Annotated in this window: 97 protein-coding genes and 1 riboswitch (2 of these 98 running past the window's edge); of the genes, 35 read left to right on the top strand and 62 right to left on the bottom strand. The window is 31.2% G+C overall.

The annotated features are described in order from the left end of the window. Window positions 1–1,179 carry the 3' portion of a hypothetical protein gene (locus ABNT22_RS08915; RefSeq protein WP_348717446.1) on the top strand. Its footprint begins 15 nt before the window's first position, so the window shows 1,179 of its 1,194 coding nt (coding positions 16–1,194); its start codon lies beyond the left edge, outside the window; it ends in the stop codon at window positions 1,177–1,179. Between the two features lie 48 nt (window positions 1,180–1,227). Next, entirely contained in the window at window positions 1,228–1,836 is a 609-nt protein-coding gene (locus ABNT22_RS08920; RefSeq protein WP_348717444.1) for an alpha-ketoglutarate-dependent dioxygenase AlkB family protein, read from the top strand. Here ABNT22_RS08920 and ABNT22_RS08925 read toward each other — a convergent pair. Both ABNT22_RS08925 and ABNT22_RS08930 read right to left on the bottom strand, forming a co-directional pair. Continuing rightward, complete coding sequence (locus ABNT22_RS08925) at window positions 1,826–2,758, bottom strand: MBL fold metallo-hydrolase (protein WP_348717442.1); 933 nt, start codon at window positions 2,756–2,758, stop codon at window positions 1,826–1,828. The two genes, ABNT22_RS08920 and ABNT22_RS08925, sit on opposite strands and share 11 nt — an antisense overlap. Window positions 2,759–2,760: 2 nt before the next feature. Continuing rightward, window positions 2,761–3,870 carry an ABC transporter substrate-binding protein gene (locus tag ABNT22_RS08930; protein ID WP_348717440.1) on the bottom strand — a complete coding sequence of 370 codons (1,110 nt, stop codon included), beginning with the start codon at window positions 3,868–3,870 and terminating at the stop codon, window positions 2,761–2,763. 54 nt (window positions 3,871–3,924) lie between these two features. Beyond that, window positions 3,925–4,120, top strand: a riboswitch (cobalamin riboswitch). An 83-nt stretch (window positions 4,121–4,203) separates the two neighbouring features. Here ABNT22_RS08930 and ABNT22_RS08935 point away from each other — a divergent pair. After that, the gene (locus tag ABNT22_RS08935; protein ID WP_348717439.1) at window positions 4,204–6,081 is read left to right on the top strand and encodes a TonB-dependent receptor plug domain-containing protein; all 1,878 of its coding nucleotides are present in this window, start codon (window positions 4,204–4,206) and stop codon (window positions 6,079–6,081) included. 56 nt (window positions 6,082–6,137) lie between these two features. On the opposite strand, the gene ABNT22_RS08940 is transcribed toward ABNT22_RS08935, so the two are convergent. Continuing rightward, window positions 6,138–6,551, bottom strand: coding sequence for a thiol-disulfide oxidoreductase DCC family protein (locus ABNT22_RS08940; RefSeq protein ID WP_348717437.1), 414 nt, complete (start codon window positions 6,549–6,551; stop codon window positions 6,138–6,140). Between the two features lie 145 nt (window positions 6,552–6,696). On the opposite strand from ABNT22_RS08940, the gene ABNT22_RS08945 reads away from it, so the two are divergent. Genes ABNT22_RS08945 through ABNT22_RS08960 form a run of 4 tightly spaced genes read left to right on the top strand, consistent with a single transcriptional unit; the run spans window position 6,697 to window position 11,014 of the window. Then, a complete protein-coding gene (locus ABNT22_RS08945) occupies window positions 6,697–7,401 on the top strand; it encodes an ABC transporter ATP-binding protein (protein ID WP_348717435.1) in 705 nt (234 codons plus the stop codon). 2 nt (window positions 7,402–7,403) lie between these two features. Further along, window positions 7,404–8,633: an ABC transporter permease gene (locus ABNT22_RS08950; RefSeq protein ID WP_348717433.1), complete on the top strand. Its 1,230-nt coding sequence runs from the start codon at window positions 7,404–7,406 to the stop codon at window positions 8,631–8,633. Window positions 8,634–8,635: 2 nt separating this feature from the next. Then, entirely contained in the window at window positions 8,636–9,880 is a 1,245-nt protein-coding gene (locus ABNT22_RS08955; RefSeq protein WP_348717432.1) for an ABC transporter permease, read from the top strand. A 21-nt stretch (window positions 9,881–9,901) separates the two neighbouring features. Further along, the gene (locus ABNT22_RS08960; protein ID WP_348717430.1) at window positions 9,902–11,014 is read left to right on the top strand and encodes an efflux RND transporter periplasmic adaptor subunit; all 1,113 of its coding nucleotides are present in this window, start codon (window positions 9,902–9,904) and stop codon (window positions 11,012–11,014) included. A 592-nt stretch (window positions 11,015–11,606) separates the two neighbouring features. On the opposite strand, the gene ABNT22_RS08965 is transcribed toward ABNT22_RS08960, so the two are convergent. Continuing rightward, window positions 11,607–11,990 (bottom strand): DUF6249 domain-containing protein, encoded by a 384-nt coding sequence (locus ABNT22_RS08965; RefSeq protein ID WP_348717429.1) that lies wholly within the window; start codon window positions 11,988–11,990, stop codon window positions 11,607–11,609. Between the two features lie 175 nt (window positions 11,991–12,165). Between ABNT22_RS08965 and ABNT22_RS08970 the strand changes: the two genes are divergently transcribed. Together ABNT22_RS08970 and ABNT22_RS08975 are read left to right on the top strand one after the other, a co-directional pair. Next, window positions 12,166–12,714 (top strand): RNA polymerase sigma factor, encoded by a 549-nt coding sequence (locus ABNT22_RS08970; RefSeq protein ID WP_348727297.1) that lies wholly within the window; start codon window positions 12,166–12,168, stop codon window positions 12,712–12,714. Then, a complete protein-coding gene (locus ABNT22_RS08975; RefSeq protein ID WP_348717428.1) occupies window positions 12,701–13,114 on the top strand; it encodes a hypothetical protein in 414 nt (137 codons plus the stop codon). The genes ABNT22_RS08970 and ABNT22_RS08975 overlap by 14 nt, the downstream gene beginning before the upstream one ends. A 1-nt stretch (window position 13,115) precedes the next feature. Here ABNT22_RS08975 and ABNT22_RS08980 read toward each other — a convergent pair whose 3' ends face one another. From ABNT22_RS08980 to ABNT22_RS09035, 12 genes are all read right to left on the bottom strand, one after another. Beyond that, window positions 13,116–14,288: a nuclear transport factor 2 family protein gene (locus ABNT22_RS08980; RefSeq protein ID WP_348717427.1), complete on the bottom strand. Its 1,173-nt coding sequence runs from the start codon at window positions 14,286–14,288 to the stop codon at window positions 13,116–13,118. Window positions 14,289–14,374: 86 nt separating this feature from the next. After that, window positions 14,375–15,787 carry a T9SS type A sorting domain-containing protein gene (locus ABNT22_RS08985; RefSeq protein WP_348717425.1) on the bottom strand — a complete coding sequence of 471 codons (1,413 nt, stop codon included), beginning with the start codon at window positions 15,785–15,787 and terminating at the stop codon, window positions 14,375–14,377. A 187-nt stretch (window positions 15,788–15,974) separates the two neighbouring features. Further along, window positions 15,975–17,771: a DUF885 domain-containing protein gene (locus tag ABNT22_RS08990; protein ID WP_348717423.1), complete on the bottom strand. Its 1,797-nt coding sequence runs from the start codon at window positions 17,769–17,771 to the stop codon at window positions 15,975–15,977. 85 nt (window positions 17,772–17,856) lie between these two features. Next, window positions 17,857–18,870: a serine hydrolase domain-containing protein gene (locus ABNT22_RS08995; RefSeq protein ID WP_348717421.1), complete on the bottom strand. Its 1,014-nt coding sequence runs from the start codon at window positions 18,868–18,870 to the stop codon at window positions 17,857–17,859. A gap of 75 nt (window positions 18,871–18,945) precedes the next feature. Then, window positions 18,946–20,277, bottom strand: a complete 1,332-nt coding sequence (locus ABNT22_RS09000; RefSeq protein ID WP_348717419.1) for a hypothetical protein — start codon at window positions 20,275–20,277, stop codon at window positions 18,946–18,948. An 81-nt stretch (window positions 20,278–20,358) separates the two neighbouring features. Further along, window positions 20,359–21,846 carry a serine hydrolase domain-containing protein gene (locus ABNT22_RS09005; protein WP_348717417.1) on the bottom strand — a complete coding sequence of 496 codons (1,488 nt, stop codon included), beginning with the start codon at window positions 21,844–21,846 and terminating at the stop codon, window positions 20,359–20,361. Next, window positions 21,847–22,977 carry a type 1 glutamine amidotransferase domain-containing protein gene (locus tag ABNT22_RS09010; RefSeq protein WP_348717415.1) on the bottom strand — a complete coding sequence of 377 codons (1,131 nt, stop codon included), beginning with the start codon at window positions 22,975–22,977 and terminating at the stop codon, window positions 21,847–21,849. It lies immediately after the preceding gene. Between the two features lie 129 nt (window positions 22,978–23,106). Next, window positions 23,107–24,138 carry a helix-turn-helix domain-containing protein gene (locus tag ABNT22_RS09015; RefSeq protein ID WP_348717413.1) on the bottom strand — a complete coding sequence of 344 codons (1,032 nt, stop codon included), beginning with the start codon at window positions 24,136–24,138 and terminating at the stop codon, window positions 23,107–23,109. Window positions 24,139–24,251: 113 nt separating this feature from the next. Further along, a complete protein-coding gene (gene htpG / locus ABNT22_RS09020) occupies window positions 24,252–26,141 on the bottom strand; it encodes a molecular chaperone HtpG (protein WP_348721671.1) in 1,890 nt (629 codons plus the stop codon). 138 nt (window positions 26,142–26,279) lie between these two features. After that, complete coding sequence (locus ABNT22_RS09025) at window positions 26,280–28,691, bottom strand: alpha/beta hydrolase family protein (RefSeq protein ID WP_348717409.1); 2,412 nt, start codon at window positions 28,689–28,691, stop codon at window positions 26,280–26,282. 73 nt (window positions 28,692–28,764) lie between these two features. After that, window positions 28,765–29,838: an aminoglycoside phosphotransferase family protein gene (locus tag ABNT22_RS09030; RefSeq protein ID WP_348717407.1), complete on the bottom strand. Its 1,074-nt coding sequence runs from the start codon at window positions 29,836–29,838 to the stop codon at window positions 28,765–28,767. Beyond that, window positions 29,829–30,722, bottom strand: a complete 894-nt coding sequence (locus ABNT22_RS09035) for a nucleotidyltransferase family protein (RefSeq protein ID WP_348717405.1) — start codon at window positions 30,720–30,722, stop codon at window positions 29,829–29,831. Before ABNT22_RS09035 ends, ABNT22_RS09030 begins: the two co-directional genes overlap by 10 nt. Window positions 30,723–30,792: 70 nt before the next feature. Between ABNT22_RS09035 and ABNT22_RS09040 the strand changes: the two genes are divergently transcribed. Then, window positions 30,793–32,595 carry a sodium:solute symporter family protein gene (locus ABNT22_RS09040; RefSeq protein WP_348717403.1) on the top strand — a complete coding sequence of 601 codons (1,803 nt, stop codon included), beginning with the start codon at window positions 30,793–30,795 and terminating at the stop codon, window positions 32,593–32,595. Between the two features lie 67 nt (window positions 32,596–32,662). Here the strand turns inward: ABNT22_RS09040 and ABNT22_RS09045 are convergent, their stop codons facing one another. Both ABNT22_RS09045 and ABNT22_RS09050 read right to left on the bottom strand, forming a co-directional pair. After that, the gene (locus tag ABNT22_RS09045) at window positions 32,663–34,468 is read right to left on the bottom strand and encodes a DEAD/DEAH box helicase (protein ID WP_348717401.1); all 1,806 of its coding nucleotides are present in this window, start codon (window positions 34,466–34,468) and stop codon (window positions 32,663–32,665) included. Between the two features lie 129 nt (window positions 34,469–34,597). After that, complete coding sequence (locus ABNT22_RS09050; protein ID WP_348717399.1) at window positions 34,598–35,956, bottom strand: hypothetical protein; 1,359 nt, start codon at window positions 35,954–35,956, stop codon at window positions 34,598–34,600. Window positions 35,957–36,140: 184 nt separating this feature from the next. Here ABNT22_RS09050 and ABNT22_RS09055 point away from each other — a divergent pair, with 184 nt between their 5' ends. Next, window positions 36,141–37,763: an ABC-F family ATP-binding cassette domain-containing protein gene (locus ABNT22_RS09055; protein ID WP_348717397.1), complete on the top strand. Its 1,623-nt coding sequence runs from the start codon at window positions 36,141–36,143 to the stop codon at window positions 37,761–37,763. Window positions 37,764–37,822: 59 nt separating this feature from the next. Here the strand turns inward: ABNT22_RS09055 and ABNT22_RS09060 are convergent, their stop codons facing one another. The 4 genes from ABNT22_RS09060 to ABNT22_RS09075 all read right to left on the bottom strand — a co-directional run bounded on the left by ABNT22_RS09060 (window position 37,823) and on the right by ABNT22_RS09075 (window position 40,288). Next, a complete protein-coding gene (locus ABNT22_RS09060) occupies window positions 37,823–38,104 on the bottom strand; it encodes an STAS domain-containing protein (protein ID WP_348717395.1) in 282 nt (93 codons plus the stop codon). 112 nt (window positions 38,105–38,216) lie between these two features. Next, window positions 38,217–38,750 carry an RsmD family RNA methyltransferase gene (locus tag ABNT22_RS09065; RefSeq protein ID WP_348717393.1) on the bottom strand — a complete coding sequence of 178 codons (534 nt, stop codon included), beginning with the start codon at window positions 38,748–38,750 and terminating at the stop codon, window positions 38,217–38,219. A 1-nt stretch (window position 38,751) separates the two neighbouring features. Next, window positions 38,752–39,570: a DUF3822 family protein gene (locus ABNT22_RS09070; RefSeq protein WP_348717391.1), complete on the bottom strand. Its 819-nt coding sequence runs from the start codon at window positions 39,568–39,570 to the stop codon at window positions 38,752–38,754. Further along, the gene (locus tag ABNT22_RS09075) at window positions 39,554–40,288 is read right to left on the bottom strand and encodes a hypothetical protein (protein WP_348717389.1); all 735 of its coding nucleotides are present in this window, start codon (window positions 40,286–40,288) and stop codon (window positions 39,554–39,556) included. Before ABNT22_RS09075 ends, ABNT22_RS09070 begins: the two co-directional genes overlap by 17 nt. A 103-nt stretch (window positions 40,289–40,391) precedes the next feature. On the opposite strand from ABNT22_RS09075, the gene ABNT22_RS09080 reads away from it, so the two are divergent. The 4 genes from ABNT22_RS09080 (at window position 40,392) to ABNT22_RS09095 (ending at window position 45,661) form a co-directional block, all read left to right on the top strand. Further along, complete coding sequence (locus ABNT22_RS09080) at window positions 40,392–41,819, top strand: ATP-dependent DNA helicase (RefSeq protein WP_348717387.1); 1,428 nt, start codon at window positions 40,392–40,394, stop codon at window positions 41,817–41,819. Window positions 41,820–41,896: 77 nt separating this feature from the next. Further along, the gene (locus ABNT22_RS09085; protein WP_348717385.1) at window positions 41,897–44,386 is read left to right on the top strand and encodes a PIG-L family deacetylase; all 2,490 of its coding nucleotides are present in this window, start codon (window positions 41,897–41,899) and stop codon (window positions 44,384–44,386) included. Between the two features lie 4 nt (window positions 44,387–44,390). Continuing rightward, window positions 44,391–45,206, top strand: coding sequence for a hypothetical protein (locus tag ABNT22_RS09090; protein ID WP_348717383.1), 816 nt, complete (start codon window positions 44,391–44,393; stop codon window positions 45,204–45,206). 2 nt (window positions 45,207–45,208) lie between these two features. Further along, a complete protein-coding gene (locus ABNT22_RS09095) occupies window positions 45,209–45,661 on the top strand; it encodes a hypothetical protein (protein ID WP_348717381.1) in 453 nt (150 codons plus the stop codon). 46 nt (window positions 45,662–45,707) lie between these two features. Here the strand turns inward: ABNT22_RS09095 and ABNT22_RS09100 are convergent, their stop codons facing one another. Together ABNT22_RS09100 and ABNT22_RS09105 are read right to left on the bottom strand one after the other, a co-directional pair. After that, window positions 45,708–47,342 (bottom strand): class I SAM-dependent methyltransferase, encoded by a 1,635-nt coding sequence (locus ABNT22_RS09100; RefSeq protein ID WP_348717379.1) that lies wholly within the window; start codon window positions 47,340–47,342, stop codon window positions 45,708–45,710. Between the two features lie 73 nt (window positions 47,343–47,415). Continuing rightward, window positions 47,416–47,946 carry a hypothetical protein gene (locus ABNT22_RS09105; protein WP_348717377.1) on the bottom strand — a complete coding sequence of 177 codons (531 nt, stop codon included), beginning with the start codon at window positions 47,944–47,946 and terminating at the stop codon, window positions 47,416–47,418. Between the two features lie 70 nt (window positions 47,947–48,016). Between ABNT22_RS09105 and pepE the strand changes: the two genes are divergently transcribed. Then, the gene (pepE, locus tag ABNT22_RS09110) at window positions 48,017–48,724 is read left to right on the top strand and encodes a dipeptidase PepE (RefSeq protein WP_348717375.1); all 708 of its coding nucleotides are present in this window, start codon (window positions 48,017–48,019) and stop codon (window positions 48,722–48,724) included. Window positions 48,725–48,764: 40 nt separating this feature from the next. Here pepE and ABNT22_RS09115 read toward each other — a convergent pair whose 3' ends face one another. The 3 genes from ABNT22_RS09115 to ffh form a co-directional block, all read right to left on the bottom strand. Then, window positions 48,765–49,289, bottom strand: coding sequence for a hypothetical protein (locus tag ABNT22_RS09115; RefSeq protein WP_348717373.1), 525 nt, complete (start codon window positions 49,287–49,289; stop codon window positions 48,765–48,767). A gap of 52 nt (window positions 49,290–49,341) precedes the next feature. Beyond that, window positions 49,342–50,217: a bifunctional methylenetetrahydrofolate dehydrogenase/methenyltetrahydrofolate cyclohydrolase FolD gene (folD, locus tag ABNT22_RS09120; protein ID WP_348717371.1), complete on the bottom strand. Its 876-nt coding sequence runs from the start codon at window positions 50,215–50,217 to the stop codon at window positions 49,342–49,344. 76 nt (window positions 50,218–50,293) lie between these two features. Beyond that, window positions 50,294–51,622: a signal recognition particle protein gene (ffh, locus tag ABNT22_RS09125; RefSeq protein ID WP_348717369.1), complete on the bottom strand. Its 1,329-nt coding sequence runs from the start codon at window positions 51,620–51,622 to the stop codon at window positions 50,294–50,296. A 203-nt stretch (window positions 51,623–51,825) separates the two neighbouring features. On the opposite strand from ffh, the gene ABNT22_RS09130 reads away from it, so the two are divergent. Continuing rightward, window positions 51,826–52,956 carry a hypothetical protein gene (locus tag ABNT22_RS09130; RefSeq protein ID WP_348717367.1) on the top strand — a complete coding sequence of 377 codons (1,131 nt, stop codon included), beginning with the start codon at window positions 51,826–51,828 and terminating at the stop codon, window positions 52,954–52,956. Window positions 52,957–53,057: 101 nt separating this feature from the next. Here the strand turns inward: ABNT22_RS09130 and ABNT22_RS09135 are convergent, their stop codons facing one another. The 13 genes from ABNT22_RS09135 to ABNT22_RS09195 form a co-directional block, all read right to left on the bottom strand. Then, the gene (locus ABNT22_RS09135; protein ID WP_348717365.1) at window positions 53,058–55,004 is read right to left on the bottom strand and encodes a DUF4114 domain-containing protein; all 1,947 of its coding nucleotides are present in this window, start codon (window positions 55,002–55,004) and stop codon (window positions 53,058–53,060) included. Between the two features lie 23 nt (window positions 55,005–55,027). Then, window positions 55,028–56,347 (bottom strand): glycosyltransferase, encoded by a 1,320-nt coding sequence (locus tag ABNT22_RS09140; RefSeq protein WP_348721669.1) that lies wholly within the window; start codon window positions 56,345–56,347, stop codon window positions 55,028–55,030. After that, window positions 56,344–57,720 carry a hypothetical protein gene (locus ABNT22_RS09145; RefSeq protein ID WP_348717361.1) on the bottom strand — a complete coding sequence of 459 codons (1,377 nt, stop codon included), beginning with the start codon at window positions 57,718–57,720 and terminating at the stop codon, window positions 56,344–56,346. The genes ABNT22_RS09140 and ABNT22_RS09145 overlap by 4 nt, the downstream gene beginning before the upstream one ends. 21 nt (window positions 57,721–57,741) lie before the next feature. Continuing rightward, window positions 57,742–59,112 carry a nucleotide sugar dehydrogenase gene (locus ABNT22_RS09150; RefSeq protein ID WP_348717359.1) on the bottom strand — a complete coding sequence of 457 codons (1,371 nt, stop codon included), beginning with the start codon at window positions 59,110–59,112 and terminating at the stop codon, window positions 57,742–57,744. Between the two features lie 110 nt (window positions 59,113–59,222). Beyond that, the gene (locus tag ABNT22_RS09155) at window positions 59,223–60,248 is read right to left on the bottom strand and encodes an HlyD family efflux transporter periplasmic adaptor subunit (protein WP_348717357.1); all 1,026 of its coding nucleotides are present in this window, start codon (window positions 60,246–60,248) and stop codon (window positions 59,223–59,225) included. Continuing rightward, window positions 60,248–61,762, bottom strand: a complete 1,515-nt coding sequence (locus ABNT22_RS09160) for a hypothetical protein (RefSeq protein ID WP_348717355.1) — start codon at window positions 61,760–61,762, stop codon at window positions 60,248–60,250. Before ABNT22_RS09160 ends, ABNT22_RS09155 begins: the two co-directional genes overlap by 1 nt. Before the next feature lie 494 nt (window positions 61,763–62,256). Next, window positions 62,257–62,781: a DinB family protein gene (locus ABNT22_RS09165; protein WP_348717353.1), complete on the bottom strand. Its 525-nt coding sequence runs from the start codon at window positions 62,779–62,781 to the stop codon at window positions 62,257–62,259. Window positions 62,782–62,818: 37 nt separating this feature from the next. Then, window positions 62,819–64,465, bottom strand: a complete 1,647-nt coding sequence (locus ABNT22_RS09170; RefSeq protein ID WP_348717351.1) for a serine hydrolase — start codon at window positions 64,463–64,465, stop codon at window positions 62,819–62,821. A gap of 42 nt (window positions 64,466–64,507) precedes the next feature. Beyond that, window positions 64,508–65,335, bottom strand: a complete 828-nt coding sequence (locus tag ABNT22_RS09175; protein WP_348717349.1) for a helix-turn-helix transcriptional regulator — start codon at window positions 65,333–65,335, stop codon at window positions 64,508–64,510. A 71-nt stretch (window positions 65,336–65,406) separates the two neighbouring features. Beyond that, window positions 65,407–65,943, bottom strand: coding sequence for a GNAT family N-acetyltransferase (locus ABNT22_RS09180; protein ID WP_348717347.1), 537 nt, complete (start codon window positions 65,941–65,943; stop codon window positions 65,407–65,409). Between the two features lie 23 nt (window positions 65,944–65,966). Then, window positions 65,967–66,521: a DUF1572 family protein gene (locus ABNT22_RS09185; RefSeq protein ID WP_348717345.1), complete on the bottom strand. Its 555-nt coding sequence runs from the start codon at window positions 66,519–66,521 to the stop codon at window positions 65,967–65,969. A gap of 53 nt (window positions 66,522–66,574) precedes the next feature. Further along, on the bottom strand, window positions 66,575–67,054 hold the full coding sequence (gene msrB / locus ABNT22_RS09190) for a peptide-methionine (R)-S-oxide reductase MsrB (RefSeq protein ID WP_348717343.1): 480 nt from the start codon (window positions 67,052–67,054) through the stop codon (window positions 66,575–66,577). After that, the gene (locus tag ABNT22_RS09195) at window positions 67,051–67,923 is read right to left on the bottom strand and encodes an alpha/beta hydrolase (RefSeq protein WP_348717341.1); all 873 of its coding nucleotides are present in this window, start codon (window positions 67,921–67,923) and stop codon (window positions 67,051–67,053) included. The genes msrB and ABNT22_RS09195 overlap by 4 nt, the downstream gene beginning before the upstream one ends. A 127-nt stretch (window positions 67,924–68,050) precedes the next feature. Here ABNT22_RS09195 and ABNT22_RS09200 point away from each other — a divergent pair, with 127 nt between their 5' ends. Next, entirely contained in the window at window positions 68,051–68,860 is an 810-nt protein-coding gene (locus ABNT22_RS09200) for a M48 family metallopeptidase (RefSeq protein WP_348717339.1), read from the top strand. A gap of 74 nt (window positions 68,861–68,934) precedes the next feature. On the opposite strand, the gene typA is transcribed toward ABNT22_RS09200, so the two are convergent. The 3 genes from typA to ABNT22_RS09215 form a co-directional block, all read right to left on the bottom strand. Continuing rightward, a complete protein-coding gene (gene typA, locus ABNT22_RS09205; protein WP_348717337.1) occupies window positions 68,935–70,707 on the bottom strand; it encodes a translational GTPase TypA in 1,773 nt (590 codons plus the stop codon). 62 nt (window positions 70,708–70,769) lie between these two features. Further along, the gene (locus tag ABNT22_RS09210) at window positions 70,770–71,072 is read right to left on the bottom strand and encodes an LETM1 domain-containing protein (protein ID WP_348717336.1); all 303 of its coding nucleotides are present in this window, start codon (window positions 71,070–71,072) and stop codon (window positions 70,770–70,772) included. Beyond that, on the bottom strand, window positions 71,072–72,235 hold the full coding sequence (locus ABNT22_RS09215) for a proline dehydrogenase family protein (protein WP_348717334.1): 1,164 nt from the start codon (window positions 72,233–72,235) through the stop codon (window positions 71,072–71,074). Before ABNT22_RS09215 ends, ABNT22_RS09210 begins: the two co-directional genes overlap by 1 nt. 102 nt (window positions 72,236–72,337) lie before the next feature. Here ABNT22_RS09215 and aroB point away from each other — a divergent pair, with 102 nt between their 5' ends. Beyond that, a complete protein-coding gene (aroB, locus tag ABNT22_RS09220) occupies window positions 72,338–73,396 on the top strand; it encodes a 3-dehydroquinate synthase (RefSeq protein WP_348717332.1) in 1,059 nt (352 codons plus the stop codon). 48 nt (window positions 73,397–73,444) lie between these two features. On the opposite strand, the gene ABNT22_RS09225 is transcribed toward aroB, so the two are convergent. After that, the gene (locus ABNT22_RS09225; protein ID WP_348717330.1) at window positions 73,445–74,386 is read right to left on the bottom strand and encodes a hydrogen peroxide-inducible genes activator; all 942 of its coding nucleotides are present in this window, start codon (window positions 74,384–74,386) and stop codon (window positions 73,445–73,447) included. Window positions 74,387–74,501: 115 nt separating this feature from the next. Between ABNT22_RS09225 and ABNT22_RS09230 the strand changes: the two genes are divergently transcribed. Together ABNT22_RS09230 and ABNT22_RS09235 are read left to right on the top strand one after the other, a co-directional pair. Beyond that, entirely contained in the window at window positions 74,502–74,972 is a 471-nt protein-coding gene (locus ABNT22_RS09230; protein WP_348717328.1) for a Dps family protein, read from the top strand. Between the two features lie 109 nt (window positions 74,973–75,081). Then, complete coding sequence (locus ABNT22_RS09235) at window positions 75,082–76,722, top strand: serine hydrolase (RefSeq protein ID WP_348717327.1); 1,641 nt, start codon at window positions 75,082–75,084, stop codon at window positions 76,720–76,722. Window positions 76,723–76,725: 3 nt separating this feature from the next. Here the strand turns inward: ABNT22_RS09235 and ABNT22_RS09240 are convergent, their stop codons facing one another. After that, window positions 76,726–77,493 carry a sulfite exporter TauE/SafE family protein gene (locus tag ABNT22_RS09240; RefSeq protein ID WP_348717325.1) on the bottom strand — a complete coding sequence of 256 codons (768 nt, stop codon included), beginning with the start codon at window positions 77,491–77,493 and terminating at the stop codon, window positions 76,726–76,728. Window positions 77,494–77,606: 113 nt separating this feature from the next. On the opposite strand from ABNT22_RS09240, the gene acs reads away from it, so the two are divergent. Together acs and ABNT22_RS09250 are read left to right on the top strand one after the other, a co-directional pair. Continuing rightward, the gene (gene acs / locus ABNT22_RS09245) at window positions 77,607–79,514 is read left to right on the top strand and encodes an acetate--CoA ligase (protein WP_348717323.1); all 1,908 of its coding nucleotides are present in this window, start codon (window positions 77,607–77,609) and stop codon (window positions 79,512–79,514) included. A 1-nt stretch (window position 79,515) separates the two neighbouring features. After that, entirely contained in the window at window positions 79,516–81,060 is a 1,545-nt protein-coding gene (locus ABNT22_RS09250) for a DUF6770 family protein (protein WP_348717321.1), read from the top strand. Between the two features lie 36 nt (window positions 81,061–81,096). Here ABNT22_RS09250 and ABNT22_RS09255 read toward each other — a convergent pair whose 3' ends face one another. The 3 genes from ABNT22_RS09255 to ABNT22_RS09265 form a co-directional block, all read right to left on the bottom strand. Next, window positions 81,097–81,780, bottom strand: coding sequence for a response regulator (locus ABNT22_RS09255; protein WP_348717319.1), 684 nt, complete (start codon window positions 81,778–81,780; stop codon window positions 81,097–81,099). Next, window positions 81,770–83,782 (bottom strand): ATP-binding protein, encoded by a 2,013-nt coding sequence (locus ABNT22_RS09260; protein WP_348717317.1) that lies wholly within the window; start codon window positions 83,780–83,782, stop codon window positions 81,770–81,772. The genes ABNT22_RS09255 and ABNT22_RS09260 overlap by 11 nt, the downstream gene beginning before the upstream one ends. A gap of 68 nt (window positions 83,783–83,850) precedes the next feature. Further along, window positions 83,851–84,111 carry a hypothetical protein gene (locus tag ABNT22_RS09265; RefSeq protein ID WP_348717315.1) on the bottom strand — a complete coding sequence of 87 codons (261 nt, stop codon included), beginning with the start codon at window positions 84,109–84,111 and terminating at the stop codon, window positions 83,851–83,853. Between the two features lie 1,681 nt (window positions 84,112–85,792). Here ABNT22_RS09265 and ABNT22_RS09270 point away from each other — a divergent pair. From ABNT22_RS09270 to ABNT22_RS09285, 4 genes are all read left to right on the top strand, one after another. Beyond that, complete coding sequence (locus tag ABNT22_RS09270) at window positions 85,793–87,289, top strand: alkaline phosphatase PhoX (protein WP_348717313.1); 1,497 nt, start codon at window positions 85,793–85,795, stop codon at window positions 87,287–87,289. Next, entirely contained in the window at window positions 87,289–89,085 is a 1,797-nt protein-coding gene (locus ABNT22_RS09275; RefSeq protein WP_348717311.1) for a cytochrome-c peroxidase, read from the top strand. The genes ABNT22_RS09270 and ABNT22_RS09275 overlap by 1 nt, the downstream gene beginning before the upstream one ends. Window positions 89,086–89,196: 111 nt before the next feature. After that, entirely contained in the window at window positions 89,197–89,955 is a 759-nt protein-coding gene (locus tag ABNT22_RS09280) for a DUF6503 family protein (RefSeq protein WP_348717310.1), read from the top strand. A gap of 130 nt (window positions 89,956–90,085) precedes the next feature. Further along, window positions 90,086–91,765: a sodium:solute symporter gene (locus tag ABNT22_RS09285; RefSeq protein ID WP_348717308.1), complete on the top strand. Its 1,680-nt coding sequence runs from the start codon at window positions 90,086–90,088 to the stop codon at window positions 91,763–91,765. Window positions 91,766–91,848: 83 nt separating this feature from the next. Here ABNT22_RS09285 and ABNT22_RS09290 read toward each other — a convergent pair whose 3' ends face one another. The 6 genes from ABNT22_RS09290 to ABNT22_RS09315 form a co-directional block, all read right to left on the bottom strand. Beyond that, window positions 91,849–92,769, bottom strand: a complete 921-nt coding sequence (locus tag ABNT22_RS09290) for an SDR family NAD(P)-dependent oxidoreductase (protein WP_348717306.1) — start codon at window positions 92,767–92,769, stop codon at window positions 91,849–91,851. 11 nt (window positions 92,770–92,780) lie between these two features. Next, on the bottom strand, window positions 92,781–93,182 hold the full coding sequence (locus ABNT22_RS09295; RefSeq protein ID WP_348717304.1) for a DUF4345 domain-containing protein: 402 nt from the start codon (window positions 93,180–93,182) through the stop codon (window positions 92,781–92,783). Between the two features lie 80 nt (window positions 93,183–93,262). Beyond that, entirely contained in the window at window positions 93,263–94,099 is an 837-nt protein-coding gene (locus ABNT22_RS09300; RefSeq protein WP_348717302.1) for an AraC family transcriptional regulator, read from the bottom strand. 87 nt (window positions 94,100–94,186) lie between these two features. Continuing rightward, the gene (locus tag ABNT22_RS09305; RefSeq protein ID WP_348717300.1) at window positions 94,187–94,627 is read right to left on the bottom strand and encodes an SRPBCC family protein; all 441 of its coding nucleotides are present in this window, start codon (window positions 94,625–94,627) and stop codon (window positions 94,187–94,189) included. Window positions 94,628–94,746: 119 nt separating this feature from the next. Next, on the bottom strand, window positions 94,747–97,035 hold the full coding sequence (locus tag ABNT22_RS09310) for a neutral/alkaline non-lysosomal ceramidase N-terminal domain-containing protein (protein ID WP_348717298.1): 2,289 nt from the start codon (window positions 97,033–97,035) through the stop codon (window positions 94,747–94,749). A gap of 167 nt (window positions 97,036–97,202) precedes the next feature. Further along, the gene (locus tag ABNT22_RS09315; RefSeq protein WP_348717296.1) at window positions 97,203–98,051 is read right to left on the bottom strand and encodes a DUF2911 domain-containing protein; all 849 of its coding nucleotides are present in this window, start codon (window positions 98,049–98,051) and stop codon (window positions 97,203–97,205) included. Between the two features lie 109 nt (window positions 98,052–98,160). Here ABNT22_RS09315 and ABNT22_RS09320 point away from each other — a divergent pair, with 109 nt between their 5' ends. Both ABNT22_RS09320 and ABNT22_RS09325 read left to right on the top strand, forming a co-directional pair. Next, window positions 98,161–98,826 (top strand): MIP family channel protein, encoded by a 666-nt coding sequence (locus tag ABNT22_RS09320; RefSeq protein ID WP_348717294.1) that lies wholly within the window; start codon window positions 98,161–98,163, stop codon window positions 98,824–98,826. After that, window positions 98,813–99,574 (top strand): dTDP-glucose 4,6-dehydratase, encoded by a 762-nt coding sequence (locus tag ABNT22_RS09325; RefSeq protein ID WP_348717293.1) that lies wholly within the window; start codon window positions 98,813–98,815, stop codon window positions 99,572–99,574. Before ABNT22_RS09320 ends, ABNT22_RS09325 begins: the two co-directional genes overlap by 14 nt. Here ABNT22_RS09325 and gldG read toward each other — a convergent pair. Genes gldG through ABNT22_RS09345 form a run of 4 tightly spaced genes read right to left on the bottom strand, consistent with a single transcriptional unit; the run spans window position 99,567 to window position 103,128 of the window. Then, a complete protein-coding gene (gldG, locus tag ABNT22_RS09330) occupies window positions 99,567–101,210 on the bottom strand; it encodes a gliding motility-associated ABC transporter substrate-binding protein GldG (protein ID WP_348717292.1) in 1,644 nt (547 codons plus the stop codon). The two genes, ABNT22_RS09325 and gldG, sit on opposite strands and share 8 nt — an antisense overlap. Continuing rightward, window positions 101,203–101,919 (bottom strand): gliding motility-associated ABC transporter permease subunit GldF, encoded by a 717-nt coding sequence (gldF, locus tag ABNT22_RS09335; protein WP_348717290.1) that lies wholly within the window; start codon window positions 101,917–101,919, stop codon window positions 101,203–101,205. Before gldF ends, gldG begins: the two co-directional genes overlap by 8 nt. Window positions 101,920–101,961: 42 nt before the next feature. Continuing rightward, window positions 101,962–102,258, bottom strand: coding sequence for an antibiotic biosynthesis monooxygenase family protein (locus ABNT22_RS09340; protein WP_348717288.1), 297 nt, complete (start codon window positions 102,256–102,258; stop codon window positions 101,962–101,964). A gap of 6 nt (window positions 102,259–102,264) precedes the next feature. Then, window positions 102,265–103,128, bottom strand: coding sequence for an SAM-dependent chlorinase/fluorinase (locus tag ABNT22_RS09345; RefSeq protein WP_348717286.1), 864 nt, complete (start codon window positions 103,126–103,128; stop codon window positions 102,265–102,267). Between the two features lie 117 nt (window positions 103,129–103,245). Here ABNT22_RS09345 and ABNT22_RS09350 point away from each other — a divergent pair, with 117 nt between their 5' ends. The 5 genes from ABNT22_RS09350 to ABNT22_RS09370 all read left to right on the top strand — a co-directional run bounded on the left by ABNT22_RS09350 (window position 103,246) and on the right by ABNT22_RS09370 (window position 108,572). Next, window positions 103,246–104,199: a PhoH family protein gene (locus ABNT22_RS09350; RefSeq protein WP_348717285.1), complete on the top strand. Its 954-nt coding sequence runs from the start codon at window positions 103,246–103,248 to the stop codon at window positions 104,197–104,199. 5 nt (window positions 104,200–104,204) lie between these two features. Continuing rightward, on the top strand, window positions 104,205–104,771 hold the full coding sequence (locus ABNT22_RS09355) for a hypothetical protein (protein ID WP_348717283.1): 567 nt from the start codon (window positions 104,205–104,207) through the stop codon (window positions 104,769–104,771). Window positions 104,772–104,810: 39 nt separating this feature from the next. After that, the gene (locus ABNT22_RS09360) at window positions 104,811–105,761 is read left to right on the top strand and encodes a phosphoribosylaminoimidazolesuccinocarboxamide synthase (RefSeq protein WP_348717281.1); all 951 of its coding nucleotides are present in this window, start codon (window positions 104,811–104,813) and stop codon (window positions 105,759–105,761) included. A 118-nt stretch (window positions 105,762–105,879) separates the two neighbouring features. Further along, window positions 105,880–106,341: a (2Fe-2S)-binding protein gene (locus tag ABNT22_RS09365; protein ID WP_348717279.1), complete on the top strand. Its 462-nt coding sequence runs from the start codon at window positions 105,880–105,882 to the stop codon at window positions 106,339–106,341. Between the two features lie 11 nt (window positions 106,342–106,352). Then, on the top strand, window positions 106,353–108,572 hold the full coding sequence (locus ABNT22_RS09370) for a xanthine dehydrogenase family protein molybdopterin-binding subunit (RefSeq protein ID WP_348717277.1): 2,220 nt from the start codon (window positions 106,353–106,355) through the stop codon (window positions 108,570–108,572). Between the two features lie 64 nt (window positions 108,573–108,636). Here ABNT22_RS09370 and ABNT22_RS09375 read toward each other — a convergent pair whose 3' ends face one another. Continuing rightward, window positions 108,637–109,848, bottom strand: a complete 1,212-nt coding sequence (locus ABNT22_RS09375; protein ID WP_348717275.1) for an RsmB/NOP family class I SAM-dependent RNA methyltransferase — start codon at window positions 109,846–109,848, stop codon at window positions 108,637–108,639. 61 nt (window positions 109,849–109,909) lie between these two features. On the opposite strand from ABNT22_RS09375, the gene recG reads away from it, so the two are divergent. Further along, entirely contained in the window at window positions 109,910–112,033 is a 2,124-nt protein-coding gene (gene recG, locus ABNT22_RS09380) for an ATP-dependent DNA helicase RecG (RefSeq protein ID WP_348717274.1), read from the top strand. A 9-nt stretch (window positions 112,034–112,042) separates the two neighbouring features. Here the strand turns inward: recG and ABNT22_RS09385 are convergent, their stop codons facing one another. The 3 genes from ABNT22_RS09385 to ABNT22_RS09395 form a co-directional block, all read right to left on the bottom strand. Beyond that, the gene (locus ABNT22_RS09385) at window positions 112,043–112,504 is read right to left on the bottom strand and encodes a nuclear transport factor 2 family protein (RefSeq protein ID WP_348717272.1); all 462 of its coding nucleotides are present in this window, start codon (window positions 112,502–112,504) and stop codon (window positions 112,043–112,045) included. Window positions 112,505–112,594: 90 nt separating this feature from the next. Next, on the bottom strand, window positions 112,595–113,815 hold the full coding sequence (locus tag ABNT22_RS09390; protein ID WP_348717270.1) for a TlpA disulfide reductase family protein: 1,221 nt from the start codon (window positions 113,813–113,815) through the stop codon (window positions 112,595–112,597). Window positions 113,816–113,888: 73 nt separating this feature from the next. Continuing rightward, window positions 113,889–115,343 carry the 3' portion of a M1 family metallopeptidase gene (locus tag ABNT22_RS09395; RefSeq protein ID WP_348717268.1) on the bottom strand. Its footprint extends 774 nt past the window's final position, so only the last 1,455 of its 2,229 coding nucleotides appear in the window; its start codon lies beyond the right edge, outside the window; it ends in the stop codon at window positions 113,889–113,891.

Genomic DNA, 115,343 nt, shown 5'->3' on the forward strand with positions numbered 1-115,343 from the left:
ATACTATTATTTATTTCCTCTTTAGTTATTATGTCTTGTAGTAGTGTAAAATCTACGCAGAAGGCAATTAATACTGGCGATTATGAAAAAGCCATTTCATTATCGGTTGAAAACCTTTCTAAAAATAAAACGAAAGAAAAGAACCAACCATATATTGTAATGTTAGAAGAAGCTTTTGCGAAAGCTACTGAACGTGATGAAGCAAGAATTTCGTTTTTACAAAAAGAAAATAATCCGGCCAATTTAAAAACTATTTATAATCTTTTTCAAGATTTGAAATATAGGCAAGAAAGAATTAAACCTCTATTACCTTTAAAGTTACTATCTGGAAGATATGCCGAGTTTGACTTTGTAAATTATGACGATGCCATTATCAAAGCAAAAGATGATTATATTTCTTATTTATATGATAATGGAAGAGCTATTTATGAAGGAGGAAAGAGAAACAAGATGAATTATCGCAGAGCGTATCAAGAGTTATCTAATTTAGATAGAATAGCTCCAAATTATAAAGATGTAAGAAACTTATTAGAAGAATCTCATGTAAAAGGAACTGATTTTGTTTTTGTATCGGTATATAATGAAACAAATCAGATCATTCCTAGAAGATTAGAACGTGATTTATTAGCCATTGATACGTATGGGTTGAATGATTTTTGGACTGTTTATCATTCACAAAGAGTACGAGAGGTAAAATATGATTTCGATTTAGAATTAAATTTTAGAAGAATCGAAGTGTCACCAGAGCAAATACGTGAAAAAGAGATTATTAAAGAACGTAAAATAAAAGATGGATATAAGTACTTACTAGATGATAAAGGGAACTTTGTAAAAGATAGTTTAGGAAAGAAAATCAAAGTAGATAAGTTCATTACGGCTCGTTGCAAATTATACAGGTTTACACAGTTTAAGAGCAGTAGAGTAGTAGGAGTTGTAAAATATATTGATAATAATTCAAAACAGTTGATAGAGCAATTCCCATTAGATAGTGAGTTTGTTTTTGAACATAGTTATGCTAATTATGATGGAGATAAGAGAGCATTGGAAGAATCGTTTTTAGATTTGATTAGAATAGAAAGAGCACGTTTTCCTTCTAATGAACAAATGGTGTATGATACAGGAGCAGATTTAAAAGAAAAACTGAAACATATTATTACTAGAAATAAGTTTAGAAACTAGATATATTATTAAGCTCCTGTTAACGCAGGAGTTTTTTATTTTTACACTATGGATTTATTTTCTCAATTTGATGAAACACCTAAAAATTTACTTCCTAAAGAAGGAACAGTAAATTATTACGGACTTGTTTTATCTAAAAAACAATCAGATTTGTATTATGAGTATTTATTGAGTGAAATTGAATGGCGTAATGATGAGGCTATCATTTTTGGAAAACGAGTTGTTACTAAGAGAAAAGTAGCGTGGTATGCAACAGAAAGTTTTGAGTATACTTATTCTAATACAACTAAAATTGCATTACCATTTACCAAAGAATTATTGGAATTAAAGACGTTAGTTGAGAAGGAAACCAAAGAAACATATAACTCTTGTTTATTAAACTTGTATCATGATGGTTCAGAAGGGATGGCCTGGCATAGTGATGGAGAAAAAGATTTAAAAAAGAATGGAGCTATAGCATCGCTAACTTTTGGAGCTGAAAGAAAATTTGCATTTAAACATAAGGAGTCCAAAGAGGTAGTTTCACTAATACTTCAACATGGTTCATTACTAGTAATGAAGGATGAAACGCAAACGCATTGGTTACACCGATTACCTCCTACCAAAAAAGTACACAGACCAAGAATAAACCTTACTTTTAGAACAATTACAAAGTAAAAACGTCTTTGATGTTAGCAACTTTAAAACCATTGTTTATAACAGTTTTATATGCCTTGCTTGAGGAGTTTAAAAGAGGGTTTGTATGATTGAAGTGAATAAAAATAATTTTTTCTTTTTCACTTTTCTCAAGTTGTCCAAACTTAGCCATACTTTCACTTACAAAAGGATGTGGAATTTCAGAAATATCTCTATTATTAATTTCTTTTCCATCATAAAAAGTGGCATCTAAAAAAGCATAATCTACATTTCGAATTTCTTGAATAATATCTTTTTCCCACTTCTCCCATTTATCAATATCAGGAATGAATAAAGCAGATTTGTTAGGTCCCACAATTTTATATCCTACAGTCTCGGAAAATTCATCTCTATGAGGAACAGTAAAAGGAGTAATTTTAATGTGATCTGTTAAAGCAAATTCTTTTTCGTTTTCTATTGCTTTGATTTCAATATTATTATTCGTCACTAATTGACTCCAAGGACCATTTTCTTGAAGAAAGTTTTTCATTTTCGGCATTGTATAGGTAGTTATTTTAGAAGCATTCATAGCTTCTTTACCAAAAAACATCAATCCTGCATAGTGTCCGATGTGTGCATGTGTTAAGAATACTCCATCCGGAGTTTCTTTTTCAAAATTCCCAAACTCATCCAATAATCTAATTTGAGTGGCAATATTCGGAGTTGCTTCAAAAAGAAATTTTTTATTCGATTTAGGATCTATCAAACCTAAAGAAGTAACTTTTCTTGAGATATCAGGAGAACTAAATAAATCTTTGCAACATTCTTTTTTACAGGTTATTTGAGGAGACCCTGCATCTTGAACGGTACCCAACACAACAATAGAAACTTCATTTATACTGATGTTTTTCTTTGTACAAGAGGTACATAGAAGTAAGAAAAGAAAGGCAAATATAGATTTCATAATTATTTCATTTTATCAAAGAAAGTGGTCTGGTAGTCAGGTAATAGTTCAGGTTGTGTTATTTTTATAATATCTTTTAATACCAAATCAGGTCTCACGGGTGCAAGTTCAAAATAAATAGTTCCTCCGGTACTTCCTTTTCTGAGATTAGGAGTATAAACCTTATCATTCTTAAAAGCCGAAAATTGCTGATAATTCGTATTGCTTTGAAGCATTTGTTCTTTAGTGTTGAAATAACCAGGCGCAATCCAGACATCTGCGTTTTGTCCTTTATCAAGTACACTTTCAAAACTTAACGATAAGCTTCCTCTTCCTTTAGTTTTTCCCCATAAATAATTAAGATTTGCATCTTTTAAATATTGAGCTACAAAACTTTCTCCAGCAGGTAAATTCCATACCTCGCTGTTCATAATAGCACCAGATAATATCGTAGGTTGTTTATTCGATTTAAGAGCAATTTGCTTTGCGTTTAGATAATTTTGTTCAATAACGCTGAAAATACTATCGGCTTCTTTTTCTTTATCTAATATCAAACCAAAAAACTTTATCCATTCAGCTCTACCTAGAGGGGTTTCTTCAAGCCAACCACCATTCATAACTACTGGTATTCCAGCAGATTCAATAGTTTTGTAAACCTTACTGATGTTACTAACCGCAAACCCAACTACTAATTCTGGTTGTAAATCCAATAATATTTCAGTGTTTAGAGAAGCTTCTTTTCCAATTTCTACAATTGAACCATTATCAACTAGTTTTCTGGTTTTTTCTGAAGAAATATATTTGGTATGAGGAAACCCAATAATAGCATCTTCTTTTTCTAATAGCTCAATCATTGGAATGTGTGTTGTAGAGGTAACAACTAATTTTTCAACAGGAACCTTAATACTGTTTGGTTGTTTGTTGTATGAAACTATATATTCAAAAGTCTCTTTAGAGTCTTTATAAGGCTTTTTTATAATTAGCTTGGTAAGAGAACCATCTTTAATAATATCAAACCCTTTAGCATATTTAATCTCAGAAGAGTTTTTTTCTTGTGCATTGTTTTCTTCCTTTTTTACTTTTTTGCATGATACAAAACAAGTTAACAAAGCGAAAAGAAGATAATTTTTCATTGTAAAAGTTTTAAGCAAGATTACAAAACTATTTTGTAATACCAATTTTTAAACTACATTTGCGCCGATTTTGGTTTCGTACCTATAATTTCTTGTAGGTCGAATTAAAAGGGAATTCGGTGAGAATCCGAAACTGTTCCCGCAACTGTAAGCTACAAAGCTTGTAACTAAGACTTTTACCACTGTTTAAAACGGGAAGGTAAGTTACAAGACGCAAGTCAGGAGACCTGCCATCATCAAAATAAGTAAAACTTTCGGGATAAAAGTTAATGTACTTAAACCTATTACGTACAAAAATTTAACCTGATTAATTGTAAAATTAAATCATTAACAATGAAAAAACAATTATTAATTGTTGGTGCTATTGCTATGGGGTTAGCTAGCACAAAAACTTTTGCACAAGAGCAAGAGAAAGCTGAGAAGTTAGATGAAGTTGTAGTAACTGCAACCAAAATCAAGACCAGCAAAAAGAATATTGGGAAAATAGTTTATAAATTGAATGCTAAGCAGATCGAAGAAAGACAGGGGAAAAGCTTAATTGAGATTTTAAACGAAGTTCCAGGTGTTGAAATTAACGGTAACCAAAGTAACCGTGGACAAAACCTTGGTGTATATATCCGAGGAGGTAGAAACAAGCAAGTTGCTGTTTTAATTGATGGAGTAAATGTAAATGATCCTTCTTCAATTGCAGGTGATTTTGATTTAAGACAGTTAGATTTAAGCCAAATAGAATCTATAGAAGTATTAAAAGGAGCTTCTTCGGTATTATATGGTTCTGGTGCGGCAACAGGGGTAATCAATATTATTTTAAAGAAGTCTTCTAAAAAAGAGTTTCAAGGTACTTTAACAACTTCTATTGGAAGTAATAGGTCAGCAGAGCACACAAAAGCATCGATTGATGAATTACAAGCAAACTTCAATTTTAATGGTACTGTAGGTAAATTTGATTATTTACTTGGTTTAAATGCTAGTAACTCTTCTGGATTATCTGCTATTGAAAGTTTAGATGAAAATAATCCAAATCAAGAAGATAAGTTTTACCGTCAAAATGCATTATTAAGATTAGGATATAATGTAACAAAAAACTTAAGAGTTGGAATCGAAGGAAGTTTCAATTTATTTAACAATGAGTTTGATTCTTCTTACCCTGCTGGGGATGCTGATTTTTTTTCTGAAACTAAACAACACAGAGCGGTTTTCAGTACAGATTTTAAATATGTAAAAGGAGAATTAAAAGCACGTGCATTTGTTACTGATATTGACAGAGAATCAAATTCATTTGGAGGAAGTGTATTTAATGGAGAAGTAAAAGGGTTTGATGTATTTAATAGTTATAGAGTAATGAGTAACTTATCTGTTATTACAGGGGTTACAGCTCAATTTCAAGATATGTTACAAGAAGCTTCTTTTAGTAATATAGGAAAAGGGACTGCTGAGCAACATTTTTATGATCCTTATCTATCTGCAAATTATAACACTGATGGATTTAATATCAATGCAGGGGTAAGAATGAATATTCACAATGAATATGGAAATCACTTTGTATACAATATTAACCCATCATATAATTTTGAAGTTTTAGAAGGAAAGAATTTAAAAGTATTTGCTTCTTATGGTACAGCATTTATTGCTCCTACATTGTCTGAAATCTTCAATAAAGCAGATAGTGTTGATCAATTACAACCTGAAGAAGATTTTACAGTGGAAGGTGGATTTGAGTTTGATGTGTTAGATAATTTAACTGTAAACGCAACTTATTTCTATAGAGAAGAAACTGATAAAGTTGTTTGGAGCGGTGGTAGATACTTAAACAACTTAGGTACTTTTAATTTAAAGGGAATTGAAGCAAATGTTGTTTTTAACCCAATCGAAAAGTTATCAATTCTTGCAGACTATACTTTTATTAATATTGACGGAGGTACAAGTATAATTAACTTACCTAAACAAAAGTTTGGAGTAAGAGCAAACTATCAGGTATTACCAAAAACGTTTACAAGTGTTTCATATAGATTTACTGGAGAGAGAGCTACTTTTGGTGATCCTTTAGAAGCTTACAGTTTAGTAGATTTCTTTGTAAACCATAAAGTATTGAAAGATAAAATTACATTATTTGGAAGTATGACAAATGTGTTAAACGAGAATTTCCAAGATGTAAGTGGATATACAGCTAGAGGAAGAAACTTTAATTTAGGATTAAGAGTGCAATTTTAAAAGTTCTTTATACCAAGATTTTAAATCCCACACTATGTAACATAGGTGGGATTTTTTTATATAAATTTATCTTTTATTTCTTGAGTTGGTATCATACATTCTTCTTTTTTGCCAAACCATCGATAACGGTTTTTAGCTATATAATCGTAAATAACATTCCTAAAGGGGCTAGGAAAGATGAAAAATAGCTGACTAAGTTTCCATATCCCACCAAAATCATTCATAATTTTTAATGCAGCCGAAGATTTGATGTCATATGAAACATTAGGTTCATATAAGATAATAGAATCTATTTTAGAAGTATCAATACGTAAATGATTTACAATTTCTTTTCCTGTATCTGATTGTAAGGATGTAAATAAAAAAGTATTCTTTTTATCATACTTAAGAACCTTTAGCACAGCATCATTGCAAAAGTTACACACTCCGTCGAACAATATAATTTTTTTATCTTTATATAAATCAGTCATTTAGGTTTAAATGATAAATGAAATTCAAATTTATAAATAAGTTTTGTAACATTATTAAAAAATAAGCGTCTAGTATACAGTAGTTGATACTTCAGCTATTAAAAAATGTTAGATAATAACCAGTTTGCTATAAAATAACTAACGAATGATACGTATAGAAAACCTACACAAATCCTATCCAATAGGTAAAGATTCCCTTCATGTTTTAAAAGGATTAGACTTACATATTAAAGAAGGTGAGTTTGTATCTATTATGGGATCTTCAGGGTCAGGTAAATCTACTTTACTAAATATAGTAGGGTTATTAGATAATCATGATGAAGGAAATTATTATTTAAATGGTCAATTAATTGAAGATTTAAATGAAAAAAAGGCTGCAGTACTTCGTAATAAATTTTTAGGTTTTGTATTTCAGTCGTTTAACCTAATTTCGTACAAAACAGCATTAGAAAATGTTGCGCTTCCGTTATACTATAAAGGTATAAATAGAAAAGAGCGTTTAAAAACTGCATTAGATTACTTAGAAAAAGTTGGGTTAAAAGATTGGGCAAATCATTTACCTAATGAGCTTTCTGGTGGGCAAAAACAGAGAGTTGCTATTGCAAGAGCTTTGGTAACTGAACCAAAAGTTATTTTGGCAGATGAACCCACAGGAGCTTTAGATTCTACTACAACAGATTCTGTAATGGATTTGTTAAAAGAAATTAACGATGATGGTATTACAGTATTTGTAATTACACACGAAGAAGATGTGGCTGAACAAACGAATAGAATTGTTCGTTTAAAAGATGGAGTAATTATGAGTGACGAGTTAACAGAGAAGTTTAAAAGCAAAGCCAAAGCCGTTTAATTATGTTTGACTTAGATCGATGGAGAGAAATATTCCAAAGTATAAATAAAAACAAACTACGTTCGGTATTATCTGGTTTTACAGTAGCCTTTGCAATTTTGTTATTCACTCTTTTGTTTGGAATCGTTTCTGGATTACAAAACCAATTTAAAACCGCATTTGTTGATGATGCTACGAATGCAATGTTTGTAAGGGTATGGAAAACTTCAAAGCCATATAAAGGATTACAAACGGGAAGGAGAATACAGTTAAAGAATAAAGATTATAACTATGTTAAAGGAACTTATGAAGATAAAATTCAACATTTAACTGCTAGGATTTATAGAAGTGTAAATATTGCTTATAAGAACAATCAGAACAACTACAGGTTAAGAGCGGTTCATCCAGATCATCAGTTTTTAGAAAAAACGATAATGGATGAAGGAAGGTATATTAACGAGCGTGATTTAAAGAATAAATCGAAAGTTATTGTTATTGGAAGATTGGTAAAGCAAGATTTATTTGGAGAAAAACCAGCATTAGGAAAACAAGTTAATGTAGATGGTATTTCTTACAAAGTAATTGGAATCTTTTCAGATAAAGGAGGAGATAATGAGGAGCGTCAAACCTATATGCCAGTAACAACTGCACAAAAATTGTACGGAAATAATGATTATATAAATCAAATTAATATTGGTTATGATCCAAAATTAAGTTTAGAAGAAGCGATAGCATTTGGAAATCGTTTGGAAAGAGATTTACGAAAGAAATTGGACATTCATCCAGATGATCAAAGTGCTTTATCTGTTAGGAATATGGCGGAAGCAAACAAAGGAATCAATCAATTTATGTTCGCTTTATATTTCATTGTAATTTTCGTAGGGTCAGGAACCTTGATTGCAGGAATTATTGGGATTAGTAATATCATGATTTTTGTGATTAAGGAACGAACAAAAGAATTTGGTATCCGTAAAGCACTAGGAGCGAAGCCTTCTTCAATCATTGGAATGGTAATTCAAGAATCTATTCTAATCACCACCATTGCTGGATATTTAGGTTTAACATTGGGAACTTATATTTTAAGTGCCATAGGAGATAGCTTAGAAGAATATTTTATAAAAGACCCAAGTGTAAGTCCTGGTATTGTAATAGGAGCAACCATTATTTTAATATTATCGGGATTATTAGCTGGATATTTACCAGCAAAGAAGGCGGCAAAAATTAAACCTATTGTAGCACTAAGAGCAGATTAATTATGAAATTTTTATTTGATTCAGATACTTGGCAAGAGATTTACGGAAGTATTCGTAAAAATAAACTTAGAACTGGTATTACCATTATAGGAGTTTTATGGGGAATATTCATTTTAGTAGTTTTATTAGGAGCTGCTCGTGGAATGGAGAATAACTTTAAAAGAATTTTTGGTGATTTTGCTACCAATAGTGTTTTTATTTGGACACAACGAACAGATATGCCTTTTAAAGGTTTTCAAAAGGGAAGAAGATTTAACTTAACTTTTAAAGATATTGAAGCCTTAAAAAGAGAATATAAAGACGAGATTAAGTTTTTAGCTCCGAGAAATCAAACGAATGGAAATGTGGTTAGAAACTTTAAGTCAGGTGCATTTCAAGTAAGTGGAGATTATCCAATTTTAGATAAGATTCAAAAGAAAGACTTAATTTATGGTAGGTTCATCAATCAAAATGATATCAATAACAACACTAAGGTTTGTGTTATTTCAGAAGATATTTATAAACAGTTATTTGAAAAGAACGAAATGCCTATAGGGCAGTATGTAAAAATAGCAGAGATAAATTATAAGGTAGTTGGAGTATATAAGATAGCTGCAGGAATTGATTTAGATGGAGATACAGCTTATATTCCTTTTACAACATTTCAAAAAGTATACAATACAGCGAATAATATTGACTGGATGACGGTAACAGCTAATGAAGGTTATGATATTATTCAATTAGAAAAAGATTTAATATTAACCCTTAAAAACTTGCATAAAGTACACCCTGATGATAAAAGAGCCTTTGGATCTTTTAATTTGGGAGATAGAATTGATAAGTTAAATGGTTTTTTAAAGGGGATGCAATTTTTAACGTGGTTTGTTGGAATAGCTACCTTAATTGCGGGAGTATTTGCAATTGGTAATATTTTATTAATTACAGTTAAAGAACGTACAAAAGAAATTGGTATTAGAAGAGCTTTAGGAGCAACACCGATTAGTATTCGAAGACAAATTATATTGGAATCAGTTTTCTTAACAACAATTGCAGGAATGCTTGGAATTGTTTTCGGAGGAGCAATATTATATGTTCTAGATATTACCGTAGGTAGTGGAGATGATCCAACATTGGTAAATCCAACTGTTAATATACCAATTGTCATGTTAGCCTTTTTAATATTAGTTATATTAGGATCTGTAATAGGACTAATACCGGCACATATGGCAACAATAATTAAACCAATAGAGGCACTAAGAGAAGAATAAAAAAGTAACAATCAATTAATCATGAGTAAAAGAGCAAAAATTATTTTAGGAGTTGTATTACTACTATTTGTAATCATACTGATTTGGTTAGGAAAGAAAAACCAAAAGAGTGTAATTACGTATGAAACGGAAAAACCATTTAAAACGACTATTGTTAAAAAGGCAGTAGCAACAGGAAAAGTAATACCTTTAGAAGAAGTTGAAATAAAACCTCAAATTTCTGGAATTATAGATAAAGTATATTTAGAAGAAGGGGCAATTGTAAAAGCAGGTGATTTAATTGCTACTGTAAGAGTAGTACCTAATGAGCAATCATTACAAAGTGCTAAAGGAAGAATAAATTCGGTACAAATTCAGTTGAATAATGCTAAAACTCAATATGAAAGAAATAAAGCTTTATTTGATAAAGGAGTTATTTCTAGTCAACAATTTGAAGCATCTGAATTGTCTTTTAACCAGGCAAAAAATGATTTACGCAACGCTCAAAATGATTATCAAATTATTAGAAAAGGATCTGCTGGATCTGCTGGAGCGAACACGAATATTAGAGCAACTACGTCGGGTATGATTGTTGAAATTCCTGTAAAGAAAGGGTATCAGGTTATCCAATCTAATAACTTTAATGCAGGTACAACTATTGCAACTATTGCTGATATGACTAAAATGATTTTCGAAGGAAAAGTAGATGAATCTGAAGTTGGTAAATTAGTTAGAGGATCTAATATTGATGTTTCATTAGGAGCAATCGAAGACAAAAAGTTCCCAGCAATTTTAAATTTTATAGCACCAAAAGGAACAGAAGAAAATGGAGCAGTACAGTTTAAGATTAAAGCCGATGTAACCTTAGACGATCAATATTTCGTAAGAGCTGGATATAGTGCGAATGCAGATATTGTTTTAGATAAAAAGGATAGTATTTTATCTATCAAAGAGTCTTTATTAAGATTTGACAAGAAAACAGAAGAGCCTTATGTTGAAGTTAAAACTGGAGAAGATAGTTTTGAAAAGAAAACTTTAAAATTAGGTATTTCGGATGGAGTTAATGTTGAAGTATTAGAAGGAGTAGGAGCAGATGAAGAAATTAAAATATGGAACAAGGCCTCAAAAGACGATAAAGAAAAAGGAAATAACTAATACGTTTTAGTTTTTATACTATTAGCAGCTCTATTTAGAGCTGCTTTTTTTGTTTTTAAGTAACTCATATATATTTTTACCAAGTCTTCAGTAAGATAAGTTTATTGAAGGTGTTTTATGTAGGAAAGGATCTTCTTCTTAGATTAAAAAGGAGTAAGATTATTAAGGAAGTTAGTTTGTTGTCCTTAGAATATTGCTTTTTAAATACTTTAAACCTATTAAAAAGATCTGTTAGTATAATAGAATCAATAGTATTGATTGAACAATCAAAAAACGTTTATATGAATTAATATAATTGACTCTTTGTTTAATTGTACATCATTGATAATACCAAAAGCAGTTATCATTATGAATTGACTAAACTGCGCTATAGGTCCAATTTATTTTTAGATTCTAAAATATTAGAGATACATAGTGTTATAAATACCATGTCACTGGTAAAAAGATTAGAAAGATAGTAATTTCTGTAGAGCTATCTTTTAATAAATAAATGACTCTTATTTTATTATATAGGAGCCATAAAAAAACCTAAGAGAATCCTCTTAGGTTTTAAAATTGTGTTAACTTTATGAATTACACTAAATGTAGTATTTTATTCATTGTCTAATTTTTTGGTTAGGTTGAATCCAATAAATAAAGCTGCTCCTGCACAAATAAAAATTGATGAAACAAAGAATACTTCTGAATCTACAGCATTACTAGGACGCATTTCCCAAGGGCCACTGTAACCAAAGATTGAACTCAATAACGCTCCAAACAAAACTCCAACTCCAATTCCCATCGCTAATAAGGCTAAGTTTAAAATAATAACTCTTCCTGTTAAAGTTGAACGTTTTTTCTCTCCTTGCATAAATATTTTAGCATCTACACCTTTTTCTATTAAAGCCAAACGTTCTTTATTTCTTGTTGAATAGAATAAATAAAAGATTCCGAAGATTACTGCGAACAAGAACATAAATACAATTGCTACTTCCATATTTTTGATTTTAAATGATTATTTTTAATTTGTTTGAAGGTATGACTGTTTGCTTTTTAAAAAGGTTACAAAAAAATAAAAAAAATATTTTTAAAAAATATGTAACCTTTTTTGAGCGGGATATGTCATAGATATAAAACTAACTATTATTAACGATCAAGCTTACATAGAACAAATCCTAAAAGGAGATACGAATGCTTTCGCTTTTCTAGTAGATAAGTATAAAACGATGGTATTTTCTTTAGCTTATAAGATGTTAGAAAGTAAGGAAGAAGCAGAAGAGGTTTCTCAAGATACTTTTATCAAAACTTATAAGAATTTGAGTAAGTTTAAAGGTGAATCAAAGTTTTCTACATGGATTTATAAAATAGCCTATAGAACCTGTTTAGATAGCCTAAAAAAGAGAAAGAACAAATACAATACAGATACAATAGATGAAGTAACCATCAATAAAATTCAAACAACAGAAGGTATTTTAGATACTATAGAACGAAAAGAACGCGCATTGATTATTGAAAAGTGCATGAAAGACCTTCCGGAAGATGAACGTTCAATTTTATGGATGTTCTATTTTGATGAGTTAAGTTTAAAAGAGATTATCGAGATAACGGATTTTTCAGAAGCGAATGTAAAAGTAAAACTGCATCGAGCTAGAAAAAGATTGTTATCTATTGTAAAACAAAAAGTAGAACCCGAATTAATTAATCATTATGGGAGAAAATAAACATATTGAAGAATTAGATGCTTTTACTAAAAAGTATATGAAAGAATTAGATGTAAAGGAACCATCTATAGATTTTACAGCTAATATTATGCAAAGTATTTTGCAAACTGAAAACGCTGAAGTATTTAAAGCGACTCCTTTGATTTCCAAAAAAGTTTGGGGAGTGTTATTAACAATATTAGTGGTTTCGATTGTTTATGTATCAAGAGGCACTTCATTAAACTGGGTAAAAATGCCTAAGAAAGTATTAGACTATATACCACAAGTGCAAATGCCCAATTTATTTGAAAATATAAGTATTTCTAATACGGTGTTATATGTTTCTTTCCTTTTTACAGTAATGATTTTTTTACAAATCTTTTTCTTAAAAGACCATTTTACAAAGAAGTATAACACATAATTTATTTTACAAAACGAACCGAACTAATTTTACCATTAGTAATTTCATAAATGGCGACTGCTTTAAAAGTGTTGCCATTTGCTGTTACAAGTTCTTCGTCTATAACTACATTTCCTTTAACTATTCTACTCGTTATTTTGCAATGTAAATCAGGGGTATTCTTAAACATTGGAGCATAACGTTTTCTCATTTCATCAATACCTTGGTAGTTCAACTCGTCTGGATAAGTATATATTTTTACATCTTTAGCATAAGGTTGTAAAAAAGCATCAATGTCTCTTTTATTATATGCCTCTAACTGTTCTTGTGCCAAACCTCTAGGAGAAACTACGGCGGTGATAGCTAATTTTGAAGCAATACTATTTACAGTAATTCTTGAAATGTTGTTGATATTTTCATCTTTAAATTGATGAAAAACAGACCATCTTTTATCAGAAGAAGGATTAAATTGATATAAAGTATTTTCATAAGGAATTAAAATATTACCATTAGGTAACCAACAAATATCTTGAGCTGTTCCTACACTGGTAATTTTTTTGGTCTCTTTGGTATTTGGGTTTAATGACCAAACTTCCCAATTTTTTCCATTTTGCTTCATAAAACTAACCAAATTTGAATTTGGAATTTTATGAAATGATCTCCCCGTTTGCTTAGCTACAAAAATGTTCGTTTTCTTTCGTAGGTCAGTCACATAAAGCTGTAAACTATCGTTTACAATTACAGAGGAAATAACTGTGTTTTTATCATACCACATTGGATATGCAACTACTAAATCTTTAATAAGAGCTTTGTCTTTTCCTGATTTAATGTCGTATTGATAAAATCTTTGTAATCCATTATTATCTAATCTTACTGCTGATACATTTTTTGAATTCGGAATTTTCTGAGGTGAATATTCTCCTCCATTAGGAGTTTTACTAATGTATGAAACTTCATGATCTCTAACGTTATATTTTGCAATATCAGGCTGTCCATTTCTTGAAGAAGCAAAAAGAACAATATTATCGTTATAAAAATGAGGTTGACTATCATACCCTTCGTTATTAGAAATGTTTTTACCATTAATTACTTTTAGTTTACCGTTTTCAGATATGATATCAAAAAGGTGAATTTCTGTATTGGTTTGAGCTAAACTAACAGCACTAATAAATAATAAGAAGAATAACTTTTTCATTGATATTCGTATTAAAAATTCTAAAATACAAAATCCAGAGTTCTAAAACTCTGGATTAACTCAATAATCTAAATTTAATGTCAAATTTACTTCTTTACGAATTTTTTTAAGATAGATTCATTTTTGGCGGTTATCATTTGAATTGAATAAATACCTGTAGAAAGCTTAGATACATTAAGAGTGGAAGATGTTGTTTCTAAAACTTTAATCCCATTTAGATTATAAATTTCTATTTTATCAATATTATCTCCTTTTATATGAAGTATTTCACTTGTTGGATTAGGATAAATTGAGATGTCTGCGTGTGTTTTATAGCCTCCTAAAGGTGTTGGTCCCATAGCAGTTTTGTCTGGTAAAATTGGGTTGATACTATTTGCACAAGGAAAAGTACTATAACTTGCAGTGTTATCTTTACCCCAAGAACTATATGGGGTAAAACCATTATCTATTTGTATACACTCTAAGTTAGGATTGTTGGTAACATTGAAGGTAGAAAGAATGCTATTTCTTCCATTGGCAACGTTAATTGTTTTCAAGTTACAGCTCCAACTACTTAAGTTTTCTAGTTGTGTATTCTTAACTAAAGACAACTTTTCTATTTGATTTCCAGCACAGTATAAAACTGTTAAATTTATATTTTTGTCTATATTTAGTTTAGTCAAATTGTTTCCATTGCAGGCAAGAAATGTTAGGTTTGTAAAGGCTTCAATACCAGTTAAATCAGAAATATTTTTACCACCTACATTTAAATATGGACCGTAAGCTTGCGCTTCAGAAACTTGAATTTCTCCATCATTATTAATGTCAATAGTAGGAGTATTGTTTAATAAAGCGTTTTTAAAATTTGAGTCTGGTATATATACTACTTGAGAAGTGTTTATTTTAAACCCACCTAATGGAGTTGGTCCAGAAACCGTTTTATCTGGTAAAATTGGATTGATGGTTTCTTTACAAGGATAGTTGCTATAAGATGTATTTGTATCTTTTTTCCAACTATTTAGAGGGGTGAAATATCGATCTATTTGAACGCATTTTAAGTTTGGGTTAAACCTTAAATCAAAAGTAGTTAGAGTAGCATTATTACCATTGGCTATGTTTACACTTTTCAAATTATTATTGTTTGCATAAAGTGTTTTTAGGAGGGGATTACTTGTTAAAGTAAGCTTCTCAATATCATTGTCCATAGCGAATAGCATCGTTAATTTTGTGTTATACTTAAGATCTAATTTGGTTAAATTATTCCCATCGCAAGCTAATATTGGTATATTAACAAATGCTTCAATTCCCGTTAGGTCAGAAATGTTTTTACTGGAAATAACTATTGGATTAGTCCAAGCATGTGCTTCTGAAACTTGAATTTCTCCATCATTGTTGGTATCGATAGTATGTGAGTAGTTTATTAAGGCGTTTTTAAAGTTGGCATCAGGAATGTTCACAATTTGGCTAAAACCAAGAGTACTAGCAAAAATAGCAGTAAGTAAAGTAATAATTTTTTTCATTTGAATCTTATTTTTTGGTTAATTGATTTCAGTTGCAAAGTAAATTCGTTAATTGCTGAAAAAGAGCAAATACTTTCCGAATTAAACGTTTGGTTTTCCGAACAAACAATTAAAAATCCACCAAGATTTCTCAAGGTGGATTTGACTCTTTAAAAAAGGATAAGATTCTGGTAAAATAAAAGGTGTTTTACCCTTGTTTCTTATTAACTACCCAGTTATTAATTTTATTTTCTAACAAGGCTAATGGAATACATCCTGTTTCTAAAACTTGATCGTGGAACTCTCTAATGTCAAACTTATTTCCAAGTTCTTTAGAAGCCTTATCACGTAATTCTCTAATTTTTAACTGACCAATTTTATAAGATAATGCTTGACCTGGATTTGCCATATATCTTTCAATTTCAGAAATGATACTCGCTTCACTTTCAGCTTCATTATCTAAAGAATATTGAATAGCCTTTTCACGACTCCACCCTTTAGCGTGCATACCTGTATCAACTACTAAACGAATAGCTCTGTGCATTTCCATACCAAGCATTCCAAAATATTGATAAGGATCTGTATACAAACCTAATTCTTTTCCTAAATTTTCGGTGTACAATGCCCAACCTTCTCCATAAGCACTATACCATAAGGTTTTTCTAAAATCTGGTAAATCTTGATTTTCTTGAGTTAATGAAATTTGATAGTGATGACCAGGGATTGCTTCATGTAAAAATAAAGCTTCGTCAGAAAATACATTGTATTTAGAAGCATCTGGAATTGGAGTATAAAATACACCAGGACGGGTTCCGTCAAGTGATCCCGGGTTGTACTCAGCACTAGCAGAAGCTTCTCTGAATTTTTCAGTCTGTTTTACAATAAACGGTGTCTTAGGCTTATTACCAAATAACTTTTCTAATTGCGGTTTCATTTTTTCATGAATCGCATTGAAATTGTCAATAATCTGTTTTGGTTCAGTATATGGCATTAATTCCTTATTGTCTCTAACGTAATTAAAAAACTCTTTTAAACTACCTTTAAAACCAACTTCAGCTTTAACTTTTTCCATCTCAGCTAATATGCGAGCAACTTCTTTCAAACCTAATTCATGAATTTCATCTGCAGTCATATTTGTAGTGGTATAGTTTTTAATGGCATGCTGGTAGTATTCTTTTCCGTTTGGAACACCATCAACACCACTATCATCTCTTCCCGCAGCAAGGTAGTCTGTCTTTAAAAATTCAAATATTGATTTAAATGATGGAATCAATTTATCATTCAATATTATAGTATAATCTTTAGTGAGCTTCTCTTTTTCTTCATTTGAAAAATCAGCAGGAAAGTTTTTAATAGGAGAGTAGAAAAGGTGATCTGTTAATTGTGTATTAGCCAATACTTCGAATTGTGGAATTACTTTTTTAATGAGTGATTTAGGTAAAACAAACCCTTCTTCAATTCCTTGCTGCATGCGAGTTTTAGCAGATGTTAACCAGGTATTGTATTTATCTAATCTGCTTAACCAATTTTCATAGTCTTTAGTAGTTTTAAAAGGCTGTGCACTACTTCCACTGGCTAACTGCCCCATTGTTAAATTAATGGTCCACATTTGGTTAATAGGCATTAATAAGTCGTTTTTATAGCTTGCTTGTGCTAAAGCCATATTGCAATCCCAATCTAACACAGCTTTACTCATCTGCTGACTTTCTGTTAGATCAGTGTCTTTAAATTGAGTAAGTTTGGTTTTATAATCATTGAAAAAGTTATTGCTTTTTTGACCATATTCGTCAGACAGAAAATTAGGAAACTGATCATTATAACGACTATCACCAGCAAACGTTGCATTCAACGGATTTAATTTTAGTTTTCCTTCGTTATAATCTTTTAATAATTGATTAAATTCAGTGTTTTCCTTTACAGCAATAGAAGCTGTTTCTTTTTTTTCTTTTTTACAAGAAACTAGTAGAGCAGTAGTAACTACTATCGCTAAGAAGATTTTCTTCATGATTGTATTTTTTGATTGCAAACAAATATACCAAAAGAAAACCTTAGCGGAAGTTTACTGTATTATATTTAATATAAACCTAGGTTTAATTATTTAAACTCTTTATATAATCATTTGCAATGTCAGTTATTAAGTTGGTTAACTTAAAATAACCGCTTTTATTGGTAAAAACTGTAATTACTAATTTTTGTTTTGGGTAAACTCTATAAACAGTCCTGCTACCAGGATAGCCCCCGTTATGTCCAAAAAAGAAATTTCCATTTGTATCTTTCTTAGATATAAACCCAAAACCATATCCAGTGTATTTACCGTCAATAGTCTTTTGTGGAATTAATAGTTCTTTAAGACTTTCTTTTGACAAAAGTTCTTTTGAATACAATATTCCATGCATAAGCTTAATAAAATCTTCAGAAGTAGAAAGATAACAGCCTTGGGCATATTTTAGTGTACAATCTAAACATGGAGCCAAAATGTTTTTGCCATTTTTTTCAACATAAAAACTGTTATTACGCTCTAGGCTATTTTTGGAATCTGGAACAATTGAATTAAGATTCAATTTATCTAATATTAGAGATTTGTGACAATTGGTAAGTGTATTTCCACACTTTTTCTCAATGATTAAACCTAAAAGTTTGTAACCGTAATTACTATATTTCATTGCAGTTCTAGGTTTTAAAGCAAGGTCATCTAACCCAAATGATTTATACAGCTTATCTGTGGTATTGAATGTGTTTTCGCAATCGTACCGTTCTCCAGTAGGTATTCTTTTGATCCCTGCTAAATGCCCACCAACATCTTTAATACTAAAATCATATTTCTTTTTAGGAAGGTTAGGCAAATAAAGATAAACACTCTTGTATATGTCAATAGAGTCCATTTGCATCAATTTAGCAATAGTTAATGCGGTTAAACTTTTAGTCATACTAGCAATTCTAAATTTTGTTTTAGAAGGGTTTATAGGTGTTTTATTTTCAAGATTAGAATAACCAAATCCTTTAGAATATAGTATACTATTATTATGAGATATAGATACAGAGATTCCTGGAATTCTATGTTTTTTTTGAAAGCTTTTAACCAGTTTATCTATAGTAATTGGCATTTTTTCTTTGCCTTGAGAAAACCCATTGAAGACAAAACATAATAGCAATATGTGGAAAAATTTCATAGATTATTTTTAATTATCTTTATAATACCAGAAAGGAATTTGTGCAACTCTTTCTATTTTTTCTTCCTTTGTTTTGGGGTTCATTATCTTTCTTCGAATTGAAATTAAATGTTTTCCTTCTTGAACTTTTTTTAAAGGAATTACACTTTGAAAACCAAGTTGTTTATTGGTTTGGTTGATAATAAAATCTGAAGTGATTTCTAAACTGTCTATTGAAATCATATAGGTATCATTGAACGTAGCTAAATACTTAGAGTAAACACTATCTCTTTTATAAGAATAGTTTCTTCTTTTACTTTTGAAAATTTTAAAAAAACTACTATTTAATCCTCTTTGATCTTCTTCTGGAATTAAATTCTCATTTCTTTGCAAAAGAATATCTTCTATTTTTTTCTTGAAAGGAATAAAGACAGTTACATAAGGTTTACTGGTGATTTTTGTTGGGATAGCTACATTTTTCACAAATTCATTTTCTTCAAGTAAATCAAGATAATTGTTATTTCTAGAATAGTTAATTGAAGAGTAGGACTTTGTAGATAAATAGTTAGATCTTACATTGTTTAAAGTACTGATATATAGAATAGACATATAAAGAGGGAAAAGCATAAAGGCAATTCTACGTCCAAATTTATTATCAAGAAGGTTATAAACTAAGGGTCTGTACAAAAAAGATAAAGTAATAATACTAAATACTCTGTAAATAGGCATGTATAAAAAAGAAGTCCATTCTTTTTTCTTTAGATATCCTAAGGTTATAAAATCAATAAAAACGATAAATGCTAAACCTAAAAAACCAAAGGTAAAAAAGGCAAAAAAGAAAGTACCAATTGTTTTAGAAAATACGTTTGCTTCAATAAAAAGGTTTCCTGCCAGAATAACTACAAAAATAACAGCGAAAAAAGAAATTAAGTAAAAAAGAGTTAGAAAGGTTACCGCAAATAGAATACTACAGTAATTTTCTAGTCTAGCAATGTATCCATCAAAAGAACCTACTTTCTTTTTTAAAAATTTTGTAAAACGTTCATTATAGTTTAGTTCATCATAATCTATATCATTAGATACGTACCTTAATCCAATAGCTCCAATCCAAAGTCCACGTAAAATAACATGTACTATTAAATTAATGATGAGAATAAAACAGGATAATTTGATTACAGGATAATAAAATCGCCCATAGTTTTGAAGTGCAACAGATTCATTATGAGCTGCTTCGATAGGGTTGATTAGATTGATTAAACCAAAAATAGCAAAACCTGTAATAAGGAGCTCTAATTGCCAGCTTTCTTGTTGAAGTTTGTCTAAAAGAGCTTTAAACTTAGAGCTTTTGTAATCATTATTCATAGTTTGTTTTTTAGTTGACTTTACCTACAAAAAAACAAAACCTCTTTGAATTAGCAAAGAGGTTTTAAATTTAGTTAATAGTTATGTTAAGCTAACAAACTTCAAATAAGGAGGTTCAGTAGATGGTTTATGGAGATTTGGACCACGATAATACATGACCTTTCCCGAAACATTTTTATCAGTTAAATCAATTTCTAAATACAGAATTCCATCAGGGTGAATTACAGCGTATTTGTTTCCTCTATTAAGGTAAATAATTTTGAATACTTCATCGTCCTGATCTTCATGACGAATTATTAATCTATCATTTTCACCATTTAAAACGAGCATTCCGTTTCTTTTTACCCAGTTGCCTCTTACATCTTCTTTGATGTCAAGTTTAAAATTACCTATAGGTTGTTTTACAGGTGATGGTTCCGTTAAAAATGGGATTGCTAGGGTATGCGCTGTTTCTTCAATAGCCCAAAGTCTAAAAGCATTTGTCATCAATGAGATCGATAAGTTTTCCTTAGGAAATACACTGATAATATTTCTAGTACCTTCAGCTGATCCATCTTGTTCAAATACTTTTCTATCATCCATATCCCAATTTTTATCCCAACCAATACTTTGTCTTATAGTATCTTTTGAGTTCAAAGTTTGTATTTCAAAAATAGTATCAAGAGTTTCTTTTTTTATAAAACCATTAATGTAAGAGTTTCCTAGTTTCACTAAATCGGAAGGAGTTGAAATCATTCCAGCACCTGCCCAACTATAACTATAATCTTTCGGAGAGATGATTTCTGTGAGGTACCCTTTATGAACTCCTTCGTTGTTTGGTTTGAATAACCCAGTCATTTTAGGAGATTTATCATTCAAATTTTCAATACCTGTTGAGTTTAGATTTAAAGGATTAAATATGCTTTCTTCCAAAATCTTAGAATAGCTTTGATTAGATGCTTGTTCCATGATTTTAGAGAGTAGCGTAAAACTATGTGTGCTGTATTGGTATTTTTCTCCTGGTTGATTAGTTAAAGGAATATGTGAGAAAACATTTATTGCTTGATCAAGATTAGAGTAACTTGTCTGTTCAAACTTATCTTCTTTGGTATAATTAGGCATTCCTGATAAACCGCTAGCTATTTGCTTTATCGAAATAGGATATTTTTTCTTTGGATAGGTAGGAAGTACTTTCTCAAGACTATCATCAAAGCTTAATTGATCTTTTTCAATTAACTTTAAAAGAGCGGTTATCGTAATTACTCGGGATAAGCTACCCATTCTAAATTGAGTACTGGAAGTAACTTTTTCTTTAGTTTTTAGACTCTTGTAGCCGTATCCATTCTTATAAATAGTAGTGTCATTTTTACTGATAGCCAAAGACATGCCTGGAGGCGTGCTTGGTAATTTCATTAGCTCGTTTATCATGTAGTCTACAAGACGTTTTGAAGCTAAATTTTTAGTTTTTTCAATATTAAAACGTTGTTTGTTTTCTGGGGTTGCTAAAGTGTTTTTAGTACAGCTCAGTTGAAAACAAATTAATCCAATAAAGGTAATTACTAGAGGTAAGGTTTTATAAGTTCTTTTCATTTAGTTTGATTGATCATTAAGTTCTTTAAGCAATTTTTTAGCTTCTTCTGTCAACAGATTTTTTGAAACTAGTTCTTTTAAAACCTTTTGAGCATTTTCTTTATTACCTAAGGAAATATGGGTTTTGGCAACTAAATAATACAAGTGTTCATTAAAATAATATGGATGAGTCAATTCGACAAGTCGAGTTCCTAAATTTAATACTTCTTTGTTGCTGTTAGCAGCTAATATTTGATAGTATCCATATACAGCGATCATTTGAATATCATATAAGTTGTGGTGTTGTCGTAGTTCTTTTTTTGCCCAAGAGAATGATTTCTTATTGTGCAATAAATCATTTACTAAATAGATACTTTTTTCATCTTTATATAAAGTTCTTTTAACAGGTGTTAGACCTAAAGAACTGACAACGGCTTCAGCGGATTTTGTTGTAGAGAAAGGGTTTTGACCAGTAATGAACTTGCCAGATATAGCAACTTCAGAAAGCATAAAGTTATTCTGTTTAAAAATTGCACCTCTAGATTTTAACTTGGTTTCTAAACTGAAAGGAAACTCTTTTACCCATTTTTTTCCAAAGAGTTCCTCTTCGACATTACAGAATGCAGTAATTTCAACATCTTTAATGATAAATTGATCATCTTTTTTAATATTCACGAATGAAGCAGGTCCATGACAGACAGATGAAATAATTGTTTCTTTTCTGTTATATAAGTTTAGTATGATGTCTTGTAATGATGAATCATATGGTAAATCAAACATGGCTCCTTTACCACCAACAACATATATGGCATCGTAATTAGTAGGATTAATGTTAGCTGTTGGAAGCGTATTTTTAAGTAATTCTTTAGCCTTTATATCTTCTAAAGCGAGTTTGTTGTATTCTTTTTCTTTGTTAAACTTATCGGGTTCAACGGCTCCTCCTTTAGGACTGGCTACATCAATTAAAAGTCCATTGTTTTTAAATATTAAATAAGCTTGAGAAAATTCGTCAAACTCATAGCCCGGTCTTGTGGCTCCCAAATCTTTCCCATAACTACTAACTACCATTAAAATCTTTTTAGTATTGATTTTTGTTTGAGCGCTTAATAGCAAAGGAAAAAAGAGTAGAACATAACAAAACATTTTTTTCATGATATTTTAATTTAGATTATTTGATGCGAAAAAAGCACAAACGCACTTAAAAAGCTATCTAAATTATAATTCAGAAGTACTAAATTATGAACTAAAAACCTTGATTTATAATGTGAATAAGATAATTATTTAGGTGTTAAATCGGTCTCTGAATTGTGAAGGGGTTTGTTTTACTATTTTTTTAAAAGCAGTGTTGAATGCAGAAATACTGTTAAATCCACAATCATAGGCAATAGATGAAATGGTATTCTTTTTGTTGTTTGCTGAGGAAAGGATTTTTTTAGCTTCTTCAATTCTGTAAGAATTTATGAATTGTTGAAAATTTAGATTACAGTTTTCGTTTACAGACTGAGATAGGGAATGGGTAGTTACTTTTAATTCAGAAGCAACCATTTTAATTTTCAAATCTGGATTTAAAAATGGCTTTTTTTGTAGAAGATAAAATTCAAGTTCCCGAAAAATTTCTTTTGATTTTACATTGTCTAATGAGGAACTTTGATATTTGGTTTTATCTTCTAACAGAATTTTATTTACAAGAGCCCACAAACTTAAAGAGTATATTGCTATAGAATAAATTAAAGGGCCCAGTATATATGGAATGATATCTCCTAAAAGAAAAAAGAAATAGGAAGCCCAAATAAAAATAATGCCGATATGAATAAAATTGAGCCATTTTCTTTTTGTTACACTAAGTTCATTTTCATTTCGAAGAAAAGATTTTTTAAAAAAGTAAGATGCTAAAATATAGCTCAAAAAGTGTATATAGATAAGATAGATACCAAAAGAAACATAGAAGTCTTTTGATAAAAGTTGAGCACTATTTAATACAAAAAATACTACAAACGGAATTCCATGTATAAATATTTTTTTTTCGAATTTGAATGACTTTACTAGAAAACTTTTGGTATAAAAATAGAATAGAGGACCAAGTAAAAGAATAATTGTTAACCCCAAAGTGATTAGAATATAGTCTAAATCAACAGTGAAATACAAAAAAATAGATTTGCTTATTCGTACACCAAACAGTATTAACAAAACACCTAAAATCTTATTAGAGATAGATTTAGTGTCCTTTTTAGATAAAAGGTAAATACCTAAAATAAAACCATGTATTACACCTAAACCGCATATTAAAAGAATAAGTATATGTTCTGTTTTCATAAAGTAAAGATATAAAACAAATATACTGTGGCTTATACTATGATTGTTCTAAAAAAAGCATAAAAAAAAACCTCTTTGAAGAAACAAAGAGGTTTTAAAATATGTTTGAATAATTATTTAATAAGCTGATAAGAACGCTTAATAAAGTTAGTTAATTCTTCTCCATGTAATAAGTTTTGAGAAAGTTTAGCTAAATCAAACGCTTGAGAAACTAACTGTTTTTGTTTGTCTTCATCTGCGTTTAAAATATCACTAACAAGTTCATGATTGGTATTTACTACTAAATTGTACATTTCAGGTAAATTACCCATTCCCATCATTCCACCTCCCCCAGAAGCTTGCATTTCTTTCATACGACGCATAAATTCTGGAACGGTAATAATAAAAGGAGAAGCAGAAGAATCCATTGCTTCTAATTGAACAGTATAGTTTGAATTGTTAACAGCTCCTTCGATTACAGGTTTTAGTTGTTCTTTTTCTTCATCAGAAAGTTTAGAAATTACTGTATCGTCTTTTTTAATTAGGTTGTCAACGTGATCTGCATCAACACGTTTGAATTGAATTTTAGCTTCGGTATTTGAAGTTTCAAGCTTTTGCATTAAATGACTAACGATAGGAGAGTCTAGTAATAAAACTTCATATCCTTTGGCTTTAGCATCTTCTATATAACTATGCTGTGCATCTTTATTGGCAGCATATAAAATTACATGATTACCATCTTTATCAGTTTGAATATCTTTTGTCTTTTCTATTAATTCGTCAAATGTGAAATAAGTATTATTTACGGTAGGATATAAAGCAAACTTCTTAGCTTTATCGAAGAATTTTTCTTCTGACAACATTCCATATTCAATAATAACTTTGATATCATTCCACTTTTGTTCAAAATCTTCACGATCTTTTTTGAATAAAGAAGACAATTTATCAGCTACTTTTTTGGTAATATATCCAGAGATTTTCTTAACAGCTCCATCTGCTTGTAAATAAGAACGAGATACGTTCAAAGGAATATCTGGAGAGTCAATTACACCTTTAAGCATTTGTAAGAAGTCAGGAACAATTCCTTCAACATTATCGGTTACAAATACTTGGTTTTGATATAATTGAATTTTATCCTTTTGAATATCCATATTTTGAGATAAACGAGGGAAGTATAAAATACCAGTTAAATTAAAAGGATAATCAACATTTAAATGGATGTGAAATAACGGTTCTTCAAATTGCATCGGATATAACTCTCTATAAAAAGTCTTATAATCCTCTGCTTCTAAGTCAGCTGGTTTTTTAGTCCAAGCTGGATTAGTATTATTGATGATATTGTCTACTGTTTCAGTTGTTGGTGTTGCATCTTCAGCTGCGTCTTCAGGTAAAGGTAGTGTTTCCTCTTTGGTTCCAAACTTAATTGGAATTTGGTTGAAACGATTGTACTTAGTTAAAAGCCCAGAGATTTTTTGATCTTCTAAAAAGTCCTTTTCATCTTCAGAAATATGTAAAATTATTTCTGTTCCTCTTGTTGTTTTCTCATGAGCAACTAAAGTATATTCAGGAGATCCATCGCAAGTCCAATGTGCAGCAGGTTCTTCTTTATAAGACTTTGTAATAATTTCTACTTTATCAGCAACCATAAAAGCAGAGTAAAAACCTAGTCCAAAGTGTCCAATAACTCCAGTTTCATTGTTAGAGTCTTTATACTTTTCTAAAAATTCTTCTGCACCAGAGAAAGCAATTTGATTGATGTATTTTTCAACTTCATCAGCAGTCATACCTAAACCTTGATCTATGATATGAAGTGTTTTGTTGTCTTTATCTATTTTAATCTCAATTTGAGGCGTACCATACTCAACATTGGCTTCTCCTATAGAAATAAGATGTTTTAACTTGGTAGTTGCATCTGTAGCATTTGAAATAAGTTCACGTAAAAAGATCTCGTGGTCAGAATACAAGAATTTTTTAATCAGTGGAAATATATTTTCAACCGATACATTAATGTTTCCTTTACTCATAAGTATATATTTTGTTTGATATTATTTTCTGTTGACTTTTAGTCAAAAAAAATACCAAATGAGTATAAATGACAAGATGACATAAAAAACGCTTTTACGGTAATGTAAAAGCGTTTATTTATTGAAAACTAAATTTAGTTACTTTCTATTTTTAACGTGTTTTTCTAGCCACTGATCTTGTTCCCAAAGCATATGCATGATAGATTCTTTTGCTCTATAACCATGACTTTCTTTAGGTAGCATTACTAATCTTACTGGGGCTCCAAGTCCTTTTAACGCATTAAAATAACGTTCACTTTGTAATGGATAAGTTCCTGAGTTATTATCTGCTTCTCCGTGAATTAATAATAATGGTGTCTTCATTTTATCAGCGTGCATAAAAGGAGACATGTTATAGTATATTTCTGGTGCTTCCCAATAATTACGTTCTTCACTTTGGAATCCAAAAGGAGTTAATGTTCTATTGTAAGCTCCACTTCGTGCAATACCAGCAGCGAATAAATTTGAATGAGATAATAAGTTTGCAGTCATAAATGCTCCATAAGAATGTCCTCCAACAGCAACCTTATTACGATCGATATAGCCTAGTTTATCAACGGCATCTATAGCTGCTTTAGCATTTCCTACCAGTTGTTTTATAAAAGTGTCATTAGGCTCTTCTTTTCCTTCACCAACAATAGGGAAAGAGGCATCATCTAAAACGACGTAACCTCTGGTTACCCAGTATATAGGAGAACCATACCAAGGATAGGTAAATTCATTTGAGCTTGAGGTGCTTTGACCTGCACTGCTTTTATCTTTAAACTCTCTAGGGTATGCCCACATAATCATTGGATATTTTTTTCCTTTCTCATAATTCTTTGGTAAATACAGGGTTCCAGATAATTCTAAACCATCTTCACGTTTATATTTAATCACTTCCTTATGAATATTTTGTATGCTTACAAATGGATTTTTGAAAGTTGTTAAAGCAACGGGTTTTTTCTTCTTTTTAATGTTTCTAATAAAATAATTTGGAAATTCATTTTTAGATTCTAAGCGAACCAAAACCGTTCCTTTTTTCATATCTAGAGCAGATAAAATACCCTCAACTTTGTCTGTTAATTTTGATTGATAAAGTCTTGATGTTTTTTGTGTCTTTAAATTTAATTTATCTACAAAAGGAAACTTCCCTTTTTTACTATATCCATCTCCAATTCTAAAAACTTCGTTACCTACCATTTCTAAAGTATATTGACCGTATTTATTTCGTTGAGTAACAAAAGTACCGGGATCACTATACCTATCTTGGTAGTTCCTGTCTTCAATTGTAATTGGTTTTACTGTAGTATTTGAAGGATTAAAAACATATGATTTTGTGTTACGAGTGTTCCACCAATAATCTTGTGCTATAGCTGTATTATCATTACCCCATCTCATACTATAAAAACGACCTATTGTTTTAATCAATGGCTTCGCTTTTCCTTTAAATGGAGCGTTCAGTTCAAATACTTCATCTCTATGTGGAACTTTATTGTTCGGATCACCACCATCTAAAGCTTCAGCCCAAAATAGAGTAGCAGGCTTATCACCTCGCCATCCTATATTTCTTTTTCCCTTTCTTACTGCCATAAATCCTTTTGGTAAGTCTTCAATTAAAGGAACCTCTAAAACAGTTGTAACGAAATTAGCATTGGTATCGTAAATGTTTGTTTTAGCAGGAAATCTATAGTAAGGTACTAAATATGAGAATGGTTTTTGAATAATAGTAATCATAATGTAATTACCATCTGGTGAAAAAGAAACACTTCTATACATATCACCTTTCATCCACATACTCTTAGTACCATCAAGGTTAACTTTTTCTAATTCAGATAAGGCTAACTGTTCAAAATTATGCTCATCTGTTTTATTTTTTAAAAGATCTTGATAAGTTCTATTCTGTGCTTTTTTACCTTTTTTATTGATAGAAATAGTTGGTCCAGTGGGGATACTTGATTTCGTATCGATTAATGGTTTTTTATTCTTTGAAACAAACTTCACTAATAAAGAGCTACTGTCTTTAAACCAAGAAAATGGTCTTCCCATGTTGGCATTAAGAGTTGCTGTAGTTAACTTCGTTGCTCTTTTAGATTGGATATCCAATACCCATAATTCTACACCAGAAGTTGTTGTATTCGTAAAAGCCATTTTCTTTTGATCAGGAGACCAAGAAAAATTAGCCAAACGTCTTTTGTCTGGTAAACCTGTTACAGCAGCTTCAGTTCCGTTTCTTCCAATTCTAACTTTTACATTGGTAAAATAGCTTTGTCTGCTATTAATATTCGTTTTTGGGTTTATACGTAAACCACCAAGGCGCATTTCTTTTTCAGAGAGCGTCTCAATACTCTTATAATTACTACTATACAAGAAAACAATGTTTTCCGCATTGTTGTCCATCCTAATTCTAGGAGTTCCGGGGGCATTTGCCAGTTCTAAAATCTCTTTTGGGGGCTCTTGATAACCTATATTTTCTTGAGAAAATCCAAGAAAAGAAATACCAAGTAACAATAGTAGACTGATTTTTTTCATGTGTATATAATTTTTTATACTCAAATATATAACCTAGATATCTGAACAGAACCGACAAAATGTTAAAATAAACTTAAGGTTTGTTTGGTAGGTTTTCTATAAATTGAACTATATCGTTCTTGTTTTCAATTATTTTACTTACCAAAGTGAATTGATTTATAGCCCTATCTAAATTGTGTTCTGAATATAATGTTTTATAGTAAACATCATTATTTAGATAATCTGTTAGAAAACGTAAGCCCATAATAAATGTCATTATTTTCGGACCATGTGATAACAATTCTATTTCAGTTTGAGTTAAGGTGTTTTTTAAACTTTGAAAAAAACCAATGGTATAGTTTTTAAAATAATCTAGATTAAAATCAACTTTTTTTAAATCAGTTTCATCTTCATTAGCCGTACTACAAATTGTTCTTAACGCATCACCATAATCAAAGTGAATACAACCTAGCATAACGGTATCTAAATCAATCATACAAATAGCATGTTCATTTCGATCAAATAAAATATTAGAAATCTTAGTATCGTTATGAGTTACACGTAAAGGAATTCTTTTGTTTTCAAGAGCCTTATCTATTACAAGCATTTCATCTATGTATTTATGTACAAAGTCGATATATTTTTTAGCTTTATCTATCCTTTCTTTAATAGCAAGAGTAAGTGCTTTTTGAAATTCCTGAAATCTAAATTCCATTGAATGAAATTTGGGCAAAGTTTCAATTAAAATACCAGTGAAATTGGTAGTATCATTTAAGAATTTACCTGTAGCAAATCCCGCTTGAAAAGCAACGGTATTCGAAGTTGCTTTTAAAAATGTTTGAGAATTCTGAATGTATTTAGACAAACACCAAAATTGATTGTTCTTATCAAGAATGTAAAATTCTGAATTTTTGGTAGGAAGAAATTGTATAGTTTCACTTCCTTTTTCAATTAAGTATTGCGATATAGCAACTTTATTTTGAATAACATCTTTGGCATTTTTAAAGACAGTACCGTTTAATTGTTGTAATACATATTGTTGAGTAGAGTAGGTATAAATTAAATAAGTATCGTTGATATGCCCCGAACTAAAGGTTTGAAAGTTCTTAAAACTATGATTTGTATCAAACAGATTGAAAATATATGATAATCTTTGATTTAGTTCCATAAGTTTTCAGGATATATTCCTTGCTTTTTATAATGAATGATTTTTGAGACTACTTGGGGTTTATCTTCTTTATAAGTGACACCCATCCAATCAGATGCAGTTTCTAAGACTTTTACAGAGGCTTTGTTTTCATTTAAAAGAAAATTAATGGCTGATGGTAAGTAAAATTCTTCTTTCTCAGTTAAATAATGTTGCTTCAAAAATCCATAAAATAATTGATCTAATTCCTCAAAAATCTTAGGAGTAAAACCCCAATAATTCATAGATACAAGCGTGTTTTTTTTCATGTCTTTTTTTAAATTATTCTCAACATATACGATTCGATTATGTTTTGTAGAGATTTGAGACCTTTCTATGATACTTTTTAAGTTACCTTCATTATCTATGGTGCATTCACCTCTTGAAACTGATCCGTTTTTAGAAAGCGTATTTTGAATTTGATAACCCATCATTGCATATTGAGTGGTAGTAGGGTTCGTTGATTTTAGAAATGCTGCCATTTTAGCAAATGATTCTTGACCATAAAAATCATCTGCATTGATAACACAAAAGTTGCTGTCAATTACTTTTTTTGAGACTAACAAGGCATGAGCTGTACCCCATGGTTTTATACGGTTGTTATTCTTGAATTCCTCTGGAATATCAGTAGTTTCTTGACAAACAAATTCAATATCTATCAAATGCTTTAATTTAGACTTAAAGGAAGTCTTTAAGATGTTTAAGATTTCACCTCGAACAACAAAAACAACTTTTTTAAAACCATTTTGAATAGCGTCATAGATAGAAAAATCTATGATTGCTTCATTTTGAGAACTAATAGCATCAATTTGTTTTAATCCACCATATCTACTTCCTAAACCGGCAGCAAGAATTACAAGAATCATAAATTTTATTTTAAAAGGTGAATATAATTTAATTTGAATGATTATTTTGGTCAAAACTAAATTTAACTCCATGAATTTAACCTCGATTGACTACGCCTTTATCTTTATTTTTTTCAGTATTACATTAGGAATTGGAATTTGGGTTTCTAAGAAATCTAAACAAAGTACTTCAGAGTATTTTTTGTCTGGAAGGAATATGCCTTGGTGGTTGCTTGGAGTTTCTATGGTTGCAACAACATTTTCAACAGATACTCCAAATTTGGTTACAGATATAGTAAGAACTAATGGAGTTTCTGGTAACTGGGTTTGGTGGGCATTTTTATTAACTGGAATGTTAACGGTTTTTATATACGCTAAACTATGGAGGAAAAGTAAAGTTACCACTGACTTAGAGTTTTATGAACTGAGATATGGAGGGAAACCAGCTAAGTTTTTACGAGGATTTCGATCATTGTATCTTGGAGTGTTTTTTAATGTATTAGCAATGGCAGGTGTTACTTTGGCAGCAATCAAGATAGGTGAGGTAATGCTTGGACTATCACCTATTCAAACAATTGGTATTGCATCTATTGTTACTGTTGCTTTTAGTGCAATTGGAGGTTTTAAAGGAGTGGTTTATACGGATTTTTTATTGTTTTTTGTAGCTATGATTGGCGCGATTGGAGCAGCAGTGGTTGCTGTAAATCACCCTGATGTAGATGGACTAGGAAATTTACTGACACATCCAAATGTAGCAGATAAGTTATCTATTTTACCAGATTTTAATGATAAGGAGTTGCTTATATCTATTTTTATAATTCCATTAGCTGTGCAATGGTGGAGTGCTTGGTATCCTGGAGCTGAACCTGGAGGAGGAGGGTATATTGCGCAAAGAATGTTAGCTTCCAAAGATGAAAATCATGCTATAGGCGCTACTTTTTTCTTTAATATATTGCATTATGCATTACGACCATGGCCATGGATTATTGTGGCATTAGCGTCTTTAGTGGTATTTCCAGATTTGGCAAGTATAAAAGAAGCCTTTCCTAACGTTTCTGATAGTAAATTAGGACATGATTTAGCATATCCAGCAATGCTAACATTTTTACCAACAGGACTGGCAGGTGTTGTGTTAACCTCTTTAATAGCAGCTTATATGAGTACCATTTCTACCCATTTAAATTGGGGAGCTTCTTATATAGTAAATGATTTTTACAAACAAAATATAAATCCTAACGCAACAGAGAAAACTTTGGTAAATGTCGGTAAACTATCTACAGTTGTTTTAATGATTTGTAGTGCGGTTTTAGCGTTATCATTTACAAATGCCTTAGAAATATTTAAGTTTATATTAATGTTCGGGGCGGGAACAGGATTAATCTTTTTATTACGCTGGTTTTGGTGGCGTATCAATGCATGGAGTGAAATTTCAGCAATGTTCGCTTCAGGAGTATTTTCATTAATATTCCATTTTAATTCAGAGTATTTATTTGGAGAGAATGGATTGTTCGCCAGTTATTGGCAATTTCCTTTGGTTGTATTATTAACTACCTTGGTTTGGCTTTTAGTAACTGTTTTAACAAAACCAGAAGATGATCAAACTTTAATTAATTTTTATAATAAAATACAACCTAAAAAAGAAGGATGGACACCTGTATTAAACAAAGCAAAAGAACTAGGAGTAAGAATGGAAAAGCAGGGGGGGAGCACTAGTTTAACAGATGGTTTATTGGCAGTTTTTATTGGCTGTGTTTTAGTATTTAGCAGTTTGTTTGCAACAGGAAATTGGATATATGGAAACTATGAACTAGCTTTAAGTCTGTCAGTTTTAACCGTAATTGCTGCTTTAGGATTGCTTAAATTATGGAAAAAGATTAAGGTAAATTTCTTATAGTGTATAATGTATAAAAAAAAAGCACCTTTGAAAACAGGTGCTTTTTTTTATGTTGTTGAACAAAGAATTATCTTCTTCTACGTCTTCTACTAAAGTTTTCAGGATTTTGTCCTTTTTTACTAGAATTTTCACTACGTCTTCTTCCAAAACCTTTGCTTGGGCTTTCGTCGTTACTTCTTCTTTTTCCACTAAATTGACCTTTTCTACCACCATCTCTTCGGCCATCTCTTCTAGGTCCTCTTCCGCGTCCGCGACCACTACCTCTATCAGTTTTGGTAACTTCAACGTTTACATTTCTACCATTAAAATCTGGACTGTTTGCAGCAAAGGCTTCTAAAGTATCACCTTCAAAGTTTTTATCAATTTCAAAGAAAGAGAACGTGTCTAAAATATCAATTGCTCCAATTTCAATTTTATCTCCTATTTTTTGGTCATTGATTAATCCAATTAATTTAGCTGGATTTAATCTATCTTTTCGACCTATATTAATAAAGAAACGTGTCATATTTTCATTAGAAGACCTTCCTCTAGAGTTTTCTCTTGAAGATAAATTGTTTAGGTCTGGAGCATTCTCGTAGTATGATAAGAATGTATTAAACTCTAATGAAACGAACTTTTGAATTAATTCTTCACGACTTAAGTCTTCAAGCTTTTCATAAATACTTGGTAAAAAGCCTTCTATTTGCTCTGTATTAACTTCTGTATTTTGAACTTTATCAATTAAATGGAATAATTGATTTTGACAAATCTCTTTCCCCGAAGGAACTGGAGTATGTTCAAACTTCTTCTTAATTATTCTTTCTATAGGACGTAATCTCCCTTGCTCTTTTCTAGAAACTAAAGCAATAGAAATACCTTTATTCCCAGCTCTACCTGTTCTACCACTACGGTGATTGTAATTCTCTATTTGATCAGGTAATTTATGGTTAATTACATGAGTCAAGTTATTAACATCTAAACCACGAGCTGCAACATCAGTAGCTACTAATATTTGTATGTTTTTTTTACGGAATTTTTCCATAACAGAATCACGTTGAGCTTGCGATAAATCTCCGTGTAAAGCATCAGCGTTGTATCCATCTCTAATAAGGTTATTAGCCACCTCTTGAGTTTCTCTACGTGTTCTACAAAACACAATAGCGTAAATATTAGGATTTAAATCTGCAACTCTCTTTAAGGCAGGATAACGTGTTTTTTCATTTACTAAATAATATTCATGACTTACGTTATCAGAACCTTGATTTTTTTGCCCTGAAGTAATTTCTACAGGGTTTGTCATATAATTGTTAGCAATAGCTTCAACTTCTCTAGGAAAGGTTGCAGAGAATAACAATGTTTGTTTACTATCTGGAGTAGCTTCTAAAACTTGATCCAATTCATCTTTGAATCCCATGTTCAACATTTCATCAGCTTCATCTAAAACTAACCATTGAACATTTCCTAATTTTAAAGCTCTTCTCTTAATTAAATCAACGGTTCTTCCTGGTGTACCTACAACAATTTGAACACCTCTTTTTAACTTTCTAATTTGCTCCTCAATATTGGCACCACCATAAACTGTTGCTACTTTTAAATTAGGTAAGTATTTAGAAAAATCTTCAATATTTTTTCCTATTTGCACAGCTAATTCACGTGTAGGTGATAAGATAATGGCTTGAGTATTGGTATTTGTTTGATCTGCAAGTTCTATTATTGGTAAACTGAAAGCGGCTGTTTTTCCGGTACCAGTTTGAGCAAAAGCTTTTAAGTCATCCGTAGATGCAATGATTTGAGGAATTGCTTTTTCTTGAATAACAGTTGGCGTTTCGTATCCTAAATCGTTCAACGCCTTATTGATAGGTTCTTGTAAACCTAAATCTAAAAATGTAGACATAATGTGAATTTTTTTGAATTCACAGATGCCCCATCTATGAATTCCTTAATAATTAATTGTTATCTCTCTACAGAGATTTTTTGGACGGCGCAAAAGTACGTTAAATAAAATGATTTGAAAGAAAGAATCTTAGTGTTTTTGTAAATCAGCTATTTGATCGTTCAATTTTTCTGAACTTAAACTAGTATAGCCATTCTTTACAATACCCTTTTTATCTACAATAATCATTCTTGAAAATTTACTTGTTAAGAATTCTTTAGCCTTACTGTTTTCGGTTAGTCGAACTTGATTTTTAATGTCAATGTCTTTCGTAAAACAATCACCATCTTTACAAGTATTTACAATTAAAAAGTTCACATTTGGGTTCTTTTTAATTAAATGATTCATTCTAGAAGAAACATAAATATCTGATGAAAATTTATGATTTTTAAAGTAAATAACTGATTTTTTTCCCTTAATAAGTTTCGAAATATCCAACATTTCCCCAGTTGGAGCGATTAAATTAAAAGAAGGAAGTTTGTCTCCTTTCTTTATTTGTTTAGTATCATTAATAAGACGCTGGATCTCTTTTTTGTCCTCAATACTGGAACTAAACTTAAAAAAAGTATATAATGTTTTTTGACTGTTATAATTACAAGTTTCAGAAAAGAAATGCTTTACCGTTGTATTAAACAATAATCTATTTCTTACTTGTTCGTCTTTTATATTCGTGTTAATGCTGTTTAAAAGTTCAAGAGTAATATTTTCTGAGTTTTTATTACCTCCCTTTTTATAAACATCATTGTATAAACTGTTTATTACTAATTGATTGTAAGGATAGTAAAACATTAGTGAATCTAGAGAGCGATTAACTGTTTTTCTGTAATCATAATAATTCGAATCTAACTTTTCTGGAGTGTCTTTTAAACAGTTCTTGATTGCTGATTTTTCTAAAAAGATATAAGGTTGGTGCGTTAAAGCTATTTTTAACAAGCTCAAAAAGCGATCGGATGTTTCCGGAAAATTACTCACATAATTATCGAAGTAGTAATTTTTAATCTTTAAAATAGAATCAGTTTTTTGTTTGAAAAGATTAGGATTGAGTTTAAATGCCTTGTGTAAATATTTTTCTTCAATCTCGTTTTCTAGAAAAATCTCTATTAAAGCATTATTTTTTTCTGCGTTATCACCACTAAATACCAAAGATTCATCAAAATCCCATGTGTTTAACCTAATAAGAATACTATCTTTTGGTTGAATGTAAACGTATTGATATTCGAGTCCGTGTTTAAAATAGTATAAACCTTCTTTAAAATCTTTGTAACGACCATTAAAAGTATTATCATTTCTTAAAGGTATGGTATCAGTAAATTTATCATGGTCTGTAAGTAATACAAACTTTGATTTTGGGTTAATAATTTTACCTCCAAAAGAAGTGAATTTTTCCTCTTTGGTACTATTACATCCTATTAAAACTAGGAGCAGAAGGGGTATTATGTATCTAGTCATTAACACTATTTTCAACTTCAATCAACAAATAACAATCAAAAATAGCTATCTAGCTACTTTTTAGGTGTTAATTCGTTGTTAAAAGAATTAAAATCAGGCAAATTTAAAGTGTTAAATATTTTCTTGCAAATTCTTTTAAAAAGTCGAGATTGTTTACTTTTGCACCGAATTTAAAAAAAGAATAATGTTATCAGTTTCTAATTTATCAGTTCAATTTGGTAAACGTGTTTTATTTGATGAAGTAAATACTAAATTTACTCAAGGTAATTGTTATGGAATTATCGGAGCTAACGGTGCAGGAAAATCAACTTTCTTGAAGATTTTATCAGGACAAATTGATCCAACTTCTGGAAATGTTCACCTAGAACCAGGGAAACGTATGTCTGTACTTTCTCAGGATCATTATGCATTCGATGAATCTCCTGTTTTAGAAACTGTGATAATGGGTAATAAAGATCTATACGCTATTAAGAAAGAAATAGATGCTTTATATGCTGATTATACTGATGAAAATGCTGAAAAGATTGGGGAGTTACAAGTAAAATTCGAAGAGATGAACGGATGGAATGCCGATTCTGAAGCAGCAGCCATGTTATCTAACTTAGGTATTAAAGAAGATTTACATTATTCATTAGTAGGAGATTTAGATGGTAAACAAAAAGTACGTGTATTATTAGCACAAGCTTTATTTGGAAGTCCAGATGTATTAATTATGGATGAGCCAACGAATGACCTTGACTTTGAAACAATTTCTTGGTTAGAAAATTTCTTGGCAAATTATGACAATACCGTAATTGTAGTTTCTCACGACCGTCACTTTTTAGATGCGGTTTGTACTCATATTTCTGATATTGATTTCGGAAAGATTAACCACTTTTCTGGAAACTATACTTTCTGGTATGAATCATCTCAATTAGCTGCGAAGCAAAGAGCACAGCAAAACAAGAAAGCTGAAGATAAAAAGAAAGAATTAGAGGAATTTATTCGTCGTTTCTCAGCAAATGTGGCTAAATCAAAACAAGCTACTTCGCGTAAAAAGATGATTGAAAAATTAAATGTAGAAGAAATTAAACCTTCAAGTCGTCGTTATCCAGCAATTATTTTTGAGAGAGATAGAGAAGCGGGAGATCAAATTTTGAATGTAGAGGGATTATCTAAAACAGACGTAGAAGGAGAGTTATTATTCTCAAACATTGATATTAACTTAAATAGAGGAGATAAAGTTGCTGTTATTTCTAAGAACTCTAAAGCAACTACAGCATTTTATCAAGCTATTACTGACAACGACAAAGCAGATGCTGGAAAGTATAGTTGGGGAGTTACTACAACACAATCATATTTACCGTCTGATAACTCAGAATTTTTCCAAAATGGAGAATTGAATTTAGTAGATTGGTTACGTCAATATGCAACAACCGAAGAGGAGAGAGAGGAAGTGTTTTTAAGAGGTTTCTTAGGAAAAATGATTTTCTCAGGGGAAGAAGCATTAAAAAAGAGTAATGTATTATCAGGAGGAGAAAAAGTACGTTGTATGTTGTCTAGAATGATGATGACTCGTGCAAATATTTTATTATTAGACGAACCAACGAATCACTTAGATCTTGAATCTATTCAAGCTTTAAACAACTCTTTAATTAATTTCAAAGGGACAGTATTATTTACAACGCATGACCACGAATTTGCACAAACTGTTGCGAACAGAATTATAGAAATTACTCCAAATGGAGTAATTGATAAGTATGCAACGTTTGATGAATACTTAGACGATCCTAAAGTAAAAGAATTAAGAGAAAAGATGTATTCTTAAGAATTATCCGATAAAAAAAATAAAAGCCATTGTAAACATAACTTACAATGGCTTTTTAATTAGGCAATATTTTTATATCGGATTTCCTCCATAATATCTCTTGCTCCATAACCGTAAAATAGTATTGCTTTTTTCTTTTTTAAGGAGTGTTTATACAATTCTAAAATACTTTCTATTCCAACTCTATCAATAATAGTGACATTACTAATGTCGATGGTCAGGTCTTTATGGTTACTCAAAGCTTGGTAAGCTATAAGTTCAAATAATCTTAAATTGATTTTGGTCAGCTCTCCAGAAAGTTTTAGAGCATTATTTTTTGTATATCTAATTTTAAAGTCCATAAGCATTAACGAATTAAAATTTATGTCATAAAATTAGAGGTTATTACTAGAGATACCGGTTAGTTTTCGGTAATCGTACCAATTCTATCGTTTAAATGTCCAAGTCGTTAGGCTATTCAAAAAAACTGAAAACATTACCACCATAACGTTTTTCATAACTAAAACGAGGATGCTGACTTAAATCTGTTTGTTTTGAATGTTCAATAACTAGTAATCCATCTTCATTTAAAAGCTCTTTTTCAAAGATTAAATCGGCTATTCTTAAAAATTGAGATTCTTCAAAATCATAAGGAGGGTCAGCAAAAATAAGATCGGTAGTTAGATTTGTTTTCTCTAAAAATTTGTACACATCACTTTTAAAAGTGGTAATATCGACGTTTAAATCTTTAGCAGTTTGGTTAATAAATTTGATACACCCATAGTGGGCATCAACAGCATAAATATCAACAGTACCCCTCGAAGCAAACTCGTAACTTATATTACCAGTACCAGCAAAAAGATCTAAAACTGAAATACCTTCAAAGTAATAAAGATTGTTTAAAATGTTAAACAATGCTTCTTTAGCCATATCCGTTGTCGGGCGAACGGGTAAGTTTTTTGGAGCGGTAATACGCTTACTTTTATATTTTCCGGATATTATTCTCATGTTAAGATGCTAGTATAAAGTTAGAATTACGAGAAAATTCACTACTTCCATCGAAAAAGTTAGTCTTTCTTTTAATAAAGGCAACATTTCTAACATAATTATAAGTAATGTTGAATAACTCAGAGTTTCTTTCAATATCACCGAATAAATAAAGCTGAAACTCATTAGGATCCATTTCTAATTGTTCAGCAGTAAATAAAATGTAATATAAAAAATCTTCTTTTGTTTTATAAGGGAAAGAGTTATACAAAAACAGTTGCTCGTTATTACATACAATGATATCCATAGTAGTAGTGCCTACATGGACATAAAACTGCTTCTCTAAAGTGGTGCTCAGAGCGAGTAATTTTTCAATTAAAACAGTTGAATGATGTTTATATTCAAATTCACCAAAATTTTGAAACAAGAAGTTGTTAATGTTCACATATGGAATATAAACATTCTTTGCTGCTATCTTTTCAATATCATCATAGGTAATAAAATCAGTAGCTAAGGTTTTAACAGAATATTTTAAATAAGGTTTTAAGTTATTTCTGTCGAAGTAAGTTTCAGGAACTAAACTACTTAAATTGTTTTGATGAACAGCTTCAACTTGTTTAAACTCATGTTGTAAATCTTCATCGGTCTTAAAAGCTTCTATTAAATTGGTTAATAAAAGTTCTGGGGAAGAAATAGGTTTGTTAAATGTATATTCAGTAAAAACAATAATTTCTTCGGTATCATAGTTTGTAATACAAAAAGAAAATCCATCCAAACTAAATTGGATGGATAATTTTTTATGTTGCGCAATAACGCTTTTTTTTCTAGTCTTCTTTTGCAACTTTCTCTCCTTTATCGTAGAATGGAGGCCAATTACCACCAGTTGTTACTTCTGTTAATGAACCAACAGAAACAAATTCTCCTTTAATTTGATCAGTTTCTACAGCTTCTAATTCTTGCTTAATTAATGATGGGTTCATTCCTTTTAAGATAGGCTTCTTGCTAACTTTAGCTTCAAATACAGGTACATTTAAACCAGCTACTTTCTCAACTAAACCAGTAGCCATTTCATATTCTACATCCGTTCCAGGAACGCTAAACATCCCTTCGAAATCTTTTCCTTCAAAATAAGTCAATGCAGGCTCAAAACGCACTGTATCAATTACTCTAACAGAAATTTCTTTTGTGATTCCACCACCTAATTCTACCGTTTTTTGTTCGTTTCTAGCTTCAGTAATTGCTAAAGAGTCGTTTTTGATAAAATTAATTAACTGGTTTTTATCTTTCGCGTAAGTTCCTTTTGCTTCGTTGAACTTTACTTGCGCATCACGAATTAACTTTAAGTTTTCAATAACTTTAGCATAGCGCACTTTTTTATCTTTGTTAAAGTAAATAGGCTCCATAATACCTCCATAAATTTTGTAAGCTAAGAAACCTGCAGCTACTAATAATAAAACAGAAACTAACCATCTCATTTTCAATGGTACAACTTTTACTATTAAAAAAGCTAATAGAAATGCAACTCCAACAGCTGCTAAAATCATTAATAACAAATTCATTTTTTTAATTTTTAATATATGATACTCGCAAATCTACAATTTTTTTTGAATGATAAAAACAAATAATCTATAAATAGATTTATCTTTGTACATTATTTGAAATATGATAGAATCTGCACCTAGTTTTTACAAAGAATTATTACAAAAGTTTCCTTACCAACCAACAGAAAAGCAACAAGAATTATTAGATGCTTTAACACGTTTCATTTTTGAGGACAATAATCGTGCCTTGTTTTTGCTAAAAGGATATGCTGGAACAGGAAAAACAACTATTATTAGTACCGTAGTTAATAATTTGTGGAGAGTAGGTAAAAAAGCAGTGTTATTAGCACCAACAGGTAGGGCGGCCAAAGTAATATCGGGGTATTCTAAGAAGCAAGCTTTTACTATTCATAAAAAGATATACTTTCCTAAAAAACAAAGTAGTGGTGCTGTTAATTTTGTAATGCAACCCAATAAACATACCGATACCTTGTTTATAGTGGATGAAGCCTCTATGATTTCAGATGAGAAACAAAATGCGAAATTATTCGAAAACGGATCTTTACTTGATGATTTGATTTCATATGTATATTCTGGCAAAAACTGTAAAATAGTGTTCATTGGTGATACGGCACAGCTTCCACCGGTGAAGTTAAGTATGAGTCCGGCATTAGAGGCGGATAAACTTTCTTTTGAATTTAATAAGGATATTACAGAAATAGAACTTGATGAAGTAGTACGTCAACAAGAAAATTCTGGAATATTGATGAATGCAACGGATTTACGTTTGTTAGTTCAAAATGATTCGGAACATTTTAAATTTGATGTAAACTTTCCTGATATTATTCGATTGCAAGATGGTTATGAAATTCAGGATGCTATTACACAGGCTTATGATGGAGATATTGGAGTAGAAGATACCGCAATTATTGTAAGATCTAATAAAAGAGCGAATCAGTATAACCAACAAATTAGAACTAAAATAAGGGGACAAGAAAACGAAATTTCTGTTGGAGATTATGTAATGGTGGTTAAGAACAACTACTTTTGGTTAAAAGATTCTTCTTCAGCTGGTTTTATTGCAAATGGTGATATTTGTGAAGTAATGCGAATAAACTCTATTAAAGATTTATATGGATTTAAGTTTGCTGAAGTAGAAGTAAGAATGATTGATTATCCAGATATGAAACCTTTTGAAACGGTTTTATTATTAGATACCTTAACTAGTGAAAGTCCATCTTTAACTTACGAAGAATCTAATCGTTTATACGAAGCTGTAAAAGAAGATTTCGCACATGAGAAGTCAAAGTATAAGCAGTTTATGGGAATTAAAAAGAATAAATTCTTCAATGCGCTTCAAGTGAAGTTTTCGTATGCGATGACCTGTCATAAATCACAAGGAGGGCAATGGAAAACGATTTTTATAGAGCAACCTTATTTACCAGATGGTCCATCTATTGAATATTTAAGATGGTTGTATACTGCAGTAACACGAGCACAAGAAAAGTTATATTTAATAGGTTTTAAAGACGAATATTTTTTGAATTAGAAATGTTAGCGTTTTGTTAATTAAGTTGGTTAGCTGAACAAAACACTTATTTTTGTTAGGCAATCAAAAACTAAAAAATGAACAAAAAAATAACTGTTTTTATTTCATTTTTATTGATGACTACATCAATAATAGCTCAAAAGCCTCAAAAACTAACTTCCAATCAAATTTATGAGAGAATTCAGAAGCTTAATTTTTTAGGCTCAGCGTTATATATAGCTGCGCATCCTGATGATGAAAATACCCGATTAATAGCATATTTAGCAAATAATGAAAAGGCGAGAACCGCCTATTTATCTTTAACTAGAGGTGATGGAGGTCAGAATTTAATAGGTCCAGAAATTAGAGAGTTACTTGGAGTTATAAGAACACAAGAATTGTTAGCAGCTAGAAATGTAGATGGAGGAGAACAGCGCTTTTCAAGAGCTAATGACTTTGGGTATTCTAAACATCCAGATGAAACTTTGAAGATATGGGATAAAGAGAAAGTTTTAGCAGATGTAGTTTGGGCTATTCGAACTTTCAAACCAGATGTTATCATCAATCGTTTTAATCATAGAACGCCAGGGACAACACACGGACATCATACCTCTTCGGCTATGTTAAGTGTTGAAGCATTTGACTTAGCGGCAGATAAAACTAAGTATCCAGAACAATTAAAATATACAGATACTTGGCAACCTAATCGTCTATTTTTTAATACATCATGGTGGTTTTATGGGAGTAGAGAGAATTTTGCGAGAGCAGATAAATCGCAAATGTTACGTATGGATGTAGGTGTTTATTATCCATTAAAAGGTTTATCTAATAATGAATTGGCTTCTATTGCAAGTAGTCAGCATTTATGTCAAGGTTTTGGAAGGTTAACTACGAGAGGTTCGCAAACCGAATGGGTAGAGTTTTTAAAAGGAGAGTTTCCAAAGGATAAAAAAGATATTTTTTCTGGAATTAATACTACTTGGAACCGTATAGAAGGTGGAGGTGAAATTGGAGATATTTTGTATGAAATAGAAGAAAACTTCAATTTTGTACATCCAGAAAAACATTTACCTAGTTTATTAAAAGCTTATAAGAAAGTTGAAAAACTAAAGGACATACACTGGAGAAAGATTAAATCAAAAGAGTTAAAAGAAATTATAAAAGCTTGTGCTGGTTTATATTTAGAAGCTTCTGCAACAAGTTCAAGTACTACACCGAATAGCACAGTAGCTCTTAATTTTGAAGCTTTGAACAGAAGTAAAGCGTCCATGGAATTGACAGCTATAGAGATTTTGCCTAGTGGAAAAAAGATTACTAAAGAATTGGACCTTGTTCCTAACAAAAAACAAAACTTTAAAGAGGAAATATCAATTGGTGATTTGAATTATTCAGCTCCATATTGGTTAAAGTCTCCATGGGATTTAGGAATGTATCGTGTAGAAGATAAAACCAAAATAGGAAATCCAGAGAGTAAAAGACCGGTGCAAATTAAGTACACAGTAACTATTGAAAATGAAACTATTTCTTTCATAAAACCTGTAGTTTATAGATATTCTCAAAGAGATAAAGGAGAAATTTATGAACCATTTGAGATACTTCCTGTAGTTACCACTAAGCTAACAGATAAAGTATTAATTTTTGCTAAAGAAACACCTAGAAAAGTAGTTGTAGAAGTTAGAGCAGGAAGAAATAAAACCAAGGGAAATGTAACTTTAGATGTACCAAAAGGATGGGAGGTAAGTCCAAAAGAAATTCCTTTCTCTATAGATCAAAAGGGAGATGTTCAGAAAGTTGATTTTATGGTAACACCCACTACAAATGAATCAGAAGGTTATATTAGAGTTATGGCCATGGTAAATGGAAAATCTTATGAAAAGGAGTTGATAGAAATTAATTATACGCATATCCCTAAGCAATCAGTACTGTTGCCTTCACAAGCAAAAGTAGTACGATTAAATATTAAGAAAGAAGGATCTCATATTGGATATATTCAAGGATCTGGAGATGCAGTTCCAGAAAGTTTACGTCAAATAGGATATACTGTTACAGAAATAAATATAAGAGAGATTGGAGATAAGGATTTGAGTCATTTTGATGCTATTGTTGTCGGGATTAGAGCTTACAATACTAAAAAAGAGCTTCAGTTTAAGCAAAAATATTTACTTGATTATGTTAAGAATGGGGGTAATGTTATTGTTCAGTATAACACAAATAGAAGGGTAGATGTTAAAGCACCATATGAGTTAAAATTATCGAGAGACAGAGTAACAGATGAGAAGGCTAAAGTAAGTATGTTAGCAAAAGAACATATGGTATTACAATATCCTAATAAAATTACTTCCACTGATTTTGATGGATGGGTTCAAGAAAGAGGGTTGTATTTTCCTAATTCGTGGAGTGAAGAATATACACCAATACTTTCAATGAATGATAAAGGAGAATCACCAAAAGAAGGAAGCCTATTGGTGGCAAAGTATGGTAAAGGAAATTATATTTATACCGGATTAAGTTTCTTTAGAGAACTTCCTGCAGGTGTTCCTGGTGCATATAAATTATTTGCGAATTTGTTATCTGTAAAAGAAAATTAAACTTATGAAAAAAATGGATAAAAAGGTATTGTTTATATGTCTATTGTTTCTAGCTGTTTCAAATGTTTTGGGTGAAGAAAAGAATAAAAATAGAGAAATAGAAGCAATAAATCATTCAATTATTTACGATCTATTTTTAAATATGGAACTTACAAAAAGAAATGGTCAGATAGCAATAGTCTATGATTATATACCAGTTTTTAAAAAAAAGGCAAAAGTTGAAAGTGTAGAAGTTAATTCTAGTTTGGAAAATGACTATACCGAAAATGTAGTTTTCTTGTATGACAAAAGAAACCGTTTAAAGTATATTAATTATAAGGTTAAAAGAAGTGAAAATGAATCAACGATATTATTTAAATATGAATTAAAATATAAGGATAGTAGAGTAGAGTTAGTTTATATAAAAAATAGATTATTATATAAATTTATTTATAATTCAGACGGTATGTTAAAAACTGTCAAACATTTTTTCAAAAATGGAAAAACCGTTAGGATATATAATGTTTTATATAAAGATAAAGAAGTAAAATTTAGTTTGGATGTTATAAGAGGAGATGACTTTTATTTTGATGTAAACAGTTCTAAAGATCTTATTTTTTTGAATAAAAACAATAAAATATCAAGTATAAAATTTGATATATATAAGTCTAAAAATATTTCGTATTTAAAAGGAAGTAATATTTTATCTTTTAATTTTTCAAAAATAGATAGCAAAAATCTAATGTTTAAATGGAATTATATTACTTTTGATAGGCGTTCAAATTGGACTAAAAGAGAGTCTGATAAATACCTAATTGAAAGAATAATTAATTATAAATAAAAATGAGGAAAAATTTTAAAAAAGCAACGATATTTTTAATGCTTTTATTAACTGTAACATTGTATTCACAGACAGATGGTTATAATGAAATGTATCAGTTGAAAAAAATTAACAATGAACTGGAAAAACATTATGATAAGTCAGTTTTTCAAACTTATTATAAATTGGTTTCAATTAAAGATGATGTTTTAAAAATTAAAAAGTTCTTTTATACGAAGAAAGGTCTTTTTAATAATGGAGAGTTTTATTTACCAATGAACAGTATAGATGTTTCGAATATAAAATATAAAAAGAAAAGTGTTTTAATTAGAACAAAGGAGAAAAAGAGAGTTATTGAAAAGAAAGATAAAGGAAAAACGACTAAGTTTTTCGGTTTATATTTAAAATCGTATGCTGGAAAAAAAATGGATAAAGAGATTATGGAAATGCTCATAGAATTATTTAAAAAACATTAATACTCTTTACTAATTAAAGTAATTTATAAACCTTGTAAATAAAATTTTATTTACAAGGTTTTTTTTGTTTAGGTTTAAAAAGATTAATGGAAACTGTAGCTAGTTCTGAATTTGGAAATTTTCTAGAAGTATGTGTTTCAGGTATTAACCCAATAGCATTCATAGCTATCATATATTCTTCTAACTCAATAATATATTGGTCTGAATAACCATGCGTAGCATCATAAGCCGTTGCTGCTGTTTTTCCTAGATTATTGGCAACTAATGCAGGATTAGAAGTATGTAATTCAATAAGTAATAATCCGAACTTATCAATATAAGGTTTCCATTTATTAAAATGTTGTTTTAAAGATTCTATAACCAGGTTATTATTTAACCGTTTGCCTATATAGGCATATGCGCCCGTAGAAGCAGTATTGATTATTTTTTTTACAGGTTTAGGATCTTGCCAAATGCGATTATGATCTAAAAATGTTCTAACATTTAAAAGATCAGACAGGTTGATGCTATATTTTTCTTGCAAGTCCTCTGATAATGCTTTAGGATTTCCAATATCACCCCAAATAACCTTAGCCCATATATCTGCTTGAACTAAGTTTCTTCGTGTAATTTGTAATGCTGCTTCATTATAATCTACTCCAATCAGTAATAACGGAAACTCCTCTAATTGTTTGCCTCTTGCGGTACGTGTTTCAATAACGTTAAATAGATGTTTTAAAAAAGCACCATTACCACATCCAACATCTAAAATTCCCTTAGGTTGATCATGAATTGGTCTATTGAACAAATCAATAACAATTTCATCAATAATTCTAAAGTATGCAGCATGTGCACCACCGCTACCCCAAACATTCATTTCTCTATCTACATGAATTTCTTCATTTCCAATACCTTCAGTTCTAAAAAATGCAGAGTTTCCAAAAATAAGTTTATCTAATTTTCTTAATGTTGGAATATAAGAAACAGTAACTCCATAAGCACTCGCTCTTCTTGCAAAAAAGAGTCCTTTATCGGTAAATTCATAAGAATCATTGGTTTTGGTAAACCAACCTAAACGAGTTAATATATCAAGTAATCTACCAAAACTTTCAGAATCTTTATGAAATTCTTCGGCTTTAAATTTTGTTTGCATAAAGTATTTATGAAACATACCACTCATACCAAGTAGAACAATAGTTGGCCCCACAATAATTCCTTCTATATGCATTGATATTTGTGCTAAAATATCTTGTTCAATTTGTAATTTAGGTTTTGATACGTTGAAACTATTTGAAAAATCATTGTATAACTTTTCGAGTTGGTAAAAAGATTCAGATTCAAACTTACGCGAATTAAAATTCTCTGAGAATTTTAGTAATTCGAACGCTTTTTTATACAAATGAAAGTATTTAAAGGCGTATTGTGATTGTTCGTTACATTGGTAAGTAACTGTATTGTTTTTGTTGTTTACATGTTGTATTAACCAACCTTGAGAACATAAAGTTCTGAGGGCTACATTTAAATAACCTTCGTTGGCTTTAAAAAGAGAAGTTAATTCACTCAATTCAACATTTTCTTGATTCAATAAGTGTTGGGTAACTCCTTTGTCAAACAAAACAAAAGCTGTAGGACAGGTAACAATACCATCTAAGTGACGAAATAACTGACTTCTAAGAGTTGTTTTTTCAAGTTTAGTAAGCATAAAAAGAACATTTTCTTCTAAAGATAAGTATTAGATCTTTTCAAAGAAAAAAAAGTTTCTCCAATTAACTATTTTAGATTCTTTTCAAAGTAAGATGGTAAATACTTGTTTTAGAGGTGTAATCTGAGTTTAAGATGTTCATGTTTTTACGTTGGTAGGTGTATTGTAATTCGATCTTATTCTCGGTAAAGTTTTTTACTTGTATCTCTTGGGTAAAGTCAGGAACTTTTAGCGTAATTACATTGTTTTCCAATAACCAAGTTGCAGGAGGGTAAATACCGTCAATACCTTTAACGTCTTTTGAATAGTCTATTTTTCCCCATTCGTTAATTATTTCTAAATCGAAAAAACCATGCGCATCTAGCTCATTAGGACTATTTATGAAGGTGTACACTAGAGAAAAATTACTTCCTATATTTTCTGTTTTTTCTATACTTGTAATTCCTCGTATTGAAGACTTAACAGTTTCTGTAAATTTTAATTGGGTTACTTTCCATTGTCCAACTAAATTTAACTGAGGAGCATTGTTCAGTTTTATTTCATTTTTAGTACATGAGAGTAGCATTAGTATAAAGGAAAATGAAAGAAGGGATTTAAGTTTCATAAATGAAATTTTGAATTGTTGAAGGCGCTAATATATTTAAAATTGTTAGCTTTGATATTAAACAATACAAATGAAGAAATTAATAGTTGCAAGTACCTCAACAGTTCATGGGAGTGCTTATTTAGAATATATTTTACCTACTCTTGCTGAATTTTTTAATGGAGTTAAAAGCATTGTGTTTATACCTTACGCTAGACCAGGAGGAATAACATATGATGAATATACTAGTATAGCAAATAAAGCCTTTAGTAAGATAGATATTAAGGTGAAAGGAGTGCATGAATATGAAAATGCAAAAGAGGCCATTCGAGAAGCAGAAGGGATCTTTACTGGTGGAGGTAACACTTTTGAACTGATAAATCAGGTTTATAAAAATGATATTTTTTCGGACTTGAAGGAGGTTGTTGAGAATGGTACTCCGTATTTTGGAACAAGTGCTGGAAGTAATTTATGTGGTGTTACTATGATGAATACAAATGATATGCCTATTGTATATCCTCCAAGTTTTAAAACCTTAGAATTCATACCATTTAATATCAATGCGCACTATTTAGATCCTAATCCCGATTCTACTCATATGGGAGAAACTAGAGAAACGCGTATAAAAGAATATCACGTATTCAATTCAATTTCAGTTTTAGGATTAAGAGAAGGAAGTTGGTTAGAAGTAACTGGTGATTCAATTATACTGAGAGGTCCTCATACAGCACGTTTATTTCAACAGAATAAAGAAGCATTAGAGTTGACTTCAAATAAAGATATTAAAGAATATTTTTAAAAAAAAGCTCCAAGTTAATCTTGGAGCTTTTTTGTTTTTATTATTTCTCTAATACGATAATAAGGTCACCTTTAATTTTGACACTAGTACCAGATTGACTTTGACTTTCATTAATTACTTGTTTTAAAACTATTCTATTAGCTTCGAAACTTCTAATTGTCAATTCAACTGCTTGTGTTGACTCATTAAAGATTAATTTATTTCCTTTAAGTAACCAATCTCCAGAACTTAAGCTAGGAACGGCTGTTGTTGGTGTTTCTAATACTTGAGTTTGACCACCAAAACTAGTTTTGGTAACAATGATAAAATTACCTTCTGAGGTATACTCATTAGGGCTACTTGTAAAGTTAAATGTAAAATCGAATTCTTTTCCATATAACTCAGTATCTCCTTTCACTGTAGTACCGTTAAAAGTTGTACTAGTTGTTAAGTCAGCTTCAAGTTTTACTAAGTTCCAGGTGCCTAATAAATCCTCAGAGGTTATGTTGATATCAAGATCATCATTTGATGAACAAGAAGTTAACAATAGGGTAGCAGAAATGAATAGCAATAAAATCTTTTTCATAATTATTTAGTTTAATTTTTTTGCAATAATATGAAATAATATTGAAATATTACTATCTATTTCTCTCGCAAGCTAAAAGAGTATTTTTTAATAGCATGGCAATGGTCATTGGACCAACTCCTCCAGGAACTGGTGTTATATGCGAAGCTTTTTCAGATACTTCATTAAAAGCAACATCTCCTACCAAACGAAATCCATTTTTCTTTGAAGCATCAGCAACACGGGTAATACCAACATCAATTATTACAACACCGTCTTTTACCATATCTCCTTTTAAAAATTCAGGGATACCTAAAGCGGCAACGATGATGTCTGCTTCTTTTGTAATTTTTGCTAAATCTTTAGTTCTACTATGGGTTAAAGTAACGGTTGCGTTTCCTACGTTTCTTTTTTGGGAAAGTAAAATACTCATAGGACTTCCTACAATATGACTACGACCAATAACAACTACGTTTTTTCCAGATGTTTCAATATTATATCGCTCCAATAGTTCTAAGATACCGAAAGGTGTTGCTGAAATAAATGTAGGCAGATTTAAGGCTAGTTTACCAACATTCATAGGATGAAATCCATCTACATCTTTATCAGGATCAACTGCCATTAAAACTTTTTGCTCATCGATATGGTCGGGTAGTGGAAGTTGGACAATAAATCCATCAATATCCTTGTCTACGTTTAAGATATTAATTTCATTTAAAAGTTCTTCTTCACTAGTTTCTTCAGGTAAACGAATCAAAGTAGATTCAAAACCAACACGTTCGCAAGCTTTTACTTTTGCATTTACATAAGTTAAACTAGCTCCATCATTTCCCACAATGATAGCAGCTAAATGTGGTACTTTTTTTTCTTGGTTTTTTAATTCTATTACTTCTAGAGCAATTTCTTCTTTAATGTCAGCTGAAGTCTTTTTACCGTCTAGTAAAATCATTTTTAGTGTGTTGTGTTGTTAAGTTGTTGTTGTGTATAAAGCAAAAGAGAAGCCGTAGCTTCTCTTTTTTAATTTTTTATTTCATTCCGCGCATCATTTGCATCATTTTTCTTCCGCCTCCGCCTTGCATCATCTTCATCATTTTGCTCATTTGATCGAACTGCTTCATTAATTGGTTTACTTCTTGAATAGAGGTACCTGATCCTTTAGCAATTCTCTTTTTACGACTTGAATTTATAATTGAAGGTTTGCTTCTTTCTCCAGGAGTCATGGAGTGGATAATAGCTTCAATTCCTTTAAATGCATCATCATCAATATCTACATCTTTTAAAGCTTTACCAGCACCAGGAATCATTCCTACTAAATCTTTCATGCTACCCATCTTTTTGATTTGTTGAATCTGATTTAAGAAATCATCAAAACCAAATTGATTCTTCGCAATCTTCTTTTGTAATTTTCTGGCCTCTTGTTCATCGTATTGCTCTTGAGCACGTTCTACTAAAGATATAACGTCTCCCATCCCTAAAATACGATCAGCCATACGATCAGGGTGGAATACATCAATGGCATCCATTTTTTCTCCTGTACCGATGAACTTAATTGGTTTGTTTACAACAGATTTAATAGAGAGTGCAGCTCCACCACGAGTATCACCATCAAGTTTTGTTAAAACAACCCCATCGAAGTTAAGCACATCATTAAAGGCTTTGGCTGTGTTAACAGCATCCTGACCAGTCATTGAGTCAACCACAAATAATGTTTCTTGTGGATTTACCGCTTTATGAATGTTAGAAATTTCATTCATCATTTCCTCATCAACGGCTAAACGACCCGCGGTATCAATGATTACAACATTTTTACCATTTGCTTTCGCATGCTTAATAGCGTTTTGAGAAATTTCAACAGGATTTTGGTTTCCTTCTTCGGCATATACCTCAACACCAATTTGTTCACCAACTACACGTAACTGATTAATTGCTGCTGGACGATAAACGTCACATCCAACTAATAAAACTTGTTTTGTTTTTTTAGTTTTTAAGAAGTTAGCTAATTTACCAGAAAAAGTAGTTTTACCAGACCCTTGTAAACCAGACATTAATATAACGGTAAAAGAACCACCTAAGTTAATACCTACAGTATCCCCTCCCATTAATTCGGTTAATTCATCTTTAACCAATTTAACCATTAATTGTCCTGGATTTAATGTAGTTAATACATCTTGTCCTATGGCCTTTTCTTTTACTCGTTTGGTAAAATCTTTAGCAATTTTAAAGTTAACATCGGCATCTAATAAAGCTCTACGAACTTCTTTTAATGTTTCAGCCACATTAACCTCGGTAATTTTTCCGTGTCCTTTTAGCGTATGTAACGCCTTATCTAATTTTTCGCTTAAATTATTAAACATGTATCAGCTTCATTTTAAGAGGCACAAATATAGCAATTTTGTAGTAGTTTTCTGGTTTTAATTAAGGTTGATTTGTTAAGGATAAAAATATTTAAAAAAACATCAATCTTTATGTTTGTAAGTGGTTGATTTTTCGTAAATTACATATGTTTTCCCGTTAGGTTCAAAATTTTTTACTAACAATTAAACATCCCCCCGGAATCATGAATTTATTCAATTTTTTCAAAGGGCTTTTATTAGCCCTATTATTGGTGTCTTGCAATGCAAATGAAGATATCGAATTATTAGACGAAGTTACTACTAATCAAGTAGATGAGAAAAGTTTATTAGCAGGTAAGTTTGAAGAAAAAAATAGTTACAATACCAAACCTATTAACTATAGAGGTATTTACATTAACAATTTTGAGAACGATATTCTTGGTAATTTTACAGAAGAAACAAAATTGCTACTCTGGTGTAAAAAACATCAATTTAAAGAAATTACGCTCTACACTGTTAGCTCTATCTTAAACAATTCAGTTAAAACGGAAAAACTCAATCAGTTTGTCTCTCAAGCCCACTTATTTTACAATATAAAAGTTTCTTTCACTGCAGCTAGTAAAGAAGCGATTGTAAAAATTAAAAACTACCAAATGGAGCTTGATTTTCCGTATTCTAGATGTGATGGTATTTTTACAGAATATGAATTTTGGAATAATAACGCTAATGGAGTTAGTTATGATTATTACAAAAATGATATGCTAGATGTTTTAAATAACATTGGTCCATCAATTTCTAAAAACTTTAAAAGTAACTTATATATTTCTGACTTTAATGACGCTACAGGACATTATAGCAATGATGAAGTTTTAGAGAATGTTGTTGATTTTTTAAAGCGTAGAAGAAATAAACATCGTTTGGTATTAGTAAATTATAGAGCTAATGCCCAAAATTTTCCTACTGACGAAAACTCTAATTATTATAAGAGAATTCAGGATTTAGCCAATATAGCGGCTGCAAAGAATGTGAAAATTAAGGTAATTGTTTTATATATGAGTCGTAATGATGTGGTACCTTCATTATATAATTATTTTGCAGATACTGGATTAGGTAATAATTTTGAAGATGCTTTTGTGTCTTTTAGACAAGGTTATAAAAATTCAAATATTAATAATAAGAAATTTTTAAAGCTTCAAGGTTATCAGATTTATAGATATTCGGATGCAAAGCTAGCGAAACCTTTAGGCAATGGAGTTGATTTTGATATTTCGGATAATGACGATGACGATGACGATGACGATGACGATGATGATGATGACGATGACGATGATGATGACGATGACGACGATGAATAAACACCAAGTAGTTTATACAATGATATAGCAAAACTGCCTTACTAATTAATTTCTTAATTGTAAGGCAGTTTCTTTATATAAACAACCGATTAAATTTATGATTAATTACCTATTTGATTGAAAGTATTTACTTCTAATGCTGCTGGATTTGAGGCTGTAATTTCAAAAATAGCATCATTAAAATCATTATCTCCATTTGGAACAGAGATATCTTCAAAGGCAATAACCACCGAGTTACAAGTTGTATCATGAAATATTATACTCTGTTGTCTTCCGCTTAAGTTATAATCTATATCAGTATGTTGTGAGTAGTACCCATCTGTAATTTTCCCATTTCTCCAACCATTTGCAATTAAAAAGAAGCTAACTACAGTTCCAGGTTCGAAAGTTCCTAATAGGCGCATGGTATTTCCTCTAATTAAATCTCCACCTGATCTTTCGGCAGAAGCATTGGGGAAAATAACAATTTTGTCTACTTGATCTGGACTAGATGGTTTGTTACCTTCTTGATAGGTATAATATCCTAGCACATTTTTGTATCCAGCACCTTCATCAATAAAGGTTAATCTTAATTCTGTAGATTCCTTTATGACCAAATTCTTCACGGGGTTGGTAAAATATTCGGGATGTGCTGTCATTGCATTTTGTCTTTCAGGTAAAACGTTTGCATAAATATTCGTAAGTAAAGTACTACATACTACTTTATCTGGTTCTAGTCCGTCAGGTTTTCCTCTACTACCATAAGTGGTAATAGTTTTATATTCATCTTTAGTGCGTTTTCTTAAAATTTTAAATCCACCACCTCCTTTTGCCACAAAAACCCACTCTCCATCAGCAATTATATAATTAGCAGAAGCTCCCTCTTCGGCCATGTCCCAATAAAATATAGGTTCAATATCTTCATTGTTTGTTGAAGGGTGCGGAGAAATAGAAATACCATCAGATCCGTTGGCTGTATATACATAATCGTTATCTGTAGTAACACCATTAGTATTACCAACGACAACCATATTACCTTTAGATTGGTTAGTAATGTTTCCATTAGTAACATCTACTAAAGCTAAACCGTCTTCACCTTTGGCGATATAAATTTTGTTGGGATCTAAAGGAGAGAATTCCATTGTAGATTTTCCTCGGTAAGTTTCAACAACGTTCTGATGTTTAATAGATCCAATATCAAAACTTGTAGTTTCTAAACTGTTGCCTACATCGGTTACTTTAATACTAGCATTATCACCAGTAACTAAGCTAACTACTTTAGATCCGGTATTGGTACCATTTACAGCAATATATTTTGCATCACTATAGCTTTCTGAATCAATAGCTTCTAAAGTGTTTTTGTTAAGCTGAACAGTTCCACCATGAGTTTTTCCAGAAGTTATATAAAGATAATCATTGGTTACTGCAATACCATTTGCAGAAGCAGATACGCCAGCTCCATTTAGAACATTGGATAAGTTTTTTCTTCGGAAAGTTTCAGAGAAAATACCATTGGTAGTTTCCAGTTCATAAAGTTGTGCACCAAGTTTAGAATCAGACATTGCTAACCATACTTTGAGTGCTGAAGAGCCACTTATAGTTCCAGAAGTAACAGCATTGATATCTGAATTTAAAAAGTTAGCTTGTGTGATGATTTGTGGAAAATTAGCATTTGTCAAATCAATTACTTCTACCGCACCGATATGGGTATCTCCTTGTTTATGGTAGCTTACATAAGCCTTATTATTATCAAGCGTTATATGAGTTGCGCTTAATGTTTCTCCACTCACTACCAGAGGAGCAACTTCAGCAACATGTTCCCAATAATAAAGTTCTTGAGTACCGTTTACTCCAGAGTTGCCTTTTGCATTCACTCCCGTTACGAGTGGAGTGATAGTTGCTGTTCTATTAATAAAAGTGATTCTTTTTGAAAGTTCTGAACTATTGTTGTTAATAATAAAAGGTTTTTCAGTAAGATTGGGCTCATTGTTTTCTATGGAAGGTGAGCTACAGTTAGATAAACTTAACAAAATTGTTAAAGCGAGTAGGGGGGCTAGTTTTGTGTTCATAAATAATATTTTTTAAGTTTTAGTTAAAACCCAGCTCTTTTAGCTTGGATAGAGGATTTGTAGGGGTTCCAAGGATCTTCAAAAGATCGTTTGAAAAAGAATTCTTTATAATATGCAATGGTGCGAACAATTCTTAAATACGTACCGGTGTATATAGACATTAATGAAACATATGGCCATAAGTATAACTCTTCTTTTCTACGTTCAGAATAGAGGTAAATACTAAACATTTGTACATAAGACATTACAAAGTATAAAGTGAAATTCATGGGAATAACAAACTTTAATTGACTTGTGTAATTGACAATTATATCTATAATATATATCCACCAAAGAATATCTAATATTACGTTGTAAAAGACATTTTCAGCTAATGAAAAGAAATTTGACCAGTTAAAATTTGAGTTAGGGAAGTAAACATCTTTGTGTTTTCTTACTCTAAAACGAATAATAGATTTGTCCCACCGTAACCTTTGTTTGGTTAATACCTTAAACTTAGAAGGAGCATTGGTTAAACAAATAGCTTTAGGTTGAAAGTAAATGCGGTACCCAGATTTTCTAATTTTTACAGTAATATCTCCATCTAGTCCTGGACCAATGTCCCAACCACCAATGCTGTCGGTAACATCTTTTCGAAATGCTCCAAAAGCTCCAGAGATGATTTTATAAATTCCCAGATAAGAAGTTACTATTCTTCCTACAGAAACTGTTTTTAGATATTCTATAGCCTGTAGCTTAGCACATAAACTGTCTCTATAGTTTCTAACCTTCACATTACCACCGACAGCACCAATCCTCTTATCTAAATAAAAAGGGATGAGTACCTGTTCTATAGCATCACAATCGAATGAACAGTCAGCATCTAAATGTACAATGTACTTTCCTTTACTATAGCGTAGGGCTAAATTTGCAGCAGACGCTTTACCACCTCTCATTTCATTTCTAAGAAACATATCTATGAGTCCTAGTTTTTCGAGGTTCTTACCAATTATAGGTGTATCGTCATCTGAGCCATCATCAACAATAATTAACTCAAAGTTTTTAAAGGTTTGTTCCGCTAAAGATTTGGTTAATTTATAAAGATGACTACCTTCGTTTTTACCTGGAATAATTACAGAAACAAAAGGGTTTTCAGTAAATAACTGTCGTCTAGCTTCTTCAAATTTTTCTTTTCTACTTTTTTGTTGTAACCAATAAATAAAAGCAATAATGTAATCAACAATGATATACCTAGTGAATTCAAATAATACAAAATACCAGAACACTCGAATAAATTTACCTAGTCCTACTACAAACCAGTAGTGAACGTATTCTGGCAAAAGATTATGAATACTTAGTATCATTGAGTAAAGAAATTATGTACTTGCTTTTCTGGTGTTATTTTATCATATCGAATTTCAATCTTTTGTTGTACATTTTCAATATTATCACTCAAGAGTTTAGACAGATTATATTGTATGTTTTCTAACCTTTCTAATTGATCTTCTCTTGTTTCTGGTAATAATAAATAGTAACAGTTAAAACTTTGTGAGTTTAAGATATCAGCTTCTTTTAAATATGATTTTATAATACCTGCCACTTCCTTTGTAAGTTCTTTTTTAACATCAGCATTTAACAATTGCAATTGAGAGTTTTGGAATGAAATTTCAACAAAATAACTACTACAATTCGTAGTTTTTACACGTTGAATTTCTTGTTTAAGTAATATTCTAAACAAAGAAAGACTTACATTACCAATACTATATTCTTGTTTATCATTTCCTGACTTTTCAATGGAAATAACCTGATTTTCTCCTTTTTGAGTTAAACTGTAACTTTGAATAGCTTTCTCAAGTAATTCATCCAGTTCATGTTCTGTTTCACAATCAATGCATAAAGCTTTCATGTTTGTATTTTGAAACTCATGATTACAGGTATTACAAGAATAAATAGTAGAGGGTTTATCATAGTCTATACCAATGTGTCTGAGTTGTTTATCACATTTAGGGCAATGTAATCCATCATCTACTTTAAAATCTTTCTCAGGAGCAACATGAGCACATACAAAATGATGAACCATGTCGTGAGGCTTAATATCAATTGAATCGCACTTAGGGCAGCATTCTCTAAAATTAACATAACTACTAGCACAGGATTTGCACAGATGAACATAATCATAAAGACTTGATGTGAGTAGTTTGTCTTCCGATAATTTGTTAAGCATGCTTAACATAGAAATCATTTCGGAGGGTTTGAATAATAATGATATATAAGGAAATTCGTATCCAATTAAACTATTTCTAGAGGTGATTGGACTAATGGTTTTATTTCTTGTAAAACAAAAAGCAAGTATTTTGTACTGAAGTAACTCTTGATGTGAATCTAAATCAGGAACAACTAGTTGATTAATACGTTTTTTAATTACTAAAACTCTTTGTATATAAGAAGATGACATGCTAATATCTACAGTACCGTCTGCGTGAATTTCAATACTTTTAGATAGTTTATACATGCTATTTATAAATATAGGTAGCAATCCAATTTTAACTTTTTCTAAAAGACGCAGTTGTTTTAAGATATCTAAGGCATGTTGTTTATCTTCTGTGTCAATAATAAACCCATCCAGATATTCTAGTTGCTCATTTTTTAACTCATTAATATGAGAAACCATGAGCAACGAATACCCATTATACACTACTTTCCTAGCGTTATTATTATATTTAAGTAGGTTGATCATTTTTTAGTTTTTTATGACTTTTTAGAGAGACATATAAACTTCTTCTGGAAATTTGTCTTTTTTATCACCTTTGATATCAAATATTAAGGTGTCTTTAGTCCCGTTTTTTAAATAATCATAGTATGCTAAATATTTATAATTTTCATGATCAACAGCTAGGATAATTACATCAAACTTATGAGCTGTATTATTGTTAACTTCTAGCCCATATCTCTTTTTAACTTCACTAGAGCTTGCTAAATAGTCTTGAATTAAAACTTTGAACCCTCTTTTTTGTAATTCTAAGCAAAGTTCAGCAGTCTTAGAGTTTCTAATGTCATTCACATTTTCTTTAAAAGTGATTCCTTTCACTAATATTGAAAATTCATCTTTCAAATGTTTCTTATTTTGAAGTCTATATTCAATTCTATTAGCAATGTGTGGAACCATACTTTCGTTTACTTCTCTGGCTTGTTGAAGTAATCTAGGGGTGTAATGGTTTTTACGAGCTTTACTAATCAAATAGTATGGATCCACACCTATACAATGACCACCAACCAATCCTGGGAAGTAGTTATGAAAATTCCATTTGGTTCCTGCAGCTTCTAAAACATCTTTTGTATTAATATCTAATACAGCAAATATTTTAGACAGTTCATTCATTAAACTAATATTAACATCACGTTGTACATTTTCAACAACTTTGGCTGATTCTGCAACTTTAATGCTAGGAGCTTTATGTACACCTGCTGTTACTACAGTTTCATATATATCGGCAACTAACTCTAAAGTTTCAGGAGTACTTCCAGAGACAATCTTTTTGATTTTAGTAAAAGTTCTTTGAGTATCTCCAGGGTTTATTCTCTCAGGTGAATATCCTACTGTAAATTCTCTGTTGAATTTAAGATCTGAAATTCTTTCTAAAATAGGCACACAAACTTCCTCTGTACAGCCAGGATAAACTGTTGATTCGTAAATGACACAGTCTCCTTTCTTTAAGAATTGTGCAATCGTGGCAGTAGCTGCTTTTATTGGTTTTAAATCTGGCTCTTTTGAAGCATCTATAGGGGTTGGTACAGCTACAATATAAACTTTAGCGTTTTTTAAATCACTTATAGTTGAGGTAAACTGAATATCCTTGTTTTCAAACTCATCAAAGTCAATTTCTTTACAAGGATCAATTTTGTTATTCAGGCTATTTATTTTTTTTGAGTTAATATCAAAACCTGTTACTCTAAATTTTGCTGCTATATTCAAAGCTAAAGGTAGTCCTACGTAGCCTAAACCGACCACAGCAATGGTTTCTTCTTTTTTAATTAGTTTGTGATAAAATTCACTTTTTTTGTATGCGATAAACGGGTACTTGCTTTCTAATAATTGTAGAGAGTCTTGTAGTTTTGGTAATGATGTCATAATTGGTTGTTTTAATAAGGTCCATTATTTTATTTTTAGTAGGTTATTCTAGGTTTATTCTAAAAAGGAAACCTTTTCAAGGAGGTAATCTTGTTTTCATAAGTATAGTTTTAAATTTTATTGATTTTTACCTTAAGATTTAGTTTGTAATACCTTCCCCAGTCAGGTATTTCTTCTTTATCTAGAGGTATTATTTCGGCCAAAATGTTTCGTTCAGTTGGCTCATATTTTTTTTGAAATTCAGTGGGTGCTTTGTAGGTAGAGATATATAATTTGTTAATGATACCTTTTGAAAGAGATTTGTCTGGAAACTCTACATATACTAAACTTCCTTTTTTGACTCTAGCAATATCCTTAATGTTGAAATAGGCTTTGATAAATACCTTTTCTACATTATGTATGGTCATAACATTTTCTGTTTTGTAACAAACTTCTTCGCTGTTCTTTAATATTTGTCCTATAATGCCTGTAATAGGGGAGTTATAGGTGTTTGTAAAGTTTTGATCCCCAGAGTTTATATTGTTGTTGTTTCCTTTATTACGAGTGTCTTTTTTTAAAAGTGACAGTAAGTATATTTCATTCTTTAAAAGGTCGATATCACCTTTTAATTTTAGTTTTTGGTTAATGATTTCATCAACTTTGTTTTTAGTATAAACATCTAACAGTACTAGTTTGATGATTTGTTTTTCTTGAGCCTCTATAAGTTTCAATCGATTTATTAAATGTTGTAGTTTGACATATTTTAAGCGTATTTGGCGTAGTATGTCATCATAGTCAGATGAATATTTCTCTTTTTTATCAATGTTCTTCAAAACAATAGAGGCATCACTGTCAAAATCATCTTGGAAATAGTTAAAGAGGTTCGTGTTTAGTTGAACAGTATCCCCTTCATTAATGAAAATTTCCTTTACGCGAATGTCATTGGTAAAGTTTACATCTACTTTTTCCATAAGCATTTGCCCATTTCCATAAACCCAAACTGTTTTTTTGTAAATGAAACTTCCTAACCAAATAATTAAAAGAATCAGCAAAATGAAGTATAAAACTCTGTCAAAGTTGAGTTTCTTCTTCTTTATTTTAGGCTCTTTTAATGTTCTAATTATAGCCTTGCCTTTTTTGTAACTAAATTTTTTCATTAGAATATTCTTTTAAGTTCTTTTTGAAGGTATTGGACTACGGTTGTAAATTTTTCATTTTCAAATACCGTTTTGAAAGGAATATTGTTTTTGGTCAAATAATTTTTAGCGCTCAAGTCATTATGAAGGACATAAATTATTTTTTGTTGTTTAGCTTCCAATATTTGCAGTTGAAATTTTAGCGAATAATTCTCATTTGATTGCACTAGTAAAGAGGGGTTGGTTTCTTGAAAAGTGTAATAATAAGGGGTTACTAAGCTGTTAATATTTGTACTATTATGTAATTCATATACATGAGATAAAATCGTGTATAATTGACGTTTAACTTGAATTATGTTCTGTAATATTTTAAATTGTTCTTCTATTAATCCTAAAATTAAGTATCCGGTTTCTTCATTATCGAATTCCTCTTTAATAACCTTTAATATTCGAATTCGTTCATTCGTAACATCCCAGTTCTTGTATTGATTTTGTAAGTCTTTTAATTTTTCATTGTAGGCATTTACTTGAGTAATTACTCTATTTAATTTTCCCACTTCTTTATCTGCAAGTCTGGCATCGACTAAATCTAGCTCTTGCTTGATGATTTTTTTTCTATGGTTAAAACGAATTGGAGCTTTAAAGCGAATACCAACACTTGGATAATATTGATCTGTTGAGGTGGTAATTAGATAGTTTTGACTTGCATAAATAGATAAAGAATACTTATTAATAGCTCTATGCTTCAAAACAACATTTTCTTGTAAATAGGGAGTTTCATCTAGACGCATATTTCGAAGCTGCAAACTGTCAATACTTAAGATAAACAAAGGAAGCTTGTTTACGTTTCTATTGGTTATAGAAACACTATCTTTTATAATTTTATTTTCTTTTTGAATAACATCAATCTGTTTTTTTAGGATATGAATTTGGTTTCCAACTTTTATTAAAGGTTCTCGTTTTATTAATTTTTTGCTATAAACATTGTTTAGGAAATCGAAATATTGATTTTCGAAGTCTAGAAATTTTTCAAATAAGCTTAAAGCTTCCTTATTATAAATATAACTGTAGTCAATTCTAAACTGTCTGCGCCAAAGTACTTTTTGTGCTTTTAAGTTTTGATATTTTAATATACCTATTTCATTACATAGCTGTTTAGATTTGGTTTTGTTATGTACGAATCCGCTTTTAAGAATATTCCATTCAAGTTCAAAGTTTACACGTCCAACAGTAAATATGTTTGTTTCAGACTCTAAAATGTTTCTAAAATTATAGTTGGCATTGGCTTTAAATACAAGCCCAACATCTTGTAAAAACTGTGAAGCTTCTAATTGTTTTAAATTGATAAGAATACTATTGCTATTTCTTGAGTCATCTAACTCCGTCGAAAACTGAAATAAGTTTTCACTTTGCAACGTTTGTGAAAAATCGAGCGTGCTCTTAGCTTCCTTATAAATTAATTCAGAATTCAGAATTAAATTATCTAAAGACTGGGAACGAATAGAAAATGGTATGGATACGAATAGAATAAACATATATTTTAATAATCGATTTTCTAACAATATTCTCTTTTTTATGTACGCTACCTTATGGCACGTACGTTAACATAACCGCGTGCTTATACAGTTTAAAAGTTTTTACTTTTAAATTTAAGGGGGAGTGAAAAATCTATTGATTTAATGTGTCAGATAACAAAGGTTATCAGGGTTTAAAAATTCATGAAAACCTAAATAAATTGTAAAATGATAAGAAATGTGATTTAAGAAACATTAGGCTCACCTTCTTAGGTGAAGAATTGTAAGCAGGATTTTCTGCTTTTTTTGAATTTCGATAGGACGTATTTTTCCTATCTATAAATAAGTAATTTCTCATAGTTGCGGGGGGCTAAATTAAACTTACTTTCTATAGTTAATACTATTGTAGAGTGCTTGTTTTCAGTGCTCTATAATCTAAATATAGGGCAAGAAACCAAAATATAAAAAAAACGGTTGTTTTTTTCGATGAATGGAAGTAAAGATGATAATATTTACTAATTATAGTGTTTTAACAACTTGGTATGGTGTTCTGTATGGTAGGCAGTCCACATGATTATTTCTCGTATGGGCATTTTACCCATTAATGGATGAGGGAGTATAAGATTGTCTAAATCTTTGTCTTTCCATTTGTTTGTTTTATGCTGTAGCTTTTTGTTCTGTATTTCAAGTGTGGTTAACAGTTGGTTATATTTTTCTAGGTTGGGAGTTGTAACTTTGCTGTTAAAAGCTCTAGCTCTATCTTGGTTTTTAGAAAGTTTCTCCTGATACCTTTTAACAATATCTTCATATGGACGAACAGCTCTATTTGATTTTCCGAATTTATACTTTAAAATAAACTTAGGAAAACTCAACGCGTGATTTACCTTTTTAATAGAATCAACCAGATGAACAATATGTTGTCCTGTTGACCATTTATTATTAGGTTCTTTGTTAAAAGCATCTTCAGGTTGATTTTGAATCCAATCAAATAATTCTTGATGTTTTTCTTCTAATAATGCGGTGATGTTTTCCTTTGTCATTGATATCATATTATTATATGTGTCAATATAATAAATATTAATTTGTCAGTGAGGGAAGAATATGCTCTTCAAGTATTGTTTCTGGTAACTGTGTTCGTTTACTATTATAATTTCCAGCAGTAATAACACATACTACTTTTAATTTGGGAACGATAACTATGTATTGTCCACCATTACCTCGAGCTTCAATAGAAGTATAATGTTGGTTTTCTCTGTTATAACTATGATGCCACCACAAGTAACCATATTCATTTTTGTTTTTAACATTATCAAGTTGATGATATTTTTTTACTGATTTTTTAATCCATGCTTTAGAGATTATTTGGTCTCCATTCCATTTTCCTTGTTGTAAATATAATTGCCCAAATTTTACCATGTCTCTTGGAGTTAAATAGATACCACCGGCAAAATAAGGTTGGCCTGTGAGATCCTTTTGCACAGCATAGTTTTGAATATTCAAAGGTTTAAATAAATATTGATCCATATATAACTGTATTGGAGTAGGAGATACCTTTTGTAAAATAATACCCAATAAAAATGGATTTGCAGAACCATACTGCGCCTTGGTTCCAGGGGGATACACCATAGGAGCAGATAGTACAGTTTGTAGCCAGTTGGGAGAGTTCTGATACGTTTGCTCAGAAGCTTTAGAACTAACATCTAAACCAGAACTCATGGTTAATAAGTCTTTTATAGTAATTAGTGACTTTAGACTATCTTTTGTGCTTTGATATTGTTTAGGAATATATTGGTAAAGTAATTGATTTTCATTTTTTAATAACCCCTTATCTATAGCAATTCCCGTAATTGCAGAAGTAATACTTTTTGAAGCAGATCTTTGATCATGAGGTGTTTGAGAAGTATATCCGTTAAAGTACTGTTCGTACACCATATTACCGTTTTTAGAAACAAGTATGCTATGAATATTAGGAAGTTTGTTTGACAAAATGTCGTTTTCTAATCGTTTTAGTGGTAAGTTATTTTTTACTTTGGTTTGTAGTGAGTTTAGATTTGGATACTGCCATTCTTTGCTTGATTTTTTAAGTTGAACAGAAGTAATCACCTTGTTTAATAGGAGTATATTTAAATTAATCGTATTTTTTGATAAGCTTCCTTTAAAATGTAAACCAGTTCTAAAATCTTGAAAACTTATAATGTTATTTTGTTTCTGAGCATTCATGCACCAAGTACCAGCAAACCTTTTGTCTCCAAAAAAAGGATAGGCGTCAAAAGAACCCTTATGAATATTTTCTATACTTAGAAAAATTGCTTTTGAAAGAAGCTTTTCTAATAAAAAGATATTCCATTTACCACTATAGGTATTATTTTCATTTTTGGTAAGTGTTACATGATAAAAATAGATTCCAGAGCTAATAAATCCGTTAATTTCAGATCCGTTTTTCTCCATCATTCCACTAAAAAAAGTAGTTTCATTAAGAGCAAACTCAATTGTTTTTTTGCTTGAAGAAATTATGTTTTTCTGTATGCTGAAATCTTGGTTAGATATAGAAAGCTTATATTTTCTATTACCAAGTACTTCCAAAGAAACATCAAAATTAAATATATGTTCATGTTTAAAAGTTCCTTCCCAATGTCCTTCATAATCTTTTATGTTGGTTTGAGCGTAGGTAAACGTGTTGGTTAATAGTAGAAAATAACAAAATTGTAGTATTAAAAGTCTCATAATTATATATTTATAAATACAAAGATGTATGAACTGTAATGCTTAAAATTGTAAATTATTAACCTTCTGAATAATTTTAGAAATTTTTAAAGGGGATTGCTGATATATTCTTTTAAAGGAATTGATAAAGTGACTCTGATCAAAAAAACCACATTCATAACATATCTCAGTCATAGATAATTTATTTTGTGCGATTAGAATTAGTGCTTTGTTCACTTTTTGAGTCCTAATATAATTTCCAATAGTTGAATTGAAGTATTGAGGAAACTTACGAGATAGGTATACAGGATGTATGTTTAACAGAGTAGCCAATTCATTTAAACTAAGAGATGCTATTTCCTTAGAATGTAAAATATCTCTGAGTTGTAATACCCATAAAGGAGGTTTTTTATGAAGCGTGTTGTTTTGTTCTTGTGAAAAATCAAGGGAACCGCTCAGAAGCATTTCAATACTTAAGAAGCTTTCAGTGTCTTGAATTTTAGATTCAATAAAAATTTTATTTATGAATTGTTTAACTAGTGGATTAAGGATATGAATACTCCCTTGATTTTTTTCAAATGGGAGATGATTGTTTTCAAACCAATCAGGGCTAATTTCAATATGGAAGCCTCTTGTATATTTAGGAGGTTTAGTATTAAAGTGAGCATCTTGCCAATTATGAAAAACTAAATCACCGGGAGAAAGATAATATCCTTCTTTTTTGTTTTCTTCATATACTTCTCCTTGTAAAATATAGGTAAAATAGGGCGTTTCGTGATAATGCCAATCCACTTTATCATGAATATATTCAGTATCTGTTATACAGATTCCGTTGTATATTACTTTTTGATAATGGTTTCCGAAGAAATTACCTTTAGTTAGTTTCATCATAAGTTTTCAAACTCATTTATACCTATTAAACAATCGTTTAATATGAAGACGAGGTAGTCATGAGTTTGTAACTATGAGTTCTTTATTTCGTATAAAACACAATTTTCCAGTTTAGGAAACTCTTTTAGTAAAGGATGTGTAAATTCTTTTGTTTTTGTCATTCCAATCTTTTCCATGACTGTAATAGACGGAATGTTGATAGCAGGAGCAACAGATACTATTTCTTTAATTTTTAGTGTCTTAAAAGCATGTTTTAAACAAGCCTTAGCACCTTCGGTGGCGTACCCTTTTCCCCAATGGCGAGGATGTAATCTCCAACCAATATCTATAGAAGGGTTAAAATCTATCTCGTAGGTCTGTTCAGATAAACCTATAAATCCAATAAATTCTTTCGTTTCTATAGTTTCAACAGCAAAATAACAGAAGTTGTTTTTATCAAATTGTTCTCGCATTCGTTGAATAAAAGCTTTTGCTTGATTCTTTGTTTGAGTAGAAGGGAAGTAACGCATTACCTCTTCATTAGAATTAAGCTCGAATAACTCATCAATATCTGAAGTTTTCCAGTTTCTAAAGCCTAATCGATCTGATGTAAAAAGATAGTTTTCCATAGAGGCAAAATTAAGAATCCTACTTATAAATCATCAGTAAAATGTTTACGAGTTTTTTGCTCAGAAAACTTCTCTTGATTATATGCTTTTGAATTGTTTTTAGGAATGGATAATGAGTTCCAAGTGTCATTTTTAAGTAGTTTTCCTAAAAAAACAATTTGACCTATATGGTATGGATAATGGCATATTTGTCGGTTAATAGCTTCAGTTACGGTATGCCCTTGATTTCTTATATAGATAATACGTTCTAAATCTTCATCTTTTAAAGATTGAATAGTATTTAGAAAAATATTCCATCCTTTTTCCCAATATGTCAATACTTCTTCTCTAGAGGCAAATGTGTTAATAAACTCGTCATCTCTATTTCTCCATTCCTTTTCTCCATCCTCTGTGAAAAAATTAGTCCATCTAGAAAGCATGTTTCCAGCAATATGTTTAGCTATAATAGCAATGGAGTTACTTTCTTTATTCACTTGATGAAAAAGTTGTTCATCACTAAGCTGACTAAAAGTTTGATCACCTAAACCTTTATAATAGATAATTTGTTTGTATACACTATTTAAATAAGAATTTTCCATAAAAAAAGAACTGTTTTTTAAACAGCTCTAATTTACAATATTTTGTAATGATATTATTTCGGAATAAATTCTAAAGCTACCCCATTAATACAATGTCTTTGCCCGGTGGTATTTCTTGGACCATCATCAAAAGAATGTCCCAGATGACCACCACAAGTATTACATTTTAACTCGGTACGAGCATATCCAATCTTATAATCAACATCAAATTCAACATTTCCTTTTATTTCTCTATCAAAAGATGGCCAACCTGAACGAGAATCGTATTTGTGTTCAGATTTATATAATGGAGTTTTACAACCTGCACATACATAAATCCCTTTTTTATAGTTTTTATTAAGTGGACTTGTGAATGGACGTTCGGTACCAGCTTCTCTTAAAACATAATATTGCTTAGGAGTTAAAGCTTTTTTCCATTCTTCATTGGTTTTGGTTATCTTATATTTTTTAGTGCTTTCTTTTTTTGAAGATTGAGCAGAAATAGAAAAACATGTTGATAAAAATAGAACCGATAAAACTAAAAATTTGTTCATTCGTTTTTGGTGATAAAATTTACAATTCTAGAAGTAACTCCTTGATCACGTAAAATTTTAGTATGACCTAAACCCCTTGTAACAAAAAGACTTCCTTTTTGTAAATTTTGACGAATACTCACGGCATTACTTACAAGAACATCACCATCATTTGAATCATGAACAACTAAAGTTGGTATATCAACCTTTTTTGCAACGACGCTAGAAGCGTGTAAATCAATATCTCTGTCCCATTTTTTATCAAACAAATTCTTCATTTTTTTTGCAATCAATGGTTGTAGCTTTAGATTGTTAGTGAAATTTAAAAGAATATCAGATATTTTATCTCCAGAACCTACCGTGACTAATTTTTTAATGGCAAAGCCTTCTGAAACAGCGTTGTATAAGCACATGCCTCCAAAAGAATGTCCAATTGCCGCTTCAAACGGGCCAAACTGCTTATCAATTTTGGTAATGGTATCTAAAAATTCTGGCATGGCAGTGGTTTTTCCGGTAGACTTTCCATGAGCAGGTCCATCAAAAGAAATAACCATATATCCTTTTTCTAAAAGCTTATCAGCAAGCATATACATTTGTGTGCTTCTTCCAGCCCATCCATGAACTAGTAAAACTTTCTTTGTAGAATATCCATAAGAAAGTACCTGAACGTTTTTTTTAATAGTATCTATGGTGATGGTTTGTTTTTGAGCACTTTCAAACATAACATGTTCTCTTTTGGGAACAGGAAATGAAATAGGAGTAATAAATAGTTTTGCTCCAAATTTGGTAACCAAATTGTTAGAAAAAAACTGAAGTGTTTTTGCTAAAAATATAATGGGTCTTGGAATTGATAAACTTTGAGGAAAAAGAGAAGTGCTTTTAAGATTCATGTCTTATCATTTTTATGATAAAGATAGAATTTGTAACTTTAATGGCATAATGATTTATTCAATTTTGTGACGTAATCATTAAAAGAGTGTCTAAAAAGATATACAACACAATATACCGACAATAAAGATGAAAAGATTAATTGCATTAGCATGTGTTACTGTATTGTTTATTCAATGTAGTACAGTGCCTATTACAGGAAGAAAACGAATTAATATAGTAAGTGATGCTCAGGTATTGCCAGCAAGTTTTGCACAGTACAAGGGGTTTTTAGAGAAAAACAAACTTTCTTCGAATACTGCAAAAACAAATCAAATTAAAAGAGTTGGTAAGAGAATTTCAGGTGCTGTTGATAGGTTTATGAGAGCTAATGGAATGAAAGCTGAAGCTGATGCTTATAGATGGGAGTTTAATTTAGTAGAAGATAAAACAGTAAATGCTTGGTGTATGCCTGGTGGTAAAGTAGTTTTTTATACGGGTATTTTACCAATATGTGCCAATGAAGATGGAGTAGCAGCTGTGATGGGGCATGAAGTTGCACATGCCTTTGCTAAACACGGTCAAGAACGTATGACCTCAGCATATGGACAGCAGTTAGGAGGTATTGCAGTAGCTTTAGGAACTCAAAATAAGAAAAATGCACAACTTTGGAATATGGCATATGGTATAGGATCTCAAGTAGGAATGTTAGCGTTTAGTAGAACCCATGAAACCGAAGCTGACAAATTAGGTTTAGTATTTATGCTAATGGCAGGTTATAATGGAGAAGAAGCAGCTGAAGTATGGGTACGAATGAGTCAACGTGCTGGAGGTAAAAGTGGTCCACCAGAGTTTTTAAGTACACACCCTTCAAATGAAAGAAGAATTCAAACCTTAAAGGCATATTTACCAGAGGCAAAACGTTTAGCAGCTAAGTACAATGTACCTGCCAAACAATAAGTAATAATAAAAAACATAAAAAAACACCTAATGAAAATTAGGTGTTTTTTATGTTATATAGATAGATTGAAGTATTACTTTATAAAGTTAATTTTACGCATACGTAAACTTTCTGGAGTAACTTCTAAATACTCATCAGGTCTAATGTACTCCATACACTCTTCTAAAGAAAAGTCAATTTTTGGAGCAATTTTTACACCATCATCAGAACCAGAGGCACGTACGTTGGTTAACTTTTTACCTTTGATTAGGTTTACAGCTAAATCATCTTGTTTAGAATTCTCTCCAACTACTTGACCTTTATAGATTTCTTGGTTTGGATCAATGAAGAACTTACCTCTATCTTGTAAACGATCAATTGCATACGCGGTTGCTTTACCAGTTTCAGAAGAAACAATAGCTCCTTTTAAATCTTCAGAGAAATCACCTTTATAAGGACCATATTCACTAAATCTATGGTTGATGATTGCCTGACCAGCGGTAGCAGTTAATATTTTATTACGTAAACCAATTAATCCTCTTGAAGGAATAGTAAACTCTAAGTGTTGTAAATCACCTTTAGGTTCCATCACTAATAAATCTCCTTTTCTAAGAGATACTAAATTGATAGCTTTAGAAGCAACATCCTCTGGAACATCTATAGATAATGTTTCATATGGCTCACATTTCACACCATCAATTTCTTTTAAAATTACTTGCGGACGACCTACTTGTAATTCATATCCTTCACGACGCATTGTTTCTATTAAAACAGATAAGTGTAATACTCCACGTCCGAAAACGTTAAATTTATCTTCTGTATCAGTTTCATCAACACGCAAAGCTAAATTCTTTTCCATCTCTTTAAATAAGCGATCACGTAAGTGACGAGAGGTAACATACTTACCTTCTTTTCCAAAGAAAGGAGAGTTGTTAATAGTAAATAACATACTCATGGTAGGTTGATCTACTTCAATTCTTGGTAATGCTTCTGGATTTTCAATATCAGCAATAGTATCACCAATTTCAAAATCATCAATACCTGTTACTGCACAAATATCTCCACTACGTACTTTGTCTGTTTCAGCTTTACCCATTCCTTCAAAAACGTGTAACTCTTTAATACGTACTTTTTTCGTAGTTCCATCTGCCTTACAAAGCATATAATCTTTGTTTTTCTCTAAATCTCCACGGTAAACACGACCAATGGCAATTCTTCCTTTAAAAGAAGAATAATCTAAAGAAGTAATTTGCATTTGGGGAGTTCCTTCACGATATGGAGCTTCAGGAATAGTTTCTAAAACTGCATCTAATAAAGGAATGATATTGTCTGTTGGCTCTTGCCAATCAGTACTCATCCAACCATTTTTAGCCGAACCATAAATGGTTGTAAAGTCTAATTGCTCTTCTGTTGCTTCTAAAGCAAACATTAAATCGAATACTTTTTCATGAACTAAATCAGGAGTACAATTCTCTTTATCTACTTTATTTACAACTACAATAGGAGTTAAACCTAATTCAATAGCCTTACCTAAAACAAAACGCGTTTGTGGCATTGGCCCTTCAAAAGCATCAACTAATAATAAAACACCATCAGCCATCTTTAATACACGTTCAACCTCTCCACCAAAATCGGCGTGCCCAGGTGTATCAATTACGTTGATTTTTACATCTTTATAATTTACAGATACATTCTTAGAAAGAATAGTAATTCCTCTTTCACGCTCTAAGTCATTATTATCTAATAATAAGTCGGTACGTTCTTTACGTTCGTCTAAGATTTTAGCCTGATCTATAATCTTATCAACCAAGGTAGTTTTTCCGTGGTCAACGTGTGCTATAATAGCGATGTTTCTAATTGATTGCATTTTGCTCATTTTTGAAGCTGCAAAATTAGTATTTTAAAAATGAATAAAATAAGGAAGTTGAATTATTTTTCTTCTTCTAATTCATTATCATCTTCACGAAAAGCACTTGGAAGTATATCTGGAATTAATTTTATCAATAAAGGAAGTAATAATGCGCCTCCAGGAAGCATAAAAACTGTAAAAGCAGGTATTGCTTTACAAATATCTAATAGTTGATGTTTAATCTTGTCTTTTTCTTCACTAGAAAGAGAAGTTGACATTGATTTTTTAATCAAAAATACCAACTCCTTACTTTCTTGAAGTTCTTTAGCTAATCTCTTTTTGTTTTTTTGAATAGCTTCTTTTATTTCATCAACTGTATTCATTACAGCTTACGACGTTTTTTTTCTGTTTTTAATAAATTTAATTCTCTAGAAGTTTGTCCTGCAACAGAAGTATTTTCTTCTGCTCTACGAATTAAGTAAGGCATCACATCACGCACAGGACCAAAAGGTACATATTTAGCAACATTATAACCTTGTTGTGCTAAGTTAAAGCTAATATGGTCACTCATACCATATAATTGACCAAACCACATACGAGTATCGTTTGAAGATACTTTATATTCATTAGCCAGCTCCATTAATAAATAAGAGCTTTCTTCATTATGAGTCCCAGCAAAAATGGCCATATTCTTATGTTCCATCATAAAACGAATAGCTTCGTTATAATTATCATCCGTAGCCTGTTTGTCTTTACAAATAGGAGATTCGTACCCATGTTCTTCAGCTCTAGCACGCTCTTTTTCCATGTAGGCACCTCGAACAACTTTCATACCAATATGATATCCTTTTTGATGAGCTCTTTGATACAATCCTTTTAAATACTCCATTCGATCATGGCGATACATTTGAAGTGTATTAAAAACAATAGCTTTATCTTTATTATATAACTCCATTAATTCTTCTATCAAATCATCAGCTGCATCTTGCATCCAGCTTTCTTCTGCATCAATCAACAAAGGAACATCTTTTTCAACGGCAGCTTTACAAACCACATGATAACGTTCAACAACCTTTTCCCATTCTTTTTGTTCCTCATCTGTAAACGAATTACCTTCCGTTAGTTTTTGATAAAGTGCAAAGCGACCAAATCCAGTTGGTTTAAAAACAGCAAAAGGAATTGAATTTTTCTCTTTAGCAAATTCAATGGTTTTTAAGGTCATACGTAAAGCATCGTCAAATTGTGCTTCGTCTTCTTTACCTTCGACAGAATAATCTAAGATACTATGTACGTTACCTTTTTCATACATTTTTTCTATATTCGGTAAACAGTCATCCTCAGTAACTCCTCCACAAAAATGATCAAATACCGTAGAACGAATTAATCCCTCAACAGGCAAATGGGCCTTTAGTGCAAAATTAGTAACCGCAGTTCCTATTCTTACCATAGGCTGATTTTGAATCATTTTAAATAAAAAATATGCACGTTCCAGTTCGGAATCTGACTTTAATTTAAAAGCTATTTCTGTGTTATCAAAAAGTTTCATTTCCCTTTGAAAATTATTTAGTTGTTTCGTGACAAATATAAATGACAGAGGTCAAATAATTTGATTTTTTCTCATTATTTTCGCTTTTAAATTTTTTAAGAAATGACAACTATTCAGGCAGCCACTTATCCAATTCATTTTGAAGGTAAAGCGTACAATGAATTATCTAAATTAATAAACCAAAATAACTACTCATCATTATTCATATTGGTTGATGATAATACACTTGAATATTGTTATCCTAGATTTATTCAATTACTAGAAACTGAGAAGACCATAGAAGTTATTCAAATAGCAGCAGGAGAAGTACATAAAAATATTGAAACCTGTGTAGGTGTATGGAATGCTATGACAGAATTGGGAGCAGATAGAAAAAGTTTGTTAATCACTTTGGGAGGAGGAGTTATTACAGATTTAGGAGGATTTGTGGCCTCTACATTTAAAAGAGGAATAGACTTTGTTAATATTCCGACAACCTTACTGAGTATGGTTGATGCTTCTGTTGGAGGAAAAACCGGAGTGGATTTAGGAGTACTTAAAAATCAAATAGGAGTTTTTGCGAATCCAGAACTTATTGTTCTAGATCCAGAATATTTACATACCGTAACTCCTCGAGAAATAAGATCTGGTTCTGCTGAGATTATTAAATATGGAATGACACATGATGTCCGATTGTTTAATGAAATTAAAGACAACCCGGATTTAAACATTGTCGATTTGATTCATCGTTCTATTGAAATAAAGAATGAAGTAGTCTTAGAAGATCCGAAGGAAAAGGGGGTTCGTAAAGTTTTAAACTGGGGACATACAATGGGACATGCGGTAGAATCTTATTTTTTAGAAAGTGAAGAAAAAGAAGCCTTAACACATGGAGAAGCCATTGCTATTGGTATGATATGTGAAGCTTATATCTCAAATAAAGAATTAGGTTTTTCAGAAGATAAGGTAGAAGACATAAAAAAGAGTTTAAAACAAATTTTTGGAATTGCTCCAATAACTCAGGAGGATTACAGTGCTATTTTGGCATATTTGATTCATGATAAAAAGAACGTAGGAGGGAAGATCAATTTTGTATTGTTAAATGATTACGAAGATTTTAAATTGAATTGCACTACAACGCAAGAAACTATTGTGGAGAGTTTAGCATACTATACAAGTTAATTCAACAAAAGAATATAGAAAATTAAAAGTCGGCAAATTTGCCGACTTTTAATTTTTATGTAATGGACTAATGATTTCTACATCGCTAAAGGCAATAGCGCCTCTAACAACACCATCAATGGTACTCTTTAAAGCTTCAATGAGTTGCATTTTTAATTGCGATTTATGATATATCAAGCTTACTTCTCTCGCTGGTGATGGAGCCTCAAAATTTCTTAAATGCTTCTTGTCACTTTCATTCAAGTCAAGCGTATTTAAATACGGTAATAAGGTCATTCCTAAACCATCTTTAGAAAGTTTTATCAAAGTATCAAAACTCCCACTTTCTAATTGAAAATGTTGTTTAGAACTCGCTTTATTAGTTCTACATAGATTAATTACACTGTCTTTAAAACAATGTCCATCTTCTAATAATAAAATATCATCAATTTCTAAATCATCAATTTCTATTTTACTTTTTTGAAATAGAGGATGCTCTTCTGGAATCAATCCTACAAAAGGTTCATAATATAAAACACGTTCTTTAATTGCTTCATTTTCTAGAGGAGTAGCGGCCAAAGCTGCATCAATATGTCCATCCATTAGTTTTCTTACAATTTCTTCTGTGGTAAGCTCTTCAATAATAAGTTTAACTTTTGGATAGTTTTTATTAAATGTTTTTAAAAACATAGGTAGTAGAGTAGGCATAACAGTTGGTATTATACCTAGTTTAAACTCTCCGCCAATGTATCCTTTTTGTTGATGAACAATATCAACAATGCGATTACTTTCATCAACAATTACTTTTGCTTGTTCTATTATTTTTTTTCCAACTTCAGTAAGTTCAATTGGCTTTTTTGAGCGGTTAAAAATTTTGGCGTCTAGTTCTTCTTCCAATTTTTGTATTTGCATACTTAATGTAGGCTGAGTAACAAAACAGTGCTCTGCTGCAATGGTGAAATTTTTGTATTCTGCCACAGCAAGAGTATACTTAAGTTGAGTAATGGTCATTCTATAATAATTTTCGATAAAGATATTAAAACTATCAATAACGGTTATAGTTTTTTGGTTTAATATTCAATTAATTTTGTTTGTGATAATATTAACAATAACATTACAATATAAGATGAATACAACGGTTTTAGGATTAGATAAAGAACAATCAGAAAAACTTATTAACGAATTAAATTTGTTATTAGCCAATTTTCAAGTATATTACCAAAATCTAAGAGGTGTGCACTGGAATATCAAAGGAAAGAATTTTTTTGAATTACATGTAAAGTTTGAAGAATTATATACAGATGCACAAGAAAAAGTAGATTTAATCGCTGAAAGAATATTAACTTTACAGGGAACTCCTTTACACACTTTTGAAGACTATGTGCGTCTATCTAAAGTAAAAGTAGGTAAAGATGTTACGAACGACGAAGAGTCGGTAAAATTAGTGGTAAATTCGATTAGCGAATTATTAAAAGTAGAACGTGAAATTCTTGATTTGTCAGATGAGGCTAATGATGAAGGAACAAATTCAATGATGAGCGATTTTATTTCTGAACAAGAAAAAACGTTATGGATGATGAACGCTTGGCTAAGCTAAATCACCATGTTTTTAGGGGAATTATAGCAGCGTAGCAATACGCTGCTTTTTTTTGTTTGTAACATTTATTTTAAAGAATCGTCAAACAAGAAAATCTAAAACCTAACCAATGAAAAAACTATTCTCCTTTGCATTACTCTTACTTGTAGTTACAAGTACTAGTTTTGCCCAATCTTTAGAAAACAAGATAGATAAAATTCTTAATGAACAGTTTAAGGAAAATGAAACAGGTATTTCTGTGTTAGTTGCCAAAAAAGGTAAAGTTGTATATCGAAAAGCCTTTGGTAAATCTAATTTAGAATTGGATGTAAATATGACTCCAGAAAATGTTTTTGAAGTAGGATCTATTACAAAACAGTTTACGGCAGTAGCAATTTTAATGCTTGTTGAAGAGGGTAAGTTAAGCTTACAAGATGATATCACTAAGTTTATACCAGATTATCCTACCAAAGGAAATAAGATAACAGTACATCATTTGTTAACCCATACTTCTGGAATTAAAAGTTATACTTCAATGCAAAAATTTGGTGAAGTAGCAACTATAGACAAAGAGCCTTTAAAATTTATAGATTTCTTTAAAAATGAACCTATGGATTTTAATCCAGGAGAAAAATATAAATACAATAACTCTGGATATTTTATTCTTGGATATATAGTAGAAAAAGTAAGTGGAATAAGCTATCCAAAATTTTTAGAAGAAAGAATTTTTAAGAAATTGAATATGAATGCTTCATATTATGGAAGTCATAGAAAGCTGATTAAAAATAGAGCATCTGGATATCAAAAAAGAAATGGAACTTACTCGAACGCTAGATACATCAGTTTAACACTTCCGTATGCTGCAGGATCAATTATGTCTAATGTAGATGATATGTTAAAATGGCAAATAGCAATTTCTAAGAATACTTTACTAAAAAAAGAAACTTTAGATATAGCATTTACGAATTATACATTGAATAATGGAGAAAAAATAAACTACGGCTATGGTTGGAGTTTAGATGAATTAAATGATGTTGCTACTATTGAACATGGTGGTGCAATTCCAGGATATTTATCGATGGGGGTATATGTTCCTAGTCATGATGTGTATGTAATAGCATTTTCTAATTGTGGATGTAAACGACCTACGAATTTAGCTTTAGAAATAACTGCGTTAACTATTGGGAAACCTATGTTTAATGAAACCAATAAAGTGACTCTGTCAAAAGAAGCATTGAATAAATGGGTAGGAACTTATGAGTTTGATAATGGAGCAATTCGATATATAACCTTAGAAGGAGAACAACTGTATAGTAAACGTGACGGAAGTTCACAAAAGTTTAAAATTTTTCCAACTTCAGTGAATGAATTTTCTTTTGAAGATGGATTAATTTCATATGTTTTTTCAGAAAAAGAAGGAAAAAAGAGGGTACTTTTCAAAAATAGAATAAATAAAGAGAAAGGCATTTTTAGTACTAAAAAGGCACCTAAAGAGAAAGAAGAAATTAAGGTTGCCGCTAATGTTTTAAAAAAATATGAAGGAAAGTATGAACTAACACCTGGTTTTGTAATTACGATAACAGCAAAAGAACAACAACTGTTTGCACAAGCAACAGGACAACCACAGTTTGAGCTGTTTGCAGAATCGCCAACGAAATTTTTCCTTAAAGTAGTTGCTGCCAGTGTAGAATTTCATCAAGATGAGCAGGGAAATACCAATGCTTTGACTTTGTTTCAAGGAGGGAGAGAAATGAAAGCTAAAAAGCAATAACTTCTACAACAGGTACTTAATCAGTATTCGAATACTTACAAAGGCAATCAATATAGCGGTTGCCTTTTTTAATTGAATTGGAGTAAACAATTTATTACTTAATCTACTACCAATTTGTCCACCAATTAACACCGTTACCAATAAGATTGAAGTTAAGTTCCAGTCAATGGTAAATGTCGGATTGGTATATTGACCAATTAAACCACTTATAGAGTTAACCAAAATAAAAAAACTAGCTGTTGCCGCTATCTTTTTGGGCGAATCCCAGTTTGTAAGATGTAATAATGGTGCTAAAAAAATACCACCTCCAATACCTACCATACCAGATATAAAACCAATGACACCTCCGTATGCCGCATTCTTTTGAATATTAATTTCTTTAGATGCGGTTATTTTTTTTGATAACCACATGGTAATCGCGGCAAAAAGTAGAGTAATGCCTAAAAGAACAAAGAAGAATGTTTCGCTAATTTTTAGAAAGCCGCCAATAAAGGCTAATGGAATACTAAATACGACTAGAGGAATTACTTTTCTCCAGTTGTATTGCTTTTGCTGAACGTATAAAAAAACGTTTCCTGAAACTACTATGATATTGCACAGTAATGCAGTAGAACGTATTTGAGTATATGCAATTCCGGTTAATGCTAAAACTGCTAAATAACTCGAGCCACCTCCAAAACCAACAGAAGAATAAAGTAATGCAATAATAAAAAACAATGAAATTATAAACCAATGCTGAATGATAGTTTCGAAAAGAAAAAATAGCCCCATATAAATCAAATATAAATATTAATCGGGAATCTTATGTTGTTCGTATAAAAAAGATTGATACATAAAAAAAAAAAGAGTAGTTTAGTCAAAACTAAAATCAAACTACCGCTTAAATGAGTAACTATCATATTAAAAACTTGGAAGAATATTTTCAAGTTTATCGTAAGTCAGTTAGAAATCCAGAAATGTTTTGGGAAGAAATTGCCGAAGAGCATTTTGTTTGGAGAAAACGATGGAATAAAGTATTAGACTATGATTTTTCAAAACCTGAAGTAAAATGGTTTGAAGGAGCGCAATTGAATATCACTGAAAATTGTATTGATAGGCACTTGCAAATTAGGGGAGATAAAACAGCCATTTTATTTGAACCTAACAATCCAGAAGAAGCTGCAAGTCATATTACTTATAATGAATTGCACGAACGAGTTTGTAAGTTTGCCAATGTGTTAAAAGAAAATGGAATCCAAAAAGGAGATCGAGTTTGTATTTATCTACCCATGATTCCTGAATTAGCTATTTCTGTTCTGGCCTGTGCTCGAATAGGGGCAATTCATTCTGTAGTTTTTGCAGGGTTTTCTTCAACGGCACTAGCAACAAGAATAAACGATTGCGAAGCAAAAATGGTAATTACTTCAGATGGTTCTTATAGAGGAGCAAAAACAATTGATTTAAAAGGAATTGTAGATGAAGCTTTGGAAAGCTGTACATGTGTAGATACTGTTTTAGTGGCAAAAAGAATTAATTCTGATATTCAGTTGGTTAATGGAAGAGATCTATGGTTACAGCCTTTGTTGGATAAAGCTTCACCAAGTTGCGAACCAGAAATCATGGAAGCAGAAGATCCGTTGTTCATTTTATATACTTCAGGATCAACTGGAAGTCCCAAAGGAATGATGCATACTACGGCCGGTTATATGATTTATACTGCTTACACGTTTAAGAATGTGTTTAATTATAAAGAAAATGATGTGTATTGGTGTACTGCGGATATTGGTTGGATTACAGGGCATAGTTATATTGTATACGGACCTTTAGCAAACGGTGCAACTACTGTAATGTTTGAAGGAGTACCAAGTTATCCAGATTATGGACGTTTTTGGGAAATTGTTGAAAAACATAAAATCAATCAATTTTATACTGCACCAACGGCTATTAGAGCCTTGGCTAAAGAAAAATTAGAATTTGTAGACAAATATGATCTATCTTCTTTAAAAGTATTAGGTACCGTGGGAGAACCTATTAATGAAGAGGCATGGCATTGGTATAACGACAATGTAGGAAAAAAGAAATCACCAATTGTAGATACTTGGTGGCAAACAGAAACAGGGGGGATGATGATTTCTCCAATACCATATACAACACCAACAAAACCAACCTATGCTACATTACCTTTACCAGGAATTCAATTGGCTTTAATGGATGAAAATGGAGTAGAAGTGCAAGGTAATCAAGTAGATGGTCGTTTATGTGTGAAATTTCCTTGGCCTTCAATGGCAAGAACTATTTGGGGAAATCACCAACGTTACAAAGACACGTATTTTTCAGCTTTTGAAAACAAATATTTTACAGGAGATGGTGCTTTAAGAGATGAAGTAGGTTATTATAGAATTACGGGTAGAGTAGATGATGTAATTATTGTATCTGGACACAATTTAGGTACAGCACCAATTGAAGATGCTATTAATGAACATCCTGCCGTGGCAGAGAGTGCCATTGTTGGTTTTCCTCACGACATTAAAGGAAATGCATTGTATGGATATGTAATATTAAAAGATGTTGGAGAAGGGAGAAATCACGATAATTTGAGAAAAGAAATAAATCAAATTATTACAGAACACATAGGACCAATAGCGAAATTAGATAAAATTCAATTTACCGTCGGATTGCCTAAAACCCGTTCTGGAAAGATCATGAGACGTATTTTACGTAAAATTGCTCATAATGAATTGGGTAATTTAGGAGATGTATCCACCCTTTTAAATCCAGAGGTAGTTCAAAGTATCATTGATAATAAATTGTAATATGAAAATTTTAAAGTTAGTTGTACTATTCATTAGTTTCAACCTTTGTGGTCAATCAATTCAAATTAAAAATATAAAGGATTTTGAATTGAGTAATGCAGGCACCTTAACTGCAAATGATAACGTAGGCTATTATACATTTTATACTTCTAAAAAAGAAGTAGGAAAAAAGAAAAAGGAAGGAATACTTTCATTTTTTAATAAGGACTTAAAGGAAGTTACCAAAGTCAATTTTTTGTTAGATAATAAAACAAATAGATTAATTGAGGTAAAAAATAATGGAACTAATGTTGCTGTTTCGTTGTATAATAAAGAAACTAAAAATTTAACTTATACTTTTTACGACTTTGAAGGAAAGAAGTTAGCATTTGAATATATAATTCCTTACAAAAAACAGACATTTGCGATGGGCTATTATAAGGAAATTCAAAAAATGGAAGAATGGATTTTGAATTATCCAGTAACAAATAAAGGATTTTTGTTTTCTGAAACCATTAAAAAGAAAAGATGGGGATATCGATTTAGCTTTGTTGATGGTACTGAAAAAAAATGGACTTATGATTCACCAGCAGATATAAATAATAGAGTACAAGCTGCTCCAATATATTCGGATGAAAATAAGATTATCATTGTTGAGAAAATTTGGGGAAGTAATTTTGACAGACAACCAGATTTAAGAACAGTTGTATTGGATATTAATACAGGAAAAGAAGACTTTTCTGTTGCTATCGATTATGAAAAAGCACCGAAGTTTTATACAGAAGGAATGGTAGCTAATGATGGAAGAGTAGTTTTGTTTGGAGAATATTACAAAAAAGGACATAAATTCCATTCAAATAGTTATAATGAAGGATATTTTATTGAAATATACTCTAAAGAAGGAGAGAAGTTATCGAGTCAATTGTTGAGCTATAGAAATAATCCAGAATTTAGAAAGTATTTAGAAATTGAAGATCAAGCAAAACAAAAGAAATTTGGGTCTATATACTTTTATGATATTGTAGAGAAAGAAGATAAGTTTTTGATCATTGGAGAACGATTTGTAAGAGATGTACAAGGATTTTCAACTGGAAAAGCAATTGTTTCTGCTTCTTTCGGAATGTTAGGGCAAGAGAATTGGTCATCAAAATATACTTTGGGAGATTTGGTTGTGTTAGAAGTTGATAAAGATGCCGTACTAACCAATTTTTATAAAATAACAAAAGACAAAGCCCCTTCAGGATTGAATAGTATGAATAAATGGCCATTGATGAATTTACGTCATATGCAAAACGAATACAACGTAGATTATATGTATCAAGAAGAACAAAACGGTGTTTTAAAAGTTGTTTCAAAGAATAGAAAAGTTGAAAAAGTAGGGAAAGAGGAAAAGTTAAACTATGCCGTTTATAAGTATCATTTTGATGGAAATACGGTAAAAAAGGAAAATACCATTCCTTTTCAGGTAGCGAAAGAAGAACAATATCGATTGATAAGAGGAAAAGAGAATGTATTACTCCTCAAGTATACAGATGAAAATGGGATAACTTTATCAATTATAAAGTAAATAAAAAAGGAGAAAGCTAAACATTCTCCTTTTTTATTATAAAAATCCTTTTTCTTTGGCGACTAATATTAAGTCTCTATCTCCTGAGTTATCAACACCAAATACACGGGTTATTTGGCTCTTTCTTTTTTGGATAGCAGCCAAGGATAGTGGAATTTGATTTGGTAAATCTTTTATTTTAGTACCAATGGAAAGTTCGTATAAAATTTTTCTATCTACATCATCCAAGAAATACTCGTGCGAAACTTGATTTCTCAACATTTTCATAACCGTTTTACTATAGTATGGAGGATCTGATAAAACCTCTTTAATCGCCATAACCAATTCTGCAGGAGTAATATCATTCTTAACTAAAAAACCATCAGGATTTACGTTTTTCAGAATACTATGTACTCTGTAATTATCATTAAAAGTAGTAGAAATAATTATTCTAGATTCAGGAAGTTTCTCGTTAATTAATAAGCCTAAATCTTCTCCTGAGAGTAATTTTCCATCTTTAGAAGGGGGAAGACTAATGTCTAAGAAGATAATATCAACCTTTTGATTGGCTGCAGAAAAATCTTCTACAATACTACGTGCATCGTCACAGTTACTGGCTACATTGATTTGAAAAGAACATTCTTCATGCTGACTTTCAATAAAGGCAAAGGCACTTTTGTAAGCTGCTGAGATTAACGGATGATCGTCTATGATAAGAGCGCAATACTTTTTATTTTCCATCGATTGTTTGCAAAGGTGTTTTAATGGTAAGAGTAGTACCTTGATTTTCTTTAGATTGTATTTCTAAAGTACTCCCAATTTTTGCTACTCTCGAATTAATATTTTTGATACCAATTCCCTTTTTCTTCTTTTCAGTATTAAAACCAACTCCGTCATCTTGTAACGAAATGATTAGCTCTTTTTTCTTTATTGAAAGGTCTAAGATAACATTTTTTGCCTTAGCATGCTTAATAATGTTTTGCAAAGCCTCCTGAATAATACGATATAGGTTGGCTTTGGTTACTTCATTAATATTTTTCCAAACAATATTTTTGTCAAAATTGAATTGATACTCAAACGAACCTATAACGCTTTTATCTTTTAATAATTGTTCTATAATATTGGTAAAGTTTACACTAGCATCATCAAAATTATCGCTTAATTTATGAGAAACGTCTCTAATTTCCTTTTCAATATCTTGTAATTCATCTAAAAAAGCTTGGTGTTGCTGTTGTGTATCAGGTTGCATGCCCATGGCTAAAAAACCAAGATTTACACGGGTACCAAACAGCTTACCCAAAATACCATCATGCAACTCTGCAGAAATACGATTACGCTCATTTACGCGCTCTTCTTCAAGTTTGGCTTGTTGTTGTAAAGTTAAGATATATACTTCTTCATTGGCCCTTTGCTGTTCTGCTTCTAAGCGTAGCTTTTCATTTCGTACTTTTTGTACACGTAAAAAGTACAATAAGCTTACAATTAATATTCCGCCAATACTGGTTACAATAATCCAAATACGTTGTTGATTCAAACGTTCGGTTTCGGCAATATATTCATCCGTTTCAAATTCAATTCGGGTAAATTTATTTTGGACTTTTCGCTCAGCGCTAATTAAACTATCATTGAATTCTATGTATCTGTCATAGTGCTTTTTATAGTTTTTAGTATCTAAGTTGGCCAATTGTTTTAGTGTAGTTAAATAATCAGCTCCATTTTTAATTGTTTTTGCTAGGCTATTAGCTTCTTTAGCATACTTTATAGCATTGGTAGTGTCTTTAATAAATTTATAGTAGTCAGAAATGTGAATTTTACTTGTAACTATACCTACTTTGTTTTTTAAGCTATCTCTAATAAATAATGCTTTAAAAAAATCCTTTTTTACATTAGTTGTGTCATTCATGAGTAATTTACAATATGCTCTGTTATGAATTACAATAGCATATTGTTTTTTAGTTAAGTTCTTACTCAATTCTATATTAAAGTTTTGCATTGCTTCAATATAGAGTCCTTTTTCGGTTAAACTTTTTCCTATATTATTATTAGTAGCATAATAGATTTTATTCTCTATTATTTTATCTCTATAAATAATTGACTTGTTAAAGTAATAGATAGATTTATCATATTCTTTTATATCTTGTTGGAGCAACCCTAAATGATTATAAGCAGAATATAGTCTTCTAAAATTTTGCAATTTTTTAAAAATCTTAATAGCTTCAAAAGTTAAAATTTCACTTCCAATATAATCTCTATATCTACCTTTGATAAATGCCATGGCATAGAGCATTCTGGCCATTTCATATTCTTTATTGAGTAGTTTAAAATGTTTATAAGCTTCATTATAGTGAGCATATGATTTATCATAAACTTCGGTTTCATTATAAAAATCGGCATAACTCCAATGAGTATCAGCAATGGTAAAAGTATCTTTTACTCGTAGTGCGTATAAATGAGCCTTTTCATTGAGTTCTAAAAATTTAATTGTATCGTTTAGTCTATAATATTGATAAGCTATTTCACTTAATCTTTTAGAATAGTCTTCATTGAACTTTAAGGTATTTAAGCATTTTGAAAGATAAAACTTTCTTTTATAAAGTGGTAAATGTTTTTGTTTAGACTGTTTAATCCAAAGCTGAATGCTGTCTTTTTCAACAAGACGAGATTCAAATTGTTCAACAACAGAGTTTGCACCTAAAGAGGAATTGATTAGAAATAGGAAAAAAAGTTTTACTAGAAGTCGCAAGTCTAAAATTTTAGACAAATCTAAAGAAAAAGCCCTTAACATTTGTTAAGGACTTTAGATTGATATGATTATTCACCTTTACCAGTTCCTCCATCACCATCTCCACTACCTCCGGTATCTTCACTACCAGTAGATCCGTCGTTGTTGGTATTGGGATCACCGTTGTCAGTAGTATCTGTAGGGTCACCATTTCCAGGCTCATTACTTCTACTAGTAACTAGTTCAGTGTTTTCTTTTGTGTTTGGTACTAAATCTTCAGTTAAATCGGTACAACTTGTTGCTAATACCATTAACATGCTCATGATTAGAATAGTTTTTAAAGTTCTCATAATTCAATTTTTAAAAGTTTGACAATAATTTCCCATGCCGCATTTTGCAGCATATTGTTGATTAATAAATGTTGGTTTGTACTCCTCAAGGCTTAAGTTGAGGCATAGTCCATCCAGCCCGATAAAATCAGGTGGTTTGTAGAATTAAATTGATCATAACTATCAATTTATGAAGACTCGTAACTACCAAGGCCTATTGAGTACAGGCTTCAGGAAATTCTACATTGTCTTAAATAAGGAAGCGTTTCAATTTTTTTTTTCTGGGATAACGCTAGTTGATTTTTATTCTAAACTACATTTAAATTGGGTAGTTTAGAAGGTAAAATTAGTAAGCGTTTCTTTTGAGTGAGTAAACGTCCTTTTTCGTTTAGAATGTGCAATTTTAATTTTTTCATCTTTTTTCAATTTTGTTCTATTAATATAAGAAAAATTAATGAATTTTCCAAATTTTCTTTAACTTTTTTTTAACGTTTTGCGTCGAGACAAAAAAAAGACATCTTAGTAAAATTAAGATGCCTTTGTATATTATATTAATAGTTAATGTTGCGCTAACAAATCATTAAAAATCGCGGTATACTAAAAACATCCTCACACACTCCCATGCTCGACTTAACTCCTCTAATTGGTAAGCTTCTCATATAAGTGTTTTCTAAATTAAATTCCATAATCGTTGTTTTTATATCTTAATTGTTGATGGTACAAATATATGATTTTTTTAGATATATACCAAGAAAAATACGAGTTATTTAACTGATTTTCAATTAGTTAAGTTGTTTTTAGGTAATAGGGTAGCTGCCCGAAATTAATCAGGTAAAGTAGGAGAGGTTGAACTATTTGTAGCTCAATGGTTTACGGTTTAAACTTTTCAAAGTCTTCTATGTTTATTTTAGCTTAACATTTTTATTTAAAAATTAAAAAAAAGCGTCCAAATTTAAATTTGGACGCTTTGACTATACTTTATTTAGTAATTATATTCTTTATAATTATTAAAAACTCACATATAACGTCCGTTTCCGACCAGAAGCAGTAATAGCCCCGCGGAACTTGCAAAGAGATACTTCTCTCCAAGATTGTGATTGCATATGTAAATTGTTCGTTTTCATTTAGACAACGAATATACGAAAAAAGTTAGAATCCTATGACTTTTCTCATTTTCAAAAAATAAAACAATTAATTTTTACGGAAAAGCATAAAAAGTAAGTGTTTCACCTACTAAAAGTAAGTGAAACACTTACCAACCTATAAAATAGAGGTTATATTTTTGACATGGTTAAAAAATTAAAGCCTTAGCAATAAGGTCGAAAAGTTTCTAAAGCTTTTTGTCGCTCGGGAAAATAGATATGAAAAGAAAACAAAATGAAGGTTTTACTCTAACCAAAGTAAAAACGAAACTAAACGTCTGTAGGGGGACGTTTTTTTTTATACCGTATTTAAATGTTAATTAAAATTGTAATCTATGTTTTTTATTTGTTAACTAACTTTTTATTCGGCGCTTAAGCTAACAATAAAAAAGTTTGATTTATAGTTGGTTAGGTTTTTTAGGTTTAGAATTGAAATTTATGTTGACTTAACTTTCTTAACTATTTGATGAATGCTTTTTAATATTGGAATAAAATTTAGTTAACCTTACTAGTGTTGTTTTGCAGATGTAAAAAGAAACGAAAACTACAAAATTAACACAATGAAACACTTATTAAGATTAGCAGTAACTACAGCTTGTTTATCAATCGTATTAGCTGGTTGTGAATCTTCTGAAGAATCACCAAAGAACAACGGTAAAAGTATCGAGTTAAAGGCACATTCGAAAACACCAAACTTTTTAAAATTAGAAACTGCTTTTTCTGGAGTTAAAGTATACCCACTCTTATCCTCAGAAGACCAGTTAGAAGATACACCAAACTTTGTATACGGTTCTATGGCAGATGGAGCAGGTTTGTTAGCGGAGAATGACGGATCTTTTACATTAATTAATAATATAGAAGCAGATTATGCAATTGCACGTATTAAATTAGATAAAACATTTAAACCAGTAGCGGGAGAATACATTGTAAATGCTTTAGCAACGGCTGCTACAGCACAATGTTCTGGTTCTTTAATAACACCTGAAGAGCATGGATTTGGGCCATTATACTTATCAGGAGGAGAATGGGGAGGAGCTTCTAAAGGAGTATTTGTGACAGATCCCTATAAAAAAGTAAGTTTTGAAACTGCTTCAAAAGGAAATGATATGAAAGCATCGGCGAGTACTGCTAGAATGCTAACAGCGATGGGACAATGGTCTACAGAAAATGCGGTAGCTATTGGTAAGGATGCCTATGCTGGAAAAACAGTAGTATTTATTGGAGATGATCATTCAGATAATGAAGTGCCTTCTGGTCAATTAGGAATGTATGTAGGAAATAGAGGTGATTTAGAAGGAGGAAAGTTATACGGATTAAAAGTAACTGATGCTGGTATCACTTATGAAATGGATATGGAAGAAGGTACCTCATATAATGCTTCTTTTGTTGAGTTAACAGAGAAAAATATTGATTTATTAGATGCAGAGGCAAAAGCGAAAGGAGTAATGGGATTCTCTAGGTTAGAAGATATCGATTGGAGAAGAGGTGCTGCAAGTAATAACCGTGAAATCTATTTTTGTGTTACCGGGCGTAAAAAAGATGGTTTGGTAGGTAAAGGAACTGTTTATGGTCGTATTTACAAAGTAGAGTTAAACGCAACGAATCCAACTGGTGAAGCTAAAATTACTTGTGTTTTAGATGGAGATAAATTAGATGGAAAGGCCAAGGCATTTCATAGCCCAGATAACATCTTAGTAACTGAAAACTATGCTTATATTCAAGAGGATCCTAATGGGTACTTTGATGGAGATAAAAATCACTATGCAAGCTTATATCAATATAACTTAAATACAGGTGAGTTAAAGAAAGTATTAGAATGTAATCAAACAATGGCAGCTGCACAGAATTATGGAAATACCTCTAAAGCATGGGAAATTACAGGGATGATCGATATTTCTGAAACTATTGGTAAAGACAAAACATTCTTATTAATTACACAAAACCATGGATGGGAGCCTGCAGATGGTAGCGCTTTTACAGATCCAACAGCTAATTTGGTAGATGGTTCAAGAAAGGAAGGAAGCCAGTTATATGTAATTCAAGGTTTAGACAGATAATGAGGTACCTATATTTTAAACGTATAAAGGCACATGGTATCATGTGTCTTTTTCTAGTATTTATAATTGGGTGCAATAATGTTAAAAAAGAACCCTACACGAAAAAGAAAGAGGTTTCAAAACTTGGGGCATTACAATCGTATTATACTATACATCTAGAGAAATGTATAGATGCATTACAAAAATTAAAAATAACGGAAGAAATCAATCAACAACAAGATTATTATAAGTTGGCAAGACATGAGTTTAAGTTAGTAGAACCTATCTTAGCTTATGTAGATAAAGAAAATTATAAGAGTTTAAATGCTCCAAACATTTTAAAAGTTGAAGAAGAAGATGCAACCGATATTAAAGTTAGAAATCCTTTTGGCTTTCAGGTAATTGAAGAAACAATTTTTGGAGAGGAGGAGTTCAATGAAGAAGACCTCAAGAAGATTGTTTTAAAAACAATCAATCGCTTACAATTAGTAACGGTCAATAATACGTTGTATCTAAAAGAGTATCATATTTTATGGCTATTAAGAGATGCAGTTGCAAGGGTTTCTTTATTAGGACTTACAGGTTTTGATTCACCAGTTCTCGAGCAATCGCTTGAAGAGGCTCAAACTAATTATGAAACAGTACAATTTATATTGCAACAATATAAATCTAATTTTACCAATAAGGAATTGTTCAAAAAATGGGTTAAAGAATTGAATACAACAAAGCAAGTGTTGAAAGGAGACTTTAACTCATTTAATCGTTATCAATTCATAAAGAGTCAGGTACATCATCAATTAGTATTATTAAAAGAAACAGCTAATGATTGGAAGGTATCTTTTCCATTAACTATGGCTTTTAACAATAATATTACATCATTGTTTTCAAAAGAGACGTTTAATATTGGTTTCTTTTCAGATTATCACCATCGAGAGAAAAATAATTTTGATGAAAAAGTAGCTTTAGGAAAAAAACTCTTTAATGACAAGCGTTTGTCTAGAGGGGAAAAAATGAGTTGTGCCACGTGTCATAGCAAAGAATTGGCGTTTACAGATGGGAAAATTGCTTTTGAAAATCAAACTAGAAATTCACCTACCTTGACTTATGCATCTTTACAGAAAGCTTTTTTTCATGACGGTAGGGCAGGAAGTTTAGAAGGTCAAATTGTTGGAGTAGTGAATAACAAAGATGAATTTCATAGTGATTTAAATAAACTGGAGATTGTAGTTAAAAAGGATAGTGTATATAAAGATAAATTTGAAACCTTGTATGGAAAAGTAACAGATTTTACCATACGAAATGCAATTGCTAACTATATACGAACATTAAACACCTTTAATTCTAAGTTTGATAAAAATATAAATGGGAAGGAGCGTACTTTAACGAACAATGAGATCAATGGGTTTAACCTGTTTACGGGAAAAGCTAAATGTGCAACCTGTCATTTCCCACCAGTCTTTAATGGAACGGTGCCTCCGAATTATTCTGAAAGTGAATTGGAATCAATTGGAGTTCCTAATTTAAAGCAGAATCAATTAGATAGTGATTTAGGAAGATATAACTTGTTTAAAACGGAAGAGCGTAAACATTTCTTTAAAACCCCTACGGTTAGAAATAGTGAAAAGACAGGGCCTTATATGCATAATGGAACCTATCAAACCTTAGAAGAAGTGGTCGATTTTTACAATAAAGGAGGAGGAATAGGACTAGGGTTTCATTTAGAAAATCAGACATTACCGTCAGATAAACTCAATTTGTCTGTACAGGAAATAGCTGATATTGTTTCTTTTATGGAAAGTTTAACGGATAAGTACTAGAACTTGTAATAACTGTGTTAAAAACTCTTTGATTTCTCATCAAAGAGTTTTTATTTTTAACTGTAATTTTATCCAGTTATTACGACATAACTAACTAAACTAATATTATCCATGAAAAAACTAATTTTATTCACAGCTATTGCAATTACAGCTATTGCTTGTAAAAAAGAACCTAAAAAAGAAATTGTAAAAGAAGAAAAGATAGAAGTAAAGTATCCAGCGGCATTAGGAGAAGTGTTTGAAAAGCATGGTGGGATTAAGAATTGGAGAGCAGCAAAAACACTTTCTTTTGGAATAAACGATGAAGAACATACAGTTGATTTAGCTTCAAGAAAAACGGTAGTTAATGCAAAGAATTATTCTTTAGGATTTGATGGAAAAGATATTTGGTTACATCAACAAGACTCTACAGCATTTAAAGGGAATAAAGAGTTTTACTATAATTTATATTTCTATTTTTATGCAATGCCTTTTGTACTTGCAGATGATGGGATTGTTTATTCAGAAGCAAAGCCAATAGAATTTGAAGGAGTACAATATCCAGGAATTAAAATTTCTTATGAAGCCAATGTAGGTACTTCACCAGATGATAATTATTATATCTATTACAATCCTAAAACTAAAGAAATGGCTTGGTTAGGATATACGGTAACTTACTTTTCTAAAAAGCCATCTGAGAAGTTTAATTTAATTCGTTACAATGATTGGGAAAATGTTAACGGTTTTGTATTACCAAAATCTATAACTTGGTACCAAAAAGATGATAATGGTAATCCGACTGAGCCGGCACGTGACCCAATTCAATTTTCACTACCTTTAATCAGTCAAGCTCCATTAGCAGATAGCTTTTTTGAAAAACCAAAACAATAACCCTTAAAATCAACTAACTATGCAACCTCAAAAGTATATATGGAAAAAAGAATACACCTTGGTGTTATTAGCAAATGTATTGTACATCGTATTCTTTTATATAATAACTAACATATATACTTACTAAACTATGCAAGAATTAGACTGGATTGTATTATCAATAACGTTATTATTTATTGTTTTATACGGAGTTTGGAAAACAAGAGGAAGCAAAAATGTTGAAGAATATATAAAAGGAGGAAATGAAACAAAGTGGTGGACTATTGGGTTGTCGGTAATGGCAACACAAGCAAGTGCCATCACTTTCTTATCTACTCCAGGGCAGGCCTTTCATAGTGGAATGGGCTTTGTTCAATTTTACTTCGGATTGCCAATAGCCATGGTAATTATTTGCTTAGTGTTTATTCCAATTTATCATAAGCTCAAAGTATATACAGCTTACGAATATCTTGAAGGAAGATTTGATAAGAAGACTAGAACACTCGCAGCAATGTTGTTTTTAATTCAAAGAGGATTAGCGGCAGGAATTACCATTTTTGCACCAGCAATCATATTGTCTGCGGTATTGGGATGGGATTTAATTACGCTGAATATCATTATTGGTGTTTTGGTAATTATCTATACCGTTTCTGGAGGAACCAAAGCCGTAAGTGTGACCCAAAAACAACAAATGGCTGTCATTTTTGCCGGAATGTTTATTGCGTTTTATATCATTTTACAGTACTTACCAGATGGAATAACTTTTTCTAAGGCTTTAGAAATTGCAGGAGCTTCCGATAAGATGCAAGTACTTGACTTTTCATGGGATTTGAACAATCGTTACACAGTTTGGACAGGTATTTTAGGAGGAACATTTTTGATGCTGTCTTATTTTGGAACGGATCAAAGTCAAGTACAACGTTATTTATCTGGAAAATCAGTTAGAGAAAGTCAATTAGGTTTGATTTTTAATGGTCTTTTAAAAGTGCCTATGCAATTTTTTATTCTTTTGGTAGGAGTTATGGTTTTTGTGTTTTATCAATTCAATGCATCTCCTTTAAACTTTAACCCAAAAGCAAGTGAGGCAATTGCTAATTCTAGTCCAGAAACCATTGCAGAGTATACGAAATTGGAAGAAAGACATCGTTTTATAGAGGCCGAAAAGAAAACATTGATTTTTGAGGGCTTAACGGAGCAGAATGTAGCACAAATACAACAATATAATGAAGAAGATAAGTCTTTAAAAGAGAAGGCAAAAGTAATAATAGAAAAAGCAGATGCTCAAGTTGAAACCAATGATAAAGATTACGTTTTCATTCACTTTATATTAACGAAGCTTCCAAAAGGGTTAATTGGTTTGTTATTGGCTGTTATATTATCGGCAGCAATGTCATCAACAGCATCAGAATTGAATGCCTTAGCGAGTACCACAGCTATTGATTTATACAAGCGCAATGTAACTAAGGAGTATTCAGATGAGCATTTTGTAAAGATGTCTAAGTGGTTTACTTTAGGTTGGGGAATATTAGCGATTCTCGTTGCATGTGTGGCCAATTTATTTGATAATTTGATTCAGTTAGTAAATATTATTGGATCTATTTTCTATGGGAATGTATTGGGAATTTTCTTGTTAGCCTTCTTCTTTAAGTTTATTAGAGGAAACGCGGTTTTTATTGCTGCAATTATTACTCAGTTAATAATTATTGGAGTTTGGTATATTGATTGGTTACCGTATTTATGGTTAAATGCCTTAGGTTGTGGGTTGGTGATGTTTATAGCAATGCTTATTCAATTGACTTTACCTAGTAAAACGATAGAAGCCAATAGTTAATGTGTTTATAAAAAGATAGTTATATAACTACATATAAAAAGCGGACAAGAGAACCTTGTCCGTTTTTTACTTTATGAGGGTATTTAAATAAATTCATTAATAGCTAGCGCCGCGTTATTTTGAATCATAGGATTATCTAAATCTTTCCAAATGGTACTTTGATCAACTACAGGTCCCGTTAGTATATTTTCTTTACTAGCATAAAAGACTCCGCTTTCAAACTTAGGATTATTAATACCATCTACAAAACGTTTTGCTCCTTTTTCTACAGAGTGAGACATTCCCATTAAAGGCATAATGAGTTTCATTCCTATGTGCTTTAAAAATATTCTTTTTAAAAGAGGTAAGTCGTCCATACCATTAGTACCTCTAGTACCTCCAGGACTCATACTAATGAACTTAATATTAGGATGTTTATCAGCCATATTACTCATCCAAAGTGTGCCTCCATACTTAATCCACCCATACACTTGGAAAGGATCAAAATCTCCTCTAAATTTTGTTCCATCAAAGATAGATACAAATTCTTCTACAGAGTTGTCACTTAAGTCGGGGCGTTTCATTCCCATTTTCTTAATTCCTCGGGCAGCTTCAGAGCTTGCGAATAAGGCTACTTTATTTAGTTTGTTTTCTTTTATTAATTCATTAACTAATACTACATGGCCTAATAAGTTACTTGCTGTTAATTCAGTAACACCTTCTTTTGTTAATTTTTCAGGAGTTTTTCCACCTGTTCCACCAGCATTCATAATTAATGCGTCTATAGGGTTTTCTAATTGAGCAACAGCTTTTTTTACTGTTTCTGGTTTAGACACATCTAAGAGTATGATTTTAAATATATCTCGTCCAGTAGCCTCTACAAGTACCTTTTTTGCAATTTCGGCTTTTTTCAAATTTCTACAAGCTAGGTAGATAACCTTAGTTGTTTTAATCATAGCAAGTTGTCTTGCTGTTTCTTTGCCAATTCCTGCATTGGCCCCTGTTATCATTATTGATGTATTCATTTTTTTTAATTTTAGTAAGATTGTTGTTTGTTGTAAAGTTTAAATAAGACAAGTCCAACTAGTCCTAAAATGATTTCTAGTCCAGTTGCTTTTACCATACCATCAGAAGGCATTCCGTCTAAAAAGATACTTAGAAGTCTACCAAGACCCAGTGCTAGAAATAGAAGAAAAGCTGCAATGTTTGCAGACTTTGTTAAGGAGCGTTTAAAGCTTCCTAAAAACAAAAGTATTGCAGTTGCCAATAAAAGAACTCCAAATGAACGAACATCATTTAAAGCACTTGGATTTCCTGCTATATTAATGCCTTCATTAGCTTTAATATTAATTGGATTAAAGCTGGTTAAACTACCTATAGCAGTTAAAATTAACCCCGAAACAATTAAATAGATTTTTAAAATTTTTGTAGTGTTCATGACCTTGTATTTTTATTTGATACAAAGATCATAAGGATTAAAACCACAAGAAATGCGGTTTAGGTCAAAAACTACTCAATTTAGTTCAAACGATAATCTGATGGAGACTTTCCGAAAAAAGAGGTGAAGTTTCTATTAAATGTGGATACCGAATCAAAGCCCACATCATAGGCTATTTCAGAAACACGGTCTTTACTAGATTTTAATAATTCCGCTGCACGTTTTACTTTTTTCTCAGTCAAATATTTTTTAGGACTTTTATCAAAAACCTCTTTGAACTTTCGTTTAAAGGAAGATTCGCTTAAATGGGTTAACAAAGCAAGTTCTTTGATGGTAAGGTTGGCATATATATTTTGCTGAATGACTTTCTTAAACTCCACTTCATTGGGTTTAAACAAGGCAGCTAAGAAATCTAATTGAGAAGGTGTATTTTGTGATTTGACTAATAATTGGATAAATTCTTTTAATTTCAGTTTCACCATGGTATCGTCTACCAGCTCAGGGTTGTCTAAAAGAATATCAATACTTTGCCTAAAATTATCAAGCATTAAATCAACCTGTACCTGCTTTACATTGTAATCATTTCTGTGATTGGATAAAGAAATATCCAAATCAAATAAATCTTCTACTAATGATGGATACAAGAAAACGCCTACTGATTCAATTCCTTCATTACAAACTTCTTTGTTTTGGCTAGGTTCAAAGAAATAGTTTAAACACTTCGCAATCATTGCAGTGTTTTTGTTAAGTTTTAAATAGTCATCAGGAGTTCTTACAGCTACTTCTCCCTTGTTAACAAACATAAAACATGCTTCATCCTCAACATAATGTTTTAAGGTTCTATTAAACGAAGGCATCGATAGTTTTATAAAAACTATACGGTCTTTATAGGTTATGACTTTCTCCTGAAATTCCATTTAAAGGATTAATGTTATCAATGATGTTTTATGTTGCAATCTATAAAAAGATTACCAGATTTTTGAAGTATTTTATGAGTAATGTATTTATTGTTTTTCAACGAATTCTTTGAATTGTTGCATCCATTTTTGGGCTGGTTTTTTATAAACACTCGGAAATAGAATAGCCATTAGTTTAGGCATTATCCAGTTTATTCGAGTGTATTCAAACTCATATTCATATTTGGTTTTATTAGAGTCTATTTCAATGAATGAACATTTCATGGTGTTATCCATATGTTTATGGTGGTAATGTGCTTCAAATACATCGGGCAATTGATTATTGGTAATTGTCTCAGTCAATTCCATATCATGTTTACCATGTCTGTAATACATTTTAGATACGGCTCCATTTTGACCTTGTTCACCACTAATTAATTCCTTTTTAATAAAACCATCTTGATATTCTCCCAAAAAAGAAGGGTCAGCAAAATATTTTACAACTTCTTCTCGAGGTTTCTTAATTTCTATAAATCCCTTAATTTTCATGACTGTTTACTTAGTTTATAGTAAGATACGTAAAATTGGGGCTACTTTGAATATTGAAGGCTATAAAAAGAAAAGAAGCTATATCATATAGCTTCTTTAAACTGCTGAAAATAAGTTTCTTATTTTTTGATTAGAGTAGCTGTATAAGTGCTCTGATTAGTGTATGTAACTTTTATAAGATATATACCATTGCTTCCTTTTAGATACAATGAATTGTATTGTTTATTAGATATATTTCCTTTTTGTATGATTTGACCTAGGGTATTACTAATTGTGTAGTATCCATTTAATTTACTCTCATTTATAAGGGTAAAACTTCCATTATTCGGATTTGGAAAAACATTGGCATTAAAAATTGTTTTTTGTTTTTGTTGAACATTAGCTCTACTAGCAGTGGCGTTTACATAAAAGGTTTTACTTGAACCAGTATATGGGTTAATACTACCATTCCACCCATTCTTCCAATTGCCAGAATGAACAATTCTATAATAGCCACTTTCAGTATCGGGTTTAATTTTCCATTGTACGGTTACTTTTGAGTTTGCAACCCCACTACGTTTCCAAATGAGTTTGGTATTAAAATCACGATCTTCATATTTGGTAATCCATTGATTACCTATTTTCTTTTGAACTTCTAAATAAGTGCCATTTGTTTTTGTATCGTTGTTTGGATGAGCTCCCCAAAAAACAACTTCTACTGTTTCTCCTGTATTGTATAAGGAGTTGGCATCTGAATACAAACTACCAAAACTTTTAAATAGGGGTTTGTCATCAAAAAAGATGTGTACTGTTTTATCAAGTCCTATATAGCTTTTTTGTGGTGGAGTTGGCTCAGTATTGGGCCAAGGGTTACTGTTTGGGTTTACCAATACGGAAGCTAATCTTTCAAATTCCTGTCTGTAGGCTGCTAATGTCCACGGACCAAAATGTGTACTAGCACCTTCATATTGTTGAGAAGCATATTCTTCTCTTGTAGTCACATAGCCTGCATAGGCATCTGAGTACCCCATAAATACCAAATGTTGAATTCCTGTGTTTTCGTTTTCTGCTACGGTTGCTTTTGCTCTTCTTCCTGCCATCACCGTAAATTCTCCAGGAGCAGCAAGAATTCCGAATTGTCCTATTTTCATGATACTAGTAGGTAAAATTTTAGGAGTTCTAGGGTCGTTGTTATTTGCTCCTAAATTGAATAAGATATCAATTGGTTTTTCCATATGACATACGTCATTTGAAGAGCCCGAAGTTGGGTTCGAGCGAGTTTCTCCTTCACGACCAATTCCACTTCTGCCGTCTTCTGCACCAGCTCTAAAAGAAATTCCTAAAGCAGCTTTACAAGTGGTTTGATAATTACCATTCGTAAACTTAGGAGCTATAGTAATGTTCGAAAAATCGCTATATCTACTTACAGCTTTTACAGAACCAAAAAGTTGTTCAGTGGCATTGTTGTATAAATTTAAAGCTTTATTGTATTGTCTACTACCAATAATTTCAGCACTTTCTTCTTCGTTACTTCCTGGCCCAGAAGCATCGGTATGAATATCGTTTGGATGCGGTTGGTTTAAGTTAGGGGACATATCCCCAGGGTTGGTATTTGCAAACGCAGCTACAAAGGTATTGTTTCCTTTTCCATAGCTTGATTGTTTCAAACGTTCGAATTGTAAGGAAGCATAGCCTTTATTGTCTCCACTACAGTATTTGTATTTTTTAGTAAGATTGGTGGGGTGTACCCCAAACCAAGATATCATTCCGATTTCATTATGGCTTCCTTGAACAAATTTTAAAATGGTCATTTCGTCGTCGATACTTGGATAATTAGCTGCATCTGTATTTAAATTATAAGCAACTAAAGATCTGTTTATACTAGCATTAGTTAAGGAACCTTTATTATAATATATTCTACCAGGAGCTAAATTGTTATGGGCTTGTTGAATAGCTTTAAAAATTCCATTGACCAATATCTCAAAGTTTTTAGAATAATAGCCTCCTGTTGCTGTATTGTATAATTCATAATGCGAAAATCCCCCTGGAGACACATGAGTGTGTGTAGCACTAATAATAACATTTGTGTCATTGTAAAGATTTCCATAAAATTGATTCAGTTTGTCTAAAACAGCTAGGTTGATAGACTGAAAAGTAGCTCCTTTGTCAATAGAAACAAATACCACAGAGTTGTTGTTGGCATCTTTTATAATATATGCACGTGCATATTGCCGATCTTTGATTCCAGCATTTCTATGAAAGGGATCTCCGTAACCAAAGAAATTGGATTCGGCAATTTGTCCTGTTACATCATAAATACCGACACCAATGTCGTAGTTATTGTTTTGAGAAAAAATAAGGCTTGAGCATAAAGAGATAAGAAGAAAACTAAAAATAGTTTTCCTTTTGAGGGACTGTAAATAATTCATTGTTTAGTTTGTTGATTAGACAATGAATTTAACTTTAAATTGTGTTATTGTTAGTTTTTTAAGATAAAAAATTCTTATAATAAAATAAACTAGGGTTATTGTTGTGAAATAAAAAACCTACACAGTAAAGTGTAGGTTTATAATTTACAAGGTATAGGTACATATTTTTATAAAGCTCCCCATTCCTTTAAAGAATCTTTATTCATCTTAATATAATCTGCATTTCCTCTTTTTTCAGCACCTGCTAAAGAAGCTTTTGCAGCCTTGATAGCACCTTTTTTATCTCCAGCCTTAGCCAAGATTAAAGATTGCTTACGTAAATACCAAAAACGAGGTTGATCTTTTGTTAACTCAACTGCTTTGTTCATCCATTTAACAGCTTTTTTGATGTCTTTTCCTTCATCAAAATAGTAAGATGCAGCTGAATAGTAATCATTAGCAGATGGTCCACTCATAATCTTAGAGATACTAGCTTCAACACCTTTATCAGTAGGAGTTGAGAACTTAACACCCACATAAGCATTTTCCCATAACATTCCTAAAACTGCAGAAGAGTTTGTAATGTCATCAAAAGAAATTGTGAATGTTTCAATTTTCATAGGCATTGGTTGTACTTTAGCAGAAGTACTTAATGCTACTTTAGACTCATCCCATTCTCTAGGAGTTCCCCAGTTATTAGTATCTGAGTAAAAAATAACATCCCAAGAACCAGCATTAGGTTTTGTATATAATGCATAAGTTCCTTTTTTTAATTCTTTTCCATCAATCATAACATTATCACTAAAAGTAACCTTAGTGTTAGCGTTAGCACCTGTTCTCCAAACTTTTCCAAAAGGAACTAAATCTCCAAAGATTTTTCTTCCTTTAACTCCTGGTCTTGAGTATTCAACAGTAACATCTGTTAAACCTACAGTTTGCTCTAATTTAGAAGCAGGACTAGAAGCTGGAGTTTTAACCTGTGCGTTCATACTTGCTGTAGCAGCCACAACAAATAAACTTAACAATAATTTTTTCATGATGATTGGTTTGTTTTAAAATTACCCAATAAAATTACAATGAATATTATCGTTTAATGTTAACGAAAACTTAAAATGATGTTTTCTTTTTTAACGGATATTTGCAGGTATGAAAAAATATATTTCTGAATTTATAGGGACTTTTGCACTAATCTTTTGTGGTACAGGAGCTATGGTGATTAATGAAGTAACAAATGGAGCGGATTTAACGCATATTGGAGTAGCAATAACTTGGGGATTAATTGTAATGGCAATGATTTATGCTTTTGGAGAAATATCTGGAGCACATTTTAATCCTGCTGTTACGATATCGTTTGCCTATGCCAAAAAGTTTGCATGGAAAGAAGTCCCCAAATATATAATTGCTCAATTATTAGGCGCTTTATTAGGGAGTGTTATGTTATGGGTATTATTTCCAGAAAGTGAATTTTACGGAGCAACGATTCCTTCCATAGTTCCTTGGAGAGCTTTTATACTTGAGTTGTTATTGACCTTCTTTTTAATGTTAGTGATTATTAATGTTTCTACTGGAAGTAAAGAAGTAGGGGTAATGGCAGGAATAGCAATTGGAGGGGTTGTATTACTCGAAGCTATGTTTGCAGGACCTATGACTAAGGCATCAATGAATCCTGCACGATCTATTGCGCCAGCAATTGTTTCTGGTCATTTGGAACATTTATGGTTGTATATTTTAGCACCTATTTTAGGAGCCTTGTTAGCGGTGATTTCTTGTAAATTAGTAAAAGACGATAATTGTTGTGATGAAGGATGTTAGTATTTTAGGTTGTGGATGGTTGGGATTACCATTAGCACAACATTTAATTACAGAAGAATTCAAAATCAAAGGCTCTACTACAAAAGAAGAAAAAATACCACTTTTAAAGACTAGTGGTATAGAAGCACATATCGTTGACATTTCTTCAAAAGAAACTGATTTTAAAGACTTTTTGAATGTAGGTACATTGGTGGTAGCAATTACTTCTAAGGATATAGATGCTTTTAAAAATTTGGTAAAAGAGATTGAAGGATCACGAGTAAAAAATGTTTTGTTTATTAGTTCTACTTCAGTGTACCCAAGTTTAAATAGGGAAGTGTTTGAAGAAGATGCGAATGAAAATAGTCCTTTAGGGATGATTGAAAATATATTTAAAAGTTCAACTAAGTTTGTAACTACTGTAATTCGTTTTGCTGGTTTATTAGGATATAATAGACAACCTGGTAATTGGTTTTCTAATCGAAAGATACCTCACCCTAATGGTTTTGTTAATATGATTCATAGAGATGATTGTATTGCAATTATTACACAAATACTAAAAGAAAATGTATGGAATGAAACGTTTAGCGCTTGTACTAATCATCACCCAACAAGAGAAGAGTTTTATAAATATGCTAGATTGAGTATAAAAAAAGAACCACCAGTGTTTGATGATTCTTTAGAGTTAAAGTATAAAATTGTAAATTCTAACAAATTGATTCAGACTTTAAATTATCAATTCATTCATCAAAATTTATTAGCTATTTAGTGTATTTCCTTCTACGTAAATAATTAAAACCAAAACCAAATAAACCTAAGATTACTAAAGGGACTAAAATATTAAAGAATTGCCAGAATCCTTTATTATTAAAAGCTTGTTGTTTATCTAATAAGTTTAATTGGATGGTTTTGTTTCTTAATTCAATTAAACCTGTATCATCAAGTAAATAGTCAACAGTATTTAGCAAGAACTCTTTATTACCAAAGGTTTCACCTGTCCATTTATCTCTAGATAAATCATGAGGTTTTCCTTTTAAAATTTGATTTTTAGCAATATCCCCATCAGCTATTACCACCATTTTGTTTTCGGTTGATGTTTCTTTAAAATCTGTATAATTAAAAGGCTTAATTCTACTTTTATAAGCTGAGTTAAATTTACCTTCTAGCAAAACAGCAAATAACTGTGGACCACTTTTATATTCATTTTCTTGAGGCGCATTTGCAATGCTCTGTAATTCAATAATACTTGGAGTACCAATCTTTTTTGTTAGTATAGAGCTTATGTATAAAGGTGTTTTTTTAATGTCGTTTTTTAACGTGTCAATTTGCGTGGTAAAACGAAAACGTACGGGAGGAATGTTCTTAGTAATTGGATGGTTTGGGTTTCCATTTACTAAAGGATGATAAAACCAATTTAAATGTTGAAATTGGGCTTGATTTCCTAGATTACCAGTTGCTAAAGGAATTTTAGCCGAATACAAATCTTGTACTAGTTTATTGTTAATACGAACACCGTAACTAAACAAAAGATCGGTTAAGTTTAAATCACGAGGAAAAGCTAACATTTTTCCCTGATTGTATAAACTATCAGTATCGGAATAGTTGTTATCAATCATCCATAAACTTTTACCTCCATTGGTTATAAATTGATCAATGCTTAATTTTTCTTCTGCTGTAAAACGTTTGGTAGGTTTTGCTATAATAGCTAAATCATATTTTCTTAACTCTGAAGTTGTTTTTTGCGGATTGGTAGCTACACTATCTAAAGTAAACTTAGCTAAATGATATTTAGTGCCTACTTCTTTTAAGAAACTGTATAAATAAATATCTTCAAGTTCTCCATTTCCAGAGAGTACCGCAATGGTTGGTTTATGTTCTCTTGTTATTGTATGAACACCATTACTAAAAGAGTATTCTAATTTCTCAATAGCTTGTTGTAATTGTTCTTCTTGTGTTTTAGCATTGGTGTTTGGTAACAATGAAACAATTTTAGTTTTATTTCCATATACAATCTCAGCCCAAGGAAAAATAATAGCATTAGATAGCTTTCCATCTTCTTCAACGGTCAATTGACTAGGAATCATTCCTTTTTTGATCAATCGTTCACGAATATTGTCTGGATTAATAAATTGAAAACGAATATTTGAGTTTTCTGCTTGTAATTCTTCTAAATATTGACGCGTTTCTACTTGTAATCGTTGAAATTCAGAAGGAAAATCACCTTCTAAATATACATTTATGACAAGTAAGTTATCAATACTATTTAGTATGTTTAGGGTTGTGTTAGATAATGTATAGCGCTTGTCTTCTGTTAAATCGAATCGTTGATAAGTTTTGTTAGAAACAATGTTTAAAACTATAATTCCAACTAAAACCAATAAAATATGTTGTATGCCTTTATTCATAGGATAATTTGGTTTTAGTAATAAATAAAAATAAGAAGGTGACACTTACAAAATATACAATGTCACGGGTATCAATAACTCCACGAGAAATACTTTTAAAATGCTCATTAATTCCCAGTTGCTTTATTGTATATCCTCCGCTAAATAAGTTTCCTAAGGCGTCGAAGCCATAAAACAAACAAAAAGTGATAAAAATACTTAGTATAAAGGCAACAATTTGATTTTTAGATAGGGTAGAGGTAAATAATCCAATTGCCGTATATGTTGCAACTAAGAATAGTAATCCCAAATAAGAACCAAGCGTACTACCTAAATCAATATTTCCAATAGGATTTCCAAGTTGATAAACTGTATATACATAGGTCAGCGTTGGTAAAATAGCGATTATAACTAATATGAATGCTGCAAAAAACTTTCCAAGTACAATTTGCCAGTTGGTTATAGGACTTGTTTTTAAAATCTCAATAGTTCCACTATTAAATTCATCGGCAAAACTTTTCATGGTAATGGCAGGAATTAAAAATAACAATAGCCAAGGAGCTAAGAAGAAAAAAGAGTTTAAATCAGCAAAGCCAGCATTTAATATATTAAAATCGTCTTTCAGAACCCATAGAAAGAGTCCATTAACAAGTAAGAACACACCAATAACCAAATAGGCTATGGGTGAGGCAAAAAATGAGTTAAATTCTTTTTTTAATATTGGGAACATTATAGTTTTTGTTTTAGCGGTAGTGTTATTGAAAATTTAACATTATGGTAGTCTAGCTACTTTATCAACGCTCCAAGCTTCAGGTTTGTCGTTAAAATATATTTTTGTGTTTGCCCAAATACCCTTGAATAGTTCAGAATTTCTATAGTTTTCTAAATCTTGTTCTGATTCCCAGTAACTATACGTAAAAAACACATTGGTATTGGTTTTATCTCTATACAACTCTAATAAACGACACCCTGGAAAGTTTCGTATATGTTGTTTCTGATTTTCAAAATTATTTAAGAAAGTTTCAATCTTTGTAGGATCAAAACTAAGTTTTACAATACGTACAAACATACAAAATTAGGTTACGGTTGTAAATTCTGGCTTTACAACGTTTTCAAATTCAATAGCTATAGAGTCTCTATATTTAAGACCTAATAAGGTAGAAGCTCCTCCAACGGTATTTAAATTACTCCTATAAATAGCTATTTCTAAATATCCAGCAGAATTAAACAATGCCAACTTGTTACCATCATACATACGTTGTTCGGTAGGTACGGTAAAATCAACAATTTCATTATACTGATTTACAATTTTTTTAAACTCATATCGACCAGCTCTAATACTATATGTTCTGCCTTTCCCAATAGTACTGAATAACTTTTTGGTTATATTGGTAATTACATTTCCATAATTATCAATGTAAATAACACCTCCGACAATAATAGTTTGGTCTTGGTTTATTTTTGGTTGAATTTCAACAATCTTTTTATAATTCTGAATTTCTTTACCAATGACATTTAAACTTCCTCCTCTGGCAATATGAGAGGCAACCTGGACAAATACATCTAATACAGGAAAACTACTTTCAAGATAGTCGTGAATATTTATTTCAACAATTTTTGTAGGGTTTACCTCCGAAGCAATCATTGAAATGAGTCCATTATCAGGACAAATAAAGTAATGTCCATCTAACTCTAAAGCAATATGTTTATTCTCACTACTTAATTCAGAGTCTACTCCAATAATATGAATCGTTCCTTCTGGGAAGCTTTTGTAAGCATTTTTTAGTATGTATGCCGTTTCTGTAATATTAAAAGGAGATATGAGATGTGTAATGTCAACTATTTTAGCATCAGGTAATTCCGAGTAAATAGCTCCTTTTACTGCGCCCACAAAATGGTCTTTCAAGCCAAAATCAGTAGTTAAAGTAATTAGAGACATTAAAAGTATTTGTTAATTAATTTGTGAAAAACTGTGCTAAAATTTTAGACAAAGCTACATAATTCAAAGAAAATATTCGTTAATTTAGACATATTAACCTTAAAATTTTTTATCAATTTGAACGAACGTATTATTGAGTTAACAGAAATTAATCCAAATGATTTCTTTGGAGCACAAAACAGCACAATAACACAATTAAAAAATTACTTTCCAAAAATAAAAATTGTTGCTAGAGGAAATAAATTAAAAGCGTATGGAGAAGCAGAAATTTTAGATGAATTTGAGAAACGTTTAGAAATGCTTATCAAATACTTCAATAGATACAATAAACTAGATGAAAATAGTATTGAACGTATTTTAACATCTACTGGTAAAGAAGAAGAAATTCGTAAGTCTGGAAAAGGAGATGATGTTTTAGTACACGGTATCAATGGTAAACTCATAAAAGCGCAAACGGCTAATCAGCGTAAAATGGTTGATTTAATGAGAACCAATGATATGTTGTTTGCAGTAGGTCCGGCAGGTACAGGAAAAACGTACACCGCAGTAGCTTTGGCAGTTAGAGCATTGAAGGAAAAAGAAGTCAAAAGAATTATTTTAACAAGACCAGCTGTAGAGTCTGGTGAAAATTTAGGTTTTCTACCGGGAGATTTAAAAGAAAAGTTAGATCCATATATGCAACCTTTATATGATGGCTTAAGAGATATGATTCCACATGAGAAGTTACAAGCTTATTTAGAAAAAGGAACGATTCAAATAGCACCTTTAGCTTTTATGAGAGGTAGAACTTTAGACAATGCTTTTGTAATCTTAGATGAAGCACAAAATACAACGCATGCACAAATGAAAATGTTTTTAACACGTATGGGAATGCATGCTCGTTTTATTATTACAGGAGATCCTGGACAAATAGATTTACCTCGTAGGCAAATATCAGGATTAAAAGAGGCCTTATTAGCTTTAAAAGATATTAAAGGAATTGCACAGGTTTACTTGGATGATAAAGATGTAATTCGTCATCGATTAGTAAAACAAATTATTACTGCATATAAAGGTATTGAAACTGAATAGAAGTTATGTTTGAAAAGTTAAATTTTCAGGAAATACTATCATTGGCCTATGTCGTATTGGTTGTTGTGGGTATTATTAGTGAAAGTATATTTTATGGAGTACTCGGAATACATTATATAGAATATACCTCAATTTTAGATGCCTTAATATCACCTTTTAGTTTGATTACGAGTAATTTAAAAGTATTTATTCTAGTAGTGGTATTGATGATTTTTTATTATTTCTACATGGTAAAGTTTTTACCATGGATATTTAAAAAAACAAATAAGAAGGAAGCCTTAGAAAAAATACAAAATAAGAGAACATTGTATAGTGCAATGTTGTTTACGATGTTGATTATTTTTCCAAGTATTCGAATTGGAATGTCTATTAGCTATAGTAAAAGATTAAAAAACAAAACTTTTAAAAACAATTGTATACTTGTTTTTAAGAATGATACTTCTATGAGAGTCAAAAAAGTAGGTCAGAATACTAGCTATATTTTTTATGTTCAGAATGGAGATACTGTAGTAACGGTTTCACCGATTGCAGACAACATAAAGCAAATAAAAAGAATACCAAAAGAGGAATAAAAAACTTACATTTGCGCCAACAACACAACTTTTTATATAATGAATACAATTAACGAAACTAATTTTCAGTTTCCGAAGCAAAAATCTGTTTATAAAGGTAAAGTAAGAGAGGTTTACAATATAAACGATGATTTGCTTGTAATGATTGCTTCTGATCGTCTTTCTGCGTTTGATGTTATTTTACCACGTCAAATTCCTTTTAAGGGACAAATCTTAAATCAAATAGCTACCAAAATGATGAATGATACTGCTGATATCGTTCCGAATTGGTTGATAGCAACCCCAGATGAGAATGTAGCAGTAGGACATTTGTGCGAGCCTTTTAAGGTAGAGATGGTAATCCGTGGATATTTATCAGGACATGCAGCACGCGAATATAAAGCAGGTAAGCGTATGTTATGTGGTGTTTCAATGCCAGAAGGTATGAAAGAGAATGATCAATTCCCAACGCCAATTATTACACCATCTACCAAAGCTGATAATGGAGCGCATGATGAAGATATTTCTCGTGAAGAAATCTTAGCTAAAGGAATTGTTTCTGAAGAAGACTACAAAGTATTAGAGGTATATACACGTAGTTTATTTGAAAGAGGAACGGTATTGGCTGCAAAACGTGGTCTAATTTTAGTAGATACTAAATATGAATTTGGTAAGACTAAGGAAGGTAAAATTGTTTTAATAGACGAAATACATACACCAGATTCTTCACGTTATTTTTATGCTGATGGATATGAAGAGCGTCAAGCAAAAGAAGAGAAGCAAAAACAACTTTCAAAAGAGTTTGTACGTCAGTGGTTGATAGAAAATGGATTTCAAGGAAAGGAAGGACAACAAATTCCTGAAATGACTGATGAAAAGATTTTTGAGATCTCCAATAGATATATAGAATTATATGAACAGATAACTGGAGAAACATTTGTGAAGGCAAATACAGAGAATGTATTAGAACGAATAGATAAAAATGTTTCTAGTTTTTTAAAAAATATTTAGAATAAAAGAGAGCGTTTTGGCTCTCTTTTTTCTTTTAAAATTTTCTTAAAAAGAATCAAAATAAGAGCTGGCAAGTTTATTTTTTGTAATTTACAAGAACAAACAAAAACTATCCAAAATGCCAACTTACACTTTAAAAATAAATGGATCAACCAAAACAGTGACGGTTGATGCTGATACACCTTTGCTTTGGGTTTTAAGAGATGAATTAAACATGGTAGGAACCAAGTTTGGTTGTGGTATTGCACAATGTGGTGCATGTACAGTTCATCTAGATGGAACAGCAATGAGAAGTTGTCAGTTACAAGTATCTATGATAGATAATGAAGCGATTACGACTATAGAAGGGCTTTCTGAAAATGGAGACCATCCTTTGCAAGAAGCTTGGAAAGAAGTAGACGTACCTCAATGCGGATATTGTCAGGCAGGTCAAATAATGACGGCTGCCTCCTTTTTAAAAGACAATCCAAATCCAACTACAGAAGAAATTAGAGAAGCTATGCATGGTAACTTATGTAGATGTGCCTCATATAACAGAATAGAAAAAGCAGTAGCTATTGCTGCAGAAAAAATGTCTTAAAAGATTTTATCATGAAAACTCAAGAAAACAGTTTTACATTTAGCAGAAGAAATTTTTTAAGAGCTTCTGCTTTAGCTAGTGGTGGATTACTAGTAGGCTTCAATTTATTTACTGCATGTAAAACAGAGGCCAAACCACCTGTAGATATTTCTAAATTAAATTTTAATGATTTTAATGCCTTTATTAAAATATCTGATGAAGGTTATGTAACCATTTATTCGCCAAATCCAGAAATAGGACAAGGAGTAAAAACATCTATGCCCATGATTATTGCTGAAGAACTAGATGTTGAATGGGATAAGGTAAATGTGGCGCAAGCTCCTTTAGATACAAAACATTATAAACGTCAGTTAGCCGGAGGTAGTCAATCGATTCGTCAAGGTTGGGATGCTCTAAGGCAAACGGGAGCTACTACTAAACAAATGCTTATCAATGCTGCAGCTGTTAAGTGGGGTGTAGATGCGTCTACTTGTAAGGCTTCAAAAGGAGTTATTACGAATGAAAAAGGAGAGCAATTAGGTTATGGAGATGTTGTAAAAGAGGCGGCTAAAATAGAAGTTCCGGAAAATGTTACGTTGAAGAAACCTTCAGAATATACAATCATTGGTACAGATAGAGTAAATGTAGATTTAGAAAATATTGTTACTGGAAAACCATTATTTGGTATTGACTTTAAAGAAGAAGGAATGGTATACGCTTCAGTATTGCGTCCACCAGCCTTTGGTCAAGAATTAGAATCATTTGATGCAACAGAAGCAAAAAAAATTAATGGAGTTGTAGATGTTATTACTATTGGAGAAAAAGTAAGAGGCTTTTTAGATAAAGGTAAGTTCAATTGGACTTTTATCATGTCTCCAACAGATAAAGTAGTAGTAATTGCAAATAGTACTTGGGCAGCAATAAAGGGTAAAAATGCAATTAAAGCTACATGGAAGTCAGGAAGCGAATTAGAGAGTACTGATAAACAGAATGAAGTTTTAGATAAGATATTAGAAGGAAATAATTTTGACGTTCGAAGAGAGGATGGGAATGTAACCAAAGCTTTTGCAGAGGCGGATAAGGTAATTGAAAGAACTTATCACTCACCATTTTTACCACATAACTGTTTAGAACCTATGAATTTCTTTGCAAATGTTACTAATGAGAAAGTACATTTGATTGGTCCAGTGCAAACACCTGAATATGCAGCACAGGGAGTTGCAGATATGTTAGGTAGAGATTTAAAAGACATTCAAGTAGATATGACCAGAATGGGTGGTGGATTTGGTCGTCGTTTGTATGCTGATTTCGTATATGAAGCTGCGGAAATATCGAATGCGATTAAAAAACCAGTTAAAGTGGTTTCTACACGTGAAGATGATATGACTACAGGTATTTACAGACCGGCTATAAAGTATAGAATTGCCGCATCATTAAAAGATGGTAAAATTACTGGGTACCATTTGAAAGAAGCTGCTATAAATAGCAATATGTATGGCCTAATACCACATTTCTTTCCAGCAGGTTGTATTCCTAACTATAAGGTTTCAACACAAAACTATAAAAGTGATGTAACCACAGGAGCTTGGAGAGCTCCTTATACTAATTTCTTAGCTTTTGCAGAACAAAGTTTCTTTGATGAAATAGCAGAAGAATTAGGTAAAGATGCTGTTCAATTAAGGATTGAATTATTGCAGAATGTAAAAGGAACGACCGATGAAAGAATTCAGTATTCAGGAGATCGTATGGAAGAAACTATAAAACTAGCCGCAGAAAAAGGAGGTTGGGGTAAGAGTAAAGAAGGAGTTTACCAAGGTTTTGCAGCGTATTATAGTCATAATACTCATGTTGCTGAGGTAGCTGAGGTAGAATTGAAAGATGGATATCCAATTGTAACAAAAGTAGTGGCTGCTGTAGATTGTGGTATTGTAATCAATCCTACTGGAGGAGTTAACCAAATGCAAGGAGGAGTTTTGGATGGAATTGGACATGCCATGTATGGTGATTTAGGGTTTAAAGATGGAATTCCTTCGAATAAGAATTTCGATACCTATAGATTGATTAGAATGAATGAAACACCTCAAGTTGAGGTGCACTTTGTTGAGAATGAATTATCACCTACTGGACTAGGTGAACCTGGATTACCACCAGCAGGAGGAGCGGTAGCAAATGCAATTCATAAAGCATTAGGTAAACGACTGTATAGTCAGCCATTTGATAGTGAATTAAAGAAGAATAAAGTTCTTGGTTAAACAAGAAACAACAAAAAAGGTCAGAAGTAAAACTTCTGACCTTTTTGTTTTATTAAAACATCAATTATTTTCTTTCTAAAAGTGCCATGTAGAATCCGTCAAATCCAGACTCAGAAGCCAGTACTTTATTGTCTTTAACAAAACTAAAGTCCTTACCAGCATCTGAAGCTAAAAAGAAATCTACTTGCTGTTGATTTTCAGAAGGCAATACAGAACAAGTTGCATATACTAACTTTCCTCCAGTTTTTACCATTTTAGAATATTGTTGTAATACTTCTTGTTGTGTTGTACGGATACGATCTAAAAACTCTGGTTCTAATTTCCACTTGCTATCCGGATTTCTACGAATAACACCTAAACCAGAACAAGGAGCATCAATCAATACTCTATCTACTTTACCGTGTAACTTTTTAATAACCTTTGTAGAATCAATTACTTTGGTATCAATATTATGAACTCCGTTTCTTCTTGCACGTACTTTTAACTTCTTCAATTTACTTTCGTAAATATCCATAGCAATAATTTGCCCTTTATTCTCCATTAAAGAAGCTAAATGCAATGTTTTTCCACCAGCACCAGCACATGTATCTACAACCTTCATTCCTGGTCGTACATCTAAATAAGGAGCTACTAATTGAGAAGAAGCATCTTGCACTTCAAAATATCCTTTTTTAAATGCTTGTGTTTTAAAAACATTCGCTCTTTCTACTAATTTTAAAGCATCATCATGTCCCTTAACAAATTCAGTTTCGATTCCTTCAGAAGAAAGTATTTTTTGAAGTTTGTCTTTAGAAATATTCAATGTATTTGTTCTTAAGATAACATCAGCCTGCTTATTTAAAGCAGCTATTTCTTTAGTCCAAGCTTTTTCTCCTAGTTCTTGTAATCCAACCTCGTCAATCCAATCAGGAATAGCTTCTCTAAACTTTCTAATTTTAGATAATTCATCAAATTTACCTTTAATTCTTCTAGTTGGAGTAGGTTCAATTTGATTCCAATCAGGTAATTGAATTCCCTTTAAAACACACCAAACAGCAAACATTCTCCATAAATCAGGCCTAGCGTATGGTGCTTTTACATTTGCAATTTCTGCATACAGACGCTTCCAACGTACTATTTCATAAATAGTCTCAGCCACAAATTTTCTATCTCTTGCTCCCCAACGTTTATCTCTTCTAAGTGCTTGTTCTACAGCTTTATCAGCATAGACTCCTTCATTAAAAATATCACGGATGCTATCAATAACTGCAAAAACTAAATTTCTATGTAATCTCATTTGATGAATTTAAGAGTGCAAAGATAGTTGAATTTAATGTCTTTTTGTATTTTCGTTATGCATGAATTTAAACCAACCTGTTACATATATCAAAGGCGTAAGTGTGGCACGTGCCGAATTGCTATATTCTGAATTAGGAATTCGAACGTGTAAAGATTTATTGCACCTTTTTCCGTTTCGATATATTGATAAAACGCAGTTTTATACAATCAACCAACTAGAACAAAATTCTTCTGAAGTTCAAATTGTTGGTAAGGTAATAGGTCTTAAAGAAGTAAAACAAAAAAGAGGAAGTAGGTTAGTGGCTACTTTTGGCGATGCCACAGGCTCTATGGAGTTGGTTTGGTTTAAAGGAGCCAAATGGATTAAAGATAGTCTAAAGGTTAATGTTCCTTATGTAATTTATGGGAAACTGAATTGGTATTATGGCACGGCTAGTATGCCACATCCAGAAATGGAAACAGTAGCGGCTTATAAAAGTAAATTGCAAATGGCAATGCAACCCGTATACCCTTCTACTGAAAAGTTAAGTAATAAAGGGATTAGTAATAAAGTCATGCGTAGTATGATTCAAAATTTATTACAACAAGCCTTTGGAAGCATTGAAGAAACACTACCAAAGTATTTATTAGACGAACATCGTTTTATAGCAAAACAAGATGCCTTTTTAAATATTCATTTCCCTAAGAATCAGGAATTTTTAGCCAAGGCACAGTATCGTTTGAAGTTTGAAGAGTTATTTTTTATTCAAATTCAGTTATTACAAAAAAAACTTATCAGAAAGTCGAAATTAAAGGGATTTGTTTTTGAGCATGTAGGAGAGAAGTTTACCAATTTTTACAATAATCATTTACCTTTTGATTTAACCAATGCCCAAAAAAGAGTTTTAAAAGAAATACGTAAGGATATTGGTTCTGGAGTACATATGAATCGTTTATTACAAGGTGATGTGGGGTCTGGAAAAACCATTGTCGCCTTACTTACGATGTTATTGGCTATTGATAATGGTTATCAAGCAACGATTATTGCTCCAACTGAGATTTTAGCAATTCAACATTTTAATGGTATTTCAGGTTTATTAAAAGAAACATCCATAAAGGTTGATTTGCTTACAGGTTCTACTAAGACTAAAAAACGAAGAGAAATTCACCAAGGCTTAGAAGATGGAACCTTGCATATTCTAATTGGAACCCATGCTATTTTAGAAGATAAAGTACAGTTTGAGAATCTTGGAATAGCTATTATTGATGAACAACATCGTTTCGGTGTTGCTCAACGTAGAAAGTTATGGGAGAAGAGTCCGTCTTCACAAAATGAAGGAGAAAGGGCTGTCCCTCCTCACATTTTAGTAATGAGCGCAACACCAATTCCGAGAACCTTAGCAATGTCTGTTTATGGAGATTTGGATATTTCTGTAATAGATGAATTACCTCCAGGTAGAAAAGAAATAAAAACTGTACACCGTTATGATAGCAATCGTTTAGGAGTGTTCAAGTTTTTAAAAGATGAGATAGCAAAAGGTAGACAAGTATATGTAGTATATCCGTTAATTCAGGAGTCTGAAGCTATGGATTATAAAGATTTGATGGATGGTTATGAAAGTATTTCTCGAGAGTTTCCAGCTCCAAAATATCAAATTAGTATTGTGCATGGACAAATGAAACCGGCAGATAAAGATTATGAAATGGAACGTTTTGCGAACGGTGAAACCCAAATAATGGTGGCTACTACAGTAATTGAGGTTGGAGTAAATGTACCTAATGCCTCGGTAATGGTTATTGAAAGTGCAGAACGTTTTGGTCTAAGTCAGTTACATCAATTACGTGGTAGAGTAGGACGTGGAGCAGAACAAAGTTATTGTATTTTGTTATCGAGTTATAAGTTGTCTTCAGATGGGAAAACTCGTTTACAAACTATGGTAGAAACAACGGATGGTTTTAAAATTGCTGAGGTTGATTTGAAGTTACGCGGCCCTGGAAATATCATGGGAACGCAACAGAGTGGAGTATTAAATTTGAAAATTGCAGATGTAGTAAAAGATTCTCCAATTTTACACAAAGCAAGACAAGTCGCTATTCACATATTAGAGGAGGATCCTGCTTTAGGAAAACCAGAAAATGAGAAGTTGCTAAAAACGTATAGTCAATTGCAGAAAAAGGCTGGAATTTGGAGTAATATTAGTTAGGAATAGATTTTACCAATATTCAAATATTTTTGAAATTTTTCCTTCTTTAAACTCAAATAAAGTCATTTTAGCATCTTTTTCTTCTTTTATTTCATTATCGATGTAAATTCTTTTAACAGCAATAGCATTTACTCCAGTAATTCTACTAAATATTTTGACATCCGTAATTGTTCCATTATACATGCCATTTTTTTGATTTCTTATATAGCCCTGATATAGGTCATCTCTAGTATATGTACCACCATATTTAGGATGTACATAAGTAAAATCATCTGTAAATAGTTTAAAAATTCGATTAATATCTTCAATGGTTGAATTGGCTTGAAACGCTTTAACGTTTAGCTTGTAATATGTATCGACTATAGTGTTCTGATTAACTTGATTTACAGCTGTATTTTCTTGTGCAATACTTTGATTTACAACAAGTATTAAGAGTAATACTGAAAGAATGAATTTTATTGGTTTGGTCATTGCATTTGATATTATAATCAAATGTAAAAATCAAAGAGTAGACCAACTGTTAACAACGCGTTAATTATAAGAATGTTTCTTTCGTTAAGTTTACTCTTCCGAAAGTTGTTTTACAAAGTCTTCAAACTCTTTTTTAAAGTCAATATATTTTTGCCCGGTGGCAGGTCCATTAAAGCCTGTATGTATTTTACGAACTTTTCCTTTCTTATCTATGAAAACAGTAGTAGGATACGATAAGATATGATTGAGCATGGGAAGTTTCTTAGCAGCTTCTTTTTTATTAGAACCTCCATATTGAGCTAATAAAACAGGGTAGGTAATACCTATTTGTTTCTTTAAACGTTGTAACTTTTGAAATGCTTTATCTTGTGTTTTATCAAGTTCAAAAGCTAGTGCAATAAATTGAACGTTTGGATTAGGGTTCTTTTTTAGGTACTCGACATAATATCTACTTTCGTCTAAGCAGTTTGGACACCAACTTCCCATTATTTGGGCAATTACAACTTTGTTCTTAAAGTTATCGTCGGTATATGAAATCTGTTTTCCCGTTTTATCTGGAAAAGAAAAATTGAAGGTATCGTATCCGTCATTTAGCTTAGTCAAAGTATTTTCATTGGGTAATTCATATGAATTATTCAATTTGGCGGTAAAAGGCTCTTTCCAATGATTTCCAGAATAGAAATTCCCATTCATTGTAGAGTCCGTAATTTGAGCTGTAAAAAGAAAAGCATGAGCTCCGTCAAAGGTTGATAATTTTAAAGAATCGCCATCTATGATTCCTTCTAAATAGCGGTAATCTCCAGTAGTAGTTCTAAAAGTTCCAGTTACATTTGCCCCATTTTGTTCAAAAATACCTTTAGCGATGTATTGATCTTCGGAGTTATTTGGGCTAAATACCGTTTCCCAATTCCCTTTAATAATTGCTATAGGGTTCAATTTACTAGGAAATCTAGTTGTATTATTGAACTCAGCAGAAAAAGGAACAACCCTGTTTAAAGTAGGTTTAACAAAAGATCCTGTTAAAGAGTTATTATCTTGAATTTTGGCAGCAATGTATCCTTCAAATACAGGTGTTTGAATGTATACAGAGTCGTTTTTATAACTAACTTCATTTATTTTGATGATTTCATCAGCATTGTAAATTTCCAATTGTTCTTTATTAACGACTTTAAAGGTAAATGGTAACTCTTGATGATCTTGTACGTGTAACACAGCCCTATAACTTCCTTCTTTTAAAAGTGTTTGATTAGGAGTGTTGTTACAAGAAAAAAATGTAAATGCTATTAGGAATAAGAAGCTATAAATTCTCATGATGAAATCGATGTTTTAATGAACAAAAAACGCAACTAAAATTAGTTGCGTTTTATAAGTAGGTTTTTGGTGATTAACCTTTCACTTTATTTTTGAATTTATCAAACTTACTTTCCTCTTGTTTAGGCCAGCTATTGTTTGATGTATCAGTATCAGCAGTTTCTAAATCTGGATCAACTACGATACTCTTAATTTCTTTATCAGAAGAGAATACTCTGTAAACTTTATTCTCATCTTTTCTCCAAATTTGAGCAGGGAATGTTTCACGCTTTTTAGAACCGTCAGCATAAGTTAATTCAACGATAATAGGCATTACTAAACCTCCTGGCTTTTCAAACTCAACTTGGTACATGTACTTAGGTAACTTTTTAAGGTTAGCCTTTTTATCAGCAGGTAAACCATTAATGTAAGCTTCAACCTCAGAACTATTAGCATCGTCTTTATTTGTAGTTAAGAAAATTAATTTTCCTAAGCTTGCAAAGTAAGAAGGATATTGCTCTTGTAACTTTTTAGTTCTTTCATTTGGCTTATCTGTTAAGTACAATGGTTTAACTTCTTTAATACCAATATCAGTATAATCAGTAGTGTAGAACCATCCTCTCCAGAACCAATCTAAATCCATACCTGAAGCATCTTCCATTGTTCTAAAGAAATCAGCTGGAGTTGGGTGTTTGAACATCCATCTTTTAGAGTAAGTTCTAAATGCATAATCGAATAACTCAGGTCCCATAATTGTTTGACGTAACATGTATAAACCAGCAGCTGGTTTTGTATATGCATTTGGACCAAAGTTGTGTACATAGTCTCCTTGTGACATAATTGGAGATAAGTTCTCTTGGTCGATGCTCATATAACGTACAATATCTTTTGGTAAATTACCTGTATTAAAGTTTGGATCATAATCCAATTCTGCTAAAATCTCAACAAAAGAATTTAATCCTTCATCCATCCATGTCCATTGACGTTCATCAGAGTTTACAATCATAGGGAAGAAGTTATGTCCAACCTCATGTGTAATTACTCCAATCATTCCATTCTTTACTCTATCAGAATATGTTCCATCAGGATTTGGACGACCATAGTTAAAGCAAATCATTGGATATTCCATTCCTTGACGCTTAGCGTGTACAGACACTGCTTTTGGGTAAGGATAGTCAAAAGTCATTTTAGAATACTCTTCTAAAGTATTTGCAACAACTCTTGTAGAATGCTCTTCCCATAATGGATTTCCTTCTTTAGGATATAATGAAACGGCCATAATGTCTTTACCGTTAATTTTTACTGCCATAGCATCCCAAATGTATTTTCTTGAAGATGCAAAAGCGAAATCACGAACATTATTAGCTTTAAAGTGCCAAGTTTTTGACTTGTTAGTTCCTTCTTTCTCGTTAGCTTCAGCTTCAGCTTGAGTAACGATAAATACTGGATCTTTGTACGACTTTCTTGCTTTTTCAAAACGCTTACGTTGTTCTTTTGTTAAAACATCTTTTTCGTTTTGTAAAGAACCTGTAGCATCTAAAATATGATC

The sequence above is a fragment of the Tenacibaculum sp. 190130A14a genome (genome assembly GCF_964048965.1).
Lineage (GTDB): Bacteria > Bacteroidota > Bacteroidia > Flavobacteriales > Flavobacteriaceae > Polaribacter > Polaribacter polynesiense.

Bases quoted from the DNA above. Each gene is read 5' to 3' on its own strand.
- ABNT22_RS08920 (WP_348717444.1), top strand. From the start codon at position 1,228: ATGGATTTATTTTCTCAATTTGATGAAACACCTAAAAATTTACTTCCT.
- ABNT22_RS08925 (WP_348717442.1), bottom strand. From the start codon at position 2,758: ATGAAATCTATATTTGCCTTTCTTTTCTTACTTCTATGTACCTCTTGT.
- ABNT22_RS08930 (WP_348717440.1), bottom strand. From the start codon at position 3,870: ATGAAAAATTATCTTCTTTTCGCTTTGTTAACTTGTTTTGTATCATGC.
- ABNT22_RS08935 (WP_348717439.1), top strand. From the start codon at position 4,204: ATGAAAAAACAATTATTAATTGTTGGTGCTATTGCTATGGGGTTAGCT.
- ABNT22_RS08940 (WP_348717437.1), bottom strand. From the start codon at position 6,551: ATGACTGATTTATATAAAGATAAAAAAATTATATTGTTCGACGGAGTG.
- ABNT22_RS08945 (WP_348717435.1), top strand. From the start codon at position 6,697: ATGATACGTATAGAAAACCTACACAAATCCTATCCAATAGGTAAAGAT.
- ABNT22_RS08950 (WP_348717433.1), top strand. From the start codon at position 7,404: ATGTTTGACTTAGATCGATGGAGAGAAATATTCCAAAGTATAAATAAA.
- ABNT22_RS08955 (WP_348717432.1), top strand. From the start codon at position 8,636: ATGAAATTTTTATTTGATTCAGATACTTGGCAAGAGATTTACGGAAGT.
- ABNT22_RS08960 (WP_348717430.1), top strand. From the start codon at position 9,902: ATGAGTAAAAGAGCAAAAATTATTTTAGGAGTTGTATTACTACTATTT.
- ABNT22_RS08965 (WP_348717429.1), bottom strand. From the start codon at position 11,990: ATGGAAGTAGCAATTGTATTTATGTTCTTGTTCGCAGTAATCTTCGGA.
- ABNT22_RS08975 (WP_348717428.1), top strand. From the start codon at position 12,701: ATGGGAGAAAATAAACATATTGAAGAATTAGATGCTTTTACTAAAAAG.
- ABNT22_RS08980 (WP_348717427.1), bottom strand. From the start codon at position 14,288: ATGAAAAAGTTATTCTTCTTATTATTTATTAGTGCTGTTAGTTTAGCT.
- ABNT22_RS08985 (WP_348717425.1), bottom strand. From the start codon at position 15,787: ATGAAAAAAATTATTACTTTACTTACTGCTATTTTTGCTAGTACTCTT.
- ABNT22_RS08990 (WP_348717423.1), bottom strand. From the start codon at position 17,771: ATGAAGAAAATCTTCTTAGCGATAGTAGTTACTACTGCTCTACTAGTT.
- ABNT22_RS08995 (WP_348717421.1), bottom strand. From the start codon at position 18,870: ATGCCAATTACTATAGATAAACTGGTTAAAAGCTTTCAAAAAAAACAT.
- ABNT22_RS09000 (WP_348717419.1), bottom strand. From the start codon at position 20,277: ATGAATAATGATTACAAAAGCTCTAAGTTTAAAGCTCTTTTAGACAAA.
- ABNT22_RS09005 (WP_348717417.1), bottom strand. From the start codon at position 21,846: ATGAAAAGAACTTATAAAACCTTACCTCTAGTAATTACCTTTATTGGA.
- ABNT22_RS09010 (WP_348717415.1), bottom strand. From the start codon at position 22,977: ATGAAAAAAATGTTTTGTTATGTTCTACTCTTTTTTCCTTTGCTATTA.
- ABNT22_RS09015 (WP_348717413.1), bottom strand. From the start codon at position 24,138: ATGAAAACAGAACATATACTTATTCTTTTAATATGCGGTTTAGGTGTA.
- htpG (WP_348721671.1), bottom strand. From the start codon at position 26,141: ATGAGTAAAGGAAACATTAATGTATCGGTTGAAAATATATTTCCACTG.
- ABNT22_RS09025 (WP_348717409.1), bottom strand. From the start codon at position 28,691: ATGAAAAAAATCAGTCTACTATTGTTACTTGGTATTTCTTTTCTTGGA.
- ABNT22_RS09030 (WP_348717407.1), bottom strand. From the start codon at position 29,838: ATGGAACTAAATCAAAGATTATCATATATTTTCAATCTGTTTGATACA.
- ABNT22_RS09035 (WP_348717405.1), bottom strand. From the start codon at position 30,722: ATGATTCTTGTAATTCTTGCTGCCGGTTTAGGAAGTAGATATGGTGGA.
- ABNT22_RS09040 (WP_348717403.1), top strand. From the start codon at position 30,793: ATGAATTTAACCTCGATTGACTACGCCTTTATCTTTATTTTTTTCAGT.
- ABNT22_RS09045 (WP_348717401.1), bottom strand. From the start codon at position 34,468: ATGTCTACATTTTTAGATTTAGGTTTACAAGAACCTATCAATAAGGCG.
- ABNT22_RS09050 (WP_348717399.1), bottom strand. From the start codon at position 35,956: ATGACTAGATACATAATACCCCTTCTGCTCCTAGTTTTAATAGGATGT.
- ABNT22_RS09055 (WP_348717397.1), top strand. From the start codon at position 36,141: ATGTTATCAGTTTCTAATTTATCAGTTCAATTTGGTAAACGTGTTTTA.
- ABNT22_RS09060 (WP_348717395.1), bottom strand. From the start codon at position 38,104: ATGGACTTTAAAATTAGATATACAAAAAATAATGCTCTAAAACTTTCT.
- ABNT22_RS09065 (WP_348717393.1), bottom strand. From the start codon at position 38,750: ATGAGAATAATATCCGGAAAATATAAAAGTAAGCGTATTACCGCTCCA.
- ABNT22_RS09075 (WP_348717389.1), bottom strand. From the start codon at position 40,288: ATGAATTTGTTATTAATGATTTTAGCAGCTGTTGGAGTTGCATTTCTA.
- ABNT22_RS09080 (WP_348717387.1), top strand. From the start codon at position 40,392: ATGATAGAATCTGCACCTAGTTTTTACAAAGAATTATTACAAAAGTTT.
- ABNT22_RS09085 (WP_348717385.1), top strand. From the start codon at position 41,897: ATGAACAAAAAAATAACTGTTTTTATTTCATTTTTATTGATGACTACA.
- ABNT22_RS09090 (WP_348717383.1), top strand. From the start codon at position 44,391: ATGAAAAAAATGGATAAAAAGGTATTGTTTATATGTCTATTGTTTCTA.
- ABNT22_RS09095 (WP_348717381.1), top strand. From the start codon at position 45,209: ATGAGGAAAAATTTTAAAAAAGCAACGATATTTTTAATGCTTTTATTA.
- ABNT22_RS09100 (WP_348717379.1), bottom strand. From the start codon at position 47,342: ATGCTTACTAAACTTGAAAAAACAACTCTTAGAAGTCAGTTATTTCGT.
- ABNT22_RS09105 (WP_348717377.1), bottom strand. From the start codon at position 47,946: ATGAAACTTAAATCCCTTCTTTCATTTTCCTTTATACTAATGCTACTC.
- pepE (WP_348717375.1), top strand. From the start codon at position 48,017: ATGAAGAAATTAATAGTTGCAAGTACCTCAACAGTTCATGGGAGTGCT.
- ABNT22_RS09115 (WP_348717373.1), bottom strand. From the start codon at position 49,289: ATGAAAAAGATTTTATTGCTATTCATTTCTGCTACCCTATTGTTAACT.
- folD (WP_348717371.1), bottom strand. From the start codon at position 50,217: ATGATTTTACTAGACGGTAAAAAGACTTCAGCTGACATTAAAGAAGAA.
- ffh (WP_348717369.1), bottom strand. From the start codon at position 51,622: ATGTTTAATAATTTAAGCGAAAAATTAGATAAGGCGTTACATACGCTA.
- ABNT22_RS09130 (WP_348717367.1), top strand. From the start codon at position 51,826: ATGAATTTATTCAATTTTTTCAAAGGGCTTTTATTAGCCCTATTATTG.
- ABNT22_RS09135 (WP_348717365.1), bottom strand. From the start codon at position 55,004: ATGAACACAAAACTAGCCCCCCTACTCGCTTTAACAATTTTGTTAAGT.
- ABNT22_RS09140 (WP_348721669.1), bottom strand. From the start codon at position 56,347: ATGATACTAAGTATTCATAATCTTTTGCCAGAATACGTTCACTACTGG.
- ABNT22_RS09145 (WP_348717361.1), bottom strand. From the start codon at position 57,720: ATGATCAACCTACTTAAATATAATAATAACGCTAGGAAAGTAGTGTAT.
- ABNT22_RS09150 (WP_348717359.1), bottom strand. From the start codon at position 59,112: ATGACATCATTACCAAAACTACAAGACTCTCTACAATTATTAGAAAGC.
- ABNT22_RS09155 (WP_348717357.1), bottom strand. From the start codon at position 60,248: ATGAAAAAATTTAGTTACAAAAAAGGCAAGGCTATAATTAGAACATTA.
- ABNT22_RS09160 (WP_348717355.1), bottom strand. From the start codon at position 61,762: ATGTTTATTCTATTCGTATCCATACCATTTTCTATTCGTTCCCAGTCT.
- ABNT22_RS09165 (WP_348717353.1), bottom strand. From the start codon at position 62,781: ATGACAAAGGAAAACATCACCGCATTATTAGAAGAAAAACATCAAGAA.
- ABNT22_RS09170 (WP_348717351.1), bottom strand. From the start codon at position 64,465: ATGAGACTTTTAATACTACAATTTTGTTATTTTCTACTATTAACCAAC.
- ABNT22_RS09175 (WP_348717349.1), bottom strand. From the start codon at position 65,335: ATGATGAAACTAACTAAAGGTAATTTCTTCGGAAACCATTATCAAAAA.
- ABNT22_RS09180 (WP_348717347.1), bottom strand. From the start codon at position 65,943: ATGGAAAACTATCTTTTTACATCAGATCGATTAGGCTTTAGAAACTGG.
- ABNT22_RS09185 (WP_348717345.1), bottom strand. From the start codon at position 66,521: ATGGAAAATTCTTATTTAAATAGTGTATACAAACAAATTATCTATTAT.
- msrB (WP_348717343.1), bottom strand. From the start codon at position 67,054: ATGAACAAATTTTTAGTTTTATCGGTTCTATTTTTATCAACATGTTTT.
- ABNT22_RS09195 (WP_348717341.1), bottom strand. From the start codon at position 67,923: ATGAATCTTAAAAGCACTTCTCTTTTTCCTCAAAGTTTATCAATTCCA.
- ABNT22_RS09200 (WP_348717339.1), top strand. From the start codon at position 68,051: ATGAAAAGATTAATTGCATTAGCATGTGTTACTGTATTGTTTATTCAA.
- typA (WP_348717337.1), bottom strand. From the start codon at position 70,707: ATGCAATCAATTAGAAACATCGCTATTATAGCACACGTTGACCACGGA.
- ABNT22_RS09210 (WP_348717336.1), bottom strand. From the start codon at position 71,072: ATGAATACAGTTGATGAAATAAAAGAAGCTATTCAAAAAAACAAAAAG.
- ABNT22_RS09215 (WP_348717334.1), bottom strand. From the start codon at position 72,235: ATGAAACTTTTTGATAACACAGAAATAGCTTTTAAATTAAAGTCAGAT.
- aroB (WP_348717332.1), top strand. From the start codon at position 72,338: ATGACAACTATTCAGGCAGCCACTTATCCAATTCATTTTGAAGGTAAA.
- ABNT22_RS09225 (WP_348717330.1), bottom strand. From the start codon at position 74,386: ATGACCATTACTCAACTTAAGTATACTCTTGCTGTGGCAGAATACAAA.
- ABNT22_RS09230 (WP_348717328.1), top strand. From the start codon at position 74,502: ATGAATACAACGGTTTTAGGATTAGATAAAGAACAATCAGAAAAACTT.
- ABNT22_RS09235 (WP_348717327.1), top strand. From the start codon at position 75,082: ATGAAAAAACTATTCTCCTTTGCATTACTCTTACTTGTAGTTACAAGT.
- ABNT22_RS09240 (WP_348717325.1), bottom strand. From the start codon at position 77,493: ATGGGGCTATTTTTTCTTTTCGAAACTATCATTCAGCATTGGTTTATA.
- acs (WP_348717323.1), top strand. From the start codon at position 77,607: ATGAGTAACTATCATATTAAAAACTTGGAAGAATATTTTCAAGTTTAT.
- ABNT22_RS09250 (WP_348717321.1), top strand. From the start codon at position 79,516: ATGAAAATTTTAAAGTTAGTTGTACTATTCATTAGTTTCAACCTTTGT.
- ABNT22_RS09255 (WP_348717319.1), bottom strand. From the start codon at position 81,780: ATGGAAAATAAAAAGTATTGCGCTCTTATCATAGACGATCATCCGTTA.
- ABNT22_RS09265 (WP_348717315.1), bottom strand. From the start codon at position 84,111: ATGAGAACTTTAAAAACTATTCTAATCATGAGCATGTTAATGGTATTA.
- ABNT22_RS09270 (WP_348717313.1), top strand. From the start codon at position 85,793: ATGAAACACTTATTAAGATTAGCAGTAACTACAGCTTGTTTATCAATC.
- ABNT22_RS09275 (WP_348717311.1), top strand. From the start codon at position 87,289: ATGAGGTACCTATATTTTAAACGTATAAAGGCACATGGTATCATGTGT.
- ABNT22_RS09280 (WP_348717310.1), top strand. From the start codon at position 89,197: ATGAAAAAACTAATTTTATTCACAGCTATTGCAATTACAGCTATTGCT.
- ABNT22_RS09285 (WP_348717308.1), top strand. From the start codon at position 90,086: ATGCAAGAATTAGACTGGATTGTATTATCAATAACGTTATTATTTATT.
- ABNT22_RS09290 (WP_348717306.1), bottom strand. From the start codon at position 92,769: ATGAATACATCAATAATGATAACAGGGGCCAATGCAGGAATTGGCAAA.
- ABNT22_RS09295 (WP_348717304.1), bottom strand. From the start codon at position 93,182: ATGAACACTACAAAAATTTTAAAAATCTATTTAATTGTTTCGGGGTTA.
- ABNT22_RS09300 (WP_348717302.1), bottom strand. From the start codon at position 94,099: ATGGAATTTCAGGAGAAAGTCATAACCTATAAAGACCGTATAGTTTTT.
- ABNT22_RS09305 (WP_348717300.1), bottom strand. From the start codon at position 94,627: ATGAAAATTAAGGGATTTATAGAAATTAAGAAACCTCGAGAAGAAGTT.
- ABNT22_RS09310 (WP_348717298.1), bottom strand. From the start codon at position 97,035: ATGAATTATTTACAGTCCCTCAAAAGGAAAACTATTTTTAGTTTTCTT.
- ABNT22_RS09315 (WP_348717296.1), bottom strand. From the start codon at position 98,051: ATGAAAAAATTATTGTTAAGTTTATTTGTTGTGGCTGCTACAGCAAGT.
- ABNT22_RS09320 (WP_348717294.1), top strand. From the start codon at position 98,161: ATGAAAAAATATATTTCTGAATTTATAGGGACTTTTGCACTAATCTTT.
- ABNT22_RS09325 (WP_348717293.1), top strand. From the start codon at position 98,813: ATGAAGGATGTTAGTATTTTAGGTTGTGGATGGTTGGGATTACCATTA.
- gldG (WP_348717292.1), bottom strand. From the start codon at position 101,210: ATGAATAAAGGCATACAACATATTTTATTGGTTTTAGTTGGAATTATA.
- gldF (WP_348717290.1), bottom strand. From the start codon at position 101,919: ATGTTCCCAATATTAAAAAAAGAATTTAACTCATTTTTTGCCTCACCC.
- ABNT22_RS09340 (WP_348717288.1), bottom strand. From the start codon at position 102,258: ATGTTTGTACGTATTGTAAAACTTAGTTTTGATCCTACAAAGATTGAA.
- ABNT22_RS09345 (WP_348717286.1), bottom strand. From the start codon at position 103,128: ATGTCTCTAATTACTTTAACTACTGATTTTGGCTTGAAAGACCATTTT.
- ABNT22_RS09355 (WP_348717283.1), top strand. From the start codon at position 104,205: ATGTTTGAAAAGTTAAATTTTCAGGAAATACTATCATTGGCCTATGTC.
- ABNT22_RS09360 (WP_348717281.1), top strand. From the start codon at position 104,811: ATGAATACAATTAACGAAACTAATTTTCAGTTTCCGAAGCAAAAATCT.
- ABNT22_RS09365 (WP_348717279.1), top strand. From the start codon at position 105,880: ATGCCAACTTACACTTTAAAAATAAATGGATCAACCAAAACAGTGACG.
- ABNT22_RS09370 (WP_348717277.1), top strand. From the start codon at position 106,353: ATGAAAACTCAAGAAAACAGTTTTACATTTAGCAGAAGAAATTTTTTA.
- ABNT22_RS09375 (WP_348717275.1), bottom strand. From the start codon at position 109,848: ATGAGATTACATAGAAATTTAGTTTTTGCAGTTATTGATAGCATCCGT.
- recG (WP_348717274.1), top strand. From the start codon at position 109,910: ATGAATTTAAACCAACCTGTTACATATATCAAAGGCGTAAGTGTGGCA.
- ABNT22_RS09385 (WP_348717272.1), bottom strand. From the start codon at position 112,504: ATGACCAAACCAATAAAATTCATTCTTTCAGTATTACTCTTAATACTT.
- ABNT22_RS09390 (WP_348717270.1), bottom strand. From the start codon at position 113,815: ATGAGAATTTATAGCTTCTTATTCCTAATAGCATTTACATTTTTTTCT.